Source organism: Streptomyces sp. NPDC091209, from assembly GCF_044757755.1.
Taxonomy (GTDB): Bacteria; Actinomycetota; Actinomycetes; order Streptomycetales; family Streptomycetaceae; genus Streptomyces.
Window position 1 is genome coordinate 846,194 of the sequence record NZ_JBIVVR010000001.1, and the last position, 115,343, is coordinate 961,536.

At 71.0% G+C, this 115,343-nt stretch carries 93 protein-coding genes, 3 tRNA genes and 2 pseudogenes (2 of these 98 running past the window's edge); 49 read left to right on the top strand and 49 right to left on the bottom strand.

The window, feature by feature from the left end; genetic code table 11:
- From ACIQRL_RS03740 to ACIQRL_RS03775, 8 genes are all read left to right on the top strand, one after another.
- Positions 1-1,299: the 3' portion of an SAV_2336 N-terminal domain-related protein gene (locus ACIQRL_RS03740; RefSeq protein WP_401326535.1), read on the top strand. The gene continues 3,111 nt to the left of window position 1, outside the view; only the last 1,299 of its 4,410 coding nucleotides appear in the window; its start codon lies beyond the left edge, outside the window; the stop codon is at positions 1,297-1,299.
- A gap of 168 nt (positions 1,300-1,467) precedes the next feature.
- A complete protein-coding gene (locus ACIQRL_RS03745; protein ID WP_401326536.1) occupies positions 1,468-2,505 on the top strand; it encodes a rod shape-determining protein in 1,038 nt (345 codons plus the stop codon).
- A 30-nt stretch (positions 2,506-2,535) separates the two neighbouring features.
- The gene (locus ACIQRL_RS03750) at positions 2,536-4,353 is read left to right on the top strand and encodes a GAF domain-containing protein (RefSeq protein WP_401326539.1); all 1,818 of its coding nucleotides are present in this window, start codon (positions 2,536-2,538) and stop codon (positions 4,351-4,353) included.
- Positions 4,354-4,483: 130 nt separating this feature from the next.
- Entirely contained in the window at positions 4,484-5,233 is a 750-nt protein-coding gene (locus ACIQRL_RS03755) for an SDR family NAD(P)-dependent oxidoreductase (RefSeq protein ID WP_401326541.1), read from the top strand.
- 366 nt (positions 5,234-5,599) lie between these two features.
- Entirely contained in the window at positions 5,600-6,202 is a 603-nt protein-coding gene (locus ACIQRL_RS03760) for a TetR/AcrR family transcriptional regulator (RefSeq protein WP_401326543.1), read from the top strand.
- A gap of 183 nt (positions 6,203-6,385) precedes the next feature.
- Positions 6,386-7,309: a TauD/TfdA dioxygenase family protein gene (locus tag ACIQRL_RS03765; protein WP_401326546.1), complete on the top strand. Its 924-nt coding sequence runs from the start codon at positions 6,386-6,388 to the stop codon at positions 7,307-7,309.
- Between the two features lie 73 nt (positions 7,310-7,382).
- The gene (locus tag ACIQRL_RS03770) at positions 7,383-8,825 is read left to right on the top strand and encodes an MFS transporter (protein WP_401326548.1); all 1,443 of its coding nucleotides are present in this window, start codon (positions 7,383-7,385) and stop codon (positions 8,823-8,825) included.
- A 199-nt stretch (positions 8,826-9,024) separates the two neighbouring features.
- Entirely contained in the window at positions 9,025-10,737 is a 1,713-nt protein-coding gene (locus tag ACIQRL_RS03775) for an aldehyde dehydrogenase family protein (RefSeq protein WP_401326551.1), read from the top strand.
- A gap of 472 nt (positions 10,738-11,209) precedes the next feature.
- Here the strand turns inward: ACIQRL_RS03775 and ACIQRL_RS03780 are convergent, their stop codons facing one another.
- The gene (locus ACIQRL_RS03780) at positions 11,210-18,295 is read right to left on the bottom strand and encodes a polymorphic toxin-type HINT domain-containing protein (protein ID WP_401326554.1); all 7,086 of its coding nucleotides are present in this window, start codon (positions 18,293-18,295) and stop codon (positions 11,210-11,212) included.
- 406 nt (positions 18,296-18,701) lie between these two features.
- On the bottom strand, positions 18,702-19,346 hold the full coding sequence (locus tag ACIQRL_RS03785) for a ScbR family autoregulator-binding transcription factor (RefSeq protein WP_401326556.1): 645 nt from the start codon (positions 19,344-19,346) through the stop codon (positions 18,702-18,704).
- Positions 19,347-19,507: 161 nt separating this feature from the next.
- Here ACIQRL_RS03785 and ACIQRL_RS03790 point away from each other — a divergent pair, with 161 nt between their 5' ends.
- Positions 19,508-20,533 (top strand): ScbA/BarX family gamma-butyrolactone biosynthesis protein, encoded by a 1,026-nt coding sequence (locus tag ACIQRL_RS03790; protein WP_401326558.1) that lies wholly within the window; start codon positions 19,508-19,510, stop codon positions 20,531-20,533.
- On the opposite strand, the gene ACIQRL_RS03795 is transcribed toward ACIQRL_RS03790, so the two are convergent.
- Positions 20,518-21,171: a TetR family transcriptional regulator gene (locus ACIQRL_RS03795; protein WP_401326561.1), complete on the bottom strand. Its 654-nt coding sequence runs from the start codon at positions 21,169-21,171 to the stop codon at positions 20,518-20,520. The genes ACIQRL_RS03790 and ACIQRL_RS03795 overlap by 16 nt on opposite strands.
- A gap of 101 nt (positions 21,172-21,272) precedes the next feature.
- Here ACIQRL_RS03795 and ACIQRL_RS03800 point away from each other — a divergent pair, with 101 nt between their 5' ends.
- The gene (locus ACIQRL_RS03800) at positions 21,273-22,502 is read left to right on the top strand and encodes an acyl-CoA dehydrogenase family protein (RefSeq protein WP_401326562.1); all 1,230 of its coding nucleotides are present in this window, start codon (positions 21,273-21,275) and stop codon (positions 22,500-22,502) included.
- Here ACIQRL_RS03800 and ACIQRL_RS03805 read toward each other — a convergent pair.
- From ACIQRL_RS03805 to ACIQRL_RS03835, 7 genes are all read right to left on the bottom strand, one after another.
- Positions 22,494-22,907 (bottom strand): MerR family transcriptional regulator, encoded by a 414-nt coding sequence (locus ACIQRL_RS03805; protein WP_401326565.1) that lies wholly within the window; start codon positions 22,905-22,907, stop codon positions 22,494-22,496. The two genes, ACIQRL_RS03800 and ACIQRL_RS03805, sit on opposite strands and share 9 nt — an antisense overlap.
- A 23-nt stretch (positions 22,908-22,930) precedes the next feature.
- Complete coding sequence (locus ACIQRL_RS03810) at positions 22,931-23,170, bottom strand: acyl-CoA carboxylase subunit epsilon (protein WP_401326568.1); 240 nt, start codon at positions 23,168-23,170, stop codon at positions 22,931-22,933.
- The gene (locus ACIQRL_RS03815) at positions 23,167-24,723 is read right to left on the bottom strand and encodes an acyl-CoA carboxylase subunit beta (protein WP_401326570.1); all 1,557 of its coding nucleotides are present in this window, start codon (positions 24,721-24,723) and stop codon (positions 23,167-23,169) included. Before ACIQRL_RS03815 ends, ACIQRL_RS03810 begins: the two co-directional genes overlap by 4 nt.
- A gap of 142 nt (positions 24,724-24,865) precedes the next feature.
- A complete protein-coding gene (locus tag ACIQRL_RS03820; protein WP_401326573.1) occupies positions 24,866-26,287 on the bottom strand; it encodes an MFS transporter in 1,422 nt (473 codons plus the stop codon).
- 58 nt (positions 26,288-26,345) lie between these two features.
- Entirely contained in the window at positions 26,346-26,576 is a 231-nt protein-coding gene (locus ACIQRL_RS03825; protein ID WP_401326576.1) for a 4-oxalocrotonate tautomerase family protein, read from the bottom strand.
- A 59-nt stretch (positions 26,577-26,635) separates the two neighbouring features.
- Entirely contained in the window at positions 26,636-27,469 is an 834-nt protein-coding gene (locus tag ACIQRL_RS03830; RefSeq protein ID WP_401326579.1) for an SDR family NAD(P)-dependent oxidoreductase, read from the bottom strand.
- A 198-nt stretch (positions 27,470-27,667) separates the two neighbouring features.
- On the bottom strand, positions 27,668-28,273 hold the full coding sequence (locus ACIQRL_RS03835; RefSeq protein ID WP_401326581.1) for a TetR/AcrR family transcriptional regulator: 606 nt from the start codon (positions 28,271-28,273) through the stop codon (positions 27,668-27,670).
- 249 nt (positions 28,274-28,522) lie between these two features.
- Here ACIQRL_RS03835 and ACIQRL_RS03840 point away from each other — a divergent pair, with 249 nt between their 5' ends.
- From ACIQRL_RS03840 to ACIQRL_RS03860, 5 genes are all read left to right on the top strand, one after another.
- A complete protein-coding gene (locus tag ACIQRL_RS03840) occupies positions 28,523-29,308 on the top strand; it encodes an AfsA-related hotdog domain-containing protein (protein ID WP_401326584.1) in 786 nt (261 codons plus the stop codon).
- Positions 29,309-29,400: 92 nt separating this feature from the next.
- Positions 29,401-30,021 (top strand): hypothetical protein, encoded by a 621-nt coding sequence (locus ACIQRL_RS03845; RefSeq protein WP_401326587.1) that lies wholly within the window; start codon positions 29,401-29,403, stop codon positions 30,019-30,021.
- Positions 30,022-30,125: 104 nt separating this feature from the next.
- Positions 30,126-30,998, top strand: a complete 873-nt coding sequence (locus tag ACIQRL_RS03850) for a hypothetical protein (protein WP_401326590.1) — start codon at positions 30,126-30,128, stop codon at positions 30,996-30,998.
- 35 nt (positions 30,999-31,033) lie between these two features.
- Entirely contained in the window at positions 31,034-32,104 is a 1,071-nt protein-coding gene (locus ACIQRL_RS03855; RefSeq protein WP_401326593.1) for a 3-oxoacyl-ACP synthase III family protein, read from the top strand.
- Between the two features lie 24 nt (positions 32,105-32,128).
- Positions 32,129-32,296, top strand: a complete 168-nt coding sequence (locus ACIQRL_RS03860) for a hypothetical protein (RefSeq protein ID WP_401326596.1) — start codon at positions 32,129-32,131, stop codon at positions 32,294-32,296.
- Between the two features lie 103 nt (positions 32,297-32,399).
- Here ACIQRL_RS03860 and ACIQRL_RS03865 read toward each other — a convergent pair whose 3' ends face one another.
- The 4 genes from ACIQRL_RS03865 to ACIQRL_RS03880 all read right to left on the bottom strand — a co-directional run bounded on the left by ACIQRL_RS03865 (position 32,400) and on the right by ACIQRL_RS03880 (position 36,268).
- Positions 32,400-33,188 carry an HAD family hydrolase gene (locus tag ACIQRL_RS03865; protein WP_401326598.1) on the bottom strand — a complete coding sequence of 263 codons (789 nt, stop codon included), beginning with the start codon at positions 33,186-33,188 and terminating at the stop codon, positions 32,400-32,402.
- 499 nt (positions 33,189-33,687) lie between these two features.
- Entirely contained in the window at positions 33,688-34,164 is a 477-nt protein-coding gene (locus ACIQRL_RS03870; protein WP_401326601.1) for a hypothetical protein, read from the bottom strand.
- A gap of 209 nt (positions 34,165-34,373) precedes the next feature.
- Complete coding sequence (locus ACIQRL_RS03875) at positions 34,374-35,615, bottom strand: sensor histidine kinase (protein ID WP_401326603.1); 1,242 nt, start codon at positions 35,613-35,615, stop codon at positions 34,374-34,376.
- Positions 35,606-36,268 carry a response regulator transcription factor gene (locus tag ACIQRL_RS03880; protein ID WP_401326606.1) on the bottom strand — a complete coding sequence of 221 codons (663 nt, stop codon included), beginning with the start codon at positions 36,266-36,268 and terminating at the stop codon, positions 35,606-35,608. Before ACIQRL_RS03880 ends, ACIQRL_RS03875 begins: the two co-directional genes overlap by 10 nt.
- Before the next feature lie 182 nt (positions 36,269-36,450).
- Here ACIQRL_RS03880 and ACIQRL_RS03885 point away from each other — a divergent pair, with 182 nt between their 5' ends.
- Genes ACIQRL_RS03885 through ACIQRL_RS03895 form a run of 3 tightly spaced genes read left to right on the top strand, consistent with a single transcriptional unit; the run spans position 36,451 to position 39,835 of the window.
- Complete coding sequence (locus ACIQRL_RS03885; protein WP_401326610.1) at positions 36,451-37,725, top strand: ABC transporter permease; 1,275 nt, start codon at positions 36,451-36,453, stop codon at positions 37,723-37,725.
- 11 nt (positions 37,726-37,736) lie between these two features.
- A complete protein-coding gene (locus tag ACIQRL_RS03890; protein WP_401326612.1) occupies positions 37,737-39,122 on the top strand; it encodes an ABC transporter permease in 1,386 nt (461 codons plus the stop codon).
- A gap of 5 nt (positions 39,123-39,127) precedes the next feature.
- The gene (locus ACIQRL_RS03895) at positions 39,128-39,835 is read left to right on the top strand and encodes an ABC transporter ATP-binding protein (RefSeq protein ID WP_401326614.1); all 708 of its coding nucleotides are present in this window, start codon (positions 39,128-39,130) and stop codon (positions 39,833-39,835) included.
- Positions 39,836-40,003: 168 nt separating this feature from the next.
- Here ACIQRL_RS03895 and ACIQRL_RS03900 read toward each other — a convergent pair whose 3' ends face one another.
- The 5 genes from ACIQRL_RS03900 to ACIQRL_RS03920 form a co-directional block, all read right to left on the bottom strand.
- Positions 40,004-41,827 carry a hypothetical protein gene (locus tag ACIQRL_RS03900; protein ID WP_401326617.1) on the bottom strand — a complete coding sequence of 608 codons (1,824 nt, stop codon included), beginning with the start codon at positions 41,825-41,827 and terminating at the stop codon, positions 40,004-40,006.
- A gap of 96 nt (positions 41,828-41,923) precedes the next feature.
- On the bottom strand, positions 41,924-42,403 hold the full coding sequence (locus ACIQRL_RS03905) for a hypothetical protein (RefSeq protein ID WP_401326619.1): 480 nt from the start codon (positions 42,401-42,403) through the stop codon (positions 41,924-41,926).
- 312 nt (positions 42,404-42,715) lie between these two features.
- A tRNA-Ile gene (locus ACIQRL_RS03910) sits at positions 42,716-42,792 on the bottom strand.
- A gap of 165 nt (positions 42,793-42,957) precedes the next feature.
- Positions 42,958-43,030, bottom strand: a tRNA-Asn gene (locus tag ACIQRL_RS03915).
- Positions 43,031-43,035: 5 nt separating this feature from the next.
- Positions 43,036-43,108 (bottom strand) — tRNA-Asn (locus ACIQRL_RS03920).
- Between the two features lie 144 nt (positions 43,109-43,252).
- Between ACIQRL_RS03920 and ACIQRL_RS03925 the strand changes: the two genes are divergently transcribed.
- From ACIQRL_RS03925 to ACIQRL_RS03940, 4 genes are all read left to right on the top strand, one after another.
- Positions 43,253-43,558: a YtxH domain-containing protein gene (locus ACIQRL_RS03925; RefSeq protein ID WP_401326622.1), complete on the top strand. Its 306-nt coding sequence runs from the start codon at positions 43,253-43,255 to the stop codon at positions 43,556-43,558.
- Positions 43,559-43,699: 141 nt separating this feature from the next.
- Positions 43,700-45,154 (top strand): FGGY family carbohydrate kinase, encoded by a 1,455-nt coding sequence (locus ACIQRL_RS03930; protein ID WP_401326624.1) that lies wholly within the window; start codon positions 43,700-43,702, stop codon positions 45,152-45,154.
- Between the two features lie 164 nt (positions 45,155-45,318).
- Positions 45,319-47,052, top strand: a complete 1,734-nt coding sequence (locus ACIQRL_RS03935; protein ID WP_401326627.1) for an ABC transporter ATP-binding protein — start codon at positions 45,319-45,321, stop codon at positions 47,050-47,052.
- Positions 47,052-48,980, top strand: a complete 1,929-nt coding sequence (locus ACIQRL_RS03940) for an ABC transporter ATP-binding protein (RefSeq protein WP_401326629.1) — start codon at positions 47,052-47,054, stop codon at positions 48,978-48,980. The genes ACIQRL_RS03935 and ACIQRL_RS03940 overlap by 1 nt, the downstream gene beginning before the upstream one ends.
- A gap of 140 nt (positions 48,981-49,120) precedes the next feature.
- Here ACIQRL_RS03940 and ACIQRL_RS03945 read toward each other — a convergent pair whose 3' ends face one another.
- From ACIQRL_RS03945 to ACIQRL_RS03965, 5 genes are all read right to left on the bottom strand, one after another.
- Positions 49,121-50,425: an RNA polymerase sigma factor gene (locus tag ACIQRL_RS03945; protein WP_401326632.1), complete on the bottom strand. Its 1,305-nt coding sequence runs from the start codon at positions 50,423-50,425 to the stop codon at positions 49,121-49,123.
- A 236-nt stretch (positions 50,426-50,661) separates the two neighbouring features.
- A complete protein-coding gene (gene dnaG, locus ACIQRL_RS03950) occupies positions 50,662-52,566 on the bottom strand; it encodes a DNA primase (protein WP_401326634.1) in 1,905 nt (634 codons plus the stop codon).
- Between the two features lie 146 nt (positions 52,567-52,712).
- Positions 52,713-53,978 carry an NAD(P)/FAD-dependent oxidoreductase gene (locus tag ACIQRL_RS03955; RefSeq protein WP_401326637.1) on the bottom strand — a complete coding sequence of 422 codons (1,266 nt, stop codon included), beginning with the start codon at positions 53,976-53,978 and terminating at the stop codon, positions 52,713-52,715.
- A 93-nt stretch (positions 53,979-54,071) separates the two neighbouring features.
- Positions 54,072-55,517 (bottom strand): deoxyguanosinetriphosphate triphosphohydrolase, encoded by a 1,446-nt coding sequence (locus tag ACIQRL_RS03960; protein WP_401326640.1) that lies wholly within the window; start codon positions 55,515-55,517, stop codon positions 54,072-54,074.
- 82 nt (positions 55,518-55,599) lie between these two features.
- Complete coding sequence (locus ACIQRL_RS03965; RefSeq protein WP_401326642.1) at positions 55,600-56,520, bottom strand: sirohydrochlorin chelatase; 921 nt, start codon at positions 56,518-56,520, stop codon at positions 55,600-55,602.
- A gap of 366 nt (positions 56,521-56,886) precedes the next feature.
- Here ACIQRL_RS03965 and ACIQRL_RS03970 point away from each other — a divergent pair, with 366 nt between their 5' ends.
- Entirely contained in the window at positions 56,887-57,609 is a 723-nt protein-coding gene (locus ACIQRL_RS03970; protein WP_401326645.1) for a vancomycin high temperature exclusion protein, read from the top strand.
- 39 nt (positions 57,610-57,648) lie between these two features.
- Here ACIQRL_RS03970 and ACIQRL_RS03975 read toward each other — a convergent pair whose 3' ends face one another.
- From ACIQRL_RS03975 to cutA, 3 genes are all read right to left on the bottom strand, one after another.
- Positions 57,649-57,855, bottom strand: coding sequence for a hypothetical protein (locus tag ACIQRL_RS03975; protein ID WP_401326648.1), 207 nt, complete (start codon positions 57,853-57,855; stop codon positions 57,649-57,651).
- A 243-nt stretch (positions 57,856-58,098) separates the two neighbouring features.
- Positions 58,099-58,566, bottom strand: coding sequence for a gamma-glutamylcyclotransferase family protein (locus ACIQRL_RS03980; protein WP_401326650.1), 468 nt, complete (start codon positions 58,564-58,566; stop codon positions 58,099-58,101).
- Positions 58,563-58,889 (bottom strand): divalent-cation tolerance protein CutA, encoded by a 327-nt coding sequence (gene cutA, locus ACIQRL_RS03985; protein WP_401326653.1) that lies wholly within the window; start codon positions 58,887-58,889, stop codon positions 58,563-58,565. Before cutA ends, ACIQRL_RS03980 begins: the two co-directional genes overlap by 4 nt.
- Before the next feature lie 220 nt (positions 58,890-59,109).
- Between cutA and ACIQRL_RS03990 the strand changes: the two genes are divergently transcribed.
- Positions 59,110-60,753, top strand: coding sequence for a M4 family metallopeptidase (locus tag ACIQRL_RS03990; RefSeq protein ID WP_401326656.1), 1,644 nt, complete (start codon positions 59,110-59,112; stop codon positions 60,751-60,753).
- A gap of 170 nt (positions 60,754-60,923) precedes the next feature.
- On the opposite strand, the gene ACIQRL_RS03995 is transcribed toward ACIQRL_RS03990, so the two are convergent.
- On the bottom strand, positions 60,924-61,202 hold the full coding sequence (locus tag ACIQRL_RS03995) for a hypothetical protein (protein ID WP_401326658.1): 279 nt from the start codon (positions 61,200-61,202) through the stop codon (positions 60,924-60,926).
- Between the two features lie 355 nt (positions 61,203-61,557).
- Here ACIQRL_RS03995 and ACIQRL_RS04000 point away from each other — a divergent pair, with 355 nt between their 5' ends.
- Complete coding sequence (locus ACIQRL_RS04000; RefSeq protein ID WP_401326661.1) at positions 61,558-62,076, top strand: hypothetical protein; 519 nt, start codon at positions 61,558-61,560, stop codon at positions 62,074-62,076.
- A gap of 167 nt (positions 62,077-62,243) precedes the next feature.
- The gene (locus ACIQRL_RS04005; RefSeq protein WP_401326664.1) at positions 62,244-62,864 is read left to right on the top strand and encodes a class F sortase; all 621 of its coding nucleotides are present in this window, start codon (positions 62,244-62,246) and stop codon (positions 62,862-62,864) included.
- Positions 62,865-63,102: 238 nt separating this feature from the next.
- On the opposite strand, the gene ACIQRL_RS04010 is transcribed toward ACIQRL_RS04005, so the two are convergent.
- Together ACIQRL_RS04010 and ACIQRL_RS04015 are read right to left on the bottom strand one after the other, a co-directional pair.
- Complete coding sequence (locus ACIQRL_RS04010; RefSeq protein ID WP_401326667.1) at positions 63,103-63,885, bottom strand: sulfite exporter TauE/SafE family protein; 783 nt, start codon at positions 63,883-63,885, stop codon at positions 63,103-63,105.
- 122 nt (positions 63,886-64,007) lie between these two features.
- Positions 64,008-64,663, bottom strand: a pseudogene (locus ACIQRL_RS04015) (LuxR C-terminal-related transcriptional regulator).
- 190 nt (positions 64,664-64,853) lie between these two features.
- Between ACIQRL_RS04015 and nirB the strand changes: the two are divergent.
- Together nirB and nirD are read left to right on the top strand one after the other, a co-directional pair.
- The gene (gene nirB / locus ACIQRL_RS04020) at positions 64,854-67,565 is read left to right on the top strand and encodes a nitrite reductase large subunit NirB (RefSeq protein ID WP_401326669.1); all 2,712 of its coding nucleotides are present in this window, start codon (positions 64,854-64,856) and stop codon (positions 67,563-67,565) included.
- Positions 67,562-67,924 carry a nitrite reductase small subunit NirD gene (nirD, locus tag ACIQRL_RS04025; protein ID WP_401326672.1) on the top strand — a complete coding sequence of 121 codons (363 nt, stop codon included), beginning with the start codon at positions 67,562-67,564 and terminating at the stop codon, positions 67,922-67,924. The genes nirB and nirD overlap by 4 nt, the downstream gene beginning before the upstream one ends.
- 105 nt (positions 67,925-68,029) lie before the next feature.
- Here nirD and ACIQRL_RS04030 read toward each other — a convergent pair whose 3' ends face one another.
- From ACIQRL_RS04030 to ACIQRL_RS04040, 3 genes are all read right to left on the bottom strand, one after another.
- Positions 68,030-68,965, bottom strand: a complete 936-nt coding sequence (locus ACIQRL_RS04030; RefSeq protein ID WP_401326675.1) for an oxidoreductase — start codon at positions 68,963-68,965, stop codon at positions 68,030-68,032.
- Positions 68,966-69,164: 199 nt separating this feature from the next.
- On the bottom strand, positions 69,165-71,906 hold the full coding sequence (ppdK, locus tag ACIQRL_RS04035) for a pyruvate, phosphate dikinase (protein ID WP_401326678.1): 2,742 nt from the start codon (positions 71,904-71,906) through the stop codon (positions 69,165-69,167).
- Between the two features lie 455 nt (positions 71,907-72,361).
- Positions 72,362-73,588: an ROK family protein gene (locus ACIQRL_RS04040; RefSeq protein WP_401326681.1), complete on the bottom strand. Its 1,227-nt coding sequence runs from the start codon at positions 73,586-73,588 to the stop codon at positions 72,362-72,364.
- A 233-nt stretch (positions 73,589-73,821) separates the two neighbouring features.
- Between ACIQRL_RS04040 and ACIQRL_RS04045 the strand changes: the two genes are divergently transcribed.
- Positions 73,822-75,336: an MGH1-like glycoside hydrolase domain-containing protein gene (locus tag ACIQRL_RS04045; RefSeq protein ID WP_401328071.1), complete on the top strand. Its 1,515-nt coding sequence runs from the start codon at positions 73,822-73,824 to the stop codon at positions 75,334-75,336.
- Positions 75,333-77,270 carry a glycogen debranching N-terminal domain-containing protein gene (locus ACIQRL_RS04050; RefSeq protein WP_401326684.1) on the top strand — a complete coding sequence of 646 codons (1,938 nt, stop codon included), beginning with the start codon at positions 75,333-75,335 and terminating at the stop codon, positions 77,268-77,270. Before ACIQRL_RS04045 ends, ACIQRL_RS04050 begins: the two co-directional genes overlap by 4 nt.
- A gap of 120 nt (positions 77,271-77,390) precedes the next feature.
- On the opposite strand, the gene dusB is transcribed toward ACIQRL_RS04050, so the two are convergent.
- A complete protein-coding gene (gene dusB / locus ACIQRL_RS04055; protein ID WP_401326687.1) occupies positions 77,391-78,554 on the bottom strand; it encodes a tRNA dihydrouridine synthase DusB in 1,164 nt (387 codons plus the stop codon).
- 96 nt (positions 78,555-78,650) lie between these two features.
- Here dusB and ACIQRL_RS04060 point away from each other — a divergent pair, with 96 nt between their 5' ends.
- Positions 78,651-80,096 (top strand): MFS transporter, encoded by a 1,446-nt coding sequence (locus ACIQRL_RS04060; RefSeq protein WP_401326690.1) that lies wholly within the window; start codon positions 78,651-78,653, stop codon positions 80,094-80,096.
- 28 nt (positions 80,097-80,124) lie between these two features.
- Here ACIQRL_RS04060 and ACIQRL_RS04065 read toward each other — a convergent pair whose 3' ends face one another.
- A complete protein-coding gene (locus ACIQRL_RS04065; protein ID WP_401326693.1) occupies positions 80,125-81,024 on the bottom strand; it encodes a helix-turn-helix transcriptional regulator in 900 nt (299 codons plus the stop codon).
- Positions 81,025-81,359: 335 nt separating this feature from the next.
- Here ACIQRL_RS04065 and ACIQRL_RS04070 point away from each other — a divergent pair, with 335 nt between their 5' ends.
- The 4 genes from ACIQRL_RS04070 (at position 81,360) to ACIQRL_RS04085 (ending at position 86,011) form a co-directional block, all read left to right on the top strand.
- Positions 81,360-82,790: an MFS transporter gene (locus tag ACIQRL_RS04070; protein ID WP_401326696.1), complete on the top strand. Its 1,431-nt coding sequence runs from the start codon at positions 81,360-81,362 to the stop codon at positions 82,788-82,790.
- 440 nt (positions 82,791-83,230) lie between these two features.
- The gene (locus tag ACIQRL_RS04075) at positions 83,231-84,460 is read left to right on the top strand and encodes a M14 family zinc carboxypeptidase (protein WP_401328073.1); all 1,230 of its coding nucleotides are present in this window, start codon (positions 83,231-83,233) and stop codon (positions 84,458-84,460) included.
- A gap of 106 nt (positions 84,461-84,566) precedes the next feature.
- Positions 84,567-84,773 carry a hypothetical protein gene (locus ACIQRL_RS04080; RefSeq protein WP_355845540.1) on the top strand — a complete coding sequence of 69 codons (207 nt, stop codon included), beginning with the start codon at positions 84,567-84,569 and terminating at the stop codon, positions 84,771-84,773.
- A 185-nt stretch (positions 84,774-84,958) separates the two neighbouring features.
- Entirely contained in the window at positions 84,959-86,011 is a 1,053-nt protein-coding gene (locus ACIQRL_RS04085; RefSeq protein ID WP_401326700.1) for a chitinase, read from the top strand.
- A 331-nt stretch (positions 86,012-86,342) separates the two neighbouring features.
- Here the strand turns inward: ACIQRL_RS04085 and ACIQRL_RS04090 are convergent, their stop codons facing one another.
- The gene (locus tag ACIQRL_RS04090; protein WP_356781260.1) at positions 86,343-87,725 is read right to left on the bottom strand and encodes a glycine--tRNA ligase; all 1,383 of its coding nucleotides are present in this window, start codon (positions 87,723-87,725) and stop codon (positions 86,343-86,345) included.
- 197 nt (positions 87,726-87,922) lie between these two features.
- Between ACIQRL_RS04090 and ACIQRL_RS04095 the strand changes: the two genes are divergently transcribed.
- Genes ACIQRL_RS04095 through ACIQRL_RS04110 form a run of 4 tightly spaced genes read left to right on the top strand, consistent with a single transcriptional unit; the run spans position 87,923 to position 91,047 of the window.
- Positions 87,923-88,885, top strand: coding sequence for a metal ABC transporter substrate-binding protein (locus tag ACIQRL_RS04095; protein WP_401326704.1), 963 nt, complete (start codon positions 87,923-87,925; stop codon positions 88,883-88,885).
- Positions 88,885-89,670: a metal ABC transporter ATP-binding protein gene (locus tag ACIQRL_RS04100; protein ID WP_401328076.1), complete on the top strand. Its 786-nt coding sequence runs from the start codon at positions 88,885-88,887 to the stop codon at positions 89,668-89,670. Before ACIQRL_RS04095 ends, ACIQRL_RS04100 begins: the two co-directional genes overlap by 1 nt.
- Positions 89,670-90,572, top strand: coding sequence for a metal ABC transporter permease (locus tag ACIQRL_RS04105; protein ID WP_401326707.1), 903 nt, complete (start codon positions 89,670-89,672; stop codon positions 90,570-90,572). The genes ACIQRL_RS04100 and ACIQRL_RS04105 overlap by 1 nt, the downstream gene beginning before the upstream one ends.
- 58 nt (positions 90,573-90,630) lie before the next feature.
- Positions 90,631-91,047 carry a Fur family transcriptional regulator gene (locus tag ACIQRL_RS04110; protein WP_401326709.1) on the top strand — a complete coding sequence of 139 codons (417 nt, stop codon included), beginning with the start codon at positions 90,631-90,633 and terminating at the stop codon, positions 91,045-91,047.
- 43 nt (positions 91,048-91,090) lie between these two features.
- Here ACIQRL_RS04110 and ACIQRL_RS04115 read toward each other — a convergent pair whose 3' ends face one another.
- From ACIQRL_RS04115 to ACIQRL_RS04130, 4 genes are all read right to left on the bottom strand, one after another.
- Positions 91,091-91,666, bottom strand: coding sequence for a YcxB family protein (locus ACIQRL_RS04115; protein WP_401326711.1), 576 nt, complete (start codon positions 91,664-91,666; stop codon positions 91,091-91,093).
- A 74-nt stretch (positions 91,667-91,740) separates the two neighbouring features.
- Positions 91,741-92,586 carry an isoprenyl transferase gene (locus ACIQRL_RS04120; RefSeq protein ID WP_401326714.1) on the bottom strand — a complete coding sequence of 282 codons (846 nt, stop codon included), beginning with the start codon at positions 92,584-92,586 and terminating at the stop codon, positions 91,741-91,743.
- Between the two features lie 133 nt (positions 92,587-92,719).
- Complete coding sequence (gene recO / locus ACIQRL_RS04125) at positions 92,720-93,466, bottom strand: DNA repair protein RecO (RefSeq protein ID WP_401326716.1); 747 nt, start codon at positions 93,464-93,466, stop codon at positions 92,720-92,722.
- A 69-nt stretch (positions 93,467-93,535) separates the two neighbouring features.
- Entirely contained in the window at positions 93,536-93,769 is a 234-nt protein-coding gene (locus ACIQRL_RS04130; RefSeq protein ID WP_401326719.1) for a hypothetical protein, read from the bottom strand.
- A 174-nt stretch (positions 93,770-93,943) separates the two neighbouring features.
- Between ACIQRL_RS04130 and ACIQRL_RS04135 the strand changes: the two genes are divergently transcribed.
- The 3 genes from ACIQRL_RS04135 to ACIQRL_RS04145 are packed head-to-tail and all read left to right on the top strand — an operon-like array spanning position 93,944 to position 95,778.
- Positions 93,944-94,777, top strand: a complete 834-nt coding sequence (locus ACIQRL_RS04135; protein WP_401326722.1) for a helix-turn-helix domain-containing protein — start codon at positions 93,944-93,946, stop codon at positions 94,775-94,777.
- A complete protein-coding gene (locus ACIQRL_RS04140; protein WP_401326724.1) occupies positions 94,759-94,953 on the top strand; it encodes a DUF397 domain-containing protein in 195 nt (64 codons plus the stop codon). The genes ACIQRL_RS04135 and ACIQRL_RS04140 overlap by 19 nt, the downstream gene beginning before the upstream one ends.
- Before the next feature lie 18 nt (positions 94,954-94,971).
- The gene (locus tag ACIQRL_RS04145; RefSeq protein WP_401326727.1) at positions 94,972-95,778 is read left to right on the top strand and encodes a PIG-L deacetylase family protein; all 807 of its coding nucleotides are present in this window, start codon (positions 94,972-94,974) and stop codon (positions 95,776-95,778) included.
- Between the two features lie 56 nt (positions 95,779-95,834).
- Here ACIQRL_RS04145 and ACIQRL_RS04150 read toward each other — a convergent pair whose 3' ends face one another.
- Together ACIQRL_RS04150 and ACIQRL_RS04155 are read right to left on the bottom strand one after the other, a co-directional pair.
- Positions 95,835-96,506 (bottom strand): response regulator, encoded by a 672-nt coding sequence (locus tag ACIQRL_RS04150; protein WP_401326730.1) that lies wholly within the window; start codon positions 96,504-96,506, stop codon positions 95,835-95,837.
- Complete coding sequence (locus tag ACIQRL_RS04155; RefSeq protein WP_401326733.1) at positions 96,503-97,894, bottom strand: sensor histidine kinase; 1,392 nt, start codon at positions 97,892-97,894, stop codon at positions 96,503-96,505. The genes ACIQRL_RS04150 and ACIQRL_RS04155 overlap by 4 nt, the downstream gene beginning before the upstream one ends.
- Before the next feature lie 132 nt (positions 97,895-98,026).
- Between ACIQRL_RS04155 and ACIQRL_RS04160 the strand changes: the two genes are divergently transcribed.
- Positions 98,027-98,941 (top strand): ABC transporter ATP-binding protein, encoded by a 915-nt coding sequence (locus tag ACIQRL_RS04160; protein ID WP_401326736.1) that lies wholly within the window; start codon positions 98,027-98,029, stop codon positions 98,939-98,941.
- A complete protein-coding gene (locus ACIQRL_RS04165) occupies positions 98,938-99,798 on the top strand; it encodes an ABC transporter permease (RefSeq protein WP_401326739.1) in 861 nt (286 codons plus the stop codon). The genes ACIQRL_RS04160 and ACIQRL_RS04165 overlap by 4 nt, the downstream gene beginning before the upstream one ends.
- A gap of 51 nt (positions 99,799-99,849) precedes the next feature.
- On the opposite strand, the gene ACIQRL_RS04170 is transcribed toward ACIQRL_RS04165, so the two are convergent.
- Positions 99,850-100,590: a FadR/GntR family transcriptional regulator gene (locus ACIQRL_RS04170; RefSeq protein WP_401328079.1), complete on the bottom strand. Its 741-nt coding sequence runs from the start codon at positions 100,588-100,590 to the stop codon at positions 99,850-99,852.
- Between the two features lie 269 nt (positions 100,591-100,859).
- Here ACIQRL_RS04170 and ACIQRL_RS04175 point away from each other — a divergent pair, with 269 nt between their 5' ends.
- From ACIQRL_RS04175 to ACIQRL_RS04195, 5 genes are read left to right on the top strand one after another with little or no spacing between them, the layout of a single operon-like run.
- Complete coding sequence (locus ACIQRL_RS04175) at positions 100,860-102,488, top strand: ABC transporter substrate-binding protein (protein ID WP_401326741.1); 1,629 nt, start codon at positions 100,860-100,862, stop codon at positions 102,486-102,488.
- A gap of 19 nt (positions 102,489-102,507) precedes the next feature.
- The gene (locus tag ACIQRL_RS04180; protein ID WP_401326743.1) at positions 102,508-103,467 is read left to right on the top strand and encodes an ABC transporter permease; all 960 of its coding nucleotides are present in this window, start codon (positions 102,508-102,510) and stop codon (positions 103,465-103,467) included.
- Positions 103,467-105,443: a dipeptide/oligopeptide/nickel ABC transporter permease/ATP-binding protein gene (locus ACIQRL_RS04185; protein WP_401326746.1), complete on the top strand. Its 1,977-nt coding sequence runs from the start codon at positions 103,467-103,469 to the stop codon at positions 105,441-105,443. The genes ACIQRL_RS04180 and ACIQRL_RS04185 overlap by 1 nt, the downstream gene beginning before the upstream one ends.
- Positions 105,444-105,489: 46 nt before the next feature.
- Complete coding sequence (locus tag ACIQRL_RS04190) at positions 105,490-106,593, top strand: oligopeptide/dipeptide ABC transporter ATP-binding protein (protein WP_401326748.1); 1,104 nt, start codon at positions 105,490-105,492, stop codon at positions 106,591-106,593.
- The gene (locus ACIQRL_RS04195) at positions 106,590-107,525 is read left to right on the top strand and encodes a dihydrodipicolinate synthase family protein (protein ID WP_401326751.1); all 936 of its coding nucleotides are present in this window, start codon (positions 106,590-106,592) and stop codon (positions 107,523-107,525) included. The genes ACIQRL_RS04190 and ACIQRL_RS04195 overlap by 4 nt, the downstream gene beginning before the upstream one ends.
- 81 nt (positions 107,526-107,606) lie before the next feature.
- On the opposite strand, the gene ACIQRL_RS04200 is transcribed toward ACIQRL_RS04195, so the two are convergent.
- From ACIQRL_RS04200 to leuA, 6 genes and pseudogenes are all read right to left on the bottom strand, one after another.
- On the bottom strand, positions 107,607-108,824 hold the full coding sequence (locus ACIQRL_RS04200) for an exo-alpha-sialidase (RefSeq protein WP_401326754.1): 1,218 nt from the start codon (positions 108,822-108,824) through the stop codon (positions 107,607-107,609).
- Between the two features lie 213 nt (positions 108,825-109,037).
- On the bottom strand, positions 109,038-109,715 hold the full coding sequence (locus ACIQRL_RS04205; protein ID WP_401326757.1) for a response regulator: 678 nt from the start codon (positions 109,713-109,715) through the stop codon (positions 109,038-109,040).
- 239 nt (positions 109,716-109,954) lie between these two features.
- Positions 109,955-111,133 (bottom strand): annotated as a pseudogene (locus ACIQRL_RS04210) (sensor histidine kinase); the annotation flags it as partial.
- Between the two features lie 96 nt (positions 111,134-111,229).
- Positions 111,230-113,323: an MMPL family transporter gene (locus tag ACIQRL_RS04215; protein ID WP_401326760.1), complete on the bottom strand. Its 2,094-nt coding sequence runs from the start codon at positions 113,321-113,323 to the stop codon at positions 111,230-111,232.
- 165 nt (positions 113,324-113,488) lie between these two features.
- A complete protein-coding gene (locus ACIQRL_RS04220) occupies positions 113,489-114,184 on the bottom strand; it encodes a TerB family tellurite resistance protein (protein WP_401328081.1) in 696 nt (231 codons plus the stop codon).
- Positions 114,185-114,369: 185 nt separating this feature from the next.
- Positions 114,370-115,343, bottom strand: the 3' portion of a protein-coding gene (leuA, locus tag ACIQRL_RS04225) for a 2-isopropylmalate synthase (protein ID WP_401326763.1). 769 nt of this gene lie beyond the right edge of the window; the window shows 974 of its 1,743 coding nt (coding positions 770-1,743); the start codon falls outside the window, past its right edge; the stop codon is at positions 114,370-114,372.

The window sequence follows — 115,343 nt, forward strand, 5'->3', positions numbered from 1 at the left end:
CTGGAGCTGTACCGCGAACTGCGCTCCGCGCCCGAACGCGGCAGCCCGATCATCGCCGTCGAGTACGGCGCGGACTCCGTCGAGGATCCGCACACGCACAGCGTGCTCGGCCGGACGCTGGCCTGGCTGCTCTCCCTGAGCGACATGGCGCCGAACGAGTACGAACTCCTCGGCCGCGACAACGGCTACGTCGTGATCACCGTGCCCGACGCCTCCGTACTGACCGCGCTGAACGTGGTGGTGCGTGAACTGCCGGGCGCGCTGCTGGAGTTGGATGAGCCTCCGAGAATCCGGGTGACGTTCTGGCACACCGCGCTGTTCGCCCGCGCGGGCAGCCCGACCGTGCCGCCCGACCTCCGGCCCGGCCTGGACCGCCCCGAGGCGGACATCATGGTCGTGCTCTCGCCCGTTCTGTACGAGGAGTTGATGAGCGGCGGCGGCACCACGCCGTCCCCGGACCGCTTCCACCCGCTGCACCGGCGGCCCCCGTCAGAAGGCCGGGCCGACGTCAGGGCGGACGGCCCGGACGCCTGGTACTGCACCCTGGACCTCCCCGAGCGTCTCCCGGAACTCGAACCGGTTCGACGCGACCTGGTCCGGGGCCCGTTCACCACCCGGGACCTCACCCGGCTCCGGGGCGCGGAGCAGGGTCGCACCGCCGTGGTGCACACGGACCCCGACACCTCGCTGACGCTCCTCGACCTCGACCGGCCGCGGGGCAAGCGTCCGCCGCGCTCCCTCATCACGTACTACGAGGTCGACCTCACCACCCATGGCGCCGCGCACGAACTGCGTCTGCCGAGCTCCGGGGGCAGTTCGTTCGCCGCCTCGGTGGAACTGTCCTGGCACGTGGACGACCCGGTGGCCTTCGTGCGCGACGAGACCCACGACGTGTCGAGGCTGCTCCTCGACCATCTCGTCAAGGAGGCGGGGCGCATCACCCGCCGTCACCCGCTGCGCCGCGCGGGCGCGGCCCAGCGCGCCGTGCACGAGGGGCTGCGCCGCTGGCCGGTGCCGGGCCTTTCGGTGGCCTGCTCGGTACGACTCCGCGAGAGCGCATCGCTCCCCCCGGCCCGGACGCCGCCCCCGTCGGACACCTCCGTACAGCGAGAATCCGCTGAACGGGGGTCCGGGGAGCGAGAATCCGCTGAACGGGGGTCCGGGGAGCGAGCATCCACGGAGCGGGACTCCGGGGAGCCGGGGTCCGGGGAGCGGGACTCCGGGGAGCAGAGGTCTGGGAAGCCTGGGTCCGGGGAGCAGGGGTCTGGGGACGGGGACTCCGTGGACGGGAATCCGTAGACGGGGAGCCGGTAGACGGGGAGTCCGTGGAGCACGGTTGGCCCGTGAGCCCGGGGGCACCCCGCCCGGCCCTCCAAAAGGGGCGCCCCGCGCCCCACGCGCGCAGGATACGAGAGAGGACCGCCGCCCGGCGGAGCCCCACGGTCTGCGCTCTCGGGAGGACCTGCCATGACCGCCAGTCTGGAGCAGCTTCGCCGCTGTCACTTCGCCGTCGACATGGGCGCGGCGCGGACCCGTGTATGGGTGCGGGGCGCGGGCCTGGTCGTCGACCAGCCGAGCGTCGCGGCGATCAACACGAAGACCGGCGCGCTGATCGCGGTGGGGGAGTTCGCGGAGCGGATGACGGGCCGCACCCCCGAGTACATCCGGGTGGTGCGCCCGGTGTCCGGCGGCACCGTCGTCGACATCGACATGGCCCAGCGGATGCTGCGTCAGCTCCTGGGGGACAAGGTCCGCCGCACCCTGCGCCGCAAGCCCCGGCTGCGGGCCGCGGCCTGCACCCCGCACGACGCGGGCCCGCTCGCCCAGCGCGCCACGATCGAGACGCTGGTCGGGCTCGGGGCGCGGCGGGTCGAGCTCGTCGACACGCTCATCGCGGCGGCGGTCGGCTGCGGGCTGCCCGTCGAGCGGCCCGAGGCCACCATGATCATGGTGTGCGGGGCCGCCGCGACCCAGCTCGCCGTGCTGTCGCTGGGCTCGATCGTCACCGCCGAGCGCATCCCGGTCGGCGGCGAGGCCGTCGACCACGCGATCGTGCAGCACCTGCGCCACCAGCACGAGCTGATGCTGCCGAGTCAGGCCGTACGGCCCCTGCAGCTCGCCCTCTCCGGCAACGGGCTCACCCCGCACGGCCCGGCCCTGACCGAGATCCACGGGCGGGACGTGGCGACCGGCCTGGCCCGTTCCGTGCAGGTCGACACCGCCGCCGTACGCCTGGCGATCGAGACGCCGCTGACCGCCGTACTGGACGGCATCGGCAAGGTGCTGCGGTCCTGCCCGCCCGATCTGGTGGCCGACCTCGCCGACCGCGGGATCATGATGGTGGGCGGCAGCGCGCTGCTTCCCGGGCTCGACCAGATGCTGCGGCAGGCGACCGGTGTGCCCGTCCACATCGCCGAGCGGCCCGACGTCTGCGCCGTACAGGGCCTCGGTTACATGCTGGAGGGCAAGATCGAGCCGATGATCCTGGACCCGCTGGCGAACTGACCTCCAGGTCCAGGCGTCCGAGGGCCTCGTATGACCGATCCCGTGCCCGGACTCCCGCCCCTCCTCGAAGCGGTTCTCAGCGTCGGCACCGAGCTCGAACTGCGCGGCACCCTCCAGCGGATCGTGGACGCCGCCGCCGAGTTGACGGGGGCCCGGTACGCGGCCCTGCGGATGGCGGACCCGGGACGGGACGGACTGGTACGGATCCGCACGGCGGAGCCGCACGGTACGGAGCCGCCGCACACGGAGGGACCGCGCGCGGAAGAGCCGCACACGGAGGAGACGCCCGCGAAGGGGGCGCCCGCGGCTCAGCCCGGCCCTCGCTCCAGGTCCTCCGGGTCTTCCGAGTCCCCCGAGGCCGCCGAGGCCGCCGAGGCCGCCGAGGCCACCGAGGCCACCGAGGCCACCGAGGCCACCGAGGCCACCGAGGCCACCGAGGCCCCCAAAGCGACCAAGGCCCCTGAGACCCCCGGGGTCCCCGAGTCCCCCGGGACCCCCGAGGCCGGCCTCTGCCTGGACGTCCCCATCCGGGTCGAGGACGAGGTGTTCGGCAACCTCTACCTCGCGGACAAGTCCACCGGGCCCGTCACCCGTGAGGACGAACAACTCGTGCGCCTGCTCGCCACGCAGGCCGGTATCGCGATCGCCAACGCCCGGCTGTACGAGACGGCCCGGCAGCGGGAACGCTGGATCGAGGGCGCCGCGGCCGTCACCACCGCCCTGCTCAGCGGGGGGACCGACGCCGACGCGCTGCTGACGGTCGCCGAACGCGCCAGGATCCTCGCGGGCGCCTCCGCGGGCGTCATCCTCAAGCCCACGGACGAGGGCGGCATGGAGATCGTGGTCGTCTCCACCCACGAGGACCCCGCCGGGATCGTGGGCACCACCATCGCGCCCGGCAGCCCCGTCCTCGAACAACTCCTGGGCGGGGAACCGTTGTTCATCGAGGACTCGGCGACCGACCCGCGGATGACGACCCCCGTACGGTCCCGGTACGGGCCGACCATGATGCTGCCCCTGCAGACCGAGGGCCGTCTCATCGGCACGCTGGCCCTGCCGCGCGGACGCGGGGACCGCCCGTACACGGAGGTCGAACGTCTGCTGGCCACCCAGTTCGCCTCGCAGGCCGCGCTCGCCCTCGTCCTCGCCGACGCGCGGCACAGCCGTGAGCTCCTCGCGGTGTACGAGGACCGCGACCGCATCGCCCGCGACCTGCACGATCTGGTCGTACAGCGCCTGTTCGCGACCGGCATGATGCTGGAGTCCACCCTGCGCAGGAACGAGGGGCGCAGGAACGACGGGGGCGGCGACAGCGGGGCCGGTGACAGCGGGGCCGGTGACGGTGAGGCCGGTGACGACGGGGCCGAGGAGGTGTCCGCGGCCATCGGCCGGGCGGTCGACGAACTGGAGGCCACGGTCCAGGAGGTGCGCACGGCGATCTTCGCACTGCAGCAGCCGCCCGCCGACGCCCCCACCACCTTCCGCGGCAAGGTGCTGCGCGAGACGGCCGGCGCGGCGGCGGTCCTCGGCATCCAGCCGTCCACCCGATTCACGGGTCCGGTGGAGAACAGACTCGGCGAGCCGGTGGCCGGGCAACTGCTCGCCGTGCTGCGGCGCGCACTGGCCGCCGCGTCCCGGCGCCCCGGGGTGTCGCGGATCGAGGTCGCCGTCGATGTGACGGTGCCCCTGCCGGACGGCCGCCCCGGCGTCCGGCTGACCGTCCACGACGACGGAGACCCGAACGGCACCGCGGCGGACGCCGGCCGCACCGGCGCGGGCGACGACGACTCGGGCGACGACGACTCCGGCAACGCCGGTACGAGCGTCACCTGGCAGTCCCCGCTGTAGCGGCCGGGCGGTCAACAGCGTGAACGGCAAACACGCTTGACGCTTCCTCAGGCTCTCCGTAGCCTCCCCCTCGATATCTGTACGTGACCAGGATTCATATCCACGAATACCGAGAACGGGTGGGACGGACATGGGCGGACGGCGTGTGGTGGTGTCCGGCGGCGGTACGGGGATCGGCCTGGCGACGGCGGAGGTGTTCGCCGCGGACGGAGACCGGGTGGTGCTCCTCGGCCGTCGCGAGGACGTCCTGCGCAAGGCCGCCGACGGACTGAACGAGCGCTACGGGCAGGCGACCGCGTCCTGGCACGCGGCGGATCTGGCCGACCCCGAACAGGTCGACGCGGCAAGGGAGTTCATCGTCGCGGACGACACCCCGGTGGACGTCCTGGTCGCCAACGCGGGCGGAAACGCCTCGGTGCCGCACGACGGCAGCCTGGCCTCCGTCGCCGACAGCTACCGGCGCAACTTCGACGCCAACGTCCTGACCGCCGTCCTGCTCACCGAGGCCCTGCTCCCCCGTCTGCGCCGCCCCGGCGGCCGCATCGTGCAGCTCTCCTCGATCGCCTCGCTGCGCGGCCCCGGCGCGTACGGCGGCTCCAAGGGCTGGATCAACACCTACACCTACGATCTCGCGCAGCGCGTCGGCGCCGAGGGCATCACCGTGAACGCGGTCGCTCCCGGCTTCGTCGGCGACACCGAGTTCTTCGGGGACCGCGCCACCCCGGAGTTCGTCGCCGCCCGCGTGTCACAGTCCCTCACCGGACAGCCCGGCCACCCCGCACAGATCGCGGCCGCCGTCCGGTACGTGGCGTCCCCGGAGGCGGCGTACCTGACGGGCCAGCTCCTGCACATCAACGGCGGTGCGGCACTGGGGCGTTAGCCCCGCACGGCCACGCGGCCGGGTCGATCCCGCGAGTCCGCCGTCGCGGGGCCCGGCGACGACGGGAGGGCCCCGAGGGAGTGCTGCGGTACGAGCGGGTCAGTACGGGCGGGTCAGTACGGCAGCAGGCGGCCCGAGGGCGTCCTGCGGTCGATCGGCATCTCGCGCGGAGCGGCGGGCCGACGGTTGACGCGAATCCGGATCTGACGGTTCATGACCCCTCCTCATGACTGATGAGACCAGCGTCCTCGTCGACGCGCATAGACGCATCGTGCCCACGGAGGCACCCCTCCTACCCTCCCAGCAGGATGTTCCGGCGCGGGCCCTCATCCCCTGGCAGGACTCCGGCCCCCGTAGGCTCGGGGCATGACGGGTGCGCGGACGCGGGGGACGGAACGGGGACCGGGTCGGCCGCGCGAGGAGCGGGTCACCGGAGCGGTCCTGAACGCGGTCGTCGACCTGGTCGTCGAGCAGGGCACCGGAGCCCTCACGATGGACGCCGTCGCCGCGCGGGCCGGGGTGAGCAAGCCCGCCATCTACCGGCGCTGGCCCACCAAGCAGGACCTGGTCATCGCCGCCGCCGAGAGCCGCATCGGCGAGCTGTCCGTGCCCGACCTGGGCGACTTCCGCGCCGAGCTGCACGTCGTCCTCACGGCCCGGCTGGAGGCGTACCGGCTGCCGGGCTCGGACCGGTTGATCGCGGGGCTGATCGGAGCGGCGGCCGAGGCGGGCGCAGGCAGGGCGCAGTACGCGCAGTACACCGAGCGGATCACGAGCGAGACCCGACGCATCCTCGAACGCGGTATCGAGCGAGGCGACGTACGCCCCGACACCGACGTCCGGGCCGCGGCCACCCTGGTCGCCGCGCCGCTGCTCTTCCGGCTGATCGGCGAGCAGGAACTGCCCGACACCCGGCTCGTGGAAAACCTGGTGGATCTCGTGTCCCGCGCGGTCGGCTCCGCTTCCTGACCGCCGCGGCCCCGCCGGACCACTCCGCTCAACCCAGCCTCAACCCGCCGGGCCGCCCCGTTCAACCCAGCCTCAACCCGCCGGACCGCCCCGTTCACACCGATCGCACCAGACCCTTGCCACCGCGCACCTCAATAACGATACTTCCGGTAACGAAATCCCGGTTGTCGTTCTGGAGAGCCCATGGACAGCGTCGTCACCCCTCCCGCACCCGTCTTCGACAAGCCTCTGATGCACTACGGGAAGCGCGTGCTGGAGCGCACCGCTCCCGGCGTCGCCCCGGCCGAGTACCGCCTGATGGACATCCGTCCGCTCACCCCGCACATCGGCGCGGAGATCGCCGGCGTCGACCTCTCGCTCCCGATCGGCGAGGAACTCGCCGCGGAGCTGGCGCAGGCGCTGCTGGAATGGAAAGTGATCTTCTTCCGCGACCAGCACGCCTTCGACCCGGACTCGCAGCTCGCGCTCGCCGGGGTGTGGGGAGCGCCGGAGCCCAACCCGTTCTTCCCGACCGGCGACACGGCCGGCGTCTCGCGCCTGGCCAAGGACGCCATGGCCATGGGCACGGAGAACATCTGGCACAGCGACCACTCCTTCATGGCCGCACCGGCGCTCGGCTCGGTTTTGCGGGCGGTCGAGGTCCCCGCCGCGGGAGGCGACACCCTCTGGGCGGACATGGCCGCCGCGTACGACAACCTGCCCGAGCGGACGAAGGCCCGTGTCGAGGGGCTCACCGCGGAGCACGACTGGGTCCCGAGCTGGGGCCTGACGATGACGGAGAGCCAGATCGCGGCGCACCGGGAGTCCCTGCCGCCCGTCGAACACCCGGTGGTCGTACGGCACCCGCGCACCGGCCGCAAGCTGCTCTACGTCAACGAGCCCTTCACCACCCGGATCACCGGACTGTCGGACACCGAGAGCCGGGAACTGCTCCACGAACTGGTGCTCCAGGCCCGTATCCCCGAGTACCAGGTCCGCTTCCACTGGCAGCCCGGCTCCGTCGCGATCTGGGACAACATCGCCACGCAGCACTACGCGATCAACGACTACTACCCGCAGCGCCGTGTCATGGAGCGCATCGCGATCGCGGGCGAACCCCTGTCCTGAGGACGTCGGCCGGACATGCCCCGCCCGTTCCCGACCCGCCCGTTCCCGACCCGTCCTCTCCAGCGGAGCCCCTGTGACCGACACCGATGTCGTACCCGCTGCGGCCGCCGGCCGTGCGAAGACACCACCTGACCAGCGCCGCCGTGCGTGGACCGTCACCGCGCTGCTCGTCGTCTTCATGATGGTCAACTTCGCCGACAAGTCCGTACTCGGCCTGGCGGCCGACCCCGTCCGCCGGGACCTCGGCCTGTCCGCGTCCGCCTTCGGGCTGGCCAACAGCGCGTTCTTCCTGCTGTTCTCGGTCTGCGGTGCCGCGGTGGGGCTGCTCGCCGACCGCGTACGGCCCAAGTGGCTGCTGCTCACGATGGCCGTCCTGTGGTCCCTGTCCCAGATTCCGCTGGTCCTGGGCGGAGGGCTCGCCGTGCTCGTCACGTCACGCGTTCTCCTGGGCGCCGCCGAAGGGCCGGCGTTCCCCGTGGCCCAGCAGACCGCCCTCTCCTGGTTCCCCGACCGCCGGCGCAACCTGCCCGGGGCGCTGATCGTGCTGGGCATCACCCTGGGCGTCCTGGTCGCCGCCCCGGTGCTGACCTGGGTCATCCACCAGCACGGCTGGCGCACCGCGGTCGCGGTGGTGGCGATCGCCGGCGCGGTGTGGGCCCTGTTGTGGATCCCCTTCGGCGGGGAGGGGGCGTACGCGGCGGCGCACGACACCGGGACCCCTGCGCCGGTCCCGGCCGACGGACCCGACACCGGTGCGGGCCCCGACGTCGAACGTACGGCCGAGGGAGCCGAGGCGGCGGAGTCCGCAGCCGGGGCGGGTGGCGGCCCGCGCGGAACGCCGTACCGCCGGATCATCGCGACCCGCACCTGGATCGGTGCCACGGCCGCGTACTTCGGCACCTACTGGGTGATCGCCTTCTGCCTGGTCTGGCTCCCGTCCTTCCTGCACGACGGCCTGGGGTACTCATCGGCCGCGTCCGCGCAACTGCTCATGCTGGTCTGGGGACTGAGCGGCGTCGTGGTGCTCGGTCAGGCCGGCCTGACCGGATGGCTGCTGCGCCGCGGGACCACGAGCCGACGGGCACGCGGCGGGGTCGGCGGCATCCTGATGCTCACCGGCGCCGCGGCATGCCTCGCCCTGCCGGTGGCACCGGCCGGCGCCGCGACCGTCGTCCTCCTGGTCGCCGGATTCGGCTGCGCCGGGGCGATGGGCAGCGTCGCCGCCACCACCGTGGCCGAACTGGCCCCGGCCGACCGCCGCGGCGGCGCGCTGGGCATCATGAACGCCGTGGTGACCACCGCGGGTCTGATCGCCCCGACCCTGGTCGGGCACCTCGTGGACACCCACGGGACCGCGGGTTACCGGCAGGCGCTCCTGATCACCGGAGTGCTGCTCCTGCTGGGCGGAACCGCCGCCGTCACGCTGATCGACCCGGCCCGCGACGCCCGCCTGCTGTCCGCCCGCCGCGCCGATCCCCTCGCCGCGGACCACGACACCCCGCTGCAAGCCGCCTGACCCGCACGTGGGTACGTCGGCGCGCGGTACGGCGCGGAACCAGGGGACCGCGCCGTACCCGGAACCCCCGTCCCTCCTCCGGTCCCCCGGCCCGCCGCCCGCTCGCCCGCCCGACGACGCGACGCCTTCCCATCGCCTGCCGTCAGCTCCTCTGTCTCCTCCCTCCCCCTCTCCTCCCTCCCCTATCGCGAGGAACCACGTGAACCCCAGCGCCCTCGACACCTCCTGCCTGGACCGGGCCGTGGCCGAGTTGCGTGGCGATGCCGCGTCCTGGTCGGCCGCCCCGCTCACCGAACGCGTCGCGCTGCTCGAACGGCTGCTGCACCGGGTGGCCTCCGGCGCGGCCGAACTGGCCGCGGCCGGAGCCCGCGCCAAGGGCTACGCTCCCGGCTCCCCGTGGGCCGCCGAGGACTGGATGGGCGGTCCCTGGGCGCTCGCGCAGAACGCCTCGGCGTATCTGCGCGTACTACGGCGACTCGCCGCGGGCCGTGCACCTCTCGCGGCGAAGGCCGTACGGGAGACGGCCGGCCGCACCCGCGTCGACGTGTTCCCCGCGACCGGCTGGGACCGGCTGCTGCTCAACGGCTTCACCGCCCAGGTGTGGATGCGTCCGGGCATCACAGCCGACGAGACACGCGACCGCGCGGCAGGCCCGTACCGGGGCCGGCCGGCGCCCTCGGCCGTGGCCCTGGTGCTCGGTGCCGGCAACGTCGCCGCCATCACCGCGCTCGACATCCTGCACAAGCTCTACGTCGAGGGTCAGGTCGTCGTCGCCAAGATGAACCCCGTCAACGCCTATCTGCGCCCCCACTTCGAGCACGTCTTCGCGGAGTTCGTCGGCCGCGGCTGGGTCCGCTTCGTCGACGGCGGCGCCGCCGAGGGCGGATACCTCGCCCACCACGAGGGCGTCGACACGATCCACGTCACCGGCAGCGACCGTACGCACGACGCGATCGTCTGGGGGACGGAAGAGGACGCCGGGCGGCGGCGACGCGAGGACCGGCCCCTGGTCTCCAAGCCCTTCAGCAGTGAACTCGGCGGGATCAGTCCGTGCGTCGTCGCCCCCGGCCCGTGGAGCGACGCCGACTTCCGCTTCCAGGCCGAGCACATCGTCAGCAGCAAGATGAACAACTCCGGCCACAACTGCATCGCCGGCCAGATCCTCGTCGTACCGCGCGACTGGGACGGCACCGAGAAGCTGCTGAACGAGATCCGCCGGGTGCTGCGCGCGTTGCCGTCCCGCGCCGACTACTACCCCGGGGCCCGTGAACGCCTCGACGCCGTGCTCGCCGCCCACCCTCGGGCGGAGCGGTACGGCGACGGCTGCCGCCTCCTCGTCCCCGACGTCACCGGCCCCGACGACATCCTGGTCACCGACGAGGTGTTCGCCAGCGCGCTCGGTGTCGTACGGCTGCCCGGCGCGACCACGGCCGCGTTCCTCCGCAACGCCGTCGACTTCGCCAACGACAGCCTCCCGGGCACCCTCGGCGCCACCCTCGTCGTGCACCCGAGGACCGAGCGGTCGGACCGGGGAGCGGTGGAGACCGCCATCGCGGACCTGCGCTACGGCACCCTGGGCGTCAACTGCTGGTCCGGGGTCGGCTTCCTGCTCGGCTACACCCCCTGGGGCGCCTTCCCGGGCCACTCCCGGCAGGACATCGGCAGCGGCATCGGCTTCGTGCACAACGCGTTCATGCTCCGGGACGAGGACATCGAGAAGACCGTGCTGCGCGCCCCGTTCACGCCCGCACCGCGTGGTCTGGTCACCGGAGACCCGTCACTGTCCCCGCGCCCCCCGTACTTCGTCACCAACCGCACGGCCCTGGCCACCGTGGAACGCCTCACCCGCTTCACCGCCGCGCCGAGCCCGCTGCGGCTCCCCGCCCTCTTCGCCTCCGCCCTGCGCGGCTAAGGGCTGTCCCGTAATCCCCGGCGGGCGCACGACGACAGCTACGGCACTCCCCCAAGCTCTTCGAGCAGGGGGGACCCCCACGCCGCGTTGTCGGATCGCCCGAATACGCCCAGTATGAGGACGACCCTCCGCCTTGCGATGCACCGCATCTGACGCCGCGCGCTGATCCACCGGGGATTACGGGACAGCCCTTAGACAGCACAGGAGCCCCACCGGCAATCAATCCGGCGGGGCTCCCGCAGTTTCGTCTACTTCTTATACGCCGATTCCTTCGGGGGGCGGCGGTGGGTTTCTCGCCCAGGACTCGGCCGCGCACTCTGTGCAGGCAATTCTGGCTTCATGCGGCCTCCCTCCCTCGCTTCCGAAGTACTCGATGGTCAAGATCCCACGACCGCATTTGGGACAACCGACCTTGGCGCTCGGGTCACGGAGGATCTCCGAGACAGCGGAGATCCACATCCTCGGGTTCACATCAGCCACAACTGCCACCCCAGCTGTCGTATGCCTTGTTCGCGAAGTCGAAGGCCGACTGCGTCTCGCTACTGGCCAGGCCGGCACTGGCGCCACCCGCAACCTGCGAAGTATTGAGGCGGTAGGTCTCATGGAGAACCGTCTTAGCGGTCTCAGCCTGACTACTGAATGCTTCCGGGCCCATCGCGAAGCCGTGCTCGCCAAACAGAGTGAATCCCGAACTTGGCAAACCCGGCTCATAGACAACAGTCACGCCACCCACCTCGACCTGCGCGTACTCGCCTGCCGAATGCGCACTCCTGAGCGTTTCAAATTCCGGCGAATTGTAAATTACCTGCGCCTGATCCGATATCCCCTGATCGATGGGGCCCAGCGATCCACCGGAATTATGGACAAGGATCGGCGTGGTCCCGGCCAGCACATAGTACGTGTGGAGCTGCTGGACGGTGAGGTTGTACATGTCCGCAGCGCCAGGTCGAGCGATGACCTTGTCGATGCGGACGTGGTGGTCGGTGGCGGTGTTGAGGACGTGCCCCGGCTTGAGTTTGCCGGCGGGGGTCCAGATGTGGAGGGTGTCGTCCCAGAAGGGGTGCCGGGACGTGGTGTGGAGCGTCGCTTCGTGACCGTCTGCGCCGCGGATGGTCACATCGACGAGGTCGTCGTCGTGGTGAACCAGCCGAGCCTCGACGCTGCGGGGGCCACGGTACTTACCGGTCGCCGGGTCGGCGCTCTCCACGCGGTCGCCCGGTTTGATCCTGCCGATCGGCTTTGTCTTCCGGTCCGCCATCAGAACCGGCGTGTGCGGATCGAAGCTGCAGAAGGAAATGCCCTCCGCCCCAGCCTCCTCCGCCAAGCCTCCTGCGGCCATCATTCCCATAGCCAGATCACCGAGGGACTGGCACAGGCTCACGGCGTTGCAAGGGTTGCTCGGGACATCCTTGATGTCGTCCCAGTGGTGGTAGAACTCCTGGAATCCCTGGCAGGCGTCGGTCCACAGAGCGTCTTCACCGCTGCACCGCTCACGGAAATAGAGCTCGACATTCCTCAACGGGGAAAGGTCCGAACGGTACGTCCCGTAATTGACCATCATTTTGATGGTGGGCACGGGATGGCCCGAGTTCCAGCTCTTCAGGAGCTTCATCGGCGGCAGGTAGCCCTCGTCACCCGGCGCTTCGTAGCTCGTTCCGTCGTAGTCGGACGACTGGGGGTCGTTGTGCGACTTGTAGGTCCCGTAGGTGCCATTGCTGCCGGAGCAGTAGGAGCTCGGGTAGCAGGATTCGAGGCCGGTCGGGTCGCTGTTGGTGACGGGGTTGTCGCCGGCGTAGGTGTAGCCGCCCAGTTCCTGCGGGTTGGTGGCTTCCAAGATCGGGTCGACGCTGATGAAGCGGCCCAGCGTGGGGTCGTACTTGCGTGCGCCGACGTCGGTGTAGCCGGTGGAGGTGTCCTGGGGTTTGCCGAGGTAGGAATGGGTGGGGTCGGGCCAGGTGGTGGTGTTGGCGCTGGTGCGTGGCTGGCCGTAGGGGGTGTACTGCTGGCGGGCGACCTGCTGGGTGGTGGTGTCCATCGAGAGGGTCGCCGTGCCGTGCGGGTCGTTGAACAGGTACTTCAGACCCCCGCCGGTGAGGCTGGAACGGACGGCCACGGGGGTCCCGGCAGCACCGCCGTGGGAGTAGGTGCGAACAGCGCCCAGAAGGACGTTGGGAGTGACGCTGGTTTTGACGACGATCTGGGTGTCGTCGGCGAAGAGGGTGGTCTGGCCCGGGTCCCGGCGGATGAGCTGCTTGCCGTCGGCGTCGTACAGGTACTTGGTGGTCGTGGGGCTGGAGCCGCCGGTGTCCACCTGGGCCAGGTGGCCCTCGTCGTCCCAGGTCAGGGTCTGGCCCGGTCCGGTGGTGGGGGTGCGGGTGTGCAGGTTGCCGTTCTCGTCGTAGCCGAACGTCGTGGGGTTGGTGCCGCCTGTGGTGGCGGTCAGGGTGTGGGGCTGGGCGCCGGTGGCGTTGCAGTTGGCGGTGCACCCGTTGGCGTAGGTGGTGGTGGCAGTCGTGCCCGAGCTGCCGATGGCGTGGTCGACGCTCTGGTGGCGGTTGCCTATGGCGTCGTAGCTGAAGGACTGCCAGTAGGAGCCGGGCGTTGTGGTGAGCGTGCCTGAAGTGGGCGGGTTGGCGGCGCAGTTGTCTTTGCCGGTCCAGGCGTCGGTGAGCCGGTCCAGGGCGTCGTAGCTGTAGCACTGCTGGTCGGTGACGGTGTTGCCGGTCTCCGACTGCTGGTCGGTGATGGAGGTCGGATTGCCGGAGGCGTCGTAGGCGTACTTGGTGTCATCGACGGTCGGGCCGGGTGCCTGGGTCCGGCTGATGAGGCGTTCGGTCGGCCGGAGGGTCTGGTCGTCGTAGTGGTAGGTGGTCGTGGCCGGGTTGGTCGAGGCGCCCTGGGTGACCTGCGACAGCGCCCCGTAGTCCGTATAGACGGTCCCGTCGACGTAGATGTTGGCGCTGCTGCTGGTTCTCGTGGGGCTGCCCAGTGCGTCGTGCTCGTAGGCGATGGTCTCGTTGTTCAGCCCCTGCGTACGCGGGTCGCTCTGCGTCGCCGGCAGCTGGTCCCTGACGGTGTAGGTGTACGTCGTCGTATAGGTCGACGGCAGCGGCGCCTCGGACGCCGGCAGGGTGATCGTCGTGCCGGTCGGCTTGCCGAGAGTGGTGTAGCCGGTGACGCCGACCGTGTACCCGCCGGTGACACCCTGGACGTAGCGGGTCGACGAGGTCGGCAGGCCGATGCGCTTCGTGTCGTACAGCCAGGACGCGAACCCGAAGTTGGACTTCGACTTGTCGCCACCGGTGAGTTTGCGGCCCAGCAGGTCGTAGGTGTAGTCGAGTTCGATCTGCTTGGCGTCGTCGGTGGTGGACACGAGGTTGCCGGCGTCGTCGTAGCCGTAGCTGCTCTTGCCCGCGTCCGGGTCGTTCTGGGACTTCTTGCGTCCGAGCAGGTCGTAGTCGGATGTCCACACCGTGTGGTCGGGTCCGGTGACCTGGTGCTGCTGGCCCGCCGTCGTGTAGGCGTAGGTCGTGGGTGAGGCGGTGCCGCCGGTGGCGGTGAAGCCGGTGGCCGCGGTCCCGGACAGGGTGGGCGGGGCGGTGTACTGATCGAGTTCGGTGGTCTGGCCGCGCGCGTTGACGACCTTGGAGGAGGCCACGCCGCCCTTGGGAGGCAGGACAGTCGTCTTGTCCCCTGTATAGGCGGTGGTCGTGGCCCAGGTCTTGACTCCGTTGTGTTCCTCGGTGACCAGGTCGGTCCGCCCCAGCCCGTCGTAGTCCGTGACAGTGGTGTCGGGGATGGTCACCTGGGAGACCGGGTACGGGATGCCGCGGGGGCTGCCCGAGACGCTGTAGGCGTTGTTGGTGACAACCGTCCAGCCGTGCGAGTCGTACTGGGTGTCCGAAACCGCGGTGCTTGAGTTCTCCGCCGTCGCCTGTACCTGCAGCGGCCGCAGCATGGCATCGAGCAGCGTCTCGCTGGTCGAGTAACTGCCGTTGTCGAGAAGTGTGTTGGTCGCGACGATCGACGGTGCCGACTGGGACATGCTGTAGGTGTAAGTCGAGTTCGCCGGTGCGCCGTTGGCCTTGATCTCGTTGGGCAGCCACACCCCGGTCATACGGCCGAGCGCGTCGTACGTCAGTGAGGTGAGCAGGCCGGCCGCGTCGGTCTTGGAGGTGGGCAGCACCCGGGCCGGGTCCAGGGTGCTGGTGACGAGTTGGCAGTCCTTGGATGACACGGTGACCGCGGAGCAGTCCACGCCGGGCGTGACCTGGGTGATGGTCGTGCTGCTGGTGGGCGGCGCGCCGCTGGCGGGAGCGTAGGAGGTGAAGGCTGTCTGAGCCAGGCTCTTTCCGTCCGGCGAGGTGGAGTTGGGAGTCCGGGTGACCTTGGTCGCGCGACCGTAGGAGTCGTACCCGGTGGCGGCCTGATCGACGAAAGCGGTCGCCGTGGCGCCGCTTGCGGCGGATGCCGCTTGGACGAGGGTGGCGTCACCGGCCTTGGGCAGGGCCGGATTCTTCTGCCCGTCACCGTCGTAGGCGAAGCCGTTGGTGTCGTAGGAGGTGCGGGTGTCGGAGATCAGGGTGCCGCTGGGCGTGGCACCGGCGCTCGAGCAGTCCTGGGCCGTGGTGATGACCTCGGCCGGCAGTACCACGGTGTCCGCGCTGCCGGTGAGGTAGCGGGTGTAGGCGCACTTGGCGACGTTGTCGCTGTCGGCGGTCTCACCGCGGTCGTCGGCCTGCACGGGCAGGCCCGTGGTCGACGTACCCAGCGTCGTGTTGTAGAAGGTGTCGGTCTCGGTTTTGCGCCAGCCGGTGGAAACGGCTTGGCGGGTCAGTGACTTGGCGGTGCGGACCATCTGTGCCGTCAGGTCCGGCACACCGCTGCGGGCGCGGCTGGCCGTGGGGCCGATGATCTTGGGCACGGTGACCACGGCCTTGTCCAGGCTGCCCGTGGCACTGGTGTAGGTGTCGGCCTCGAAGACCTGTCCGCCCAGTGTGTTGTCGTCGGCGACCGACGTGGCGCCGTCCTGGCTGGTGAGCGCCGGCACCGAGCGGGTCTTGCCGCCGGGCAGCGTGTCGCCGTTCATGCCCAGGAAGTAGTAGGTCTTGCTCAGGGTCCTCTGGTCGTAGACCTTTGCCCCGTCGGTGTAGTGGAAGACGTTCGGGTCACCGGTGGTGACGTCCACCTCCGGGTAGCCGCGGAACTGGCCCCAGGTGCGGTTCTTGGCCTTGACGAGCTCGTTGTCGTCGTGGTGCCAGCCGGGGTTGCCCTTGTAGGTGTAGTCCGTCTCCAGCCTGGGCTGGGTGCCGTCCTGGTAGGAGTTGTTCGGGTCGTTCGTGACGACCGAGGCGACCTTGTACTTGTAGAACCAGTCCATCCACGGCGCGGGCTGCCCGTCGGGGCTCCAGTACGCGGGGAAGCAGGACAGGGTGTTGGTGGAGGCGAAGGTCTGGGCAGCCGCGTCGGTGGGGTCGTTCGGGTCGCTCGCCGGGGCGCTGGAGCAGTTCGGCCGGTCGTACGTGACCGTGGTCTGGGCGCCGGTCTCGCTGGTGACCGTCTGGATCCGGTCGTGGTACATCAGCGGCATCTGCGGGATCGTCCCGACCCGGTTGGGCAGTTGCAGCGGCGGGTCGAAACTCACCGCCGGCGTCGAGGAACTGCCCGACGCGCCACCCAGCGTGTCGAGGCCGGTGCGCTTGATGGAGTCCAGCCACAGGGTGGGGGCATGGTCGCCGCCGTCGGGGAAGGACTGCGTGAAGGCGTACTTGTCGACCTGCTGGGTCGCGCCGCCCGTCTGGATCTGCGTGGTGATGGCGGTCAGGCGCTTGCGCGACCAGAAGCTCGGACCGTGATCGGTGCAGCTCGACGAGCCCGAGGTGCAGTTCAGGTCGATCGGCACATCCGGCCAGTACGCGGCGTTGGCGGTGGTGAACTGGCTGTCCGCGCAGGTGTTGCCGGACGGGGTGCCCGCGATGCAGCGCTCCGCGGTGTCGAAGAGGATCTGCTCCGGCGCCGTGCCCGAGTAGACGCTCGTGGCGGTCATGCCGTAGTCGATGCGCGACAGGGTGCCGCCGCGTGTGTAGGACACCGCGGTGTCCTTCATGTCCGCGCCGTAGTAGCCGGTATCCGGCGAGTAGTACCAGGCGGTGGCGTTGCCGTGGAGGTCCACGGCGTAGTCCAGGTTGAACCGGTAGCCCAGCGTGCAGGAGGTCGACGCGAAGTCCGCGCTGTCCGGGCAGGCGGACACGCCGCTGTGCGCGTGGTAGACCGGCTCGGTCCACACGGACTTCGTCTCGTCCTTGCCACTGGTCCAGCCCGGCAGCCGGTTGCGGCCGAAGAAGTACTGCACACCGCCCTCGGTGACTTTGAAGTACTCCCCGTTCGCCGTACCGTTCGTGGCGTCGGTCAGGTCCTCGATCTTGGTGGTGGCGCTGTCGTCGGCGGAGCGGAAGGTCTTGGTCGCGTCGTCGTAGACGATGTCGGCGGACTTGCCGTTGAGCGACAGGGTGAGGATCTGCCCCGCCCAGCACTGGTCGCCGTCGTTCTTCGGAGCTCCGGACGAGGAGTCGTCCTTGCACGACTTGTACGTGCGCTCGACGTAGTTCTCCGTAGAGGACCAGCCGTCGCCCAGCCACGAGGACTGGTTGTTGGTGCCCTCGGTGCGCGCGTCCTGGCTGGCGGAACTGTAGGAGAGATCAACGTTCGGGACCGCTCCGCCGATCGCGGGTGGCACTCCGATCGGATAGCTGTAGGTGAACGCACCCGTGTTCCCCGAGGTCGACCAGGAACCGCCCGGCGACAGGCTGGTCGCCGAGTAGTCACCGGACGAACCCGACGTGCCGGAGGCCGCGGCCATGACCACCATCGCGCCGGACGACGCCGTCACGGACCGGGCGGAACCGGTCGCGGCCGACGCCGCGCTCGGGCCGGGAACGGTGACCTGCGCGGACAGCGGCGTTCCGGGGGCGGTGCGCACCGCGGTCTGCGTCTGACACCTGACCAACTTCGGCGTGGTCAGCGCGCAGGCGGGCAACTGGACCAGGTGGAGGCGGGAAGCGAAGTCACCGCCGAAGGCGTAGCGGAACGAGGAGTCGTCCACCTTCAGCGGGATCTTTCCGCTGCCGGGGCCGGTGCGACGCAGCGTGAACAGGACACCGTGGACACCGGCGGCGCGCGCGGCTTTCTGGTCCAGCATCGTCACGCGCACGCGCTGCGAGCCGGTGACCGACGGGGGCCGCGAACCCGCGGCAGCACCGAGCAGGACGGGGGTGCTTCCGGCCCGTACCTGCGGCGTCTTGGCGATCAGGCTCGCGAAGGCAGGCGCGTCGGGCAAGGTCACCACGGCGCTGCCCGGTGCGGGCAGCTTCGTCTGCCCGCCGGGGTCGAAGTGCTTGAAATTCTTGGAGGATAAGCCCCGTTTGGGCCAGGGGTGGGCCAGGGGGACCCGTTTGGTGTGCGGAGCGGCGGGAGCCGCCATGTTCCGCTTCACCGGTGTGACCGCCGCGGCCACACCGACGGGCAACAGGCTCACCACCAGGGCACCGGCCGTCACCACTGCCGTACGACGAACCCTCCGAGCGGCCCAAGCCGCCCGACCGCGTCTCCACCCCGAAATCCGCGCCATGCTGTGCGTCCCCTCCCCGGCCTCAACTCGCCCAAGTCCCTTTCGACTCCAGCGATTTGAGTGCACGCCAAACGGAGGCACACGTCGATCAAGCCCCCCGCAGAGGGTCACGCTAGGGCCTGAGGTCGCGCTTCCAGGCAAAGGATCTTCCGAGGAAAAGCAAAGGGAACGTACAGGCAGCAACGCAAGTGAACCGCTATGCGTCAAAAGTGGACCCAGTGTGAGCACTTGGCGACTGACCGGCGATGAACCGGGCTCACACCGGTCCCGGAGAACACTCAGCTACGGCCCTGGCTGCGGGAGCCGGGGGCTACGGGGTGGCGCCGGAAGCGGCGGCTTACGACACCTGGCGGTCCCGGGCCGCACCGAGGACGACGGCGAGGATCTCATCGACGCGTTCGGCGATGTCCGCACGGTCGCTGAGGACCCAGGACATGTGCTGGGCGCCGAAGAAGGCGGAGATGAGGACGCGGGCGACGGCGTCCGGGTCGGTACCGGAGGCCAGGTCACCGGCCTCCCTGGCCTCCTGCAGCCAGCTCGCGACCAGATCGCCGAAGGTGACATAGGGAACGGGGAGCGAGACGTCGATCAGGGAGCGCTCTATCTGCAGACGCGCTCCGGCCTGGATCATGGTGTCGTCACGGAAGGCGGTGGCGGTGCGGGTGAGGAGTTCGGCGACGGATTCGAGCGGGGGAAGGGCCCTGTCGCGTACGGAGTCGGCGATCACGGGGAGACGTTCGTAGAACTCCTCGGCGACGGCGACGGCGAGCGCTTCCTTGTTCGCGTAGTGGAAGTAGACCGCCCCCTTGGTCATTCCGGCCAGTTCGGCGATGTCGACCATGGTGACCGCGGGGAAGCCCTTGGCGGCGAAGGCCTGTGCCGCCGCGTCCAGGACCTGGCCCCTGGTGCGTACGGCGCGTTCCTGCTTGAGGCCGGCTCGCGCGCGGTCGATGCTGGGCCGTTGGCCGCTTCCGGTGGTCATGGGTTCATCTCCGGGCTCGGTGTGGCTGGGACAGAGTGGGTGTCCTTGAAATATACCTTCCCGAAGGTATATTTGTCTCCGGCGTACAGCCGTGAGTGGTGTTCACCTGTCTGAGCTGTCACTTTGGGGGAATCGTGCTTCTGCCTGCCGCAATAGCATCCATGGACGAGCATCCGGCGCCGCAGGGCGCGAACGGGCTGAGCTTCCTGCAGCCGATCCCGCGCCATCTCGTCCACCGGGCCGCTGTGGCGGAGGTCTTCCTCACCGACGCCGTCGCGGTGGCCGAGAACCGTTTCCTGCTGGCGGCGCAGTGGCCCCGCGACCACGCCATGTACTGCCCGGACGCAGCCGGGACGAGCGATCCGCTGCTCTTCGCGGAGACGATCCGCCAGGCACTGGTGTACCTGGCGCACCGGCATTACGGGGTGCCGCTGTCGCACCGGTTCATCGGCTGCGACATGGATTTCGAGATAACCGACCCCCGGCGGCTGCGGGTCGGCGCGGCCCCGGTGCCGGTGGTGCTGGAGGCGGACTGGTCGTGGGAGGCCAACAAGCCGCCGCACCGCTACGGAATGCGGCTGGAGGTCGCCCTCACCGTCGAGGGGGAACAGTGCGGCCGGGGCAGCCTGCGGGTCATCGCGGTCGACGACAAGCGGTACGCGCTGCTGCGTGGGCGGGCCGGCCGGAGCCGGGGGGCGGGCACCGCCGCGAACGCGGCGCACGTGGCGGGCCGCGGCAGGATGCCCGCCGTGGCCGTCGGGCGGCTGCGGGCGAAGGACAGCGTCCTGGTCCGTGGCCGCGAGCAGGGTGAGTGGTGGCTGGAGCTCGACCTGGATCACGCCATCCTGTTCGACCACCCGAGCGATCACGCACCGCTGATGGCCACTTTGGAGGGCTTTCGCCAGCTCGGCCACCTGCTGGCCCGCGCGGCGGAGACGGACGCCGGGACCGATGTCGAGGCCGGGACCAATGTCGAGGCCGGGCCCCCGACCCTGGTGTCCCTGTCCACGGACTGCCTGGCCTTCGGCGAGCTCGACGACCCGATCCGCCTCGTCGTCCGGGACGACCGTACGGAGCCCGGCCCCGGCGGCAGCCCCGTACGGCGCTTCATGATCGACGCCATGCAGAACGGCATCGTGCTCGCCTCGTCCAGGACGGGCTGGCTGCCGGCTCATCGCGCCGTCTGAGAGCGGTCCCCGAGGGCCGGCGGCGAGGGTGGCGTGTGCCGCTCCGGCGGTCCCGGCGCGGTCAGCGCCGGGACCAGCACGTCCCACATGCCTCGCACCCGGACGGCCAGGCCGCTGCGGTCGGCGGCCGGGGCGGTGCAGTAGGCGCCGACCAGCAGCGACACCGTCAGGTCCGCCACCGGGCCGCCGGGCAGGGCAGGGCAGGGGCCGTCGGCGCGCTGGGCCCGGTCGACCAGATCGAGCGAGTGCTGCCGCAGGTTCGCCAGGAACGCCGGTGGTTCCAGGGTGGTCTGCGCCTCGTCGAGCACCAGGCGCAGCGCCGCGTTGATCCGTACGTCGGACTCGATCCGGTCGGCCAGGGAGCAGGTGAGCGACCGCAGTCCGTCGACCGCGGGTGTGCTGCCGTCGGGGCCGGGCTCCGGGGGGAACGCGCGCAGCAGGTCGTCCAGCTGCGCCACGAGCGCTTCGGCGAGCAGTTTCTTCGAGCCGAAGTGCCCGTACAGCGCCCCCTTGGTGAGCCCGATCCTGGCGGCCACCTGCTGGAGGTTGGCGTGCAGATAGCCGTGGCGGGCGAATTCCGTGGCGGCCGAGCCGAGGATCCGGTTGTGCGTGAGCTGGGAGCGCGCTTGTTTCGCCATCGTCGGTCTCCTTGCCGGACGCTCATCGGATTCGACTAAAGATACCTTCATGAAGGAATTTTTGAAAATCCCGTCACCCCCACGAAACAAGGAGCGGCACCATGGACGACCCGCGCATCCCTGAGAGCACTCAAGCCACCCCCATCACGCGAACCATCCCCCGAACGCCCCGGACCACCTCGACCGAACAGGCCGCCCTGACCGCCGCCGCGCACACGCGGCAGGCCGAAGCCGACCGGCGGCTCGGCCCCGGGACCGCCGACGCCGTCACGGCGGCCGGTTTCGCCAGGCATTTCGTGCCGCCCGGATGGGGCGGCACCGGTGGAGGCTTCGCCGACCTGGTCCGGCGGACCGCCGAGGTGGCCGAGGGCTGTGCGTCGGCCGCCTGGTGCGGCGGGCTGTGGGCGGCCCACGGCCGCTTCGCCGGTTTCCTTCCGGAGGAAGGGCAGCGGGACATCTGGGCGGTGTCACCCGATGTGCGCATAGCGGCCGCCGTCATGCCGCCGTCCGGTACGGCGGTCCCGGCGCGGGACGGCGGTGGCTGGTGGCTGCGGGGTGAGTGGGACTGCGCCAGCGGGGTGGACCACTCCGCGTGGGTACTGCTGTGCGCGTGGGAGGAGTGCGAGGACGGCCGCCGTGGACGCGTGTTCGCGGTGCCGGCCGCCGACGTCACCGTACGGGACACCTGGGACAGCACCGGGCTGCGCGGCACCGGCAGCAACACCGTCGTCGCCGACGGCGTCCTCGTCCCCGCGCACCGGACGTTCCCGCTGGCCGCCCTGCTGCACGGCGACCCCGACCCGGCGGGCCCCCGCTACCGTACGGCGCCCGCGCAACTGGCCGGGGGCCTGATCTTCTGCGCCCCGGCTCTCGGCGCGGCCCGGCAGGCCCTGCGGGTGTGGTCGCGCTGGGCCGCGGGCAAGGCCACCACGGGCGGGCGGCCCCAGCACGACAGCGCCTCCGTACGCGACACCCTGGCCCGCGCCTCCGCCGGGATCGACGCCGCCCGGCTCCTGCTCGACGACGCGGCCCGGCGGGCCGACACCGGCCCTGTCACCGAGCTCGCCGTCGCCCGAAACCGGCGCGACGCCGCCGTCGCCGCGGATCTGCTGGTCAACGCCGTGGAGCGGCTCTTCCGTACCGGTGGCGCCCATGCCCGCGACGGCGCCGGTGAACTCCAGCGGCTGTGGCGCGACGTCCACACCATCGCCTCGCACGGCGTGCTCCGCCTCGAACCGGCGGCCGACGCGTACGCGGCGGCGCTGTTCGCCGAGGGGGAGCCCGTCGCGGTGACGGGAACGGGACCGGGGAGCCCGGGGTGCTCACCGTGAGGAATCCTTGGCGAGGGCCGCCTCCTTCTGCAGATAGAAGTCGATCTTCCAGTCCAGGTAGTGGACGGTGGCGGTGAGTTGCTCCGCCTCCGCCAGGACGTGGCGCCGGTGGTCGGCGAGGAGCGCGCGGCGTTCGGGCATGGTGCCGTCCCCCTGGCGTGCGAGCGCCACGTAACGGGTCATGCCCGCGACCGACATGCCGGTGCCGCGCAGCCGGTTGAGGAACTCCAGCCAGCGGAGGTTGGCCGCGCAGTAGAGGGGCTCCCCGTCGGGGCCACGGGGGACGACGTCGATGAGCCCCAGCTCCTCGTACCAGCGGATGGTGTGAGCGGCGAGGCCGCTGAGCCGTTCCACGTCCGCGAGGGAGTAGGTGTCCTCACGGGGCGGTCTTCCGGTCGAAGCCATGACGGTGATCCTTCGGTCGGTGGTCAGTGGCGCGGGGTCGTGCGCCAGGACGCGGCGATGCGGTGCGGGGCGCCATCGGCGGGGCGGTCCCAGCCGGCCGCTTCGGGCCGGGCGCCCCGTACGGGTTTCCCGGCGGACTCGGCACGGGCGCGTACGAGTTCGAGCAGCACGGCGGTGACGGCGGCGACTTCGGCCGGGTCCGGGTCTCCGCGCAGCACCCGGATCACGTCCTCGCGCGAAGCTCCGGAGGCGGCCCCGCTCACAGCGGCGGGTTCCCGTGCTTGCGCGACGGCAGGTCGGCGTGTTTGCCGCGCAGCATCGCCAGCGAGCGGATGAGAACGGACCGGGTCTCGCGGGGGTCGATCACATCGTCCACCAGCCCGCGTTCGGCGGCGTAGTACGGGTGCATCAGCTCGGCCCGGTATTCCTTGATGCGCTGCGCCCGGACCGCCTCCGGGTCGTCGGCGGCGGCGATCTCACGGCGGAAGACGACGTTCGCGGCGCCCTCGGCGCCCATGACGGCGATCTCGTTGGTGGGCCAGGCCAGCGACAGGTCGGCACCGATCGAGCGGGAGTCCATGACGATGTAGGCGCCGCCGTACGCCTTGCGCAGGATCAGCTGGACGCGCGGCACGGTGGCGTTGCAGTAGGCGTACAGCAGTTTGGCGCCGTGCCGGATGATGCCCTGGTGCTCCTGGCCGACGCCGGGCAGGAAGCCGGGGACATCGACCAGGGTGACCAGCGGGATGCTGAACGCGTCGCAGAACTGCACGAAGCGCGCGCCCTTTTCGGCGGCGTGGATGTCCAGGACGCCGGCCGTCTCCGCGGGCTGGTTGGCGACGACGCCGACCACGTGGCCGTCGAGCCTGGCGAGGGCGCAGAGCAGATTGCCCGCCCAGCCCGCCTGGACCTCGAAGAACTCCCCGTCGTCGACGATCTCCTCGATCACCGCGCGCATGTCGTACGCCTGGTTCGGCTCGCCGGGTACGAGTTCCAGCAGCGCGTCGCAGCGGCGACCGGGCGTGTCGGAGGGCTCGGTGGCGGGTGGCAGTTCACGGTTGTTGGCGGGCAGCAGGGACAGCAGGTGGCGCACGTCCTCCAGGCAGGATTCCTCGTCGTCGTACGCCGCGGCGGCCACCCCCGAGACGGCGGCGTGCACGTCCGCGCCGCCCAGGCCGTCGTGGCTGACCCGCTCCCCCGTCACCGCCTGTACGACGTCCGGGCCGGTGATGAACATCTGGGAGATGCCACGGACCATGAAGACGAAGTCGGTGAGCGCGGGAGAGTAGGCGGCGCCGCCCGCGCAGGGGCCGAGCATGACGCTGATCTGCGGGATGACCCCGGAGGAACGGACGTTGCGGGTGAAGATCCCGCCGTAGCCCGCGAGAGCGGAGACCCCTTCCTGGATCCGCGCCCCCGCTCCGTCGTTGAGGCTGACCAGCGGGGAGCCCGCGGCGGCCGCGAGGTCCATCAGCTTGTGGATCTTCTGGGCGTGGGCCTCGCCGAGGGCGCCGCCGAAGATCCGGAAGTCGTGGGCGTAGACGAAGACCGTCCGGCCGTGCACGGTGCCCCAGCCGGTCACCACGCCGTCGGTGTGGGGCCGCTTGGCCTCCAGGCCGAAACCGGTGGCCCGGTGCCGGCGGAGCGGCTCGATCTCGGTGAACGACCCCTCGTCCAGGAGGAGTCCGATGCGTTCGCGGGCGGTGAGCTTGCCCCGGCCGTGCTGCTGGGCGGTCGCCTCGGGACCGGGACCGCCCTGCGCCTGGGCGCGGATCCGGGCCAGCTCGGCGGTCCGGGTCAGCGTGTCGGTTGTCATGGCAGAATAATACCTTCACGAAGGTATTATTTATCAGTGAGCTGCGTCACACGCCAAACGAAGAAAATCGCCCCAAGGGAAACCGCTCCGGCCCGGAGAGGCGGGCGGAGCGGTTTCCGGCTGTGGAGCGGGAGAACCCAGGTCAGGCGTCCTTGGCCGCGCGGCCCCGCGGGAGCAGGAAGGCCGTCGCCGCGGCTGTCACCGCGAGCATCGCGCCGGAGATGACCAGACTGGTCCGCAGGCCGTGCTCGAAGGTCACCCGGTCCGCGATCAGGGCCCCGAAGAAGGCGACCGCGAGGCAACCCCCCACCTGGCGGCAGGTGTTGAGGACGGCAGCCGCGGTGCCGGCCCATTCCGCCTCGACGCTCTCCAGGAGCACCGCGGTCAGCGACGGGACCGCCAGCCCGCCGCCGATGCCCACCGGGACCAGCAGCAGGACCGGCACCACCATGGAGGCCCCGGCGCCGACCGTGAGCAGGAGCAGCGCGCCGCCGCCCATCACGAGCTGGCCGATCACCATCGGAACCCGGGGACCGTAGCGGGCCGCCAGCTTCACACTGATCATGTTCATCACGGCGATCAGGGCGCACATCGGGACGAACATGGCGCCGGCGCTGACCGCGGACTCGCCCCGAACCTGCTGAAAGTACAGACCGAACAAGAAGATCACGCCGTAGAAGACCGCGTTGAGGGCGAACCCGGCCGCCGTGGTGACCAGTACCGTCCGCGAGCGGAACAGGCCGAGCGGCACCATGGGCTGCTTCCTGCGTGCCTGGGCCAGGAGGAAGACAGCCAGGCCGAGGGCCGCGACGACCAGGGTGCCGACGATGGCCGGTGAGCCGAAGCCGTCCCGGCCGCCCTCGATCACCGCGTACGTCAGACCGGCCAGGGCGACCACCACCGACACCTGCCCGACCATGTCGATCGGGGCGTCACGGCGCGGCGAGCGCGGAATGCGGGTCAGCAGGGCGAGACCGACCGCGCCGACCGGAAGGTTCAGGAAGAAGATCGAGCGCCAGCTCAGGGTGTCGGTCAGCGCGCCGCCGGCGACCGGGCCCACCGCGACGGCGATGGCGCCGGCGGCCGTCCAGATCGCGATCGCCTTGGCCCGCTTGGCCGGGTCGGCGTACGTCTGGCGGATCAGCGCCAGTGACGTCGGGACCATCACCGCCGCGGCGGCGCCCTGCACCATGCGGGCGGCGATCAGCGTGCTCAGGCCGGGCGCGAACCCGCACGCCGCCGAGGCCAGCGTGAAGGCGCCGAGCCCGACGGCGTACGCGCGGTTCGCGCCGATCCGGTCGGACAGCGCGCCCGCCGACAGCATGAGGGCGGCGAACATCAGCGTGTAGCCGTCCACGACCCACTGCAGGCCGGCCATGCTGCCGCGCAGGCTGCCGGAGATGGCGGGGAGGGCCACGTTGACGACCGAGCCGTCGAGCGAGATCACGAAGAAGCTGAGCAGTGCCGCGGCGAGGACGATGTGCGGCGAGGCGGGTCGGGCGGGGCCGGAATCGGTGGCGGGAGGAGCGGCGGCGGGCGCGTTCCTCGACAGGGTGAGAGCCATCGGATGTCTCCTGTGGGGTGCGACAAGGGGCGTGGCGGGCGGGGTGGGTGAGGGTGGATCAGGTGGTGGTGGGCGCGGTGCGGCGCCTGCTGAGTTCCGCGAACTCGGGGTCGGTGCCGAGCACTCCGCCTTCGCCCCAGCGGTTCTGGGGGACCTCGTTGATGTAGACGGTGATCTTGTCGAGTGGTGCGCCGGTGACCCGGTTCACCGTGGCGGTGAGCTCTTCGATCAGTTCCTGGCACTTCGCGTCGGTCTGGTTCGGCCAGGTGGTCATGCTGAGGATGGGCATGGCGGTGTCCTTGCTGGAGAAGGGGGGTGACGGGCGTTCAGAAGGGCCGCGACGCGACGTCAGAGTGCGGCGCAGGCTCCGCCGTCGAGAGTGATCGCGGTGCCGGTGATCTGGCCGGCGGCGGGAGAGAGCAGGAAGCGCACGAGCCGGGCGACGTCGGCGGGCCGGGTGAGCGAGCCCAGCGGGGTCTGCGCCAGCACCTGCGCGTTGACGTCCTCGGCGGTACCGCCGAGACGGTCGGCGATCTCCTTGGCGGTCCAGGCCCACAACGCGGTGTCCACGGCGCCCGGGTCCACGACGTTGACCCGGATGCCGGACCGCCCGAGGTCCTTGGAGGCGGCCTTGGCGAAGGCGGCGAGGGCGGCGTTGACCGCGCTGTTGACCGGGAAGAGCGGGTCGGGGGTGGTCCGGAAGGCGCCGTTGACCATCACGATCCGGCCGTGGTTGCGCGCCGCCATGTGTCCGGCGACGGCACGGGTGAGGCGTACGGCACCCATCAGCTTGCCGTTGAGGGTCCGCTGCCACATGGCGTCGGTCGCCTCGGCCAGCGACGCGACCGGCCCGTCGCCCGCCGCGTGGACCACGGCGTCGATCCGTCCCGCCTCGCCGAGCACCGCGGCGACCGCGGCGTCCACCGAGTCGCTGTCGTTGATGTCCGCGGTGCGGGCGATGAGCCGCCCCCGGCCCCCGGTGCGGGCCTGGACGCTCCGGCGGGCCTGTTCGAGCCGCTCCGCGTCGCGCCCGAGCAGCACCACGGTGGCGTCGGACCGGGCGAGTTCCTCCACCACGGCGCCGCCGATGCCACCGGTGGCGCCGCTGACCAGGACGACCTGGCCGGTCAGGTCGGTGGGGTCGTCGTGAACGTCGGTTCGCGGGGGGCTGTCGATCGTCATCACGGTGCCTCTTTCTCCGGCGCATGGCCGGCGAGGGAAGGGCGAGTGACCGCAAGTAGCCCCGAAATCAGGGCTGTTCGCCTGTTTCGAAGGCGAGCGCGGCTCGTGATGAAGACGCTAACGGAGATCCCCAACCGATGCAACCATCTAGTTGGTTTTCGGTGGGCGGTCGTCCGGCCCCGGCCTCAGCCCCGGCCCTCAGACCGTTCCGCACAGCGCGTTGTCGATGATCGCGTGACCCCCCGCCACCACGCTCGCCCGCAGGAGCACCCAGCTGGCCTCCGAGTCATGGTCGGGGCCGAGCATGAGCCGGCGCTGCTGCGGCACGATGAACGCCCAGGAGGCCAGGCCGATCAGGGCGATCAGCACCCGCGCCGAGGCCGTCGGGTCGTCGATCCCCAGGGCGAGACTGAGGGCGGCGGTCTTGTGGGTGTAGTAGGCCTCGCGCTCCTTCTCGTTCGGGATCGGCCGGTCCCGGTAGTGCAGGCCCTCCCAGGCGAGCAGCCGGACCAGGTCGCCGCTGGACCGGTGGTAGTCGAAGACCTGGCCGATGTAGTCGCGCAGCCCCGCCTCGTTCGAGGGGATGGGCACGCGCTCGCCCATGTGCTCGTAGACCCGGCTGAGGACGGCGGCGAAGAGTGCCTCCTTGTTGCCGAAGTAGGCGTAGATCCGCTGCTTGTTGACACCCGACCGCTCGGCGATCCGGTCCACCCGGCCACCGGCGAGACCGTTCTCGGAGAACTCCTCGTGAGCGGCTTCCAGCAGCTTGGCGCGCGTTTCCTGGGATTTGCTCGTCACTGTCATGAGGCGAGGATAACCAACCTCCAACCAACCGGATAGTTGGCTGCTCTCAGAAAAAACCAACTAGATGGTTGCATCCCCTGCCGCGCTCCTCTAGCGTTCTCTTCGTCGGCGCCGCCCACCGCGGTCCGGGACCTCCAGAAGGCCCGTTCCGCCGTACGACGGCCCCTCGCCGGACTCACTTCACGCACCGCCTGTTCCGCATGCTGCGGCGCGCCTCCGACCGGAGGCCGCCCGACGAAGGAGAAGCCCATGCCGACCACATCCCGCACCGTCGTTCTCGTCGGTGACCGATTCGCCGGATTCGCCGTCCACGAGGACGTCTTCACCGTCTCCCGGTTCCGCGAGGAACTGCTGCTCGGCGCCTATGGCGCGGCGGGTGAACCGATACCCGTCCGGGCCGGCCAGGGCGTCACGATCGCCGAATGGTCGGCCGTCCGCGACGAGGCGATCCGACTCGGCCTCGACAGCCGCCTGGACTTCCGGTTCGCCGCCCCGGACGTCGCCCCCCGGGGCGAGGTGCACAAGCGGATCGCCACCAACGCGCTCGTCGCCGACCTGCGCCAGGAGAGCGTCAACCACTTCACCGCCGCGTTGCGGCTGCACGGCGACAACGAACTGCTCCTCGATCACCAGACCGGCCAGCACGTACAGGGCATGGTCGTGGTCGAAGCGGCCCGGCAGATGTTCCTCGCGGTCAGCGAGCGGTTCTACGCCCACCGCTACCCGGACCGCTCGTACTACTACGTCATCGAATCGATGAACACCGACTTCGAGAACTTCCTCTTCCCGCTTCCCGCCACCATCGAGTTCAGCACCGTCCGGGCCGAGATCTCGGACCCCGCGAGGCTCTCCTTCCACGCCGAGATCCACGTGCATCAGGCCGGCCGGCGCGCCTCCCGTACCACCGTGACCTACACCGCCTTCGAGTCGGAGCTCATCGAGGCCAAGGAGCACCGGCGGGCCCGCCACGCCCTCGACCACTCCGTGCGCACGGCGGACGTACCGACGACGGACAAGGTGCTCGTCAGCCTGTAAGTCCGCCCTTCGACCGTCACGTTCGAGCCCCGCCGCACCGCCGAGCCATCACGCCTCCGCACCACCACACGACCACACCAAGGAGCACCGCCATGTCCACTGCCCTCATGACCGTCACCGAGCTGTCCGTCAAGCCCGACCTCGCCGCCGACGCCGCCGCCGCCTGGCTCGACCACCACTCGACGTCCGGCTTCGAGGGCCGCGTCCTCTACCGCGGTCTGGAGGGGCCGACCCTGCTGGAGCTCGCCCCGCTCAACGGCTACGACCAGATCGAAGGCCTGCGGACCGACTGGCGGAAGCTGTGGGACGCGGTCGGGCCGATGGCCGAGGGCGACTTCCGCCGCCAGCTGCTGCACTACGTGGAGGCACCCAAGCCGACGTCGGAGGCCCTGCCCGCCACCCCGTACGTGCAGATGCGGCACGTCGAGGTCCCGCCGCCCAACTACCGCGCCTACCGGGCCTGGCGTGAGGAGACCATCTTCGACGTGGTGCGCAACGCCCCCGAGGTGGAGGTGTTCGAGGCGTACCACTCGGTGCTGAGCAGCGAGCCGGGTGTCATGTTCGTCTCCGGCTTCTCCTGCGAACCGGCCGCCTACCAGGCCGTCTTCTCCTCCCCGCGCTACCAGGAGATCGTCCGCCAGGCCGGCGACCAGTACATCACCGGCGGCGACCGCGGCCTGTACACCCGGCTCTACGCCCGCGTGACCCCTTGAGCCGCTGGACCAGTTCCCATTCGACCGGCAGGACCACGGGGGCGGCGGCCGACGCGTCCCCCGCCGCCCCCGTGGTCCCCGGACCTGGCCAAGGAGCCTCCGCCATGACCATCACGACCGGCTACGACACCCTGATCACCACCCGCACCTACGACCTGAGCGTCACCACGCAGGGGCCGCTCTATCCGCCGAGCGAGATCATGGACGAGAACGGCGATTTCGTCGTGATCGGCCGGATCAACCGCCCCGGCCCCGACGGGGCCACCGTCTCCGAGTGGGGCAGCGCCGTGGTCTCCGCCGACAGTCCGCTGCCGCCGCTGGGCCGGAACCTCCCGTACGACATCGTGCGCGAACTCCCCGACCATCCCGCCCCCCAGGACGCGGCGATGGCGCTGCACACGCTGCCGCTGCCGCTGCCCTGCAACAACTACCCCATGCTCTTCGCCCCCGAGCAGCGCCCCGACGCACACACGGTCGAGCGGCCGAGCTACCCGCTGCACCGCGCACCCATCCCCGACGCGCGGTACGAGGACGGTCCGAAGCTGCGCGAACCCGTGCGGCTGGGCCAGTGGATCAAAGCCCGGGGTCAGCTGGAGGTCACGGTGCCGGAGCACCGCCGCAGCGCCACCTTCTCCTTCGCCTTCACCGGACTGATCCCCGACAGCCTCTACACGGTGATGTCGCTGCGGGAGCACGACCTCGACCCCGACGCCACCACCCGCCCCGGCCCGCTGGGCATCCCCAACGCCTTCATCAGCGACGAGCACGGCATGGCGCACTACCACGCGACCCTCCCCAACCCCTTCCCCGCGCCGGACACTCCCGGCGGCAACCGGGTGATCAACGTCGTGGTGCTGTGGATGAGCTACCAGCAGAACTACGGCGGCGCCATCGGCCACTTCGGGCTCGGCGGCGACATCCACGCCCAGCTGAAGCTGCGCGAGGCCGGCTTCCAGGAGTTCACCACCATCGCCTGACGCACGGACCGTGCCCCGGACCTTGAGGAGAGACCATGAACAGCAGTACGCACCCGCACGCGCACTCCATCGGCGTCATCAGCACCGGCTCCTTTCTCCCCGCCACCGTCGTGCACAACGACGAGATCGGCCAGGGGGCAGGGGTGAGCGCGGAGTGGATAGAACGCAAGACCGGCATACGGCAGCGACGCCGGGCCGCCGCGCACGAGGCGACCTCCGACCTCGCCGCGGCGGCCGCCGAACAGGCCATCCGCCAGGCCGGACTGACCCCCGACCGGATCAGCTACGTCGTGGTCGCCACCTCGACCCCCGACCATCCCCAGCCCGCCACGGCCGCGATCGTGCAGAGCCTGATCGGCGCCACCGGCGCCGCCGCCTTCGACGTCAACTCGGTGTGCAGCGGCTTCGTCTACGCCCTCACCGTCGCCCAGCGGCTGCTCGCCGCGGAGCCGGAGGACTCGTACGCCCTGGTCATCGGCGCGGACGTCTACTCGCGCATCCTGGACTACTCCGACCGCAAGACCGCCATCCTGTTCGGCGACGGCGCCGGGGCGGCCGTGCTCGGCCGGGTACCGGACGGCCAGGGCACGATCGCCACCAGCCTGCTGACCAGGGGCGACCAGCACGGCCTGATCGGCGTCACGGCGGGCGGCAGCCGGCTCCCGGCGTCCGCCGGCACGGTCGCGGACGGCGAGCACTTCTTCCGTATGGACGGCCGGGGAGTGCGCGGCTTCGTCCAGGAGAACCTTCCGGGGGCCGTGCGCGGCCTGCTAGACAAGGCAGGCGTCGCACCGGACGCCGTCGACCACTTCGTGCCGCACCAGGCCAACGGCGTCATGCTCGGCGAGGTCTGGCCCGAACTCGGCCTCGGATCCGCCGCCTGCCACCTCGCCATCGAGCTCTTCGGCAACACCGGGGCCGCGTCCATCCCGATCACCCTCGACCTCATCCACCGGCAGGGTCTGCTCGCCGAGGAGGACACCGTCGTCCTCTCCGGATTCGGCGGCGGCATGTCGGTCGGCTCGGCCCTCCTGCGCTGGGCTCCCACCCGCCACGCGCGGCTTCCCCGCACCCGCCCCCGCCACGAACTCGCCTCGGCGCGCTGACCGCTGACCGACCGGAGGCCCGCCATGACCACCCTCACCCCGCACCGCCCCCGCACCGCCCACCACGCCCACCGCCGCTGGGTCACCGAAGTGCCGCCGGATCCCTGCGAACCCCCGGCCCCGTGCCTGCGGCTCGCCGGGGAGGACGACGAGGAGGGCTTCGAACCGCACATCTTCCGGGGCATCGACTGAACCCGGACGCGGCGCGGCGGGTGGAGGCAGCGAGAGAGGGCAGAGGCCGCGAAGCCTCTGCCCTCTCCTCGTTCTCCGTCGTCTCGTCAGGTCCGCGCCGGCATCACTCCAGCGGCAGCGCGCAGCCGCCGGGGCACGGGTCCGCCTTCCCCGAACCGGCCCCCATCGACCAGCAGGCCACCGCGCATCCCGTGGCGGAGTCCCGCGACGCGCGCAGGCGCCGCATCATCTCCGGATGACCGCCCACCACCCGGGGGTTCCCGACGCACTCCAGCATCGGCAGGTCGGAGGGGTGGTCCCCGAAGGCGTAGCAGTCGTGCGGGTCCACTCCCGGGTGGTCGGCCAGCAGCCGCATCACCGCCGCCCTCTTCCCGTTCCCGATCATGGGCTCGGCCACCTCGCCGGTGTATCTGCCGTCCCGTACGAGCGGGGTGGTCGCCAGTACGTGCGCGGCTCCCACGTGCTCGGCGATCGGTGCCAGGCACGGCAGGAACGACCCGGAGACCAGCACCACGTCCGCGCCCGCCGCCCGATGTCCGTTCAGCGCCGCGAGGGTCGGCCCGATGAAGAAGTCCTCCCCCGCCGACCTCTGCGCGAACCACTCCCTGCCCAGCGCCTCCGTCCGCGGCGCGTCCTCCCCGGTGTAGTGCCGGTAGTACTCCCGGTTGACCTCCTCGCGCGGGGTGCCCTCCGCCGACCGGGCCCTCAACTGCCGGGCTATCAGCCGATAGCGGGCCTCGCCCTCCTCGTCGCCGTGCCGGCGCACGAGCCGGAACCGGAGGAAGTCGAACATGCTCTTGGTGTTGATGAGGGTCTCGTCGACGTCGCTGAAGACCAGGTACGACGGACGGCGGACGGTGGTCCTGACGGTTTCGGTCACGGTCGCGGTCACGCGGGGACATCCTCTCGGACGGGCTGGATAGAAGATACCTTCGCGAAGGTATCTTCTATCCAGCGCTCAGTCCAGGGCTTTGAGGTCGGCTGTGAACCACTGCGGGCCATGGGTGAGTTGGCGCTGATTGCCGGGTGGGGCGCCTTCAACGCCGGGGAACATGCCGAGGCGGAGTGGATCTACCGGCTCGGCAGGAGCGCCGGGCGGGCCGCCGGGGACAGGTGATGGAGGCCCGCGTCCCTGCCGAGCCGCGGCGCCCCCTGCGCGCCGTACCGCTGCTGACGGATGCACTCGGACGCTACGACGCCCGTCACGCCCGGGAGTTGACGCTGCACCTCGCGCGGCGGGCCGTGGCCGACGCCGACGAGCCGAGGCCGCCGCCGAGACAACGAGCCGCATGCTCACCCTTGGGCAGAGCCGCAGCGAACAGACCGCAGAACGCACGCGGATCGTGCTGGACCGCCTACCGGCCTTTGGAGACGTGCCCGAAGCCGCCGAACTACCTGAAAGGCCAGGAGCCCTCAAGGAATCTCAGCACACCCCTCAATGGGGCTTCGATGTCCCGTCGATCGATTCCTGCGCCTTCTAGATGCACTAGAATACGCGCCTTCTCTCCACGATCCGGGAATCTCGCCAAGAAAGCGGAGACGCACGATTCGAGGAGGGCTTGGACATGACTCTCGATCGCAGCTTCGCCGGGTTCCACAACAGCCCTGTCAGCGCTGATCGGAGCCGCCGCGAGGATAACCTCCGGAGCCCCGTCATCGCGCCGGTTGGACAGAACCTGGACATGGCCGATCTGCGGCGAATCCCCATACCGCTCGTGAGCGAGGGGGGAGTTCAGGATCGCAGCATCACAGTCAAACCCTGTCTCAGGAATCGAACCCACCCGGAAGTTGACGCCAGGGACGAATCCCAACATCTCCCGGCACACCTCAACGACGCCTTCCGAGGACGAAGCGATCACGTATTCCATCACCGTCACCATCGCCCACAGCTCATACCAAAGAAGCGCTTCTTCAGGAGATCGTCGCGCTCCATTCCCTTGACGCCACGCCAAAGGAATATTTCGCCTGGCCCAAGTTCGCCACCGGAATTGTGCACCAGAATTGATGTATCGCCGGCGAGCACATAGTACGGGTGGAGTTCCTGGACGGTGAGGTTCCAGCGGTTCGTGGTCGTGCGTCAGGTGGCGCGAAAGGTGACGCGGACGGTCAGCCCTCCGTCCTGGCCGGGGTGGGCGGTGATGTTCGCGCGGTGGGCGTCGGCGATGGATCTGGCGATGGACAGGCCCAGGCCGTGACCGGTGGTGCCGATACGGTCCTGGCCGAGGCGGCGGAAGGGCTCGAAGAGGTCGGCGACCTGGTCGGGTTCGATGGTGCTGCCGGTGTTGGCGACGGTCAGGGCACGGTCGGTGAGATGGACGGTGACGGTGCCGCTGGGCCGGTTGTACTGCAGGGCGTTGTCGAGCAGGTTCGTCTGCAGGTGACGCAGCAGAGTGGGATCGCCCTCGACCCGGAGCGGCTGGTCCGCCGTCAGGGTGAGCGAGAGGTCCTTCGCCCGGGCGGCGGGCTGCAGCGCGCCGGTCAACTGGCGTGCCATCGCGGCGAGGTCGACCTCTTCGGTCTCCTGCAGGCCGCTGTCGCTGCGGGCCAGAACGAGCAGTGAGTCGATCAGTCTCTCCGCCTCGCGGTTGACGGCCAGCAGGTCCTCTCGTACGTCCGCCAAGCCGTCGGGCAGGGGGTCGGCCAGTCCGACCTGCAGGCTTGTCCGCTGCACGGCCAGCGGGGTGCGCAGTTCGTGCGAGGCGTTGGTGACGAAGCGGCGCTGGCCGGCGAACGCCCTCTCCAGGCGTTCGAGCATGATGTCGAAGGTGTCGGCAAGTTTGTGGAGCTCGTCGTCCGGTCCGGTGAGAGCGAGACGCTCGTGCAGGTTCTCCTGACTGATCCTGCGCGCCGCGTCCGTCACCGCCGCCACCGGCCGCAGCGCACGCCCGGCGATCCACCACCCCACGACAGAAGCGAGCAGGGTGATCAGTACCAGCCCGACGCCGGACCACAGGAGCATCTGCTGCAGCGCCGCGCCCTGTACGGCGGCCACCGTCCGGTCGACCAGCTTGAGGGCGATGCCGTCGGAGTCGGTGCCGTGCGGGAGGGGGAGGCTCGTCCGACCCGGGGTCGTCGGGCTCACCGGTGTGGTCGTGCCCGTCGGACCCGCCACGCTGAACGGCCCCACCGGGCCGACGCCGGAGACCACATCGATGTCCCGCACCTGCTGGGTGGTTCCGTAGCGAGCCAGCACCACCACGAAGGCCAACAGCACGGCCCCCGACAGTACGAACAAGACGGCGAAGGCGGCGGCGATCCTGCCCCGGAAGGGCATCTCGCGCAGGGGACGGCGCATGCGGGCCGACCAGGTCAACGGCACAGCCGATACCCCTCACCGGCGTCCGCCACGATCGCGTCCGGCAGGCCGAGTTTGCCCCGCAAGCGGCTGACGGTGGCGCGGACCGCGCTCGTGCGCGGGTCCAGGTGCTCGTCCCAGACGGAACGCACCAGCTCCCGATGTGTGACGGCCTCGCCGCGCGCCTCGACCAGCATCAGGAGCACGGCGAACTCCTTGGGCGTGAGATCGACCGCCCGGCCGTCCACGCGCACTTCGTGCCGGGACAGGTCCAGAGAGATCCCCTGGTAGTGGTGGACGACCGGCGACGCCGTGTGCGTACGCCGGCTCAGCGCCCGCACCCGGGCGACCAGTTCGGTGAAGTCGAAGGGCTTGGGGAGATAGTCGTCGGCTCCCAGGCGCTCCAGGCCGTGGACCCGGTCCTCGAGTGTGCCGGCCGCGGTCAGCATCAGGATCATCGGCGGATCCGCCCGTCCGCGGAGCCGGAGACAGACCGCGTCGCCCGTCATCACCGGCAGATCGCGGTCGAGGACCAGCACGTCGTAGTCGGCAAGCAGGCACATCCGTTCGGCCTCGTCGCCCGATGCGGCGATGTCGACCGCCATGGACTGCCTGCGCAGGCCGGTGGCGATGGTCCGCGCCAGGATCGCGTGATCCTCGGCTACCAGAACTCTCATGGGGTCAGAAGACCACGCCCGCGTTTACAGCGAGATAAACGCCGTCCGGTGCGTGCGGCCCACGAACCGTCCGGGCCCGGCGCCCGATCAGCCCGTCCCGGTGCGCGGACCGGGAGCTGTGCCTTTATGCGGCCGTAACAGCCTTTATGTCGCCGTGCGGGTCCGGCTGTTGTCCTGCGTCCATGAACTTCGTCAAGCGGGCTGCCTTCAGCCTGGGGGCCAGAAGAGGAAAGACCAGCCTTCTGCTCGGCATTTTCCTGGTGGTCTGCACACTGCTGCTGGGCGGCTTCCTGCTCCGGGACGCGACCACCCGCCAGGAGGCCGAGGCCCAGCGGCGTATCGGCGTGGACGTCACTGTGCGCGGCGCCAAGCTGACCTCACAGGCGGTCGACACGCTCGGTTCCTCCCCGGTGGTGCAGCGGTACAACCCGGTGCTGCGCGGAGTGAGCAAGCCTCCGGGGCTGCCTCTCGTGACCTCGAACCTGCCGAGACCCGGCCGGCCGGAAGGAGGCGGCGACCGGGGCCAGGACGGACTGGCGGTGAACGGCATCCGTGACTCGGGGATGCTCCTCGACTTCTCCACCGGCCGTTCCACGATCGTTGCCGGTCGCGGGCTCACCTCGCGGGACAACGCCCGCAAGGTCGTTCTGGTCAGCCGGCGCCTGGCCGCGAAGAATCATCTGAAGGTCGGCGACACCATCCCCCTGGCCTCCCCCGACGGCAAGCACACGGACTCCTTCACCGTCGCCGGCGTGTACGAGGACTCCCGCCAGGACCCGCCCCAGTGGGTGGCGCCCAGCGAGCTGCCCGCGAACCAGGTGTACGCCCCGGCCGCCGCCCTGTCCGCGCTCGGCTTCGGGACCAAGCCCGACGAAGCCGTCTTCAAGATCCGCTCTCCTGAGCAGGCCCGGCAACTGCACACGGAAGCCGCCCGGTTGCTCGGCACCGACGGCTTCCGCTTCGACATCAACGACAAGGCGTACCGCGACCAGGTCCTGCCGCTGCAGCGGGTCGGGACGTTCACCACCGCCCTGGTCCGGCTGATCACCCTGTCCGGAGCGGTGATCCTCACGCTGATCGTGACCATGACGATCAGGGACCGCCGCGACGAACTGGGCATGCTCCTCGCCCTGGGCGAGAAGAAGTGGAAACTCATCGGCCAGCACACCGTGGAGGTCGCGGCCGTCCTGCTGCCCGCCCTCGCTCTGGCAGCCCTGGCCGGCCAGTCCCTGGCCCACCACGCGGGCACCATGCTGCTGGTTCGCGAGCAGCACAGCGTCACCGCCGGCCAGAACCCCGCCGACCAGAACCCCACGGTGTCGGACATCCGCATGGACATCGGCGACCTCGGCAAGACCGCCGCCATCGGCCTGGGCATCGCCCTGGTCGCCACCGCCGTCCCCGGCATCGGGATTCTCCGACTGCACCCGCGCTCCATCCTCACCGACACCGAATAGGCCCACCCCTCATGAACTTCATCAAACGCGCCGGCCTGAGCCTGTGGTCACGCAAAGCCAGAACCCTGATCACCCTGGGCACCTTTCTGGTCATCTGCACCATGGTGCTCGCCGGGTTCCTCATCGGAACCGCCACCGGACGCGCCGCCGACAGCGCCGAACGCCGCCTCGGCGCCGCCGTCACCCTTGAGATGGATCTCTCCGGCGTGGGGGGCGGCATGCCGGGCCAGGCCCCGCAGATCGGCTCGGACGTCGTCGACAGGATCGGCGGATCCCCGCTGGTGGCCAAGTACAACTACACGTACAACGACGGAACCACGCTGCTCGGCGGCCTCGAACTCACCAGCGGCAAACGCTTCGTGTCCGATGCGCCCGCCACCTACACCCTGGCCGCCGGCGTCCGGGACTCCTCCCTGCTCCCCGACTTCGCCGACGGCAACTGGAAGCTGCTGTCCGGCGGGCATGTCACCGCCGCCGATCAGGACCGCAACGAGGTCCTGATCGAGGAACGGCTGGCGAGCAAGAACCACCTCGAGGTCGGCGACAAGATGACGTTGTCCGAGAACGACCCCACCGGCAAGGGCAAGGCCGTCTTCACCGTCAAGGGCATCTACCACAACCCCTCCGACCAGCCCGACCCCGACGACCAGCAGGCCCCGGGCGACAAGCTGATCGTCCCGGCCGGCGCACTGGGCAAGCTCAACTCCGGCGGCAGGCAGGGCCCGACCCCCCTGCAGGGCGCGACCTTCCAGCTCAAGGACGCCGCCGCGTTCGACGCCTTCCACGCGCAGGCCGACCGTACGGCCGGGAACGCGCTGAAGGGCTTCAAGCTCAGCATCAACGACAAGGCCCTGAAGCAGATGACCGGTCCCCTGGACAGTGTCACCACCTCCGCGACCGCGGCCATGTGGCTGATCGGCGTCGCCGGGGGCCTCGTCCTGGGTCTGCTTGCCACTCTCGCGGTCAAACAGCGCCGCACGGAGTTCGGCATCCTGCTGTCCTTGGGCGAGACGAAGTGGAAGCTGGTCGCCCAGCAGTGCGTCGAGATCGTCGTCGTCGCGGTCCTCGCCATCGGTCTGAGCTCGGTGTTCGCCCAGAACGTGACCCAGAAGGCAGGCGACACGTTGCTGCACGACCAGGCCGCCTCGGCCCAGCGGAAGATCAACGCCTGGCAGCCGCCGCCCCCCGGCTCCACCGGACTGGAACAGGGCATCGACCCGAACTCCGCGCCGGTCAAGGACGCCGACCCCATAGACAAGATCACTGTCCGGCTGCAGCCGTCGGACGTCGCCACCGTCGCCGGAATCGGTCTGGGCATCGGTCTGCTGGCCACCGCGATTCCCGCGGCCTCCGCGCTGCGCCTCGACCCCCGCCGCATCCTCACCAAGGGCAAGTGACCGCAATGAACCAGACCCCACCCGCCATCACGCCGCCCGCCCTGCAGTTCGCGGATGTCAGCCACATCTACCAGAACCAGCGACGCCGGACGACCGTGCTCAAGCAGATCGACCTGGATTTCGAACGCGGCACCTTCTACACCGTCCTCGGCCCCTCGGGCAGTGGCAAGACCACGCTCCTCAGCCTGGCCAGCGGGCTGGACAGCCCCACCAAGGGAGTCATTCGTTTCGACGGACAGGATCTGGCCGAACTCGGCCTGGGCCGCTACCGCAACAAACACGCGGCCACCGTCTTCCAGCAGTACAACCTGCTCACTTATATGACGGCGCTGCAGAACGTCCTCACCGCCATGGAGATCACCGGCGCCAAGCCGGCCACGGGACGGCGCAAGGCTCACGCGCTGGAACTGCTCGCCAAAGTCGGCCTCGACCCCGACATGGCCGACCGCAACGTCCTCAAACTCTCCGGCGGGCAGCAGCAACGCGTCGCCATCGCCCGGGCCCTCGCCTGCGACGTGGACATCCTCTTCGCCGACGAACCGACCGGAAACCTCGACGAGGACACCGCCGACGGCGTCATCGGCATCTTCCAGGAGCTGGCGCACACGCAGAACAAGTGCGTCATCGTGGTCACCCACAGCCAGACCCTCGCCGCCCGGTCCGACCGGACGCTGACCCTGCGCAAGGGCAAGGTCGCCGTGGGAACCGCCTGAGCTTCGGCTCGACCAGGTCGAGGTGCTCGGTGATGTCCGGGCGACGCCCATGCGGCCCGACAGGTCGGTGGTCACCTGCCGGGCGACAGCGTCAGGCCCGCCCGGAGGGGGCAGGTAAGCGGCCGGGCGCTCTCGGGCGGGCGGCGCCCGGCGCAGCGGGCGAGCGGACTACTTGACGTCGACCCGGGTGTGGACGCTCGTCGAGTTGAGGTGGTGGGCATCGGGAGACTGGTAGGCGACGTACCAGGTGCCGCTGCCGGTGTCCTTGGCACGGAGGCTGTACTGGCCGCGGGCGTCGGTGGCGGCCGTTGACATGAGGTGCCAGGTCTTGCTGCCGGACGGCTGGAACCACAGTCGCACGGTGGCGTGACCGTAGGCGTGCCATGTTCCCGCGGAGGACTGCTGGAGGCTCCCGGAGAAGGACAGCTTCTGGTTGTGGCTCGCGTGCGTGGTACTCGGTCTGCCGCCGGTGATCCGGGTGGGAGTGCGCAACAGGTGCACCGCCTTGGCGGTGACGGGCAGCCAGTCGCGGTTGCCGAGGAAGGAGACACGCCAGTAGCCGTTGGCGTTGCTGCCCTGGCGGACGTCGCAGAGGAATTCGTCCTTGCCGAGGCCCTGGCGTCCGACCGTGGTGGAAGCCGCGTGGTGCCAGGTTTTGGCGTCGGCGGAGTACTGCACCTGGACCGTGGTGCCAGTGGGCGGGGAGCCGGCCTGTCCCAGCGTGAGACGCCCGGCGATCAGGCCCTGGCCTGTGGCGTCCTGGGAGATGCTGAGGCTGGTGAACCGGGCCCCGGGCTGGGGAATGTGGACGCGGATGCCTACGGCCGGGCTCTGCTGCAGGAAGTCCGTCGCCTCGTCACGGACCTGGTAGGCGCCGGCCCGGGAGATCGGGATGCTGAATGCTCCCCGGTCGTCGGTGAAGCCACTGGAGATCCAGTCGGAACCGGTCTGCGGGCCTGACAGGTCGAAGAAGGTGCGGGGAGCGGGGAGCCAGGCGTCGCCGACCTTGCGCTCCACGACGCCGGTCGCGGTAGTTATACCGCCGGCGGGGACGTTGACGTCCGGTGGCGAGGTCAGCCGGATCCGGGTGGGTTCGGACGCGGGACGGTCGGGCTGGGGGAAGTACGCGTACGCGGGGGTGTGGGTCCAGCTGTCCTCGCGGCCGGGCTCGTATTCGCCGGAGGTCTGGATCGCACCGTCGGCGTCGAGCGAGGTCGTGAAGGTGCCGTCGGCAGCCGTCGTCGTCTTGAGCGAAGAGCCGTTGGTGTTGTTGTGGACGGACACGGTGGCGCCCGGGAAGGGGCTGACCTGGCCCGTGCCCGGGTCGGTCAGGGTGAGGGCACCGTGGACGGTGACGGTCCGGTGGTCGAAGTCGAAGTTCGACGGGACCGTCTGCGTGTATGAGCTGAAGTGAACGACCTGTTGGTAATCCACCGTCCCACCGGCGGGCAGCGTGACGTCGTAGCCGTGGTCGTCGCGAACGTCCAGCGCAACCCGGTAGGCGCCGAAGGCGGGCAGCACGACCGGGGTCGTCGCCCGCCACACGTGCGCGTCCGCGTGTTCGAAGTCCGTCACGGTGAGTACGGGTGCCGTGTCCGCGGGCGCGTTCAGCGGGTAGAAGCGGGCGGTGAGCGACGTGACGGTTGCACCGTCGCCGGACGGCCATGCGGAGACACGGAAGTTGGCGCGGTCATCGGTGTAGTCGATGGGAGAGGCGGCTGCCCAGGGCAGACCCGGCACCCGCTTGGTGAGGGTCACAGGACCCTGTCCGTCCGGCGGAGCGGGGGCGTCGCCGACTGCGGCCGCTCCCGTGGCCTCAGCCGTCGGCGTGTCGTGGGTGGTCACCGGCGTAGGGCTTGGCACCGAGGTCTCGGCCAGCGCCTGGCCCGGCAGGGCCAGCGTGGCGAGGAAGCCGACCGCGACCGACGTGGAGATGAACAGGCGTGGTCTCACGTAGAAGTCCCCCGGGACAGCGAGTTGTACATCTGTCATGCACAGATCGACAGCGCATCCTACCGTCCGGCGAAGGCCGGGCCGGCTGTCAACGCAGGCAAGGTGCCCGCCCTGTGGAAGCGAACGCCGGCACCGTCATGGTGGAAGTTCCTGGACGAACACGCCTACCACCCGGTGGAGTTGCCGTGGGAGCACTCCGAGGCCGGCGAGAGGATCGACATCGACTACATCTATGTGGACAGCGACATCGAGGGCGACCCCTCGTTCGCCGAGTACGCGGGCGACTGGCCGGGCCGCCCGCTCGCCCTGCACCCCCGGCCGATCACCCGTGCGGTCGCCGAGATCGTGGAGCGTGCCTTCGACGCCATGGACGCCCACGAGCGGCAGGCCGCACCGGCCGACGCGGTGGCGGCCGAACGAATCGTGCAGTACATGGACTTCGCACCCCCGGCCGGTGAACTGGTCGACGACACCGCCGTCCTCACCCGGCCGGCCACGGTGGAGGCGGCACTCGGCGAGATCGCCCGGGAACGTCCCTCCACGGTCTCTTTCCCCCTCGGCTCCCAGGAGGAGTTCGGGGTTCTCCGAGGCACGATGACCCTGCTCGGTCGACACGGGGATCGGCGCCGCAGGGGAACGCGCGCAGGGACTTCTCGCGAGGGAGTGGGTGGTGCTGCGGAGGGAGCGCGCCCCGACCGACACCCTGCGGCCTCGACACGGCCTCACGATCTTGAAACGAAGCCCGAGAGACGCGGTCCGGACAGTCGACGGCAACCACCATCGCTTGCGTCGCCGCCGGTCGGAGAAGCCCTCTCCGCACCGAGCTGCACCGCGCCCCAAACCCATGAGCAACGGATCCAGTCCGTTCGGGCAAAGTTGACGCTCCGACACCCAAAAATGAACGTTTCCGCAGGTCAGAGGCCTGCATGGTGGGGCGGGTGGGACTCGAACCCACGGCCGACGGATTATGAGTCCGCTGCTCTAACCGGCTGAGCTACCGCCCCGTTTCGGCGCGCCGCGCACATTTGTGCGCGCCGTCTGCCGCAGCATAGCCGCTCATACGATCTCCTGCTTCGGATGGTCGGCATCGCGCGACCATGACGACTTCGGCGTGCCCTGGGCGGCTCCCGCGGACATGAAAAAGGACCCCGAAGGGCCCTCTTTCGTCGCTCTCCCGACTGGACTCGAACCAGTAACCTGCCGGTTAACAGCCGGCTGCTCTGCCAATTGAGCTACAGGAGATCGAGCTCCCCCGACTGGACTCGAACCAGTAACCTGCCGGTTAACAGCCGGCTGCTCTGCCAATTGAGCTACAGGGGATTGATCTTTGCATCGAACGCACCCACCTGGGTATTCGCCAGGGGGCGTGCGCTTGCTGCGACACATACATTAGCGCAAGCAGGGGGGTGCTCCGCCAATCGGTTCCCTCCGCACCGATGCCGACGCAAGGGAAGGGTGGCCGTCATGCGCTACCGGCTCACGTTCGTCGCCGGACTGGCCCTGGGTTACGTGCTCGGCACGCGGGCCGGGCGCGAGCGCTACGAACAGCTGAAGAAGTCCATGCGCCAGGTCGCGCAGAACCCCGCCGTGCGCAACACCGCGGAGACCGCCGCCCACCAGGGCCGCGAGATCGCGGGCAAGGCGCTGCACACCGTGAGCGAGAAGGTGGGCGACCACGTCCCCGACTCGGTCACGGACCGGGTGCGCTCCCTGCGGGAGCGGAACGCGGGCGGCACCGGCGAGGACGACTGGGGCACCAGCAACACCTAGGGATCGTGGCGACTGGGCACCAGTGACCCCTGAGGATCGGGACGACTGGTGCACCAGTAATACCTAGGGACCGTTGGGCGCGCCGGGTCCTGTGTGGCCGCCCGGCGCCGCCGAGCCCCGTCGTACGGCAGAATTTCCGCCATGGGGATAGTCGCCGGGCTGGACAGTGCGCCCGATTTCACTCGTATCGTCGTCTGCGACACCGACACGGGTGCCGTGCTGAGGCAGGGTTATGCGCCACATCCGATCGACGGCGGCGAGGGTGGCGGCCGTCCTTCCGACGTGGATCCGCAGGCCTGGCTGCTGTCCCTGGGCGAGGCCGCGGGAGGCGGACTGCTCGAAGGCGTCCAGGCCATCGGCGTGTCCGCCCAGCAGAACGGACTCGTCCCGCTGGACGCGCAGGGCAACACCGTGCGCCCCGCGATGGTCGGCGGTGACAAGCGGGCGCAGGTCGCCGCGGCCGATCTGATCGACGCGCTCGGCGGGCGCGAGGCATGGGCGCAGGCCGTGGGCAGCGTCCCGCAGGCCGCGCAGCCGGTGACCAAGCTGCGCTGGCTGAACAAGACCGAGCCCGAGGCCGCGCGGCGCACCAGCATGCTGCTGCAGGCCCACGACTGGCTCGTATGGCAGCTCCTGGGGCGGCCCGTACGCAGGACCACGGACCGGGGCGGCGCCTCGGGGACCGGGTACTGGTCGGCGGCGACCGGCCAGTACCGGCCGGATCTCATCGACCTGGCGCTCGGCCACCAGGCCGGGCTGCCGGACGTCCTCGGCCCCTCCGAGGCCGCCGGAACCACGCCCGAGGGGCTGCTGATCTCCGCCGGGACCGGCGAGACCATGGCGGCGGCCTTCGGGCTCGGCATCGGGCTCGGCGACGCGGTGGTGTCGCTGGGCGCCTCCGGCTCCGTGATGGCCGTCCACACCGAGGCGCTGGTGGATTCCACCGGCATGATCACCTCTTTGGCGGACGCGACCGGCATGCATCTTCCGGTCGTCACCACGCTCAACGCCGTACGGGCCCTGCGGGGGGCCGCCGAGCTCCTCGGCGTGTCCGACCTGGAGGGTCTGTCCGACCTGGCGATGAAGTCGACGCCGGGCTCCCACGGGCTCGTCCTGCTGCCGTACCTGGAGGGCGAGCGCACCCCGAACCTGCCGCACACGGCCGGGACGCTGGCCGGACTGCGCCGGGAGTCGATGCGGCCCGAGCACCTGGCGCGGGCGGCCTTCGAGGGCATGCTGTGCGGGCTCGCGGACGCGCTCGACGTGCTGCGCGGCCGGGGGGTCGACGTACGCCGGATATTCCTGCTCGGCCAGGCCGCCGAGCTTCCCGCCGTCCAGGCCGTGGCGCCCGCGCTGTTCGGCGCGCAGGTCGTCGTGCCGCAGCCCGCCGACTACGCGGCGCTCGGCGCGGCCCGTCAGGCGGCCTGGGCCCTCGGCGTCTCGCAGGGCACCCTCGACCCGCGGACCCCGCCCGCCTGGCAGGGGCCGGTCGCCCAAGTGCTGGAGCCCGGTGACGAACTCGCCGTGGGACAGGCCGTACGACAGCAGTACGTCTCCGTACGCGAACAGACGCATCCGGGGGCGTTCCGGTCCTAACCCCTGCGCGGGCGTACGTCCGAAGACGGAGGCGGGCTCCTTTTTTGGACCGCACTTGGGTTAATCGGTTGAGGTAACGCAGGTGGAGTGTCGGACGATAGGGGGTGGTGCACCATCCATCGCCTGCCGATCACCCCGCCATCGACGATTCCGAGAGACCCTGCGTGCTCATACGACTCCTGCGGACCCACCTCAGTCCGTACAAGAAACCCATCGCCCTGCTGGTGCTGCTGCAGTTCCTGCAGACCTGCGCCACGCTCTACCTGCCGACCCTGAACGCGCACATCATCGACAACGGTGTCGTGAAGGGGGACACGGGTTACATCCTGACCTTCGGCGCTCTGATGATCGGCATCTCGCTGACCCAGGTCGTCTGCAACATCGGGGCCGTCTACTACGGCGCCCGTACGGCGTCCTCGGTCGGCCGGGACATCCGGGGCGCGGTGTTCGACCGCGTCCAGTCCTTCTCGGCGCGTGAGATGGGCCACTTCGGCGCGCCGTCGCTGATCACCCGCACCACCAATGACGTCCAGCAGGTGCAGATGCTCGCCCTGATGACGTTCACCCTGCTGGTGTCGGCGCCGATCATGTGTGTGGGCGGCATCATCCTGGCCCTCGGCCTGGACGTCCCGCTGTCCGCGGTGCTCGTCGCCGTCGTGCCGACCCTCGGCATCTGCGTGACGCTCATCGTGCGCCGGCTGCGCCCGCTGTTCCGCACCATGCAGGTGCGTCTGGACACCGTGAACCGGGTGCTGCGCGAGCAGATCACCGGCAACCGCGTGATCCGCGCGTTCGTGCGCGACGGCTACGAGAAGGAGCGCTTCAAGGGCGCCAACACCGAGCTCACCGAGACGTCGCTGGCCACCGGCCGGATGCTGGCCCTGATGTTCCCGATCGTCATGACGGTGGTGAACCTGTCGTCCATCGCGGTCGTCTGGTTCGGCGCCCACCGCATCGACAGCGGCCAGATGCAGATCGGCGATCTGACCGCGTTCCTGGCCTATCTGATGCAGATCGTGATGTCCGTCATGATGGCCACCTTCATGTTCATGATGGTGCCGCGCGCGGAGGTCTGCGCCGAGCGCATCCAGGAGGTCCTGGACACCGAGAGCAGCGTGGTCCCGCCCGTCGCGCCCGTCCTGGAGCTGCGCCGGCACGGCCACCTGGAGATCCGCGAGGCCGGGTTCCGCTACCCGGGCGCCGAGGAACCGGTCCTGAAGTCCGTCGACCTGGTCGCGCGCCCCGGTGAGGTGACCGCGGTCATCGGGTCCACCGGCAGCGGGAAGTCGACGCTGCTCGGCATGATCCCCCGCCTGTTCGACGCCACCGACGGCCAGGTGCTGGTCGACGGCGTGGACGTCGCGACCATCGAGCCGAAGCTGCTCGCCAGGACCGTCGGACTGGTCCCGCAGAAGCCGTACCTGTTCGCCGGGACCGTCGCCACGAACCTGCGCTACGGCAATCCGGAGGCGACCGACGAGGAACTGTGGCACGCGCTGGAGGTGGCGCAGGCCAAGGGCTTCGTGGAACAGCTGGAGAACGGTCTCGACTCGCCGATCGCGCAGGGCGGCACGAACGTGTCCGGCGGCCAGCGTCAGCGCCTGGCCATCGCCCGCACCCTCGTGCAGCGCCCCGAGATCTATCTCTTCGACGACTCCTTCTCGGCCCTCGACTACGCGACCGACGCGGCGCTGCGCGCGGCCCTCACTGCGGAGACCGCGGAGGCGACCGTGGTGATCGTCGCCCAGCGGGTGTCGACCATCAGGGAGGCCGACCGGATCGTGGTCCTCGACGAGGGCCGGGTCGTCGGCAGCGGACGGCATCACGAACTGATGGCGGACAACGAGACCTACCGGGAGATCGTGCTCTCCCAGCTGACGGAAGCGGAGGCCGCCTGATGGCCGGGCCTATGGGGCGCATGATGGCCGGGACCGGCCCTGACCAGCGCTCGATGGATTTCAAGGTGTCGGGCCGACGGCTCCTCACCCAGTTCAAGCCCGAGCGCACCACGCTGTACGTGATGCTGGTCACCGTCGTGCTGAGCGTCGGCCTCTCGGTGGTCGGCCCGAAGATCCTCGGCAGGGCCACCGACCTGGTCTTCTCGGGGATCGTCGGACGCCAGATGCCGGCCGGGGCCACCAAGGCCCAGGCCCTCGACTCGCTGCGCGCGCACGGCAAGGGCGCCGTCGCCGACATGCTCTCGGGGACGGAGTTCACCCCCGGCAAGGGCATCGACTTCACCGCCGTCGGGCACGTCCTGCTGCTCGCGCTGTGCACGTTCCTGCTGGCCGGCCTGCTGATGGCGGTGGCGACGCGGCTGGTGAACCGGTCCGTCAACAGGACCGTCTACCGCATGCGCGAGGACCTGCAGGCGAAGCTGTCGCGGCTGCCGCTGTCGTACTTCGACAAGCGTCAGCGCGGTGAGGTCCTCAGCCGCGCGACGAACGACATGGACAACATCCAGCAGACCCTCCAGCAGTCGATGGGCCAGCTCGTCAACTCGCTGCTGACCATCGTGGGTGTGCTCGCGATGATGTTCTGGGTGTCGCCGCTGCTCGCGCTCGTCGCGCTGGTCACGGTGCCGCTGTCGTTCGTGGTGGCCACCCGGGTCGGCAAGCGCTCGCAGCCGCACTTCGTGCAGCAGTGGCGCATCACCGGCAAGCTCAACGCCCACATCGAGGAGATGTACACCGGCCACAACCTGGTGAAGGTGTTCGGGCGGGCGGACGAGTCGGCGGCGCAGTTCGCCGAGCAGAACGACAAGCTGTACGAGGCCGGGTTCAAGGCGCAGTTCAACAGCGGCGTCATGCAGCCGCTGATGATGTTCGTGTCGAACCTGAACTATGTGCTCGTGGCCGTCGTCGGCGGTCTGCGGGTGGCCTCGGGCTCGCTGTCGATCGGTGACGTGCAGGCCTTCATCCAGTACTCCCGCCAGTTCTCGATGCCGCTGACGCAGGTCGCGTCGATGGCGAACCTGGTGCAGTCGGGTGTCGCGTCGGCGGAGCGGGTCTTCGAGGTCCTCGACGCGGACGAGCAGGAGGCGGACCCGACGGTGTCGGCCCGTCCCGAGGAGCTCCGCGGGCGCGTGGCGCTGGAGAACGTGTCCTTCCGGTACGACCCGGAGAAGCCGCTCATCGAGGATCTCTCGCTGAAGGTGGAGCCGGGCCAGACGGTGGCCATCGTCGGCCCGACCGGCGCCGGCAAGACGACGCTGGTGAACCTGCTCATGCGGTTCTACGACGTCACGGGCGGCCGGATCACCCTCGACGGGGTCGATGTGGGGTCGATGTCGCGTGACGAGCTGAGGTCCGGGATAGGGATGGTGCTCCAGGACACCTGGCTGTTCGGGGGCACGATCGCCGACAACATCGCGTACGGGGCCTCGCGGGACGTCACCCGTGGGGAGATCGAGGAGGCGGCGCGCGCGGCGCACGCCGACCGGTTCATCCGCACGCTGCCCGAGGGCTACGACACGGTGATCGACGACGAGGGATCGGGGGTCAGCGCGGGCGAGAAGCAGCTGATCACGATCGCCCGCGCGTTCCTGTCCGATCCGGTCATCCTGGTGCTCGACGAGGCGACCAGCTCCGTCGACACCCGGACCGAGGTGCTGATCCAGAAGGCGATGGCCAAGCTGGCGCACGGCCGGACGTCGTTCGTGATCGCCCACCGTCTGTCGACGATCCGGGACGCGGACACCATCCTCGTGATGGAGGACGGGTCCATCGTGGAACAGGGCGCCCACGCGGAGCTGCTGGATTCCGGCGGGGCCTACGCCCGCCTGTACCAGGCCCAGTTCGCGCAGGCGGTCGCCGAGGTCGACTAGCGGTCGGTTCTCGCACGCCGGAGGGGCCGAGAACCACGGTCCCCCGGGCGTGCGGGAGGCTCCCCGTACGCGGGAGCCTTCCGGCGTACGGGATCCTTCCCGTACGCGGGGAGTCCCCGGCGCACGGGGAGCCTCCCGCCTCAGTCCAGGTATCCGCGCAACTGGTCCGCGAAGGCGTGGTCCCTCAGCTTGTTCAGGGTCTTGGACTCGATCTGCCGGATGCGCTCGCGTGTGACGCCGAAGATGCGGCCGATCTCCTCCAGGGTGCGCGGACGCCCGTCCGCCAGCCCGTACCGGAGCTGGACGACCTTGCGCTCCCGTTCGCCGAGCGTGGACAGCACCGCCTCCAGATGCTGCCTGAGCAGCAGGAACGCCGCTGACTCCACCGGGGACGTCGCGTCGCCGTCCTCGATGAGGTCGCCGAGGGCCACGTCGTCCTCCTCGCCCACGGGGGCGTGCAGGGACACGGGTTCCTGGGCCAGCCGCAGGACTTCGCTGACCCGTTCGCCGGTCAGGTCGAGATGGGCCGCGACCTCCTCGGGGCTGGGTTCGTAACCGCGCTCCTGCAGCATCCGCCGCTGGACGCGGACCACCCGGTTGATCAGCTCGACCACGTGCACCGGGACGCGAATGGTGCGCGCCTGGTCGGCGAGGGCGCGCGACATGGCCTGCCGGATCCACCAGGTGGCGTACGTGGAGAACTTGTAGCCGCGGGCGTAGTCGAACTTCTCGACGGCCCTGATCAGGCCGAGGTTGCCCTCCTGGACCAGGTCGAGCATGGTCAGGCCGCGGCCCACGTACCGCTTGGCCACGGAGACGACGAGCCGCAGGTTCGCCTCGATGAGCCGGCGTTTGGCCATCCGGCCCATGACGACGATCTTGTCCAGGTCCAGGGCGAGCTGGCTGTCCAGGTCGGGGGCGAGCCGGAGCTTCTCCTCGGCGAACAGCCCGGCCTCGACGCGGCGGGCGAGGTCGACCTCCTCGGCCGCCGTGAGCAGCGGAATCCGGCCGATCTCCCGCAGATACTGGCGGAACAGGTCGGACGAGGGGCCACCGCTGTCGGCGGCGCGGAGCCGGGCCGGCTCCACGGGTTCGGGGGCCTCGGCCTCGGTCTCCACTTCCACCTCCGCCCCGGGAGCCTCCCCAGGAGCCTCGAGTGGGCTCTCCGGTTCGGCCTCGGGGTGGTGCGCGGCCCGGCGCTGCGCGGGGACCGCCGCGACGACGTCGGTATCCGCGTCCGTGTCGGTGGTGTTGTCGGTCTGAGCGAGGGTCTGGGTCTGCACGGGGGCGACCTCCAGGGATGTCGCTGCTGAGGCGTGCGGCAGCGGTACGTCGGGGATGGGGTCGACGGCCTCGCCGCTGTCCATCCCGTAGTCGTTTGGCGGAACCGCGGGGATCGCGAACCCGTCGCGTGCGGGTCGGCCGCGCTCCGAGGACTCAGGCACCGGAACCCAGTGTGGAGTACGACACATCGCCGCCACGAGGGGCGTGCGGTGACTTTTTGCGTCCGGTCCGTGACCGCCTGGTTACCGTCCTGCACGAGTGCGCAGCTCAGCGAAGACGAAACCTGGGGAAACGCGAACGGGATTGGCATGTGCGCCGGCCGCTCCGAGCGCCCGCCCCGCCCCGGCGGTCCCGCCGGTTCACCCGCGGAACATCCCCGGAACCCGGCCGTCCGGCCTCAGAGGGCTTCGGCGCCCTTCTCACGGAGCGCCTGCCCGTACTGCTGGAGAACCCACAACTCGTTCTGTACGGCGGCGAGCTGGGCCGGATCGCCGCCCGCGCTGAGGCGGGACAGGGAGCCCTGGACGTCCCGGATGCGGCGGTCGACGGCGCGCCGGCGGACCGCGACGAGCTGGTCGCCCGCGTACGTCTCGTCGACGGTCTTGCGCATGATCGCCTCGACGGCCAGCTCGGTGACCATCGCGCGCACCACGTCGTCCGGGGCGGCGTCGCGGACCCGGATCAGATACTCCTGGGGGTCCTGGACGCCGTACTCGGCGCCGCCCGCGTCCATGACGGCCTGGCGCACGGCCGCGTAGGGCGCGGCGGTGAACTCGTCCATGCCGTACGCGTCGAACGCCGGGGCGACCAACTCCGGCCGTTGGAGGGCGAGTTTGAGCAGCTCGCGCTCGGTGGCGTAGACGGGGTTGCGCAGGGTGAGGGCCGGGCCGCCGCCGGTGGGCGCCTGGGTGGCGGCGTAGGTCTGCTGGGGTCGGCCGCCGGCCGGCGCGGGGCCCATGCCGCCGCGGTCGCGGGCCCAACGGGCGAGCTGGGACACCCTCTTGACGACGAACTGGGTGTCGAGGATGCCGAGCATGCCGGCGAGCTGCACGGCGACCTCGTGCTGTGCGCCGCTGTTCTTGATGCGGGCGACGATCGGGGCGGCCTCGTCGAGGGCGGCCGCGCGTCCCGCCGGGGTCTCCAGGTCGTAGCGCAGGACGATCTGGCGCAGCGCGAACTCGAAGAGCGGGGTGCGGGGTTCGACCAGGTCGGCGACGGCCGCGTCGCCCTTGGCGAGGCGCAGCTCGCAGGGGTCCATGCCGTCGGGCGCGATGGCGATGTAGGTCTCGGCGGCGAACTTCTGGTCGTCCTCGAAGGCGCGCAGGGCGGCCTTCTGGCCGGCCGCGTCGCCGTCGAAGGTGAAGATCACCCGGGCCGAGCCGTTGTCCATCAGGAGCCGGCGCAGGATCTTGATGTGGTCGCCGCCGAACGCCGTGCCGCAGGTCGCGATGGCCGTGGTGATGCCGGCCAGGTGACAGGCCATGACGTCGGTGTAGCCCTCGACGACGACCGCCCGGCTGCTCTTGGCGATGTCCTTCTTGGCGAGGTCGATGCCGTACAGGACCTGGGACTTCTTGTAGATCGCGGTGTCGGGCGTGTTCAGGTACTTCGGGCCGTTGTCCGACTCGTACAGCTTGCGGGCGCCGAAGCCGACGACCTCGCCGCCGATGTCGCGGATCGGCCACATGAGGCGGCCGCGGAAGCGGTCGATGGGGCCGCGGCGGCCCTCCTGGGCGAGGCCGGAGAGGACCAGCTCCTTGTCGGTGAAGCCCTTGCCGCGCAGATGGCGGGTGAGGTGGTCCCAGCCCTGGGGGCTGTAGCCGACACCGAAGTGGGCGGCGGCGGCCTGGTCGAAGCCGCGCTCGGCGAGGAACGTGCGGCCCGTGTCGGCCTCGGGGCTGGTGTCGAGCTGCTCGATGTAGAACTTCGCGGCCGCGTTGTGCGCCTCGACCAGGCGGATGCGCTCGCCGCGCTGGTGGGCGGGGTTGTACCCGCCCTCCTCGTAGCGCAGGGTGATGCCGGCCTGGGCGGCGAGGCGCTCGACCGACTCGGAGAAGGTGAGGTGGTCGACCTTCATCACGAACGTGATGGTGTCGCCGCCTTCCTGGCAGCCGAAGCAGTGGAAGAGTCCCTTGCTGGGGCTGACCTGGAAGGACGGCGACTTCTCGTCGTGGAAGGGGCAGAGACCCTTGAGGTTTCCGCCGCCCGCGTTGCGCAGCTGGAGGTACTCGGACACCACGGCGTCGATCGGGACCGCGTCCCGAACAGCCTTCACGTCCTCGTCATTGATCCTGCCTGCCACGTGGTGATTCTACGGGGCCGCGCCGACAGTCCCGGGGCAGGTGAGCGACCACCGTGCCGGGGTACGGGGGCGGGCCCCCCGATCCCCGGCTCGGGGGCGGTGCGGGAGCCGGGCGCCGCGTGGGTCACGGGGCCGGGCTCCGCCGGTCACGGGGCCAGGCTCTCCAGCGGAACGTGCGGGTCGGCGAGCGCTTCGGTGTCCACCGCGGCCCGGGAACGGATGAGCTGCTGGATCGGGTCCGTGACGTCCCACACATTCACGTTCATCCCGGCCAGCAGCCTGCCCTCCTTCACCCAGAAGGCGATGAACTCCCGCTTGCCCGCGTCGCCGCGGATCACCACTTCGTCGTACGACCCCGGGGGCGCCCAGCCCGAGTACTCGAGCCCCACGTCGTACTGGTCGGAGAAGAAGTAGGGCACACGGTCGTACGCCGTCCCGCGGCCCAGCATCGAGCGGGCGGCGGCCGGTCCGCCGTTGAGGGCGTTGGCCCAGTGCTCGACGCGCAGCCGGGTGTCGAAGAGGCCGTGGTGGAAGGAGGCGACGTCACCGGCGGCGTAGACATCGGGGTCGGAGGTGCGGAGCTGGTCGTCGACGGCGATGCCGCCGCCGTGCGCGCGGTCGGCCATCGTCAGGCCGGCGGCCTCGGCGAGGCCGGTGCGCGGGGCGGCGCCGATGGCGGCGAGGACGTCGTGGGCGGGGTGCTCCTCGCCGTCGTCGGTTCGGGCGGCCAGCACCATGCCGTCCTGGCCGACGATCTCGGTGAGCTGGGCGCCGAAGTGGAAGCGGACGCCGTGCTCGCGGTGCAGTTCGGCGAAGAGCTGGCCCAGCTCGGGGCCGAGCACGTTGTGCAGCGGGGTCGCCGCGGGTTCGACGACGGTGACCTCGGCGCCGTACTCGCGGGCCGCGGCGGCGACCTCCAGGCCGATCCAGCCGGCGCCGGCGATGACGAGGTGTCCGTTGTCCCGGCCCAGCGCGGCGAGGACGCCCTTGAGGCGCTCGGCGTGGGCGAGGCGGCGCAGGTGGTGGACGCCGGCCAGGTCGGTGCCCGGGATGTCGAGGCGGCGCGGCTCGGCACCGGTGACGATGAGCAGCTTGTCGTAGTGGACGAGGGTGCCGTCGTCGCCGAAGCGGACGGTCCTGGCCGCGCGGTCGATCGCGTCGACGGTCTGGCCGAGGTGCAGTTCGATGTCGTTCTGCGCGTACCAGGCGGGTTCGTGCACGAAGACGCTGTCGCGCTCCTCCTTGCCGAGGAGGTAGCCCTTGGACAGCGGCGGGCGTTCGTAGGGGTGGTCGCGCTCGTCGCAGATCAGTATCACGCGGCCGGTGAAGCCCTCCGCTCGGAGCGTCTCGGCCGCCTTGGCGCCTGCCAGGCCTCCTCCGACGATGACGAATGTCTGATCCGCGTCGACCACTTGATGCCTCCTCGTAAGGATGTCGCCATATGCGAGCGTCCCGCACGGAGCGTGATGCGGGAAGGGGTAGTGGCCCGATCAGGCCACGCAGGGTCACACTTGTCCGCTCCCATGGGAACGCGTGGTGAGCCTGAGGTGCAGGGAACGCGCCGAGGCATCCGTGAGGGATGCGATCTGGTCGACGATCACGCGCTTGCGGGCACGGTCGTCGGCCGCCTGGTCGAACAGTGCCCGGAACTGCGGATCCAGTATCCCGGGGGCGCGGGCGGTGAGCGCCTCGGCGAGCTCGGCGACGACGATCCGCTGGTCGGCGCGGAGCCGCTCCTGCTCGGCGCGCTGCATCACGTACCGGTCGGCGACCGCCTTGAGGACGGCGCACTCGTGCCGGGCGTCTTTCGGGACGACCAGTTCCGCCGCGTACCGGGTGAGGCGCCCGCTGCCGTACCGGGCGCGGGTGGCGCCCTCCGCGGCCAGGCAGAAACGGCCGATGAGCTGGCTGGTGGCGTCCTTCAGCCGGGCCTGCGCGACGGCCGATCCGTCGTACCCGTGCGGCCACCACTCCTGGCCGAGGAGCCGGTCGAGTGCCTCGGCCAGCTCGGCCGGATCGGTGTCGTCGGGCACGTACCGCCCGATGGCGACGGCGAAGATCTCCTGGCGTTCCGGGCCGGAGTGCAGGCTGGCGGTGTCGATGTGGCCGGCGTGCAGGCCGTCCTCGACGTCGTGCACCGAGTAGGCCACGTCGTCGGCCCAGTCCATCACCTGGGCCTCGAAGCACGTACGCGAACCGGGGGCGCCCTTGCGGATCCAGTCGAAGACCGGCCGGTCGTCCTCGTAGACCCCGAATTTCGGCGACTTCGGGTCGCTGGGACGGGCGCCTCTCGGCCAGGGGTACTTGGTGGCGGCGTCGAGGGCGGCGCGGGTGAGGTTGAGGCCGACGCTGACGAGGTCGTCGCCCGCCGCGGCGGAGGCCGAGGTCACCATGTCGCTGCGCACGAAGCGCTTGGGCTCGATCCGGGTGAGCAGGCGCAGCGACTGGGCGTTGCCCTCGAATCCGCCGCAGTCCTCCGCGAATTCGTTGAGCGCCTGTTCGCCGTTGTGCCCGAAGGGCGGGTGGCCCAGGTCGTGCGAGAGGCAGGCCGCCTCCACCAGGTCCGGATCGCAGCCGAGTGCGGCGCCCAGCTCGCGGCCCACCTGGGCGCACTCCAGGGAGTGGGTCAGCCGGGTCCGCGGACTGGCGTCCCACACCTGGATGGGCGCGCCGCCCGAACCGGCGGGGCCGAGCACCTGGGGAAGCGTGCCGGGGGTGACGACCTGGGTCTTGCCCGCGAGGCGGCGCAGGGCCGCGGAGTGCAGCACGCGCGCGCGGTCGCGCTGGAAGGCGGTGCGGCCGGGGCGTTTGTCGGGCTCGACGGCCCAGCGCTCGACGGCCGACACGTCGTACTCATGGGGAGCCGCGTGGTTCTCGTACGTCTGCGGTGTCTGCTGTGACTGCGGTGACTGCCGTGCTGGGTCTTCGGTGTTCGGTGCCATGCCTTCCATGCACCGACAGTAGACGGAGGCAGTGACATTCGGGACGTGGCCCTCGGCGGCGCGGTGCCGGGTGCGGGTCGAGGGGTCGGGTTCAGGCCGGGATCAGGGCGCGTTCCGGGGTGGACTCGGGGGACGCGAGGGCCTGGTCGTAGCGGTGCAGGACCAGGCGGGCCATCGCCGGGTGGTCGCCGAGGGGTTCGGCGCAGATCCAGGGCGCGGCCTCGGCGCACTGCGTGGCGAAGCGGCCGGGAGCGGTGAAGTACGAGGCGACGGCGATCCGGTGGCGGCCCCGGGCGGCGAGCGAGCGCACCGCGGCGGGGACGGTGGGCGCGGCGGCGGACGCGTACGCCGGGACGACGGGGACGCCGAGGCGTTCGGCGAGCAGTTGGGCGGTGCGGCGGGAGTCGACGGCCGAGTCCGGGGCACGGGACCCGGCGGACGCGAGGACGACGGCGCTCGCGCGGCGGGCCGAGTCGCTCATCCCGGTGCGCCATCCGGCCTCGACGAGGCGGGCGTAGAGGGTCTCCACGACCAGCGGGTGGGGGCCGAGCGGGGCGGCGACCCGGGTGTGCAGGCCGGGGACGGCGGCCGCGGTCTCGGGGATGTCGCGGCGTACGTGGTATCCGCGGCCGAGCAGCAGCGGTACGAGGACGGCGTCCTCCCGGCCGGCCAGGGAGGCGAGCGTGTCCCGCAGCCGGGGCTCGTTCAGCTCGATGTGGCCGAGGCGCACGGACAGGTGCGGGCGCAGCTCACGGACGCGTTCGACCAGGGTGCGTACGGTGGCGAGGGCGCGCGGGTCGCGGCTGCCGTGGGCGGCCAGGACGAGCGCGGGCGGTGCCGGACGACGGGTGCCGTCCAGCGAGACGAGGCTGAGCTGACTGCCGAGCTGGCTGGTGATCCGGTCCATGAGCTGCGCCGTACTGTCGAGGTGGCCGTCGAGACGGGCGGCGCCGGGCGGCGGGCCGCCGGGGCGGTGGGAGGACGCGTCGCGAGCGGGGTTCGAGGCCGTCATGGGGTGATCCTGGCGGTAGGAGGTTGCCGGGCCGTTGCGTGGGTATGTCGGGTGTTTTCCGGCGGTTCACCGAACGGCGCCGGCCCGGTGTGAGGGGCTCCCACCTGCGGCTCTCCCCCTTCCGGGTGAGCGGGGTCGGCGTACTCGGGCGAACCGAACGGCCTTACGATGCGTCTTCATCTGTCGAACGGGAACGCGGAATCCGGCGCGCCGACCGAACCGGGAGACGAACCGACAGCTGTATGGACAGCTGGACCGAGAGCCGAAGCGAAGTCCGCTCGGGGAGACGGACAGGATCCGGCGTGAGGCGCCGGACGTACCGGCCCGCGCGCCGCCGCGAGTGACGACACATGGGGGACATCGATCATGCCGCGCCTGCCGCGCCCGAAGCGCCCGAGCTTCCACAGACCACGCCTGCTCCGTCTGCCGCCGCTGCCGCGTACGCGCAGGGGGCAACGGCGGGCCGTGCAGGCGCTGATGGTCCTGTGCGTGCTGGCGCTGCTCCCCGTGACCTGGCTGTACGTGGCGACGGGCGACCGGCTGCGGACGACGGCGGACGCCCCGCGCACCGAGGTCGCGATCGTGTTCGGCGCGGGTCTGTGGGACGGCGAGCCGTCCCCGTATCTCGCCCACCGCCTGGACGCCGCCGCGAAGCTGTACCGGGCCGGCCGGATCGAGGTCGTCCTGGTCACCGGCGACAACAGCCGCAAGGACTACGACGAGCCCGACGCGATGCGCGCCTATCTCACCGCCCACGGGGTGCCGGAGCGGCGGATCGTCAGCGACTACGCCGGCTTCGACACCTGGGACTCCTGCGTCCGCGCCCGCAAGATCTTCGGTGTCCACGAGGCCGTCCTGATCAGCCAGGGCTTCCACATCCGCCGCGCGCTCGCCCTGTGCCAGGCGGCGGGCGTCCGCTCGTACGGCATCGGCGTCGACGCCAAGCACGACGCCACCTGGTACTACGGCGGCACCCGGGAGATCTTCGCGGCCGGCAAGGCCGCGCTGGACGCGGTGTTCGAGCCGGACCCGCATTTCCTGGGGCCGAGGGAGCGCGGGGTGACCCGGGCACTGGCGGCGGCCCGCTAGCGGCGCGGTACCGAGCGGCGTGCCGGGACGCGGTGCCGGTCAGTGCCCGCTCGGGCCCTCCGGCTCGGGCCGCTCGACGGACTTGGGGGCCCGCGTCGATCCGGCGCCCGAACCGGAGCCGGAAGCGGAACGCCCGCCCGACGCGGGGTCCGCGGTGCAGGAGCTGAGCCCGATGCCCAGAGCGGCACCGACGGCCGCCCCGCTGAGCGCGAGGATTCGTCGCCTGGTCAAGTCGCGGTCGGTCATGGCCGGACCCTAGGGGCGCGAACGCCCGTGCCACCGGGGACGCACGGGACGGCCACCCACACGGGTGCACCCCGACACGGCGGCCGGCCCCGGCCCGCCGGAACACCCGCGCGCACCCCGGCAATCGAGCGCGGGGCCGCCTGACGACCGCATCCCGGCCCGCTCGGGCGGCCCGACGCCGGCCGCCGGAACACCCTCGCGCGCCGTGCCGGACACGCGCGGGCACGCCCTCCCGGGCGCGGCTCAGCGGGGTCGGCGCGACGGAGTGCCCCGCCCGTCGCCGTGCCAGTCCCCGTTCTCGATCAGCTTGCCGTCGGTCCGCAGGCGGGCGGCGACCTCGGGTGCGGCGACGTACACCCAGGCCCGTACGGCCGTGATGCCGTCCGCTCGTACGGCGTCACGCGCGACCCGTTCGTAGAGGCTGCGCGGATCACCCGGCGTGTACTCCTCCAACGCGTCGAGCGCCGCGAGGAGTTCCTCGTACTCCTCGGTCCGCGCGGTCACGAGTTCGCCGCTCACCACGCCGCCGGGTTCTTCGACGGCGTACGGGTAGCCGGGCCCGGCGTACAGCACGAGCCCGCTCATCCGCCCCGGCTCCTCGGACCGGGTCCGGCCGCGCAGGAACAGGTCGTGGTTGTGCTCGCCGGGGCGCAGGGTGCCGTAGACGAAGAAGGGCGGTTCCGGTCCGCCGACGGGATCCAGCGGACTCACGGGGCCGTCTCCTCCTCCAGCCAGCGCAGGTAGTCCGGGCTCCCCGCGACGACCGGGGTCGCGATGATCTCGGGTGTGTCGTAGTCGTGGGCGGCCAGGAGATACGCCTCCAGGGCCGGGTAGCGCGCCGCGGTCGTCTTGAACTGGATCCGCCACTCGGAGGCGGTCTCCACGGCGCCCTCCCAGCGGTAGACGGAGGTGACCGGGCCCGAGATCTGCGCGCAGGCCGCGACCCGCGCCGCCACCGCGCCACGGGCCAGCGCCACCGCCTTCTCCACCGCGTCCGTCGTGGTCAGGACGGCCAGGCAGGCGGGCAATTCCATGAGCGCCTCCGTTCGTGAGGGTACGGAAACGATTCTCGCCGCATCCCGCACGCACCCGGCAGGCCCTATGGACATGACATGTCATGCACCTTTAAATCTGTGAGTCGGCTTTGAGCGCTTCCCTCCACGCGGCACCTCGCTCCACGCGCCCCCGACGCGCACCTCCCCCACGCACCTCTCCCCCACGCGCCCTCCCCAAGGCACCTTTCCAAGGAGACCGATGAGTCGAATACGGCACATCCGAGGTTCCTCTCTCGCCACCGCCGGCGCGGCCGTGACCACGGCCACCCTGCTGGCCGCCGCGCTCGCCCCCGCCGCGCACGCCGACGCCCGGCCGACCCGGGCCACCGCGATCGAGAACGCGGTCTCGGCGCTGGCGGCCCACGCCACGGACCTGGGCCTCACCTCCGCGCAGCGCACCTCCGTCCGGGACGTCGTCGTCGACAAGGACGGCACCCAGCATGTGCGGTACGACCGGACGTACCGCGAACTCCCGGTACTCGGCGGCGACTTCGTGGTGCATCTGACGCCGGACGGCGCGTACCGCGGCGCGAACCGCGCGACCGGGAAGGCCATTTCGCTGACGAGCGTCACCCCCGAACTGTCCGGCGCGAAGGCGGCCGGCCTGGCGGTGAACGCGCTGCGCGCCGCCAACCCCGGCAAGGCACTGAAGAAGGTGACGGCGAAACCGCGGCTGATCGTCGACGCCCTGCACGGCACTCCGCGGCTCGCCTGGCGCACCGACGCGGTCGCCCAGGACTCGCTCGGCAACCCGGTCGCCCGCACGGTCCTGACCGACGCCCGCACCGGCGCGCGGATCGACGCCTGGGACAGCGTCGAGACGGCGACGGGCGACGGCAACTCCCTCTACAGCGGCACCGTTCCGCTGGAGACGACGCTCTCCGGATCGGCGTACCAGCTCAAGGACCCGACGCGCGGGAACACGTACACGGGCGACGCGGCGAACAAGACGGACCTGTGCATCTTCGGGATCTGCATCAGCCGGGCGCCCGCGACCCTCTTCACCGACGCGGACAACCACTGGGGCACGGGAGCGACTTCGGACCGCTCGTCCGCGGCGGTCGACGCGCAGTACGGCACCGATGAGACCTGGGACTACTACAAGAACGTCCACGGGAGGAACGGCATCGCGGGTGACGGCAAGGGGTCGTACAACCGCGTGCACTACGGCAGCAACTACAACAACGCCTTCTGGGACGACAGTTGCTTCTGCATGACGTACGGCGACGGTGACGGCTCGACCTTCGGGCCGCTGGTCGCGCTGGACGTCGCCGGGCACGAGATGTCGCACGGCGTGACCTCCAAGACGGCCGCGCTGACCTACTCGGGCGAGTCCGGCGGCCTGAACGAGGCCACCTCCGACATCTTCGGCACCATGGTGGAGTGGTACGCGAACAACGCCTCGGACCCCGGTGACTACCTGATCGGCGAGAAGATCGTCCGCTCCGGGTTCGGCAAACCCGCCCTCCGCTTCATGGACAAGCCCTCCAAGGACGGCAACTCGGCCGACTGCTGGAGCAGTTCGGTCGGCAACCTCGACGTCCACTACTCCTCCGGCGTCGCCAACCACTTCGCCTACCTGCTCTCGGAGGGCAGCGGCGCGAAGACCGTGAACGGCGTCGCCTACGACTCCCCCACCTGCAACGGCGCCACGGTCACCGGCATCGGCCACGACAAGGTCGGCAGGATCTGGTACCGCGCGCTGACGGTCTACATGACCTCGTCGACGAACTACGCGGGCGCGCGCACCGCCACGCTGAACGCGGCCAAGGATCTGTACGGAGCGGGCAGCACCGAGTACAACGCCGTAGCGGCGGCCTGGTCGGCGGTCTCCGTGGGCTGACCGGCACGACGCCCTCCGGTCCGCGGGCCACCTCGGGACGCTCTCCGGTCCAGCAGGCCGCGCGACCCAAGAGACCGCGCGGTCCCGGGTGCTCTCCGGTCGCCGTGGGCAGGCGCCGTCAGGTTCGCCTGCCCACGGCTTGTCCGGAGCATGTCCGCCCCGGGCGGGTCCTAGTCCTCCCTCACCGGCCGGTACACGCTGATGTCCACACCCGTCTTCGCGGTCGTGGTCGAAACGTGGTCGAGCGGGCGCTTCATCCCGCCCTCGGGGAAGATCGTCCTGCCGCCGCCGAGCATCACCGGCATACGGATCCGCTGGAGCTCGTCGACCAGCGCCTCGGCCGGCAGCGTGCGGACGAGGGGCTGGGGCTGCCCTTCGTCGCGAGGTGGCCGCCGTCGGCCGCGCGCAGCCCACGGACGCGCCCGGCGGTCTCGCCGCCCGGAAATCATCGCCCCTGCCCGACGACGGAAGGCGACGCGGCACACATCCTGGCGCGCCTGCCGGCGGGCGACCGGGGCCGGCCGCGCGCTCGCCCCCGAACAGCGGGTCACCCATTCACACGCTGGGCCCCGCCCCCTTCGGGTTCCCTTGTGCGGTACACCGGGCGCACACCGGTGACCTGCCGGAATGCCGAGAGTTCCGCCTCTTCCGACGTCTCGCCCGACACCCGTTCACATCATTTCTGACGCACCATCAGAGAGCGGGCGGGGTCAAGTGCCACTTACCTCGGAAGAGCAGGGGTACGACCGACGCTGCGGCACTTGGGGGTGTCGCGGGCCGCGCCCCCTCGGAGGAGCTGGCACGATGCGACGCCCCGCACGTCTGCTGACCGGTACCGCGCTCGCCGTCGCCGCCGCGGCTCTGGGCGCCGCGCCCGTGTACGGCGGAGACACCAGAAGTCTGGAGGTGTTCCCCTCGGCCGTCGTCCCGGGCGGCGACGTCACCGTCAACACGGCCGCGTGCGGCTCGGACGGCACCGCGAACGGGGACGCCGACGCGGTGGGCGGCGGCAGGTTCACGCTCGCCGCCAGCGCGCACGAACAGGACGCGATCGGTCAGTTCCGGGTGCCGCCGAGCGCGCAGCCGGGGACGTACGAGATCGTCGCGACCTGCTCCCACGGCCGGCGGGTCACCGGTGACCTGCTGGTGACCCTGGCCTCCACGCGCGAGCAGGTCGAGCCGCGCGGGCATGTGAACACGGGTGTCGGCGGCGCGCTGGGCCCCGACCCCGTACAGACCGCGGCGGGAGTGGCGGCGCTGGCCGTCGCCGCCGCGGGCGGTACCTGGCTCCTGCATCGCCGGGCGAGAGGCGACGGGATCTGACGGACACCCTCCGCTGTCCGTCCGCCGGTACCGCCGTCCCTCCCCCTCCGTGGCCCGACGCCCCTCGCGGCCCGGAGGGGGAAGGGACCGGCACCTTCAGCACACCCCCAGCCGTCGGGCGCCGGCCGGTCCCGCCCCCGGAAAGGAACACCCCTGAGGAGGCTCGCGTGCGCCGGGTCAGCAATGCCGCCATAGCGTCGGTCACGGTCGTCGCCCTCTGCTCCGGCGCCTGGCTGCTGCGCAGCGGCTCCGAGGCGCATCCGCCTCCTCAGCCGTCCGCGGCGCAGGCGGCGACCGCCGGGGACGGGGCGCGGTCCGTGGCCCCCGCGATGCCGCACTCCCCGCCCGACCGCATCCGTATCCCCGCGATCGGCGTGAACGCCCCGCTGATGGGCCTCGGTCTCACCCCGCAGGGCAGTCTGAACGTGCCGCCCGCCGAGAAGAAGAACCTGGCCGGCTGGTACGAGGCGGGGACCAGCCCGGGTGAACGCGGCACGGCCATCGTGGCCGGGCACGTCGACAACGCGGAGGGCCCCGCCGTCTTCTACGACCTGGGCTCCCTGCGCAAGGGCAGCACCGTCGAGGTGGACCGGCTCGACGGCAGAACGGCCGTCTTCACCGTCGACGCGGTCGAGGTGTACGACTCCCGCGCCTTCCCCGACGCGAAGGTGTACGGGGCCGCGCACCGGCCCGAACTGCGCGTCATCACCTGCGGCGGCGGCTACTCGCAGACGACCGGCTACCAGGGGAACGTGGTCGTCTTCGCCCATCTCACGGGCAGCCGCTGAGGGTTCACGGGAGCCACGGGAGCCACTGAGGGTTCGGACGAACCGCGGGCGGCCGCGGAGAGTTCGGACCGGCAACGGGCAGCCGCTGAGGGTTCCCATGCGTCTCAGGCAGCCGCTGGGGATCAGGCGAGTCTCAGGCAGCCGCTGAGGTTCAGGCGAGCCTCAGGCAGCCGCTGGGGATCAGGCGAGTCTCAGGCAGCCGCTGGGGTTCAGGCGAGTCTCAGGCAGCCGCTGAGGTTCAGGCCAGCCACTGCTGGTAGGCCAGGTTCGCCACCAGCGCGAACACCACCGTCAGGAGCACCGCCCGGACGAACCCGCTGCCCTGCTTGAGCGCGGTCCGTTCGCCCACCGTGCCGCCCGCCAGATTGAACACGGCCATGAGGGCGGCGAGTTCCCAGAACACCGTGCCCTTCCAGGCGAAGGTCGCGAGGGCGCCCGCGTTGGTGCAGCAGTTGACGATCTTGGCGGTGGCGGAGGCGGTCACCAGGTCGAGGTGGAGCATCGCGGTGAGGGCGAGCACGAGGAACGTGCCCGTGCCGGGGCCGATGAGCCCGTCGTAGAAGCCGATGCCGAGGCCCGCCAGCCCGATCGCGGCGAGGACGCGGCGGGCGGAGACCGGGGTGGTCGGCGGCGCCGTGCCGAAGGCGGGCCGCAGGATCACGAAGGTGCCGACGCCGAGCAGGACGACCATGACGACCGGCTTGAGCACCTCGGTGCTCAGCCCGGCCGCGACGAACGCGCCCGCCGTCGAACCGGCCAGCGCCGCGAGTCCGATCCGTACGGCGAGGCGCACGTCGACGGTTGTCTTGCGCGCGTACGTCACCGCGGCCCCCGCGGTGCCGACGATCGCGACCGCCTTGTTCGTGCCGAGCGCGAACGCCGCCGGCGTGCCGGCGGGCAGCCCGAGCAGCATGGCGGGCAGCAGAAGCAGCCCTCCGCCGCCGACCACGGCGTCGATCCAGCCGGCCGCCAGAGCGGCGGCGCACAGCACAAGGATCATGGTCAGCGATATGTCGGGCATGATCGCGACCCTAAGGGACGGTTTGGATGCGTCGTGCACGGGGCCGGGAAGCTTGAGTGACTCCTGAGGTTCCTGAGGTTCGCCTCGACGGGGTCCCGGGGACGAGCCCAGGCCTCTTCGGTTCAGTTCACCGAGTCCAGATAGCGCAGGACCGCGAGGACGCGCCGGTGGCCGGTGTCCGACGGGGGCAGGTCGAGCTTCAGGAAGATGTTGGCGATGTGCTTCTCGACGGCGCGTTCGGAGACGGTGAGGGCGGCGGCGATCCCGTGGTTGGTGCGGCCCTCGGCCATCAGGGCGAGCACCTCGCGCTCGCGGGGCGTGAGGGCGTCGAGGGCGCGGACCCGGCGGCTCGCGCCGAACAACTGGGAGACGACCTCGGGGTCGAGGGCCGTACCGCCCGAGGCGACGCGCTCCATGGCGTCCACGAACTCACCGATGTCGACGACGCGTTCCTTGAGGAGATAGCCGAACCCCGCCGGATTGCCGAGCAGTTGGGTGGCGTAGTCGTCTCCACGTACTGCGAGAAGACCAGCACCCCGGTACCGGGGTGGTCCTGGCGCAGCCGCACGGCCGCCCGGATGCCCTCGTCGGTCTGGGTCGGCGGCAGCCGGATGTCGACGACGGCGACGTCCGGCTCGTTTTCGGCGACACCGGCGAGCAGGGCGTCCGCGTCGCCCACGGCCGCGACCACCTCCACACCGCGCAGTTGGAGCAGTTGGGCAAGGCCGATGGTGGGTTCCCCCGACTGGTCGTGGGCGAGTGGGGTCCGGCCCTTCAAAGGTTTCCGCGCGAGAACGCCTCGATCGATCGTGCCCGCACGTGAACCGGGGGTACGGCTGACCCCACCCCGGCCCCTCCCGCACCGCCGGGAGCCCTCACACCGCGGCCCTGTCCCCGCTGAGGGCAGCGTTCCTCCCGGGAAACAGGTGTGATGCCACCGGGTAACACCGGCACCGCACGGTGTGGTCATGACCTCGCATACGACGATGACGGCGGCGACGGCTGCGGCTGCAACTGGGGCTGGGGCGACGGCTGCGGCCGCCGTTCCGACGACAGGGACGGCGACGCCGACGGCCCCGGACGCCTCGGCGGGGAACGCGCACACGATCGTGCTCGTCGGCCACGGCATGGTCGGCCAGCGCTTCCTGGAGGCGCTCGCCGAACGCGGAACGACCGCCACCCACCGCGTGGTCGTGTTCTGCGAGGAGCCCCGCCCTGCCTACGACCGGGTCCGGCTCACCTCGTACTTCTCGGGCCGCACGCCCGAAGAACTCTCGCTCACGGAGCCGGAGTTCATCGAGGAGCACGGCATCGAGCTGCATCTCGGCGACCCGGCCGAGTCGGTCGACCGGGCCGCGCGCACCGTGACGGCCAGGTCCGGTCTGACGGTCGGCTACGACACCCTCGTGCTCGCCACCGGCTCCTACCCCTTCGTGCCGCCGGTCCCCGGCAAGGACGCCGAGGGCTGTTTCGTGTACCGCACGATCGAGGATCTGCTCGCCATCGAGGAGTACGCGAAGGCGCGGGCGACGACCGGAGCGGTGGTCGGCGGCGGTCTGCTGGGACTTGAGGCGGCCGGCGCGCTCAAGGGGCTCGGACTGGCCACGCACATCGTGGAGTTCGCGCCGCGCCTGATGCCCGTGCAGGTGGACGACGGCGGTGGTGCCGCGCTGCTGCGCACCATCGAGGACATGGGCCTGCGCGTGCACACCGGCACGGGCACCCAGGAGATCGTCACCGGCGAGGACGGCGCCGTGACCGGCATGAAGCTGTCCGACGGGTCCGAACTCCCCACGGATCTCGTGGTGTTCTCGGCGGGAGTGCGCCCGCGCGACCAACTCGCCCGCGCCATGGGGCTCACCGTCGGCGAGCGCGGCGGCATCACGGTCGACGAGCGGTGCCGCACCTCCGACCCGGCCGTCTTCGCGATCGGCGAGTGCGCCCTCGCCGTGGACGGCCGGGTGTACGGACTCGTCGCGCCCGGCTACGAGATGGCCGCGACGGCCGCCGCCACGATCGCCGCCGACGAGGCGAAGTTCACCGGCGCCGATCTGTCGACGAAGCTGAAGCTCCTCGGCGTCGACGTCGCCTCGTTCGGCGACGCGCACGGGGCCACCGCCGACTGCCTCGACGTCGTCTACGCGGACGCGCGCTCGGGCATCTACAAGAAGCTGGTCCTCGGCCGCGAGGGGCAGCTCCTCGGCGGCATCCTGGTCGGCGACGCGGACGCCTACGGCACCCTGCGCGCCTTCACCGGCTCGGTGCCGCCGATCGCCCCGGAGCAGCTCGTGCTCCCGGCGGGCGCGGGCGCCCCGGTGACCCTCGGCCCCTCCGCTCTCCCCGACTCCGCGGTCGTCTGCTCCTGCCACAACGTCACCAAGGGCACGATCCGCGGCGCGGTCACCGAGCACTCCCGCACGAACGTCCCCGAGGTCAAGAAGTGCACCAAGGCCGGTACCGGCTGCGGGAGTTGCGTCAAGGTCCTCGGGCAGCTCGTCAACGAGGAGCTGGCCGCGAACGGTGTCGAGGTCGACCACGGCCTGTGCGGCTGCTTCGGGCGGACCCGCGAGGAGCTGTACGAGATCGTCCTCGCCCTCCGGATCACCTCGTACCGCACGCTGCTCGACCGGTACGGCCGCGAGGAGGCCCGGGGCGGTGACGGCTGCGAGGTCTGCAAGCCCGCCGTCGGCTCGGTCATCGCCTCCCTCGCCCCGACGATCGGCGCCGACGCCTATGTCCTGGCGGGCGAACAGGCCGCGCTCCAGGACACCAACGACCACTTCCTCGCCAACCTCCAGAAGAACGGCTCCTATTCGATCGTGCCGCGCATCCCCGGCGGCGAGATCACTCCCGAGAAACTCATCGTGATCGGCGAGGTGGCACGGGACTTCGGGCTCTACACGAAGATCACGGGCGGTCAGCGCATCGACCTGTTCGGCGCGCGGGTGGAGCAACTCCCCCTGATCTGGGCGCGGCTGGTGGACGCGGGCTTCGAGTCCGGGCACGCGTACGGCAAGTCGCTGCGCACGGTGAAGTCCTGCGTCGGGCAGACCTGGTGCCGGTACGGCGTGCAGGACTCGGTCCGGATGGCGATCGACCTGGAGCTGCGCTACCGGGGTCTGCGCTCCCCGCACAAGCTGAAGTCGGCGGTCTCCGGGTGCGCCCGCGAGTGCGCCGAGGCCCAGTCCAAGGACTTCGGCGTCATCGCCACCTCCAACGGCTGGAACCTCTACGTCGGCGGCAACGGCGGCGCGACCCCGCGCCACGCGGACCTGCTGGCCCAGGACCTGTCGGACGCCGAACTGGTCCGTCTGATCGACCGCTTCCTGATGTTCTACATCCGCACCGCGGACCGGCTGGAGCGCACCTCGACCTGGCTGGAGCGGATTCCCGGCGGCCTCGACCACGTCCGCGAGGTGGTCGTGGACGACTCCCTCGGCATCTGCGAGGAGCTGGAGTCGCTGATGACCGCGCACATCGCGAACTACCGGGACGAGTGGGCCGAGACCATCAACGACCCGGAGAGGCTCGGCCGGTTCGTGTCCTTCGTGAACGCCCCGGACACCCCGGACCCGGTCGTCGCCTTCGTTCCCGAGCGCGACCAGATCAAGCCCGACCTGCCGCTGCTGACCATCGGACACCGCCCCTTTGAAGCCCTGGAAGGAAGTGCCCAGCGATGACCCTGGCACCCGGGACGACCCGGACGACGACGACCCTCACGCTCCAACTCCTGCTGGAGGAAGACTGGTTCACGGTCTGCGAGCTGTCCCTGCTGACCCCGGGACGGGGCGTCGCCGCGCTCCTCCCGGACGGCCGCCAGGTCGCCCTGTTCAGCGACCGCGAGGGACGGACGTACGCCATCGACAACCGTGACCCGTTCAGCGGGGCGGCGGTCCTCTCCCGCGGGCTGACCGGGACCCACCGGGGCCGCCCGTTCGTGGCCTCGCCGCTGCTCAAGCAGCGCTTCGACCTGGAGTCGGGGCGGTGCCTGGACGACGACGGCGTACGGGTGGCGACGTACGAGGTGCGGGCGGCCTGATCCGGTCCGTGGCGCCCGACCCCGCCCGGGGCGCCTGACCAGGACCGGGGTGCCGGACCGACCGGGTCACCCGCCATCGGCCGACCCTCTGCCCTCGGGCGGCCGTCAGCCCTTGAGCCCCTCGTACGTGACGCCCGTCAGCCGCTCCGAGGCGGTCCAGAGCCGCTCCGCCTTGGTGTCGTCGCGGGTCCAGCGGGCCCGCCAGGACGTCGCGGGCGAGCCGCGCCACATCGCGAAGGACGGACCGACGAAGGTGTCGGGCCCGACGCCGGGGGCGGTGGCCGCGTACAGCGTCGGCAGGGCCCCGGCCTCGGCGCTCTGCGCGAAGACGCGGTTGCCGATCTCCATCAGCCGCTCGGCGCCCTTGCGCCCCTCAAGACGGGGCCCGGCGGTCTGCAGGTTGGTGGAGGCGTACCCGGGGTGCGCCGCGGCCGCGACGACATCGGACCCGGCGCCGGACAGCCGTCGCGCGAGCTCGTGCGTGAAGAGGAGGTTGGCGGTCTTGGACCGGCCGTAGGCGATCCACTTGCGATAGGACCCCTTCTCGCTGTTGAGGTCGTCGAGGTCGATGTCGGACAGCGCGTGGACCATGCTCGACAGGGTGACGATCCGCGCGCCGGGGGTCTCGGCGATCACGGGGAACAGCAGCCCGGTGAGCGCGAAGTGCCCGAGGTGGTTCACACCGAACTGCGTCTCGAACCCGTCCGCCGTCGTCCCGTACGGCAGGGCCATCACGCCCGCGTTGTTGACGAGCAGGTCGAGCCGGTCGTACCTCCGCTCGAAGACGCTCGCGAACTCTCTCACGGAGTCGAGTTCGCCCAGGTCCAGTCTTATGAACCCGACGTCCGCGCCCGGCACTTCGGCCGCGAGCCGGTCCACGGCCCCGGCGCCCCGCGCCTCGCTGCGACAGGCGAGCACGACCCGGGCGCCCTTGCGGGCCAGTTCCCGCGCGGTGACGAAACCGAGCCCGCTGTTGGCCCCGGTGACGACAACGGTGCGCCCGCTCTGATCGGGGATGTCCTGCGCGTTCCAGCCGGACATGGCGGTTCCTTCCAGGTGACTACGGGCGTGACCACGGGCGGCCCAGCGTAGGGGGTCCCTCGCGCCGGACGCGCCGCGGAGCCCGAAAGGGCGGCACCCCCGCACAGGGTGCCGCCCCTTCTCGTGGTCCGGGGCCGCCGCCCATCGGTCTTGAGGGTCGGGGACAGGCGGCGGCTCCGGGGTCTTGTCGCCTCGCGGGCTAGCGGTGGTCGCTGCCCGTCGCACTGGAGGCCGCGCGGCCCGCTTCCAGGCGGGCGACGGGGATCCGGAAGGGGGAGCAGGAGACGTAGTCGAGTCCCACCTCGTGGAAGAAGTGGACCGACTCGGGGTCGCCGCCGTGCTCGCCGCAGACGCCGAGCTTCAGGTCGGGGCGCGTCTCGCGGCCGGCCTTCACCGCGGACTTGACCAGGGAGCCGACGCCGTCCTTGTCGATCGTCTCGAACGGGCTGACGCCGAAGATGCCCTTCTCCAGGTACGCCGTGAAGAAGGAGGCCTCCACGTCGTCGCGGCTGAAGCCCCACACCGTCTGGGTGAGGTCGTTGGTGCCGAAGGAGAAGAACTCGGCCGCCTCGGCGATCTGCCCGGCCGTCAGCGCGGCCCGCGGCAGCTCGATCATCGTGCCGATGGCCAGCTTCAGGTGCACGCCGGTGGCCGCCTCGACCTCGGCGATGACCTGGTCGGCCTCCTCGCGGACGATCTCCAGCTCCTGGACCGTACCGACGAGCGGGATCATGATCTCCGGGCGCGGGTCGCCCTTGGCGTTCTTGCGCTCGGCGGCGGCCTCCGCGATGGCCCGTACCTGCATCGTGAACAGACCGGGGATGACCAGGCCGAGGCGCACACCGCGCAGGCCCAGCATCGGGTTCTGCTCGTGCAGCCGGTGCACCGCCTGCAGCAGGCGCAGGTCGTTCTCGTTGGCGTCCTTGCGGGACTCGGCGAGCGCGACACGCACCGACAGCTCGGTGATGTCCGGCAGGAACTCGTGCAGCGGCGGGTCCAGGAGACGGACCGTGACCGGGAGGCCGTCCATCGCAGAGAACAGCTCCACGAAGTCCTGCTTCTGGAGCGGCAGGAGCGCCTTCAGCGACTCCTCGCGCTCGGTGTCGGTGTCCGCGAGGATCAGCCGCTCGACCAGCTCGCGGCGGTCACCGAGGAACATGTGCTCGGTGCGGCACAGACCGATGCCCTGGGCGCCGAAGCGGCGGGCGCGCAGCGCGTCCTCGGCGTTGTCGGCGTTGGCGCGTACGCGCAGGCTGCGCTTGCGGTCGGCGAAGGCCATGATCCGGTGGACGGCCTCGACCAGCTCGTCGGCGTCGTCGGCGCCGGCGTGCATCCGGCCCTCGAAGTACTCGACGACCGGCGACGGGACGACGGGGACCTCACCGAGGTACACCTTGCCGCTGGAGCCGTCGATCGAGATGAGGTCGCCCTCCTCGACGACGTGCCCGCCGGGCACGGTCATCCGGCGGCGCTTGGTGTCGACCTCCAGCTCCTCGGCGCCGCAGACACAGGTCTTGCCCATGCCGCGCGCCACGACGGCCGCGTGGGAGGTCTTGCCGCCGCGCGAGGTGAGGATGCCCTCGGCCGCGATCATGCCGTCGAGGTCGTCGGGGTTCGTCTCACGGCGGACGAGGATGACCTTCTCGCCGGAGCGGGACCACTTCACCGCGGTGTACGAGTCGAAGACCGCCTTGCCGACCGCGGCGCCCGGCGACGCGGCGATGCCCCGGCCGACCTGCTGGACCTTCGCGTCCTCGTCGAAGCGCGGGAACATGAGCTGCGCGAGCTGGGCGCCCGTCACCCGCTGGAGCGCCTCGGCCTCGTCGATCAGGCCCTGGTCCACGAGCTGCGTGGCGATGCGGAAGGCCGCGCCCGCCGTGCGCTTGCCGACGCGGGTCTGGAGCATCCACAGCTGGCCGCGCTCGATGGTGAACTCGATGTCGCAGAGATCCTTGTAGTGGTTCTCCAGGGTCTCCATGATCTGCATGAGCTGGTCGTACGACTTCTTGTCGATCGACTCCAGCTCGGCGAGCGGGACCGTGTTGCGGATACCGGCGACGACGTCCTCGCCCTGGGCGTTCTGGAGGTAGTCGCCGTACACGCCCTGGTGGCCGGAGGCGGGGTCGCGGGTGAAGGCGACGCCGGTGCCGGAGTCGGGGCCGAGGTTGCCGAAGACCATCGAACAGACGTTGACGGCCGTGCCGAGGTCGTGCGGGATGCGCTCCTGGCGGCGGTACAGCTTGGCGCGCTCGGTGTTCCAGGAGTCGAAGACCGCGTGGATGGCGAGGTCCATCTGCTCACGCGGTTCCTGCGGGAAGTCCCGGCCGGCCTCGGTCTTGACGATCTTCTTGAACTTGGTGACGAGCTTCTTCAGGTCGGCCGCTTCGAGGTCCGTGTCGACGGTGACCTTCTTGAGGTCCTTCGCCGCCTCCAGCGCCTCCTCGAAGAGCTCGCCGTCCACACCGAGGACCGTCTTGCCGAACATCTGGATGAGACGGCGGTACGAGTCCCACGCGAAGCGGTCGTCGCCGGACTGCCGCGAGAGGCCCAGGACGGACTTGTCGGAGAGCCCGATGTTCAGGACGGTGTCCATCATGCCGGGCATGGAGAACTTCGCCCCGGAACGGACGGACACGAGCAGGGGATCGTCGGCCTGGCCGAGCTTCTTGCCCATCGTGGCCTCGAGGGCGTCGAGGTGCGCACTCACCTCGTCACGCAGTGCCGCCGGCTCCTCGCCACTGTCGAGGTAGGTCTTGCACGCCTCGGTGGTGATGGTGAAGCCGGGCGGGACGGGAAGTCCCAGGTTGGTCATCTCGGCAAGGTTGGCACCCTTGCCCCCGAGAAGGTCCTTGAGGTCCCTGTTGCCCTCGGTGAAGTCATAAACGAACTTCGCTCCACCAGCGCCGCTTTCGGCTACGTGGGGATCTTTGTTTTCCGACACGAGTCTCGACTCCTCGACGTCGCGGTGGCTGCCCTGACGACGGGGAACATACCCAGATCGAAGGCGTCTGGGTACGTCCACTTGCGCGTCATGCGCCTGTAACCAGTCGTCCGCCACCGGATCAAAAGTCAAGGCTTGGCAAGCCATCGGGTGGCGATGTTTTCACTTCTTGAACGAATCAACGCCCATAGATCGCTCTGGACGCTCAGGTGAGCGAGCTTCGGCACGTCTGAGTTTAATCGATGAACGATCAGATGGTGGCACTGAGTGCCACCCCTTAGGGAAGTGCAGTCGCTCAAGATCCGCTCATCTGAGCGTGACCCCTATCAAGGGTGGCGAGAATCACGCCGTCAGGAGAAGCCAGATTTCATCATGCGGACCACGATCCGGACACGACACACGGTTGTCACACGCTGATGCCCCGCACGGGTGACGCCGGGCCGGCGGGCGTCCGGTCACACACCGAGGGCCGCCAGCCGCTCCTCGGCCCGCTCCGGTGCGTACAGGTACTCCACGACCATCGCCCCCGCGCCCACGAGCCCGGCCCGCTCGCCGAGCCGGGAGGTCACCACGTCCAGATGAGCGGTGGAGCGGGGCAGCGCCCGTTGGTAGAGGAGCTCCCGGACGCCCGTGAGGAAGGGGGTTCCGGCCAGATCCCCGGCGATCATCAACACGCCCGGGTTGAGCAGCGTCACCACGGTGGCCAGGACGTCCCCGACCTGACGGCCCGCCTCCCGGGCGAGCGCCATCGCCTCGGGATGCCCGGCCGCCAGCAGGTCCCGCACGTCCGAGCCGGACGCGGCCGGGACCCCGGACTCCGCGAGCCGTCGCGCCACCGCGCCACCACTGGCGACCGCGGCCAGACAGCCGTACGAGCCGCACCGGCACAGCGCGTCGGCACCCACGCGGATGTGCCCGATGTCGCCGGCGCCGCCGTCGACGCCCCGGTAGACGGTGCCGCCGACGACCATGCCCGCGCCTATACCGGTGGAGACCTTGACCAGCGCGAACGCCGAGCACTCCGGATAGCCGGCGCGCTGCTCCCCGTACGCCATGAGGTTGGCGTCGTTGTCGACGAGCACGGGTACGCGGGCGGTGCCGGCGCCCGCGTGCTCGGCGAAGGCGCGGCCCAGCCGGCCCCGTATGTCGTAGCCGTCCCAGCCCGGCATGATCGGCGGCTGCACCACGCGGCCGGTGTCGCTGTCGACCGGGCCGGGCACCGCGAGCCCGATGCCGCAGACGGCGTCGGCGCTCCGCCCGGACTTCTCCAGCAGCTCGGCGAACCAGCGCCCGAGCTCCCCGAGGACCGCCTCGGGGCCGTCGTCGATCACCAGGGGTCCGCCGTGCTCGGCGAGGATCTCCCCGGTCAGGGTGAGGACGGCGGCCCGGCCGTGCCGGGTGTCGAGGTCGGCGGCGAGGACGACGGCGTGCTCGTCGTCGAACTCCAGGGTGATGGAGGGGCGGCCGCCGAGCGGGGAGTCGACCGGCCCGCCGGCCCCCTCGCGGAGCCAGCCCGCGCGGAACAGCCGGTCGAGACGCTGGCCGACCGTGGCCCGCGACAGACCGGTGGCCCGCTGGAGCGCCCCGCGCGTGGTCGCCCGGCCGCTGCGCACCAGTTCGAGCAGTTCTCCGGAGCTTGCCTGGTTGCCGGTCTTCACGGTCCTCCCCGCCCTTTCTGTCATGCGCACCCTCTTGCGTTCCCCAACTCTGCATTACATATTGAGTTTTGCGTGTTAAATAGACGTAACCCTACGGCAGCTACTGCCGAACTGGCCGGTCGGACGTCTTCGGGGAGACCTGAGTGGACAGCACAACCCAGCTCACCGCACTGCGCAGGGGGCCCATCACCCCCGTGCGCACCTCCGGCACTCCGGCGTACGCCTCCGGCCCACCCTCTCCGCCCGGTCCCGGCGAGATCGTCCGTGGCGGATCACCTGTATACGATCCCGCGGAACCGTCGGGGTCCCTGCACCTCAGGGCGTCCCGGGTGCTGAACGGCAACTGGACGGGAACCTCCACGGTGCCCTCGCGCGGTCTGTACCCGCACCAGTGGTCCTGGGACTCCGCGTTCATCGCGATCGGCCTGCGCCATCTGTCCCCGCTGCGGGCGCAGACGGAGCTGGAGACCCTGCTCGGCGCGCAGTGGGCCGACGGGCGTGTCCCGCACATCGTGTTCAATCCCTCCGTCCCGCTCGACGCGTACTTCCCGAGCCCCGATTTCTGGCGCTCCTCGACCGCCGGGCGCGCCGCGGGCGCCCCGCGCACCGTACAGACGTCGGGCATCGTGCAGCCACCGGTGCACGCGCTGGCGGTGTGGCTGGTGCACCGGGCGGACCCGGGGCTGTCCCGGTCCCGCTCCTTCCTCTCCCGGATGTATCCCCGGCTGGCGGCCTGGCACCGCTATCTCCTGCACCGCCGGGACCTGGGCGGCGGCGGTCTCGCCAGCGTGGTCCACCCCTGGGAGCAGGGCATGGACAACAGCCCCTGCTGGGACGCCCCGCTCAGCCGGGTCACCCCGGCGCCCGCCCGTTCCTTCCGGCGCGCCGACCTCGACCACGGCGCCCCCGAGGACCGGCCGACGGACCTCGACTACGGGCGGTACGTGCGGCTGGCCACGGACTACCGGGGCCGGGGGTACGCGGACGGCGGCGGCGAGTTCGCCGTCGAGGACCCGGCCTTCAACGCCCTGCTGATCGCCTCGGAACACGCGCTGGCCCGGATCGCGCAGGAGCTGGGCGCCACGGGGACCGCCCGCCACGCGCGCGCCGAACGGCTGACGGCGGCCCTGGTGGAGCGGTTGTGGGATCCGTCGGAGGGCCTGTTCTTCTGCCGCGACGAGCGGGCCGACGGCCACGGCGGGGAGGGCGACGGGAAGGGCGGACGGAGCGGCGGGGGCGGCGGACGGGGTGCGCTGATTCCCGAGCGCAGTGTCGCCGGGCTGCTCCCCCTCATCCTCCCCGCGCTGCCGCGGGACATCGCCGCCACGCTCGTACGGACCGCGGGCGGGCCGCATTTCGGGCTCGGCGGGGTGACGCGGCTCGCACCCAGTTACGACCTGACCGGCGAGGCGTTCGATCCGCACCGGTACTGGCGCGGGCCGGCCTGGTTCAACACCAACTGGCTGCTGGAGCGCGGGCTGCGGCTGCACGGGGAGCACGGACGGGCGGACGCGCTGCGGGCCGCCCTGCTGGACACCGCCGGGGAGTCCGGGTTCGCGGAGTACGTGGACCCGTTCACCGGCGACGCCTGCGGAGCGCTCGGCTTCAGCTGGACGGCGGCGTTGACGCTCGACCTGCTGCACGAGCCCTCCGGGGCCGCGTCGATCGTGTCCCCGAAGGGGCGCGACGCGTTGATCGACACGGCACACAGCGCTGCGGGACAGCGCGTATTCGAGTTCGAGACGGGCGCCAAAGGAGGGGACCGGGGATGACGGACCGGCATCATCTGCTCGTGCACGGTGGAACGTTCGCCGCCGTGGGCGACGGCGGGGACATCAGCGGAGTGCGGGGCGGCAGCTCTCCGGACGGATTATTCGTACGGGACGCCCGGCACCTCAGCCGCTGGCAGCTGACGGTGGACGGCGCGGTGCCCGAGGCACTGACGCCGGTCGCGGACGGTGACACGGCACGCTGCGTGCTGGTCCCGCGGGGCGGTCGAAACGAGCCGCCCGCTTATACGCTCTTCCGTGAACAGGCCGTCGCCGAGGGCTCGTTCGTGGAGGCGCTGCGCGTCACGAGCAACCGTCCGACAGCCACCACGGTCCGGATCGCGGTGACCGCGGACGCCGACTTCACGGATCAGTTCGAACTGCGCTCCGACTACCGCACGTACGCCAAGACGGGTGTCGTACGCCAGCGCCAAGTCCTCTACGACGGCGTGGAGTTCAGCTATCGGCGCGGGGAGTGGCAGTCCCGTACGACGGTCACCTCCGAGCCCGCGCCGGACGGGGTGGAGGAGACGGGCACGGGCGCGCGTCGCCTCGTATGGACCCTCGACCTCGAACCGCACGGCTCGGCGGAGCTGGCGCTGCGGGTCGCGGCGCGTCCGCACGGCGCCGCGCACGAACCGCGGGTGCCCGCCTCCCCCGCCGCGGCCAATGAGCGACTCCTCGCCCTGGAAGGCGAGTTCGCGCAAGGAGTGCCCTTCCCGACCGGCTGGCCCGAACTGGCCGCGGCCTGCGCGCGGGGCCTGTCCGATCTCGCTGTCCTCCAAGTACCAGCGACGGGCCTGGACGGCGAGGAGCTGCGGGTGCCCGCGGCCGGGGTCCCCTGGTTCCTCACCCTGCTGGGCCGCGACGCGCTGCTCACCTCGCTCTTCGCGCTGCCCTACCGGCCCCAGTTGGCCGCCGCCACCCTGCCCGCGCTGGCCGCCACCCAGGCGGTCGAGGTGGGGCTGGGCGCGGTCGCCCAGCCCGGCAAGATCGTGCACGAGGTGCGGCACGGCGAGCTGGCGCACTTCGGGCAGGTGCCGTACGGGCGGTACTACGGTTCGGTGGACGCGACGCCGCTGTTCCTGGTGCTGCTCGGCGCCTACACCGAGCTGACCGGTGACCTGGCCCTGGCCCGCCGCCTCGAACCCAACGCCCGGGCGGCGATCGGCTGGATGCTGGACCACGGCGGACTGACCTCGCGCGGGTATCTCGTCTACCGCGCGGACGGCGGCGGCCTCGCCAACCAGAACTGGAAGGACTCCCCGGGCGCCATCTGCTCGGCCGACGGCAGCCGTCCCAGCGGCCCGGTGATGGCGGCGGGCGCGCAGGGTTACGCGTACGACGCGCTGCGCCGCACCGCGCACCTGTCCCGCACGGTCTGGGACGACGAGGTGTACGCGGCGCTCCTCGAACAGGCCGCCGCCGATCTGCGCGACCGTTTCCAGCGGGACTTCTGGATGAACGAACACTCCTTCCCCGCACTGGCGTTGGACGGCGACGGCCGCCATGTCGACGCGCTCGCCTCGGACGCGGGTCATCTGCTGTGGTCCGGCCTGCTGGACAAGGAGTACGGCGAACTGGTCGGCCGCCGGCTCCTGGAACCGGACTTCTTCTCCGGCTGGGGCGTGCGCACGCTCGCCTCCGGCCAGGCGGCCTACCACCCGCTGTCGTATCACCGGGGTTCGGTCTGGCCGCACGACAACGCCCTGATCACTCTGGGGCTGGCGCGGTACGGCCTGCACGACGAGGCCCGTACGGTGGCCCACGCGCTCGTGGACGCGGCCACGGCGGCCGGCCACCGCCTCCCCGAGGTCCTCGCGGGCTACGGCCGCGACACCCATGCCGAGCCGGTGCCCTACCCGCACGCCTGCGTACGGGAGTCGCGTTCGGCGGCGGCACCGCTGGCCCTGCTCACGGCGGTGGGCGGCGCCTAGCGGATCCGGTCCGGTGCGTGCGCGGGGCGGCGCGCGCACCGGACGTCCGGCGGATCGGCACCGGTCATGGGTGGCCGATCCGCCGGACGTCCCGCGGATCGGCCCCGGACATCCCGCGGATCAGCCGCCGGAGGTGTCCAGTTCGGCGTCCTCGGACACGCCCGCGCAGTCGTAGGGGTCCTTCAGCCAGCCGTCCGGCAGGACGACCCTGTTGTTGCCGGAGGTACGGCCGCGGGGTCCGTCGGCGCCCGTGGGCCACGGCTGGTCGAGGTCCAACTCGGCCAGCCCGTCGGAGAGTTCGGCCAGCGACGAGGTGATGGCGAGACGCCCCCGCATCTCCGAGCCGACCGCGAAACCCTTGAGGTACCAGGCGACGTGCTTGCGGAAGTCGATGACCCCGCGCGCCTCGTCGCCGATCCACTCGCCGAGGAGCGTGGCGTGGCGGACCATGACGGCCGCGACCCCGCGGAGCGTCGGGCGGGCGTACTCCTCGCGGCCCTCGAAGGCGGCCACCAGGTCGCCGAACAGCCACGGCCGGCCGAGGCAGCCACGGCCGACGACCACGCCGTCGCACCCGGTCTCGCGCACCATCCGCAGGGCGTCGTCCGCCGACCAGATGTCGCCGTTGCCGAGGACGGGGATCTCCGGCACGTGCTCCTTCAGCCGGGCGATGGCGTCCCAGTCGGCGGTGCCGCCGTAGTGCTGGGCCGCGGTCCGGCCGTGCAGTGCGATGGCCGTCACGCCCTCCTCGACCGCGATCCGACCGGCGTCGAGGAAGGTGATGTGGTCGTCGTCGATGCCCTTGCGCATCTTCATGGTGACGGGCAGGTCACCGGCGCCGCTGACGGCCTCGCGCAGGATCGCGCGCAGCAGGGGGCGCTTGTACGGGAGGGCGGAGCCGCCGCCCTTGCGGGTGACCTTGGGGACCGGGCAGCCGAAGTTCAGGTCGATGTGGTCGGCGAGGTCCTCTTCCGCGATCATGCGGACGGCCTTGCCGACGGTGGCCGGGTCGACGCCGTACAGCTGGATCGAGCGCGGTGTCTCGGTCGCGTCGAAGTGGACCAGCTGCATGGTCTTCTCGTTGCGCTCGACCAGCGCCCGCGTGGTGATCATCTCGCTGACGAACAGTCCCTTGCCGCCGCTGAACTCCCTGCACAGCGTGCGGAACGGCGCGTTCGTGATCCCGGCCATGGGTGCCAGGACGACGGGCGGCTGCACCTGGTGGGGGCCGATCGAGAGCGTGGAGTTCAGCGTGGCGTTCACGGTGGACGTGGGCGTGGGCATTCCCCCATTGTGGCGCACGGCGCCGCGTGCTCGCGCGGAAGACCGTGTAGCAGTCATTAGTTAGACACACTATCGACGGCGACGTACCCTGAGGGAATGCCTGAGCTCAGCCACCGTCACCGGATGCTGGTGCTCGCGATCTGCTGCATGAGTCTGCTGATCGTGAGCCTCGACGTCACGGTTCTGAATGTCGCCCTGCCCTCGATGCAGCAGGAGCTGCACGCGAGCGTCGCGGGCATGCAGTGGACCATCGACGCGTACACCCTGGTCCTGGCCTCCCTGCTGATGCTCGCGGGCTCGACCGCCGACCGCATCGGCCGGCGCAAGGTCTTCACGGTGGGCCTGGTCCTGTTCACCATCGGCTCGGTGCTCTGCTCCCTCGCCCCGAACCTCGACATGCTCATCGTCTTCCGGATGGTCCAGGCCGTCGGCGGCTCGATGCTCAACCCGGTGGCGATGTCGATCATCACCAACACCTTCACGGCCCCGCGCGAACGCGCCCGCGCGATCGGCGTCTGGGGCGCCGTGGTCGGTATCTCCATGGCCGCCGGACCGCTGGTGGGCGGACTGCTCGTCGACACCGTGGGCTGGCGGTCGATCTTCTGGATCAACCTCCCCGTCGGTCTCGCCGCGCTCCTGCTGACGCTGCGCTTCGTCCCCGAGTCCCGTGCCCCGAGGGCCCGCCGCCCCGACCCGGTCGGCCAGCTCCTCGTCATCGCGCTGCTCGGCTCCCTCACGTACGCGATCATCGAGGCGCCCACCTCCGGCCTCGTCCACACCCTGGCCTTCTCCGTGATCGCCCTCGCCGCGCTCCTCGGTCTCCTGCGGTACGAGCCCCGGCGCGACGAACCCCTCATCGATCTGCGCTTCTTCCGCTCGGTGCCGTTCAGCGGGGCCACCGTCATCGCGGTGAGCGCGTTCGCGGCGCTCAGCGGCTTCCTGTTCCTGTCGACGCTGTACCTGCAGAACGTGCGCGGGCTGAACGCCCTGCACGCGGGGCTGTGGATGCTGCCCATGGCGGCCCTGTGCTTCGTCTGCGCGCCCATATCGGGCCGCCTGGTCGGCAGTCGCGGCCCCCGGCCGTCGCTGCTGATCGCCGGGGTCGCGATGACCGTGAGCGGTGCGCTGTTCGCCGCGTTCGAGGCGGAGACGTCGAACGTCACGCTCGTCGTCGGCTATGTCTTCTTCGGCATCGGCTTCGGCTTCGTGAACGCGCCCATCACCAACACCGCCGTCTCCGGCATGCCCCGCTCCCAGGCGGGTGTCGCCGCGGCCGTCGCCTCGACCAGCCGGCAGATCGGCGGCACCCTCGGCGTCGCGGTCATCGGCGCGGCCCTCGCCTCCGGCATCCGCGCCTCCGCCTACCGGGACAGCTTCGTGGCGGCCTCCCGCCCCGGCTGGTGGATCATCACCGCCTGCGGTGTCGCCGTCCTCGTCCTCGGCGCGCTCACGAGCGGACGCCGGGCCCGCGCGTCCGCCGAACGCACGGCCCGTCTGCTGGAGTCCCCGGAGATCCGGGAAGCGGCGGGCGTAGGGGCCTGACCCGGAACGAGCCGGGCCCGCCCCCGGGTCAGGCCGCCCCCGTCGCCGGCGCGGCGTCCGCCCGGTACGCCGGCTCGGCCTCGGCCTCCAGGGCGATCGCGTGCAGCCTCTCCAGTCGTACGCGGCTCTCCTCGTCGGCGGGCACGTACGTCACCATGCGGGCGCCCATGGCGGGAGCCAGCCACAGGTCCGTGTGACCGACGGTGACCAGACCGACGTACGGGTTCCTGAACTGCTTGGTCTTGCCGCGGGTGCCGACCACCTCGTACCGGTCCCAGATCTCGCGGAACTCCGCCGACTCGGTCCGCAGCCGCTTCAGCAGCATCTTCCAGGCGGGTTCCCCGAGGTGCCCGGCCATCGAGACACGCAGCCTCGCGGCCATCAGGCGCATGGTCTCGTCGAGGAAGACGATCGACTCGCGCCACTCCGCGTTCGTGTAGGCGAGGATCATGCAGTTGCGGTCGGCGGGCGGGACCGTGTCGAGGTCTCTCATCATCAGCCGCGCGTAGGTGCGGTTGTACGCCAGGATGTCGTACCGGCTGTTCTGGATGCAGGCCGGAACGGGCTCCAGTTGCGTCAGGACCATGCGCAGCTCCGGAGTGATGACCGGACACCGGGCGGCCGGCGAGGGGTCGACGGCTCCGGCGAGCTGGAAGAGATGGGCCCGCTCGCTGGCGTCCAGCAGCAGGGTCCGGGCCAGGGCGTCGAGAACCTGCTCGGACACCTGGATGTCGCGCGCTTGCTCAAGCCACGTGTACCAAGTGACCCCCACCGCGGAGAGCTGGGCGACCTCCTCGCGGCGCAGGCCCGGCGTGCGCCGGCGGCGGCCGCGGGGAAGCTGGACCTGCTCGGGCGTGATGCGTTCGCGGCGGCTGCGCAGGAAGGTGGCCAGCTCGTGCCGCCTGATCTCGCTGCCGCGAGGCGCCACACCCGGACCGGTCCCCTCCGGGGCCGGTCGCACGGGTTCCGCGCCGCCGGTCGGCCGCACCGCATCCCGGCCGCCGGCCGGACGCGAGTCCCGGCCGGCGGCCGGACGCGCCGAGTCCTGACCAGCGATCGGTCGCGCCGGGGCCCGGCCCGTGGTCGGTCGCACCAGGTCCGGGCCGGTGATCGGTCGAGCGGGGTCCTGGCCGGTGGTCGTTTCCCGCGCCATGGTTGTCATGCCTCCAGCCTGCCGCTCACCGCAGCCTGTTGCCAGGTAGTGCTTGTACCAGGATAAGAAGACTCTGGTACCCGTCTGAATACAGGAGAAGTCTGGAGGACGTGACCGAAACGGGAATCCACACGACTACCGTCCGCGCCCCCACCGCGCCACCCGCGCTGGGCAGCCTCGGACTCTTCACGGTGCTGCTGGGCGCGGCACTGCCCCTGATCGACTTCTTCATCGTCAACGTAGCCCTTCCGACCATCGGGCATGACCTGAACGCGAGTGAGGCCGTCCTCGAACTCGTCGTCGCCGGATACGGGGTCGCGTACGCCGTCCTGCTCGTCCTCGGCGGACGCCTCGGCGACCTGTTCGGGCGGCGCCGGCTCTTCCTCGGCGGCATGGCGGCCTTCGGCCTGGCCTCACTCGCCTGCGGCCTCGCGCCCACCGCCTGGACCCTGGTGGCGGCCCGCGTCGCGCAGGGCGCGGCGTCCGCGGCGATGCTGCCGCAGGTGCTGGCCACCATCCAGTCGACGACCTCCGGGCCCCGCCGCGCCAAGGCGATGGGCCTGTACGGTGCCACGGCCGGCCTGTCCATGGTGGCCGGGCAGATCCTCGGCGGCATCCTGGTCGCGGCCGACATCGCGGGCACCGGCTGGCGCTCGGTGTTCCTCGTGAACGTGCCCGTGGTCGTGCTCGGCCTGGTCCTGGCCGCCCGCGCGGTCCCCGAGACCCGCTCGCAGCGCCCGGAGCCGATCGACGCCCCCGGCACGGTGCTGCTCGCGGTCGCCCTGCTGGCCCTGCTCGCCCCGCTCACCGAGGGCCGGGCGGCGGGCTGGCCGCTCTGGACCTGGGTGTCCCTCGCACTGTTCCCGCTCGCGACCGTCGCCTTCTACCTCGTCGAACGTCACGCCGACCGCCGTGGCCGTACCCCTCTGGTTCCACCGAGCCTGCTGGAACTGACCTCGCTGCGCCGGGGTCTGATCATGATCGTGCCGTTCTCGATCGGATTCAGCGGCTTCATGTTCGTGATCGCGGTGGCTCTGCAGCGGGGCGCGGGGCTCGGTCCCGTCCCCTCGGGGCTGGCCCTCGCGCCCATGGCGGCCGTCTTCTTCGTCACGTCCCTGTGCGGACCCCGGCTGATCGCCCGCTACGGCACCCGGGTCGTCACCGCCGGCGGACTGATCCAGGCGGTCGGCGTGGCCCTGATCGCACTCGCCGCCTGGCGTTCCTGGCCGGACCTCGGGGTGGTGGAACTGCTGCCCGGCGCGGCGGTCGCCGGCGCGGGCCAGGCACTCCAGCTCCCCGTCCTCTTCCGGATCATCCTCTCCGAGGTGCCGGCGGCGCGGGCCGGAGTCGGCAGCGGCGTGATGGTCACCACCCAGCAGGCGGCGCTCGCCGTCGGCGTGGCCACCCTCGGCACCCTGTTCCTGTCCCTCGTCCCGGCGCACGGCATGCGGGACGCCCTGGTGACGACCCTGCTGGTCCAACTGGCGGGCGTGGGCCTGACCACCGCGCTGAGCCTGCGGCTGCCGCGCACGATCCACTGAGGACCCGGCCCACGGCCGAGAAACCGACCGCGCCCGACCTCGGCCGGCCCTCGCCGACCGCACCGAACGCATGGACCGCATCGACCGCGTCCGAGCACTCCCCGTGGGCTGAGCACTCCGAGGGCCGACCGGGCCGACCGGCATCCAACCCCCGTGCGGCCACCGGCATATGCACTGGCCATGGGCCCAACTAGCCTTCCTTCAGGGGCTGTTGACACCAGTGGTGCGCCATGACGTACTGAGTCGCACTGAAGTCGAACGGAACGCGCCCGGCGACGGCCCGGTGCGTTCCGTCCGGCACACCCGCGATCCGCGATCCGAGGAGGCTCCGTGGCCGAGATCAAGATCCGCGCGCTGGACCCGAGAGGGACCAGGGACGACAGCGGTTCCGGACACTGAGCTATCCCACACCCGCCGACGTCACCCGCACCGCCGAGGCCCTGGCCGCCCGGCATCCCGGCCTGTGCCGGCTGAGCACGATCGGCCACTCCCGACGCGGCGTCCCGCTGCGGATGCTGAGCGTCGGAAACGGGCCACGGCACGCCCTCGTGGTCGCGGGCGCGCACCCCAACGAGTACGTCGGCGGGGGCACCCTTCTTTCGCTGGCCCAGCGGGCACTGGGCGGCGAACGGCCGGGCACCGTATGGCATCTGGTGCTGTGCCTCGACCCGGACGGAGCCCGCCTCAACGAAGGCGGACACCGCGCCGACACCCTCTTCGGCCACTACCGGTCCTTCTTCCGCCCCACCGCGGACGAACAGCCCGAATGGGCGCCCGCGCTCCCCCGGCCGCGGTTCCTTCCGGAGAGCCGCGCCCTGCTCGGCGTCATCCGCCGGCTGCGGCCCTACATCCAGATCTCCCTGCACGGCACGGACATCGGCGGCACCTTCGCCCAGCTCACCCGGGACGTCCCCGGTCTCGACCGGACCCTCGCCGCCTCCGCCGAACAGCTCGGCATCCCGGTCGAGGGGGCCCCGCTGGACGCCCTGCACTGGCCCACGAGCGCCCCCGGCGTCTTCGTCCTGCCGCCGCCCGGCGCGCCCGAACGTCCCACCGCCTTCCCGGAGAACGCCCACCGCTCCACCTGGCTCGCCCCGCACGCCCACGGCGGCGTCACCGCGGTGCTGGAAGTACCGGTCTGGGCCGCCGCCGGGTTCGCCGACCTGGCTCCCCACCCCGCTCCCGAACAACGGCTGCAGCACTGGGCGGAACGCCTGCGGGCCTACTCCCACACCGTCCGCGGCCACTACGAACGGGCCCGCCCCCACCTCCCGGCACCCGGCCCGGACCCCGGCTTCAGCATGCACCGGGCGGTGGCCGAAACACTGCGCGTCTGCGGCCCCTTGGCCGACAGCTGGGACCCCGCGCACCCGGCGTTCACCCCGCTCCCCGGCCTCACCCGCGCCCGCACGGCCAGCATCGAGGGCTTCGCCCGGCGCACCCCGCTGCGGGCCGCCGCGATGCTGCTGCGCCTTCTGGAGGAGTACGCGCCCAGCCCGGGGACCGCGCCTCAACGCGCCGAACTGGAAGCCCTCGTCGCGCGCTGGTGCGCCGCCTACTCGGCGAGTTTCACGGCGACCTGGGTTCCGGTGGACCGGCAGATAGAACACCAGGTCAACGTCACCACCGCCGCCGTCGAGGCCGCCGAAGGACACCTGGCCCCGTCCTGACCGTGATCTTGCCCTCACCGAACTGACCGCCGAAGAACCCCCGTTGATCTTCACCATGCTGCACACTCCTTGCTGCGCAGACGAAGCGGTAGAACCAGGAGGTGTCATGCTTCAGATCAACACGAGCAAAGTAAGCCGCTGGGACCAGCACGGCCGCGAACACACCGTCCGCGTACAACGAGCGGGCGTACAGCGCACCATCAAGTGCGACACGTGCGGCTGGCGCAAAAACGCCCAGTTCCTCCCCTGGTTGAAGGCGGAGGAACACCTGGCCGAGGAACATCAGGCGACGGTCGACCCCAAGGAGGCCTGAGGGCTGCCGCCCGGTTCACACCGCGGACGGGGTGCCGCGCCGGGCCACACCGGCGACCACCGGCCCGGGTCCGGCCTGCCCGGAGCCATCACCACCACTTTGGTCCAGACCTATTGACGAAAGGTCTGGACCGCGCGACTGTCATGCCTACGACACCTCACCGCACCCCCACCGGGAGGCCTCGCATGATGCGCCGAAAGCTCCGTCTGCTCGCCGTCGCGCTGGCCGCGGCCGTCCTCACCCCGCTGTCGGTCGCGGGCGCCACCAGCGCCTCGGCAGCCGACACCTGTGCCGTGAGGTCCCGGCCCGCCGGAAAGGTTCTCCAGGGCTACTGGGAGAACTGGGACGGCTCGTCCAACGGCGTGCACCCGCCCTTCGGGTGGACGCCGATCACCGACCCCCGTATCGCCGCGCACGGCTACAACGTGATCAACGCGGCGTTCCCCGTCATCCGCTCCGACGGCACCGCGCTGTGGGAGGACGGGATGGACACGGGTGTGAAGGTCGCGACGCCGGCCGAGATGTGCGCGGCCAAGGCCTCGGGGCAGACGATCCTGCTGTCCATCGGCGGTGCGGCGGCCGGGATCGACCTGAGTTCGTCCGCGGTCGCCGACCGTTTCGTCGCGACCATCGTGCCCATCCTGAAGAAGTACAACTTCGACGGGATCGACATCGACATCGAGACCGGGCTCGTCGGCAGCGGGACCATCGGTCAGCTCTCCGCCTCACAGGCCAACCTGACCCGGATCATCGACGGAGTGCTGTCGCGGATGCCGGCCGGGTTCGGGCTGACGATGGCGCCGGAGACGGCGTACGTCACCGGCGGCAGTGTCGCGTACGGCTCGATCTGGGGCGCGTATCTGCCGATCGTCAAGAAGTACGCGGACAACGGGCGTCTGTGGTGGCTGAACATGCAGTACTACAACGGCAGCATGTACGGCTGCTCCGGTGACGCGTACTCCGCGGGCACGGTCCAGGGCTTCACCGCCCAGACCGACTGCCTCAACAAGGGGCTTGTAGTGCAGGGGACCACCATCAAGGTCCCCTACGACAAGCAGGTGCCGGGGCTGCCCGCGCAGTCCGGCGCCGGCGGCGGCTACATGGCACCGAGTCTCGTGTCCCAGGCCTGGCGGCACTACGGCACCGGCCTCAAGGGCCTGATGACCTGGTCGGTCAACTGGGACGGCTCGAAGAACTGGACCTTCGGCGACAACGTGAAGGCACTGCAGGGCCGCTGAGACGGCAGAGCGCGGCCGATACGGGCAGGGCGCGGCCGAGGCCACCGAGCCCTGGCCACCTCGGCCGCCGCCACGACACCGGCGCCACGGCTACCGCCCCCGCCGGTACCGCCCACGACACCGACGCCACCCGTACCGCCCACGACACCGGTGCCACCGGTGCCACCGGTGCCAACGGCCCATGACACCGGCGCCACCAGCGCATACGGGCCAGGACACCGGTATCGCCGGTCCCACGGACGCCTGGACACCCCATGGTCCGGGACAGCGAAGCCCCCGGTTCCCTGCGCGGGAACCGGGGGCTTCGTGAGCGACTGGCTCGGAGGCCGGGTCAGCAGCCGATGAGGCGGCCGGCCAGGTAGCCCTCGATCTGGTCGAGCGAGACACGCTCCTGCTTCATGGAGTCGCGCTCGCGCACCGTGACGGCGTTGTCGTCGAGGGTGTCGAAGTCGACCGTGACGCAGAACGGGGTGCCGATCTCGTCCTGGCGACGGTAGCGGCGGCCGATGGCGCCGGCGTCGTCGAAGTCGATGTTCCAGTTCTGGCGCAGCGCGGTGGCCAGACCCTTCGCCTTGGGCGAGAGCTCCGGGTTGCGCGACAGGGGCAGCACGGCGACCTTGACGGGCGCGAGGCGCGGGTCGAGGCGCAGCACGGTGCGCTTCTCCATCTTGCCCTTGGCGTTCGGGGCCTCGTCCTCGACGTAGGCGTCGAGCAGGAAGGCGAGCATGGCGCGGCCGACACCGGCGGCGGGCTCGATGACGTACGGGGTCCAGCGCTCTCCGGCTTCCTGGTCGAAGTAGGAGAGGTCCTGGCCGGAGGCCTTGGAGTGCGCGCCGAGGTCGTAGTCGGTGCGGTTGGCCACGCCCTCCAGCTCACCCCACTCGTTGCCGCCGAACTGGAAGCGGTACTCGATGTCGGCGGTGCGCTTGGAGTAGTGGGAGAGCTTCTCCTGCGGGTGCTCGAACCACCGCATGTTCTCCGCGCGCAGGCCGAGACCGGTGTACCAGTTCCAGCGCTGCTCCATCCAGTACTCCTGCCACTTCTCGTCCTCGCCCGGCTTGACGAAGAACTCCATCTCCATCTGCTCGAACTCGCGGGTCCGGAAGATGAAGTTGCCGGGCGTGATCTCGTTGCGGAAGGACTTGCCCATCTGCGCGATGCCGAACGGCGGCTTGCGACGCGAGGTGGTCTGCACCTGGGCGAAGTTGGTGAAGATGCCCTGGGCGGTCTCGGGGCGCAGGTAGGCGACGGAGCCGGTGTCCTGGGTGGGGCCGAGGTGCGTGCTGAGCAGGCCGGAGAACTGCTTGGGCTCGGTGAACATGCCCTTGTTGCCGCAGTTGGGGCAGTTGATGTCCGCGAGGCCGTTCTCCGGGAGGCGGTGGTGCTTCGCCTCGTAGGCCTCCTCCAGGTGGTCGGCGCGGTAGCGCTTGTGACAGGAGGTGCACTCGGTGAGCGGGTCGGAGAAGGTGGCGACGTGACCGGAGGCGACCCAGGTCTCGGTGGCCAGGATCACCGACGAGTCGATACCGACGACGTCCTCACGGGAGGTGACCATGTAACGCCACCACTGGCGCTTGATGTTCTCCTTGAGCTCGACGCCGAGCGGGCCGTAGTCCCAGGCGGCACGCTGTCCACCGTAGATCTCACTACTGGGGAAAACGAAGCCACGGCGCTTGCTCAGGCTGACGATGGTCTCGATCTTGTCGGCGGCCACGGTGCTCTCTTCATTACGAACGGACGGCAGCGAATGCTTCAGGTTACCGGCGTCGCCCACCCCTGTATCAAATCGGTTCGCGGAGTGGGCCGCTTACGGCCGCTTAGATCCGCTTGATGCCCGTTGCCGGGGGGTGCGCGGGCGCCCGGACGAGGGCTTGTTGACAATCGTTTCCACATTTGTTGAAAATGAGTGTCATGAACGTACGACGACGCCTCATAGCGGGGACCTCGGCCGTGGCGGCCACCGCCCTCGGCCTCGGCGCTCTCACGGCCTGCTCGGGTTCCGCCTCGGCAGACGCCAGGAGCAACGGAAGACTCGATGTGGTCGCGTCGTTCTACCCGCTCCAGTATCTCGCCGAGCAGATCGGCGGGACGCATGTGAACGTCACGAACCTGACCCGGCCCGGCCAGGAACCGCACGACCTGGAGATCAGCGCCCGGGAGACCGCGCGGCTCCAGGACGCGGACGCCGTCCTCTACCTCAAGAACCTCCAGCCGGCCGTCGACGACGCGGTGGCCCAGTCCGGAGTGAAGACCAAGATCGACGCCGCCTCCCTGACGAAGCTGGAGAAGCACGGCAACGAGGTCGGCGGGCACGCCGCCGCCCACGACCACAGCGAGGGCGAGGAGACCGGCGCACCCGACCCGCACGTCTGGCTCGACCCGGTGCGGTTCGGCCAGGTGGCCGAGGGCGTGTCGGCCGCGCTGAAGAAGGCCGACCCGAAGCACGCCGCGGACTACGCGGAGAACATGGCGGCGCTGCGGAAGAGGTTCGCCGCGCTGGACACCGAGTTCCGTGACGGTCTCGCGGACACGAAGACCAAGACCTTCATCACCACCCACGCCGCGTTCGGCTACCTCGCCGAGCGCTACGGGCTCACCGAGGAGGCCGTCAACGGCCTCGACCCGGAGTCGGAGCCCAGCGCGAACCGGGTGAAGGGCCTGGAGAACCTGGCGAAGGCCGACGGCGTCACGACGGTGTTCTACGAGACGCTCGTCAGTGACAGGACGGCCGGCACGATCGCCCGGGACATCGGGCTCCGGACGGATGTCCTCGACCCGCTCGAAGGCATCACCGGCAAGTCAAGGGGCAGCGACTACATGCAGGTCATGCGGTCGAACCTGAAGGCACTGCAGACGGCGCTGGGCGCCAAGTGATCACTGTGGAGGACGTCGTGAGCGAGTCCGTCGTGTCCCTGCGGGGTGTCCGGGCGGAGCTGGGTTCGCGCCCGGTCCTGCGCGGCATCGATCTCACGGTGCGCCGCGGGGAGGTCGTCGCGCTGCTCGGCGCCAACGGCTCCGGCAAGTCGACCGCCGTGCGCAGCGTCATCGGGCAGGTCGCCGTCAGCGGCGGCGAGATCGAGATCTTCGGCGTTCCGCGCCGCCGTTTCCGCGACTGGCACCGGGTGGGGTACGTCCCGCAGCGGACCACCGCGGCGGGCGGGGTGCCGGCGACGGTGACCGAGATCGTCGCCTCGGGCCGGCTGTCCCGGGCCCGCTTCGGCATCCTGCGCAAGGCCGATCACGCGGCCGTACGACGGGCCCTGGAGCTCGTCGGGATGGCGGACCGCGCCAAGGACTCCGTCAACGCCCTGTCGGGCGGACAGCACCAGCGGGTCCTCATCGCCCGCGCGCTGGCCTCCGAACCCGAACTGCTGATCATGGACGAGCCGATGGCGGGCGTGGACCTCGCCAGCCAGGAGGTACTGGCCGCCACCCTGCGCGACCAGGTCGCCCAGGGCACCTCCGTGCTGCTCGTGCTGCACGAGCTGGGTCCCCTGGAGCCGCTGATCGACCGCGCGGTCGTCCTGCGGGACGGCTGCGTCCTGCACGACGGCCCGCCACCACGGGCGGTCGGCCAGCACGCCCTGCCCGGCCACGACCATGTACACCCGCACGCGGCTCATGACGCCGAACCGATCCGGACGGGACTGCTGAGCTGATGGACATCCTCGACTACGCCTTCATGCAGCGGGCGCTGCTCGCCGCCGTCCTGGTGGGCGTCATCGCGCCGGCCGTCGGCATCTACCTGGTTCAGCGCCGTCAGGCCCTGATGGGCGACGGCATCGGCCATGTGGCGATGACGGGCGTCGGCCTCGGCTTCCTGCTCAACACGTCACCGGTGTGGATGGCGACGGCCGTGTCCGTGCTGGGCGCCGTGCTCATGGAGCTGATCCGCTGGTACGGAAAGACGCGCGGGGACATCGCCCTTGCCATGCTCTTCTACGGGGGCATGGCGGGCGGCGTGATGTTCATCAACCTCGCGCCGGGCGGCTCGAACGCCAACCTGACCTCGTACCTCTTCGGCTCGCTGTCGACGGTGAGCGAGTCCGACGTGACGGCGATCTGCGTGCTGGGCGCCTTCGTCCTCCTCGTCACAGTGGGGCTGCGCCGACAGTTGTTCGCGGTCAGCCAGGACGAGGAGTTCGCCCGGGTGACCGGTCTGCCGGTGCGGGCCCTGAACCTGCTGACGGCGGTCACGGCGGCGGTCACGGTCACCGTCGCGATGCGCGTGGTCGGCCTGCTGCTGGTGAGCGCGCTGATGGTCGTGCCGGTCGCGGCGGCCCAGCAGCTCACCCGGAGCTTCGCGGCGACCTTCGCCGTCGCGGTGGCGATCGGTGTGAGCGTGACGATCGGCGGGACCGTGACGTCGTTCTACCAGGACGTGCCGCCCGGCTCGACGATCGTTCTCCTGACGATCGGCGCGTTCATCGCGCTGACGGCGCTGGCATCGCCGCTGGCCCGGCGCCGGGCACGTGCGGTGGCCGCGGCGCAGACGGCCGGGGACCCCGCGGAGTGCGCGATTCCTGCCACGCGTGGCCCGGAGAGCACGGTCGGCGTCTGACCGGGTACAGCCCGGGCTGGCACAATGGCCGGGCAAGGGCAGACGCGAGGAGGCAACGGTGACAACCGCTGGATCGCCCGTCCGGGGCCGCTCCACCCGGCAGCGTGCCGCCGTGGCGGCCGCGCTCGACGAGGTGGCCGAGTTCCGCAGCGCGCAGGAGCTGCACGACATGCTCAAGCACAAGGGCGACTCGGTCGGGCTCACCACGGTCTACCGCACGCTCCAGTCGCTGGCCGACGCGGGCGAGGTCGACGTCCTGCGCACGTCGGAGGGCGAGTCCGTCTACCGGCGCTGTTCGAGCGGCGAGCACCACCACCACCTCGTCTGCCGTGTCTGCGGCAAGGCCGTGGAGGTGGAGGGCCCGGCTGTCGAGAAGTGGGCGGAGACCATCGCCGCGGAGCACGGCTATGTGAACGTGGCGCACACGGTGGAGATCTTCGGTACGTGCGCGGAGTGCGCGGCGGCCAAGGGCTGAGCCCCCACCCGGGGGGCGGACTCGCGTCAGGGCCCCGGAGGCATCAAACGCGCGTCAGGTTGCGGTCGAGGATCGCCCGCAGTCGGTCGACGTCCTCGGGGGCGCGCACGGCGCGCTTGGGCAGCACGGTGAAACCGACAGCGTTCTTGTCGGGGCTGACCATGACGAAGACGTCCTTCGTCTCCCGGTAGCGGGGCTGGGCGACCCAGTTGAGCGCCGTGGTGGAGTTGTCCGTGACGACGGTCACCCCGGCGTCCGTGACGGTCACACGGAACGTGCCCTGACGCTCGCCGAGCCGCTGGAACTGGCGGGCCATGAGCCGGGGCATCAGCGGTATGAGCAGCACGAAGACGACGAGCCAGATCACGAGGAACAAGGACACCTCCCGTCCGGCCATCGCCTGCGCGCTCTCCAGAACGGCCACGAGGGCCACGCAGCCCAGCACCCAGTACTGTCTTCGGCCGCCTTTGCTGACGCCTCGGCGCGCCTTCAGCGCCGACGTGAAGTCCGCGACGGTCGGCCGGTACTCGAGCTCGACGGCATCCGCCCCGTGCCCCTGCCCCTGCAATTCCTGCTGCGGCAACTCCTGTGGCTGCGCAGCGCCCTGGTCCTCGACCACGGCCCCTCCCCGGTTCGGCGGTGATGAGCCGTGATCGTAACGCCGGGTCCTGACAACGCTCCGGGCGGCGGGTGTTACGACCCGTCGCCGCGCATGTCCTTCTCCATCGCGAGCAGTTGCTCGTTGGGAACGGCGCCGCCGAAGCGGCGGTCGCGCTGGGCGTACTCGACGCAGGCGCGCCACAGGTCACGCCGGTCGAAGTCGGGCCACAGCACGTCCTGGAAGACCATCTCGGCATAGGCGCTCTGCCAGAGCAGGTAGTTGGAGGTGCGCTGCTCGCCGCTCGGGCGCAGGAACAGGTCCACGTCCGGCATGTCCGGGTAGTACATGTACTTCTGGAGGGTCTTCTCGTTGACCTTGGACGGGTCGAGGCGGCCGGCCTTCACGTCCTCGGCCAGCGCCTGCGCCGCGTCGGCGATCTCGGCACGGCCGCCGTAGTTCATGCAGAAGTACAGGGTGAGCCGGTCGTTGCCCTTGGTCTGCTCCTGGGCGACCTGGAGCTCCTTGGCGACCGACTTCCACAGCTTGGGCATGCGGCCCACCCAGCGGACCCGGATACCGAGCTCGTCGAGCTGGTCGCGGGTCTTGCGGATGAAGTCGCGGTTGAAGTTCATCAGGAAGCGCACCTCGTCCGGCGAGCGCTTCCAGTTCTCGGTGGAGAAGGCGTACAGGGAGATGCTCCCGATGCCGACCTCGATCGAGCCCTGGAGGACGTCGAGGACACGCTCGGCACCGACCTTGTGGCCCTCGGTGCGGGGCAGCCCGCGGTCCTTGGCCCAGCGGCCGTTCCCGTCCATGACGATCGCCACATGGTTCGGGACGAGCTCGCCGGGGAGTTTGGGCGCGCGGGCACCGGAGGGGTGCGGTTCCGGCGTCTTGTGCTCGCGGCGCCGGCTGCCCAGGATCCCGCGTACGACCATGTGCTTCTCGTCTCCCTCTGACTTGCTCGCGTGCGCCGGGCGCCCGTCTCGCTCTGCTTGCTGTTCCGTGCTGTTCTCGCGCGCTCGTGCCGCGCTCGTCCGCTGTCGCGGCCCTGGCCTGCCCGGCCTGCGTCTACTTCTCCACGTACCGCAGGGAACGCAGTCCGCGCTCCAGATGCCAGTGCAGATAGGCCGACACCAGCCCGCTGCCCTCCCGGACGTGCCGCGGCTCGCACGCGTCCGCGGTCTCCCAGTCTCCCGTGAGCAGCGCGCCGAGGAGTTCGAGGGCCTGAGGTGAGGGTACGACGCTGCCGGGCACCCGGCAGTCGACGCAGACGGATCCTCCCGCCGCGACCGAGAAGAACCGGTTCGGTCCCGGCATGCCGCATTTGGCACAGGCGCTGAAGCTGGGCGCGTAGCCGTTGACGGCGAGGGAGCGCAGCAGGAAGGCGTCGAGGACGAGATGCGGCTCGTGCTCGCCCCGGGCGAGGGTGCGGAGCCCGCCGACGAGCAGCAGGTACTGCTGCACCGCCGGCTCCCCCTCGTGGTCGGTGAACCGCTCGGCGGTCTCCAGCATGGCCGTGCCCGCGGTGTAGCGCGGGTAGTCGGTGACGATGCCGCCACCGTACGGAGCGATCGTCTCGCTCTGTGTGCACAGGGGCAGGCCGCGGCCGATCAGTTCACTGCCCCGCGCGAAGAACTGGACGTCCACGTGGGAGAAGGGTTCGAGGCGCGCCCCGAACTTGGACTTGGTCCGCCGGACGCCGCGCGCCACCGCCCGTACGCGGCCGTGACCGCGCGTGAGCAGCGTGATGATCCGGTCCGCCTCACCCAGCTTCTGGGTGCGCAGCACGATGCCGTCGTCGCGGAACAGACTCATGCGGCCCATTCTCGCCTACGGCGCCCGCACCCCGGCCCCGCTGGGTCGCTTTGCCTCCGGGGGCCCTCTTCAAGGCACCTCGCCGCGGCTGCGCGCGTTGACGTACGCGGTCGCCGCGCTGAGCCGCTCCGCCACGGTGGCCTGCCGGACGGCCTCCGGGACACAGTCCCATTCCCGGCCTCCGCCGAGCGGCCTCAGCTGCACGTAGGGCCCCTCGCTCCCCATGACCATGCCCACCTTCCCGGTGTACGTGTCGACGGCGTAGGAACCGATCGGAGGTCCCGGTGGCTCCGGCGGCTTCATCGCCGGGCCGCCGCGAGCCGGGCGGCGACTTCCTGTGCCGGTGACGGTTCTTCTTCCACTGTGCTCACCTGTCCCTTTTCATTTCACGCTTCGCATCTTCATGGTGACGCTCCGCATCTAGAATCGGCAGGATTCGGTTCGCTACAAATGCGGCGCAGCGTAAGGGGGTTGGCCGTGGCCAACGGTTCTCGGCAGGCTGCCTGGGAGTTTTTCGGTTCAGAACTGAAACGACACAGGGAGGACGCGGGTTTCACCCAAGTGGAGTTAGGTGCTCAAGTTTTTGTCTCCGGGGGCTATATCGGCCAGTTCGAACAGGCCATCCGCAAACCGCAGTTGGATGTGGCCCGGCGGATCGACGCGCTTCTGCGCGGTGACGGCTTCTTCGAGCGGATGTGGCACAAGCTGATCGACGACAAACGCTACGCGGGGTATTTCGCGGCGGTCGTCGAACTGGAACGGACGGCGACGAAGATCGCGGAGTTCGCGCCCGCGCTGGTGCCGGGTCTTTTGCAGACGGCCGGTTATGCGCGGGCGGTGACGCTGGCGTCCAATCCGTTCGCGGCGGACGAGTACGTGGAGGAGAAGGTGACCGCCCGCCTGGAGCGGGCCCATGTTCTCGGTGACGCCACAAGGCCCATGTATTGGGTGGTGCTGCACGAGAGCGTGCTGCGCATCCCGGTCGGCGGGGCGGTGACGATGGCCGGGCAGCTGGACCACATCGTGCGTGTGGTGCGGGATCGCAAGGCTGCCGTGCAGGTGATCTCGTACGCGGCCGGAGCGCACGCGCTCATGACCGGGGATCTCCGGCTCATGGACTTCGAGGACGCGCCGCCGACCGCCTATACGGAGACCTCCTTTTCGGGGACCCTCGTCGACGATCCGGCTGTGGTGAAGCGTGCGCAGCACGCCTACGATCTGCTCAGGGCCGTCGCGCTGTCGCCGGAGGCGTCCCTTGCCCTGATCGAGGCGGCGGCGGAGGACTTCAGACGATGCGCGCCCACGACCTGAGCAACGCCCGCTGGCGCACGAGCAGTCACAGCAACGGCGAGGGCGGCAACTGCGTCGAAGTCACCGACCAGGTACCCGGTGTCGTCCCCGTGCGGGACAGCAAGGTGGCCGCCGGGCCCGTGCTGCTGATCGGCGCGGACGCCTGGACCGCGTTCGTCGCCGGCGTCGCGGGCTGAGGGAACGGCACCCCGGCGATGACCTTTCCGAGCCTGCTCGCGGTGTTCGCCCACCCCGACGACGAGTCCCTGTCGGCGGGCGGCGTGCTCGCCCGGCACGCGGCCTCGGGAGCACGGACCGCGGTCGTCACGGCGACCTGGGCGGAAGGCACCCACCGCGCCGCGGAATTGGCCGACGCGCTGCGCGTCCTCGGCGCGGGTACACCGCGGATGCTCGGCTACGCCGACGCGAAGGTGCCGGAGTCGGCACCGGGAGCCGTCCGGTTCTGCGACGCGCCGCTCGACGAGTCGGTGCGGCGGCTGGTCGCGCACATCCGGGAGGTCCGCCCGGACGTCGTGGTCACCCATGACGCCTACGGCGGGCTGACCGGTCACCCCGACCATGTCCACACCCACCGGGTGACCGTGCTCGCGGTCCAGGCCGCCGGGCTGGACCGGCTCTACCCCGACGCCGGCGCCGCGTGGCGGCCGCGCTCCCTCTATCTGGCCACGCACCCGGACTCCGCCGCCCGGGCCCTCGGCTCGCTTCTGCTCCGGGACAACCGGCCGATGTTCAGCGTCCCGGACGAGTGGGTCGGCGCGACGGTCGACGTACGCCCCTGCCTGGACCGGAAGATCGCGGCCGTGCTCGCCCACCGCTCCGAGGTGGAACGGGGAGCGCTGCCGGGGCGGATCGCCGCCCTCCCCCGGGTCGGCCGGGAGAAGCTCCTGGCCACGGAGTGGTTCATCCGCCACGAGCTCTCCTCCGACACACCGGCCTCCGCGTCATCCGCTTCCGCGTCATCCGCTTCCGCGTCACCGGCCCGGACGGACCTGACCGCCTAGAACGCGGTCCTCCCTCCTCCCCGCGACCGGGTCCGACGGATCCGACCGCCCCGCGCTCAGCGGTTCACCGACACCAGCCCCGCCTCGTACGCGATGATCACCAGTTGGACGCGGTCCCGCGCGTCCAGCTTCGAGAGCAGGCGGGTGAGATACGTCTTCGCCGTGGCCACGCTGATGAAGAGCCGCTCGGCTATCTCCGTGTTGGACAGCCCGCTGCCGACCAGCGTGAGCACCTCGCGCTCGCGTTCGGTGATGCCCTTCAACTCACGCTGTGCACGGGCGAGTTCGGGGCGGGCGGCGGTGAAGTCCTGGATGAGCCGACGGGTGACGGCGGGGGCGATGAGGGCGTCCCCGGCCGCCACCACGCGGATCGCCGCGATGATGTCGTCCAGGCCCATGTCCTTGACCAGGAATCCGGACGCGCCCGCGCGCAGCGCCCCGTACACGTAATCGTCGTCGTCGAAGGTCGTCAGGATGACGATCCTCGATTCGCTCTTCGGCCCGGTGGTGTCCGCGGTGATCCGGCGGGTCGCCTCGATGCCGTCCATGCCGGGCATACGGATGTCCATGACGACGACATCGGGGCTGAGTTGCCCGGCGAGGGCCACCGCTTCCTCGCCGTTCTCCGCCTCGCCCACCACCTCGATGTCCTCGATGTCGGCGATGACCATGCGCAGGGCCGTGCGGATGAGCTGCTGGTCGTCGGCGAGGACGACGCGGACCGTCATCGGGCGGCCGCCTGGCTCGTGGCGGGGAGCGGGAGGCGGGCGCTCACGCGGAAACCGCCCTCGGGGCGCGGGCCCGCGGTGAACTCGCCGTGCAGCAGGGCGGCTCGCTCCCGCATGCCGATGAGTCCGAACCCCGTGTCCGTGGTGCTGCCCCGTCCCCTGCCGTCGTCGGTGATCTCGACGGCGACCTCCGTGTCGCGGTGGTCGACGGTCACCCGGCACGCGGTCGTCGCCGCGTGCCGTACGACGTTGGTGATGGACTCCTGGACGATCCGGAACGCGGACAGGTCGATGTCCGGCGGGAGTTGACGCCGTTCGCCGTTCCACCTGATGTCCACGCGCACCCCGGCGGCCGTCGTCGCGGCGGCCAGCCGGTCGAGGTCGGCGAGCCCCTCGGCGGGGTGCAGCGGTGCGGCCCGCGGGGAGCGGGACGACCGGTTCTCGCCGGGCGCGGGGGGACGGCCCGGTGCGTCGGGGTCGTCGTGTCCGCGCGGGCCTCCCGGCGTGTCCGCGGTGCCACCGCCCGGGGTTCCCGACGGATGCGACGGACCGTCCTGGTCCGCCGGGACCGCCCGGTCCGTCGGCGTCAGTTCCACCTGGTGCATCTGGTCCGCCTGGCGCAGCGCGACGAGCATGCGGCGCAGCCCGGCGAGGGTCTCGCGGCCGGCCGTCTCGACCGCGGTCATCGCCTCGCGGGCCGCGTCCGGCTGGGTGTGCACGACGCGGGCCGCCGCGCCGGCCTGGAGGGCGATGATGCCGATGCTGTGGGCGACCATGTCGTGCATCTCGCGGGCGATGCGCAGGCGTTCGTCGGTGACGGCCTGACCGGCCGCCCTCGCACGCAGCTGCTCGGCGTGCACACGGGTGCGGTGGACGGTGTCGCCGAGCAGCCAGGAAACGAAGACGGTCAGGGCCACGGTCAGTTCGACGAGCGTGTCGACGTGCCAGCCCCGCAGCAGCCGTACCGACACCCAGACGACCAGGACGGCGAGCGCCATGGTGAGCGCCCTGACTCCGGTACGGCGGGGGCGAGCGGCCGCGATGAAGTAGAGGGCGACGTCGACGGCCAGGTACTGGGCGAGCTGGATCGCGCCGGCGGCGAGGTTGGTGGTGAGCAGAGCGGCCGCCGCGAGCAGCAGGGTGAAGGCGTGGAGGGGCCGGTGCCCGAGGCGGGGGCTGCCTGCCAGGGCGAGGGCGCACGCCACGGTGAGGAACAGCAGGCCGTCCCAGCGGTAGAACTGGGCGGCGGCCACCTCATTGGCCGTCTCCTCGCCGGGCAGCCGGATGCGCGCGAGGAACGTGAACAGGGTGCTGGCGCACCAGGCCAGGGCCACCCAGGCGCCGGGCGGCACACGCTTGAGCGGGGGAAGCGGCGGCGTGACATGCATGCGTCGATCGTAGGCAGGCGGTGTGGCGCGGGCATCGGCCCGTGGACGTACACCCGGGGGCGACATGCCTCGGCGGAGAGTGTCCGTGCCGGGCCGATGCGCCCGGCCGGTCCTCGGCGGGACGGTGTGGGCGTGATCGAAGTCAACGAACTGACGAAGAGATACGGCGACACGACGGCCGTACGGAGGCTGACGTTCCAGGTTCGCCCGGGGCACGTCACCGGGTTCCTCGGCCCGAACGGAGCGGGCAAGACGACGACCCTGCGCATGCTGCTCGGTCTGATCGCACCGACCGCCGGGACGGCCACCGTCGACGGGCGCCCGTTCCGGGACCGTCCGCGCGGGCTGCGGCACGTCGGCGCGCTCCTGGACGCGGGCGATGTGCACGGCGGACGCAGCGCGCGGGCGCATCTGTCCGCTCTCGCCCGGGGCAACCGCATCCCGGCGGGCCGGGTCGACGAGGTGCTGCGGGAGGTGGGCCTTTCGGGCTCCGCGGCCCGCCGCCGCGCCGACGGCTACTCGCTGGGTATGAAGCAACGCCTGGGCATCGCGAGCGCGTTGCTCGGAGATCCGCCGGTTCTCCTTTTCGACGAGCCGCTCAACGGTCTCGACCCGGAAGGCGTGTTGTGGGTGCGCGGCCTGTTCCGCAGGCTCGCGGGCGAGGGCCGTACGGTCTTCGTCTCCAGCCATCTCATGTCCGAGATGGAGCACACCGCCGACGAGTTGATCGTCATCGGGCGGGGTGAGCTGATCGCCGCGGAGAGCGTGGCGCGGTTCGCGGCGCGCGGCACCGGGCATGCCGTCACGGTCCGCACCCCGGACGTCGAACGGCTGACGGCGGTGCTGTCGGCCGAGGGCGCGGCGGTGGCACCGTACGACGGCCGGACGCTGAAGGTGTCGGCGCTGAGCGCGGCGCGTGTCGGTGAACTCGCCTTCCAGCACCGGATCCTGCTCGAAGAGCTGACCCCGCGGGCCGCCTCCCTGGAAGCGGCCTTCATGGAACTGACCGCCGACAGTGCCGAATTCCTCGCCGGAGACTCCCGATGACGACAGCCGCCGTACCCGCCTCCGCCTCTGTTCTGCCTCCGCTTCCCGCTCCCCGCTTCCGGGATCTTCTCGCCGCCGAATGGATCAAGCTCTGCTCGCTGCGCTCGACGTACTGGGCGCTCGGCGCGGGCGCCCTGGCGGTGATCGCGTTCAACGCGAACGCGGCCCGGGTCGACGCGGCCGACTATCCACGCTTCAACGCCCAGATGCGTTTGCAGATCGCCCAGTTGGCCCTGCGGGACGCCTTCACCGACGGCTCCGCGATGATCCTGGTCCTGGCGGTGGCGAGCATCGGCGCGATCACGATCGTGGGCGAGTACGCGACCGGCCTGGTACGGACGACGTTCGCGGCCGTTCCCGACCGGCGTGCGCTGATGGCGGCGAAGGTGGTCCTGCTGGCGGCCGTGATGACGGTCTACGGCGCGTTCGTCGCGGGCGCTTCGTTCGCCTCCACGCAGGCGATCCTCTCGACCCGTGACGCGGGCGTCTCCCTGACCCACCCCGGCGCGCTGCGCGTCGTCTGTGCCTCGGCGCTGCTCGCCCCGGTCTGCGCCCTCGCCGGGCTGGCGCTCGGGGCGCTGATCCGGCACAGCGCCACCACGATGGTCGCCGCCACCGCCGTGCTCCTGCTGATCCCCACCTTCATCACGGACCGCTACGCCTGGACGGCCGCGGTGAGACACGCCCAGCCCGTCAACGCCTGGAGCCGCCTGGCGGACATCGCCTACGCCCACGACCCGTTCACTCTGGTCCCCCGCCACCAGGCGACGATCACCGGCGCCTGGGCCACCTTCGCCGCCTGGGCCGTGGTGTCGGCCGTCGTCGCGATCGTGGCGGTGGACCGCCGGGATGTCTGAGGCGGGCGGCACACGGTCCCGTCCGTGAAAGCGGCGTGCGGACGCACCGGTTCAGCTCACGCCGCGGGAGCCCTGTGCCGCTCGTGTCTCGATTCCCCGGAAGTGGTCGGTCATCGCGCGCTGGGCGGCCTCGACGTCCCGTGCCCGAAGGGCGGTGAGGATGTCCCGGTGGCGGCGGGCCGTCACCTCCGGGGCGATGTCGTCGGTCCAGCCGCGTACCACGGCGACCCGTCGGAAGACGGTCCAGAACGCGCCGAGCAACTGCGGCACGAGCGGGTTTCCGAGCGAGGCGTACAGCAACTCGTGGAACTCACTGTCGAGTTCGGGGAAGGAACGGCCGTCGTCGCCCGTCGTCTCCATTTCCGTGACGACGGCTTCGAGCCGGTCCAGCTCCTCCTCGGTCAGGACCTGGGCCACCCTGCTTATCATCCCCTCCTCCAGCACCTCGCGGACCTGGAGGATCTCGGCCAGCGCCCCGGTCGGATCGTCCGGGCGGGCGAGCGTGCGGAAGGTCAGTCCGTCCACGAACGGCGTCATGGACGCCTCGCCCACATAGGTGCCGTAGCCGTGCCGGATCTCGACTATGTCGAGCGCCTGGAGGGCCTTGAGCGCCTCGCGGACCGAGTTGCGGCTCACGCCGAGATCGGTCATCAGCTCGGTCTCGGTGGGCAGCGGCGCGCCGGCCGGAAGCCCCTGGTCGAGGATCAGCTGCATGACCTCGCGCTGGATCTGACTGCTCACCCGGCGCTCGGGCCGACGCCGGTTCCCGGTCTCCTCAGGCATGCGCCGCATCGTACGCTCGCTGGACATCGGACGTCCCACCTCCGGGCTGATTAAACGCCAAGTTCGGCCAACTGCCCCTGTTTCATACCGCCATTGGTCGCACCTGTGGAAGATACGCCATTCGTGTGCGATCCCTTGACCCTCTCCGCGCCCCCTCTTATGGTCGCGCTGCCCCCTATGACGTAGGACGTCGTATCTCCTGCTTCCCGGGCCATCGCACCGACCGCTCCACCGCCTCACCGGACCGTTCAACTGGACCACTCCTTGCTGGAGGAACCGTGCGCGACGTGAACCCCACTCCGGCGCTGCACCGCCGGTCGTTCCTGAAGTACACCGGGGCCCTGGGCGCGGCCGCCGCCCTCTCCTCGACCCTCGCCGCCTGCTCGTCCGGGCCGGAGTCGACGAACGACACCGGCGGTTCGGGCAGCGGCAGAAGCGCCACGCTGACGGCCGTCATCGGCTACGGGAACGACGGCAGCTGGGATCCGACGCAGACCGCGTCCGCCTTCTGCATGGCCGCCAACAACCATATTTACGAAGGCCTGCTCGACACCGATCCGATCTCCCGCGAGCCCTACGCGGCGCTCGCCACCCAGGTGCCCGCCGACCTCACGGGCACGTCCTGGAAGTTCACCCTGCGGGCGGGTGCCACGTTCCACGACGGGAAGCCGGTCACCGCGGACGACGTGGTCTTCGTCTTCGACCGGATACTCGATCCGAAGACCCAGACCCTCGCCAAGGGCTTCTTCGCGAGCTGGCTGAAGGAAGTCCGCAAGATCGACGCGCAGAACGTCGAGCTGGTCCTCAAGTTCCCGTTCCCGGAGGGGATCTCCCGGCTCACCCTGGCGAAGATCATGCCCAAGCACGTCTTCTCCCAGCCCGGTGCCTGGGACGACGCGATCAAGGGCAAGGCGATCGGTTCGGGCCCGTACCGGCAGACCGCGCACCACCCGAAGTCCAACACGACGTTCGAGGCGTTCGCCGCCTACAACGGGCCGCGCAAGCCCGCCTTCAAGAAGATGAACTGGCTGACCATAGTGGACGCCGCGCCCCGCGTCGCGAAGATCTCCGGGGCGAGCGCCGGTGCCCAGATCGCCGACAACATCCCGTACGCCAACATCGATCAGCTCCGCAAGGGCGGCATGACCGTCCAGGGCGGCGCGGGCATGAACAACCTGTTCCTCATGTTCAACACCCAGCACAAGCCGTTCGACGACGTCCGCGTGCGCCAGGCGCTGCGCTACGCCATCGACACCGGCAAGATGGTCGAGGTCGCCCTCCGCGGGCACGGGAAGCCGTCGAGTTCCTTCCTCAACGAGGCCAACCCCTCCTACCGGCCCGCGAAGACCGTCTACTCCTACGACCCGGAGAAGGCGAAGAAGCTCCTGAAGGCGGCCGGCGTCAAGGGACTGAAGATCGAGATCATCTCGGTGAACGTGAGCTGGATCGTCGACTGTCTGCCGACCATCAAGGCGTCCTGGGACGCCATCGGCGTGCAGACGACACTGGCCCCGCAGGAGACCACGGCCGTGTTCACCAAGATGGACCAGAAGCAGGACTACCAGGTCGTGGCCGCCGCCTCGAACCCCAACCAGTTCGGCCTCGACGCCGACCTGATCATGCACTACAACTACGGCCCCCAGAACCTCTGGATGGGCTACGCCCGCTGGGCCGGCGACCCGGTCGCCAAGCAGCTCTTCAAGGACATGGACCAGGCGACGCAGGAATCGGACGCCGACAAGAAGAAGACGATGATCCAGGACTACATCGACATCGTCGCCGAGCAGGCCGTGCTCTACCCGGTCGTACACAACGAGCTGATGACCGCGTGGAATCCGCGCCGGCTCGCGGGCATAAGGCCCCAGCCCTACCCGGGCATCAACCTGCTGCAAGCCAAGTGGGTCTAGGCGACAAGGGAGTCGATACGTGGTCGCCATCGTCAGGATCCTGCTGCGCCGCGCTCTGCTGCTCGTACCGCTGATGCTCGGGATCGTCCTGTTCGTGTTCCTGGTGATGCGCTTCTCGGACGTCGATCCGGCGTCGGCGTTCTTCCAGGGCGCCAACCCGACCCCGCAGCAGCTGCACGACTTCCGGGAACAGAACGGACTGCTCGATCCGCTGCCCGTGCGCTACTTCCACTTCGTGGGCGACCTGCTGCACGGCGACATGGGCACCAGCGCGCTGACCAGGGCGCCGGTCGTCGAACAGGTCACCACCGCGCTGCCGCTCACGCTCCAGCTCACCTTCCTGGGGCTCGGCATCGCGGTGGTGCTGGCGCTGCTCGGCGGGGTCACGGCCGCGATCTACCGTGACCGGCTGCCCGACCAGATCATCCGGGTGGTGTCCCTGACCGGGGTCGCCGCACCGGGCTTCTGGCTGGCCCTGCTGATGATCCAGTACCTCGCCGTCGACCAGGGCTGGTTCCCGACCGGCGGCTACATCAACCCGGCCGACTCGCTGACCGGCTGGCTGAAGACCATGGCGCTGCCCGCGCTCGCGCTCTCCCTGCCGGTCGCGGCCCAGCTCACCCGGATCGTCCGGACGTCCGTGGTCGAGGAGCTCGACAAGGACTACGTGCGCACCGCGATCGGCAGCGGGCTGCCGCCCCGGGTGGTCGTCGGCCGCAACGTCCTGCGCAACGCCCTGATGAACCCGCTCACCGTGCTGGGCCTGCGCGTGGGCTATCTGCTGGGCGGCGCGGTCGTCATCGAGACGATCTTCTCGCTGCCCGGCATGGGCAAGCTGATGATCGACGCCGTGCAGAACGGTGATCCGGCGGTCGTGCAGGGCGTCGTCCTGACCACGGCCATCGGCTTCGTGGTCGTGAACCTCGTCATCGACATCCTGTATCTGCTGGTCAACCCACGACTGAGGGAAGCGACCTGATGTTCACGCGGAAGGAACTGGCGGGGGCGCTCGCCCGGCCCGGTGTCCGGCTGCGCGGCTGGCGCAGGCTGCCGCCGCTGTCGCGGATCGCGGTCTGCTTCCTGGCCGTGGTCGTGCTGACGGCGCTGTTCGCCCCGCTGCTCGCGCCGCACGACCCGCTCGACCAGCAGCCGCAGGTGGACGGCACCGGGCATCCGTCGGCCGGTCACTGGATGGGGCAGGACAGTCTCGGCCGGGACATCCTCAGCCGGCTGATGTACGGGGCGCGCTGGTCGCTGGCGATCGGTCTCGGGGCCACCGCGCTCGCCCTGGTCGTGGGGGCGCTGCTCGGCGCGGTCGCCGCGACCTCGCGCAAGGCGGTCGACGAGACGCTGATGCGCTGTCTGGACGTGGTGATGGCGTTCCCCGGCATCGCGCTCGCCGCCGTGCTCGTCGCCGTGTTCGGCGGCGGCATCAACGTGTTGATCTGCGCCATCGCCTTCCTGTTCACCCCGCCCGTCGCCCGGGTCGTCCGGGCGAACGTCCTCGACCAGTACGGCGAGGACTACGTCACGGCCGAACAGGTGATCGGCGCCCGCACCCCGCACATCGTCCTTCGGCACGTGGCCGTCAACTGCGCGGCCCCGATTCTCGTGTTCTGCACCGTGCAGGTCGCCGAGGCGATCGTGTTCGAGGCCTCGCTGTCCTTCATCGGCGCGGGCGTACGGCCCCCGGACCCGTCCTGGGGCAGTGTCATCGCCGACGGCAAGAACATGGTGCTGACCGGCGGCTGGTGGGCCACCGTCTTCCCCGGCCTGCTGATGCTGGTCACCGTGCTGTCGCTGAACATCCTCTCCGAGGGTGTCTCCGACGCGTGGGCCGCGCCGGCCGCCCGGGAGGTGTCCGTACCCCCGGCCGAGGACCGTCTCGAAGCCCCCGAGCCGGGCAGCGGCACGGTCCTGGAACTGCCCGGTCTGGCGGAGGCCGCCGCGCGGCTGCGCGCACGGGCCCGCCCGCTGCCCTCGGGTCGGCAGCCCGTGCTGGCCGTCGAGCATCTGGCCATCGGCTTCGAGAACCGGCACAGCGGTGTGGACATCGTCGACGGCATCAGCTTCGAGGTGTACCCGGGCGAAGTCCTGGGCCTGGTCGGCGAGTCGGGCTGCGGGAAGTCGCTGACGGCCCTGACGGTCATGGGCCTGGAGCCGAAGGGCGCCCGGGTGCGCGGCCATGTCCGCTTCGACCAGCGGCAGTTGGTGGGCGAGCCGATGCGGGTACGGCGCCGGCTGCTCGGTCACGAGATGGCGATGGTCTACCAGGACGCGCTGTCGTCGCTGAACCCGGCGATGACGATCAGGGCGCAGCTCAAGCAGGTGATACGGCGGGGCGGCAAGCGCACGGCGGCCGAACTGCTCGCCCTGGTCGGCCTCGATCCCGAGCGCACCCTGCGCAGTTACCCCCATGAGCTCTCCGGCGGGCAGCGCCAGCGCGTCCTGATCGCGATGGCGCTGTCCCGCGAGCCCAGGCTGATCGTCGCGGACGAACCGACGACGGCCCTGGACGTGACGGTCCAGGCGCAGGTGATGGAGCTGCTGCTGCGGCTGCGGGCGGAACTGGACTTCGCCCTGATCCTCGTCTCGCACGACCTGGCGCTGATCTCGGCGGTCACCGACCGGGTGGTCGTGATGTACGGCGGCCAGATCGTCGAGACGGGCGTGACGGCGGACCTGGTGGAGTCCCCGGCGCACCACTACACCCGCGGACTGCTGGGCAGCGTCCTGTCCCTGGAGTCGGCGGCGGAGCGCATGACACAGATCAAGGGGGTCGTCCCCTCCCCCGCCGACTTCCCGGCCGGCTGCCGGTTCGCCGACCGGTGTCCGATGGCGAGCGAGGTGTGCCGGACGACGGCGCCGGACCTGGTCGGCACGCACACGCACACGGCGGCCTGCCACCATCCGGCCGTCGACCTGGTGACCACGGAGAGCGAGGCCGTGAAGTGAGGATTCCGCCTGACGTGCTTCCGCCGACGGCGGCCGGGGCCGTCGCATGACCGCGCCCGCGCGGGAGGCCGAGGACCGCACGACGGACGCGCTCGTCCGGCTCACCGACGCGCATGTCGTCCACAAGGCGCGCAGCGGCGGTGTGTTCACCCGGGACCGGGTGTACGCCCTGACCGGCGCGGATCTCACCATCGTGCCCGGCGAGACGATCGGCGTCGTCGGCGAGTCGGGCTGCGGCAAGTCGACGCTCGCGAAGGTGCTGGTGGGGGTGCAGCGGCCGACCTCCGGCAGCGTGACCTTCCGCGGCCGTGACCTGTGGTCCCTGAAGCCGGACGAGCGGCGCTCGGCCGTCGGCGGCAGCACGGGCATGATCTTCCAGGACCCGTCGACGGCCCTGAACCGCCGGCTGCCCGTGCGCCGGATCCTGCGCGACCCGCTGGATGTGCACCGGCGCGGCACCGCGGCCGAACGGGCCGACCGCGTGAGGGAGTTGATGTCGCTGGTCGGCCTGCCCCGGGCGCTCGCGGACGCGCTGCCCGGCCAGCTCTCCGGCGGTCAGCGCCAGCGGGTGGCGATCGCCCGCGCCCTGGCGCTGGATCCCGACCTGGTGGTGGCCGACGAGCCGACGAGCGCGCTGGACGTGTCGGTCCGCGCGCAGATCCTCAACCTCCTCCTCGATCTGAAGGAACGCCTGGGCCTGGCGCTGGTGTTCGTGTCCCACGACATCCAGACCGTGCGCCGGATGAGCGACCGGGTGATCACGATGTACCTGGGCCGGATCGTGGAGGAGTCACCGGCCGACGAGGTCACCGAGGGCTCCCGTCACCCGTACACCCGGGCGCTGTTCTCGGCGACCCCTGGCCTGCTGGATCCGATCGAGCCGATTCCGCTGACCGGTCCCGTCCCCTCGGCGACACACCCGCCGAGCGGCTGCCCCTTCCGTACCCGGTGCTGGAAGGCGGACGAGGAGTGCGCGACCCGGATGCCGGAGTTCACGGCCGCGTCGGCCCCGGGTCACCGCTTCCGGTGTCACCATCCTGTTGAGGAGGGCCGGTCGACGCGCACCCTGGTCGCCCAGGCCGAGTCCGCAGCCGAGGCCGCCGCCATGGCCGACGTTCCGTTCCAGCAGCACATCCGGGAGCCTTCATGACCTTCCCCGCCCCGCTGACCGGTGTCGTACCGCCCGTCTGCACGCCCCTGACACCGGACCGCGAGGTGGACGTCCCGTCGCTCACCAGACTGATCGACCATCTGGTGGACGGCGGGGTGCACGGCCTGTTCGTCCTCGGCTCGACGTCCGAGGTGGCCTATCTGACGGACGCGCAGCGCAGACTGGTGGTGGAGACGGCGGCAGGGCATGTCGCCGGTCAACTCCCGGTCCTGGCGGGTGCGATCGACATGACGACACCGCGTGTCCTGGACCACGCGAACGCGGCCCGCGCCGCGGGTGCCGACGCGGTCGTCGTCACGGCCCCCTTCTACACCCGCACCCATCCCGCGGAGATCGCCCGCCACTTCCGCCTCGTCGCCGCCCGCGCGGCACTCCCCGTGTTCGCGTACGACCTGCCGGCGTCGGTCCACACCAAGCTGAGCCCCGAACTGGTCCTCGAACTCGCCGCCGACGGTGTCCTGGCCGGGCTCAAGGACTCCAGTGGCGACCTCGGCGCCTTCCGCACGGTCGTCACCGGTGTCCGTACGCACCCCGGTATCGAGGGCTTCACCGCGCTCACCGGGTCCGAGGTGATCGTCGACTCGGCCCTGGCCCTCGGCGCGGACGGCGCGGTCCCCGGCCTGGCCAATGTGGACCCGGCGGGCTACGTACGGCTGTACGAGCTGTGCGCGGCGGGCGACTGGGCGCGGGCCCGGGCCGAGCAGGAGCGGCTGTGCGAGCTGTTCGGCCTGGTGAGCGTCGGCGACCCGGCCCGGATGGGCGGCAGTTCCTCGGCCCTCGGCGCCTTCAAGGCCGCGTTGTCCCTGCGGGGCGTCATCGACTGCCCCGCGACGGCGGAACCCCAGGTGCCGCTGTCGCGGGGCGAGGTCGAGCGGGTCGGCAAGTACCTGGCCTCGGCCGGACTGCTCTGAGGGCTGTCCACGGACTGTCCATGGGGGTGTCCATGGGCTGGCCATGGGCTGGCCCAGGGCCCGCCGGCCTCCGCCCGCCGCCTACCCGAGCAGGCCGCTGAGCGGCAGCCGCCGGAACTCGATGGACTCGTACGGTCCCGTGACCCCGGTCTCGTAGAGGATGCCGACCCGGGAGGCGCCGAGCTGGACGAGGTCCGAGTAGGCGGCCCGCTGCGTGGACAGGGTGGTCGCCTTCTCGAAGGTCGCGCCACCGGTCGTGCTGCGCCAGACGGCCATGGACTGGCGGACGGTGGGGACGGAGGGGCCGGAGAAGAGGAGCGGGGCGAAGCGGCCGGCCAGTTGGAGGACGCTGCCCTGGACGACGGGGACGTCGTCCAGGGTGGGCTGGACGGCGAAGGGGCGGTCCAGGGTCTCGCCGCCGTCGCTGGAATAGGAGTCGAGGCGGTTGCCCGGACTCGTTCCGTTCTGGTCGCGCGAGGTGAAGTAGAGCCGCCCGTCGGGGAGTTCGGCCACCGAGCTCTCATTGGCGTTGTCGGCCCCGTCGTACGAGTCGTCGACGAAGCCGAGCCGCCAGGTGAGCCCGCCGTCGTCGCTGTAGAGCGCGTGCGCCCCGTAGTACTTGGGCTCCTGGCCGGTGTCGGTGGACCCGGCGGGCGGGGCGGCGGAGTGGTTGGCGGGCACGACCAGACGCCCGGCGTGCGGCCCGTGGCGCAGCGCGATCGCGTGGCCGGGGCCGGTGGCGTACCAGCGCCAGTCCGGCAGCTTCGTCTGCGCCGTGATGTCCCGCGGGCGGGAGAAGTGCCGCCCGTCGTCCCGGCTGGTCTGGACGAAGACGCGCCTGCTCTGTTCCGCCGTGACCTCGCCCCGCATGATCTGCGCCTCGGTCACCGCGCCGCTGTTGTAGGACGTGAGCAGGACGATCCGGCCGGTCCTGGGGTCCACCACCGGCGCCGGGTTGCCGCGGGTGTCGCCGCCGCCGGACGCGACGACCGTGAGCGGGCTCCAGGTGCAGCCGCCGTCGGACGACCGTCTGAGGACCACGTCGATGTTCCCGGTGTCACCGGCACCGCTGTGCCGCCCCTCGGCGAAGGCGAGCAGCGTGCCGGCCCGGGTCATGACGGTCGCTGGGATGCGGTACGTGTCGTAGCCCTCCTGGCCCGCGGTGTACGGGACGGAGGAGGCGCAGCCGCGGCCGGCCAGGGGCGCGGCCGAGGCGGGGCCGGTGACGGCGAGGGTGGTGAGGCTGGTGAGGAGTCCGGCGGTGGCTGCGAACGCGAGCATGCGGCTCATGCTGGTCATGGCACTCCCTGGACTGCGTCGACTGCGTCGGGCCTGGAACATGGAACGTGGGACGTGGGATGTCCTGGTGAACCTAGTGTTCCCCGAGTGCCACACCAATACCCGTGCTTGCACGGCACGGTGATGCGACGTCAGTTCTCCCTGACGAGACGTCAGGCGGGTCGGGACGCGTGAGCGGGTCAGGCAGGCCAGGAGGGCAAGACGGATACCGGGTCAGGCCCGGCCCACGTCCCCCGGAGTCACCAGGCCCGACTCGTACGCCACGATGACGAGCTGGGTCCGGTCGCGGGCGCCGAGTTTGCCCATGATGCGGCTGACATGGGTCTTCGCGGTGAGCGGGCTGAGCCCCAACGCCGCCGCGATCTCGGTGTTGTTGAGGCCGCGCGCGACCAGGGTGAGCACCTCGCGCTCCCGCTCGGAGAGCCCCTCGGGGCCACCCGCCGTGAGCGCGGGAACCGAGGGGGCGCGCAGGAAGCGGGCGACCAGACGGGCCGTGGGGCCCGGCGAGAGCAGCGCGTCCCCGGCGGCCACCGTGCGGATCGCGTCGAGGAGTTCGGCGGGCCGGGTGTCCTTCACCAGGAAGCCGGAGGCACCCGCGCGCAGCGCTTCCACGATGTGCTCGTCGGTGTCGTACGTGGTGAGCACGAGCACCCTGACACCGGCCAGGCTCTCGTCGGCCGCGATGAGCCGGGTCGCCTCGATGCCGTCCAGGTCGGGCATGCGGATGTCCATCACGATCAGGTCGGCCCGCTCACTGCGCGCCAGCTCGACGGCCTCCCGCCCGGTGGCCGCCTGCCCGACCACCTCCATGTCCCGAGCCGACTCCACGAGCATGGCGAACGCGGCCCGTACGAGGTTCTGGTCATCGGCGAGGACCACACGGATGGTCATCGGAGCTCGCCCCTTCCGGGCTCGGGCACAGCCCCGGAAGGGAGTCCGGGACGGCGTACGTCATAGGCGTCCCGGCCGGGACCGGGGTCCTGTACGGGACGGGACTCACGTACGGCTTCGGACTCCCGTACGGGATCGGGCTCGCGTACAGGACCGGACTCGCGTACGGGACCGGAGGCGCCCGGTGCTTCGAGCCGGTCCGCGCTGTCCGCCGCCCTCCGCTGCTCCGGCAGCGTCGTGCCCACGGGCAGTACCGCCATCACCGCGAATCCGCCGCCTTCCCGTGTCCCGGTCTCCACCGTGCCGCCCACGCTACGAGCCCGTTCCCGCATCCCCACCAGGCCGAAGCCTGGCGGGCCGCCCGCGTCGCCGATGCCGTCGTCCGTGACCGTCACGCGCAGCGCCCAGCCGTCCGTGCTCAGGTCCACCCGGACGCTCACCCCGGGACCCGCGTGCCGTACGGCGTTGGTCAGCGCCTCCTGGACGATGCGATAGGCGGCGGCGCCCACGGCGGAGGGGACGCCGTCCACCCGTGGCGCGGCCGACGTCTCCACCCTGGCGCCCGCCGAACGGGCCGCCGCGACCAGATCGGGTACCCCGTCGAGGCCGGGCAGCGGCCCCCGCCCGTCGCTGCCGCCGTGCTCGGAGTCGCGCAGCACCTCCAGCGTGGACCGCAGTTCGCCGCGCGCGTTCCGGCAGGTCTCGGAGATGTCGTCGAGGGCTTTGGCGACGGCCTTGCGGTCGAGGCGGTCGGGGTCGGCGGCCAGCACGTGCGCGGCGACGGAGGTCTGCACGCCGATCAGGGTGATGCTGTGGGCGAGCAGATCGTGCAGGTCCCGGGCGATGCGCAGACGTTCCTCGGCGACCCTGCGGCGGGCCTCCTCCTCACGGGTTCGTTCGGCGCGCTCGGCACGTTCGACGACCGAGGCGAAGTACTGCTTGTGCACCCGGGCGCACACGCCGAGAACGATGAACGCGACGATCCAGCCGGTGACGCGCAGCGCCTGGGTGCCCTCGGCGGTTCCCTGACCGAACTTGACCGCGAGCATGATCCCGATGACCCCGCTGCCGATGACCAGGGAGCGCAGCGGGCGCCCGGTGGCGGCGACGGTGAACAGCGCGGTCATCGAGACGAGCAGCGGCGCGTTGTGGTTGAAGTCGAGTGCGTGGTACGGGCCGACGCAGGCGACGAGCGCGAGGAACGCGGCGAGCGGAGCGCGTCGCCGCCAGATCACCGGGATGTGCGCGGCGATCAGCAGGCTCCAGCCGAGCGCGTCCGGTCGCCGGCCGTCGGCGTGCACGGTGAGGGCCACGGTGATGTCGAGGATCAGCAGCACGCCGGCGAGCAGCGCGTCCTGGCGCAGGATCCGCGCCGGGCCTGCGTTCACCCGGGGTCCGAAGCCGGTGAGGTGCAGCATGCGTTTGACGTCCACCGCTTCATCCTCCGTGAGGGGCGCCCCTCACGAAGAAGGGGCGCCCGATGTCCGTTGTCCGCGCAGGGGCTGCCGGGCCGCTCAGCCTACGGCGACGGGCTCCTGCTTCCCCGCCGTCTCGTTGTCCGGCTCGCCCGAGAGGGGGCCCGGCCACCACATCTTGCGTCCCAGTGCCACGCTCGCGCTGGTCACCAGGTACGTACGGACGAGGAAGGTGTCGAGCAGCACACCGACCGAGATGACGAAACCGAGCTCGACGAGCTGGAGGAGCCCCATGTTGGTGAGCACCGCGAAGGTGGCCGCGAGGACGAGGCCGGCCGAGGCGATCACGCCTCCCGTGGTGCGCAGCGCGGTGAGCGCGGCGGCGGCGGGCTCGGCGCCGGAGAGGGATTCCTCCCGCATCCGGTGCATGAGGAAGATCCCGTAGTCGACGCCGAGAGCGACCAGGAACACGAAGGACAACAGGCCGAGGCCGGGATCGGTCCCCTCGAACCCGAGCAGCGGGCCGAAGACCAGGCCGCCGATGCCGAGCGCCGCTCCCCACACCGCGATGACGGCGGCGACGAGCAGCAGCGGGGCGACGAGGGAGCGCAGCAGCAGGACCAGGATCAGCAGCACCGAGACGAGCACGATCGGTACGACGACGAGCCGGTCCCGGGCATCGGTGTCCTGGAGGTCGATCTGCTGGGCGCTGGGGCCACCGACGTACGATCCGCCGAGGTCGGCCCGCAGGGCCTTGATCGTGGCGGTCTCGGCCGCCGACTGGGGAGCGCCGCGCGCGATGACGGAGATCTCCGTCCAGCCCCCGCCGCTGCGTCCGCGCTCGGCGCTCGCGACACCGGCGTGGCCGCGTACCCACGCCAGCGTCGTGTCCGCCCGCCCGGTGGGGGTGATCACGGTGATCGGCTGGGTGCCCCGCCCCGGGTAGGCGCGGGCGAGTGTCTCCATCGCGGCGACGGAGTCGGGCCGGTGGGCGAAGGAGTCCTGCTGCTTCAGCGGGCCGGGCAGGTTCAGCGTGCCGAGGGCGAGCGCCCCGAGCAGGACGGCTCCGCTCGCGAGCACGACGAGCGGCCGGCGTCCGGCGGAGGACCCCATCGCGGCGAACAGGCTCCGCCGCCGCTTGGGCTCCGTGCCGTAGGCGGGGACGAGCGGCCAGAACACCCGCCGCCCGAGCAGGACGAGCACGGCGGGCAGCAGGGTCAGCATGGCGACGAGGGCGCAGAGCACGCCGACGGTGCCGGTCGGGCCCATGCCCCGGCTGCTGTTGAGGTCGGCGGCGAGCAGGCAGAGCAGTCCGGCGGCGACGGTGCCGGAGGAGGCGAGCACGGCGGGCCCGCAGCCGCGCAGGGCCTCCTTCATGGCGTCGTAGGGCCGTTCCACGCGCCGCAGTTCCTCGCGGTAGCGGGAGATGATCAGCAGGGCGTAGTCGGTGCCGGCGCCGAAGACGAGGATCGTCATCACGCCCGAGCTCTGGCCGGAGACGCTGGTGCCGAACGCCTGGTGGAGTCCGTAGGCGACGCCCATCGACAGATAGTCGGCGACGCCCGCGACGGCGAGCGGCACGAGCCACAGCAGCGGACTGCGGTAGATGAGGATCAGCAGGATCGCCACGACGGCGACCGTGGTGTAGAGCAGCGGTCCGCCGAGCGAGTTGTAGACCTCGGCGGCGTCGGTGGCCAGTGCGCCGGGGCCGCCGACGACGACGCTCATGCCGTCCGTTCCCCGGGCGACCTCGCGAACACCGTCCACGAACGCGTCGCGCTTCTTCTCGTCGGTGCCGGGTGCGTTGCTGGCGACCGCGTACATCAGGGTGCTGCCGTCGGGGGACGGCACGGCCTCGGGGGTGGCGGTGAGCGGGTTCGCCCGGGTGATCGCGGCGACCTGGCGGGCCGCCGTGTCCCGGTCGGCGGGACGGAGCCCCCCGTCGCGGTGGTAGACGAGCACCAGCTCGGTCGCCTCCCCGCCGGGCAGCCGGTCCTCGATCTTCGCGACCCGCGTGGAGTCCGCGCTCGACGGCAGATAGTCGACGGCACGGTCGTGCTGCACGTCCGACAGCTTCGCCGCGAACGGCCCGACGGCGGCCAGCACGGCCACCCACAGCCCGAGCAGCAGCCACGGCACGGCCGCCCGCCGCCGTGGTCCTGTGCTCGTCTTTCCGGCCTTCTCGGGCCCCATGGCGGGGTCCTCCCCTTCTCGCGGAATGTCTGGACAGGCTCCAGACTCCCGGCGCGGCGGACGGGATACGTCGCACGGAAGGGCGAGTTCACGGGTACTGCGAGGGGTGGCGCGGGGACCGGACTACTCCCTGGGGAGTACCGGCGGGGGCGGGGCGAAGAGGTCCTACGACGGTGTCCGTGCCGTGGCCAGGAGGCGGGTCACGTCGTCCGAGCAGATCGTCAGGGCCGCGCCCACCGTGGCGAGGACGTCCCGTTCGGCGGGGGTGTACGGGCCGTCGGCCAGAGCGATGCGGGCGCCCTGGAGGAGGATCGCCTCGCGGCCCGTCGGGGCGAGGTGCGGGGCCAGCGGGTCCAGGGCCTCGTGGAGCTCTATGGCCAGGCTCGCTCCACACGGTTCGCCGAAGAAGCGACCCGTGTCGGCGGCGAGTGCCTCGACGAGGGCGCCGAGCTGGTCCTCCGTGCAGTCGTCGAAGCCGGCCGAGCGGACGGCCGCGGCGGCGGTCTCCAGGGACGCGCGGGCGCAGCCGCCGCCCGCCGCGAGGACCGCGAGGGCGACGGTGTGGACGGCGTCGCGGAGCATCGCGGAGAAGCGGGTGGTGGTGGGGTGGTCGAGGACGTCGGCGCCGTAGTGGTGCCGGCAGGCGGCGCATTCGACGACGGGCCCCGTCTCGCCGCGCGGGAGCACGGGAACACCCAGAAGAGTGAAGCGGCGTCGGCCCGTGAGCCGCTGATAGTTGCGGTCGCCGCCGCAGCCGGGGCAGAAGAACTCCCCGTCACCGACGGTACTCCACGCGGTACGGGTGCCCAGGATGCGGGGAACCTGAACTGCACGACCGTTTCGTCCCCATCCTGGCAGCACGTCGCACACCTCCGTCATGCCACGGCAACATCGCCGTGCTGGCGTGATGTTAGCCACATTGTCGAGGTGTAGTCAGTACCTAGGACGAGACCTGCTCGTGACCTGCACATGGAATGGCCGGGACACGACACGGCCCCGCCCGCCTGAAAAGGCGGACGGGGCCGGAAAGAACCAGGTGAACGAGGTCAGCGGGCCGCGCGGTTGACGGCGGAGACGACGGCCTTCAGCGAGGCACGTGTCGTATTCGCGTCGATGCCGATTCCCCACAGGACCTTGTCGCCGACCGCGCACTCGATGTACGAGGCGGCCTGCGCGGAGGCGCCCTCGCTCATCGTGTGCTCCTGGTAGTCGAGCAGGCGCACGTCGACGCCGATGGACTGCAGGGCGTCGAAGAAGGCGGAGATCGGACCGTTGCCGGTGCCGCTCAGGACGGTGTCCGCGCCGTCGACCGTGGCCTCGACGGTCAGGGTGTCCACGCCGTCCTTGTCCGTGGTGGACTGGCCGGTCCTGACCTGGATACGGCCCCACGCGTTGCCGGGGTTGGGCAGGTACTCGTCCTGGAAGGTCGCCCAGATGTCCTTCGGCGTGACCTCGCCGCCCTCGGCGTCCGTCTTCGCCTGGATGATCTTCGAGAACTCGATCTGCATCCGGCGCGGCAGGTCCAGCTTGTGGTCGTTCTTCAGGACGTACGCGATACCGCCCTTGCCCGACTGCGAGTTGACGCGGATGACGGCCTCGTAGGAGCGGCCGACGTCCTTCGGGTCGATGGGCAGGTACGGGACGGCCCACTCGATGTCGTCGACGGTGACGCCCTTGGCGGCCGCGTCGGCCTCCATCGCGTCGAAGCCCTTCTTGATGGCGTCCTGGTGGGAGCCGGAGAAGGACGTGTAGACCAGGTCGCCCACGTACGGGTGGCGCGCGTGGACCTCCATCTGGTTGCAGTACTCCCACGTACGGCGGATCTCGTCGATGTCGGAGAAGTCGATCTGCGGGTCGACGCCCTGCGAGAACAGGTTCATGCCCAGGGTGACCAGGTCGACGTTGCCGGTGCGCTCGCCCTGGCCGAACAGGCAGCCCTCGACGCGGTCGGCGCCGGCCATCAGCGCCAGCTCGGCGGCGGCGACGGCCGTACCGCGGTCGTTGTGGGGGTGGATCGACA

Bases quoted from the DNA above. Each gene is read 5' to 3' on its own strand.
- ACIQRL_RS03990 (WP_401326656.1), top strand. From the start codon at position 59,110: ATGAGTCGAATACGGCACATCCGAGGTTCCTCTCTCGCCACCGCCGGC.
- ACIQRL_RS04050 (WP_401326684.1), top strand. From the start codon at position 75,333: ATGACGGACCGGCATCATCTGCTCGTGCACGGTGGAACGTTCGCCGCC.
- ACIQRL_RS03890 (WP_401326612.1), top strand. From the start codon at position 37,737: ATGAACTTCATCAAACGCGCCGGCCTGAGCCTGTGGTCACGCAAAGCC.
- ACIQRL_RS03970 (WP_401326645.1), top strand. From the start codon at position 56,887: ATGCCGCGCCTGCCGCGCCCGAAGCGCCCGAGCTTCCACAGACCACGC.
- ACIQRL_RS04120 (WP_401326714.1), bottom strand. From the start codon at position 92,586: ATGGTCGTACGCGGGATCCTGGGCAGCCGGCGCCGCGAGCACAAGACG.
- ACIQRL_RS03870 (WP_401326601.1), bottom strand. From the start codon at position 34,164: ATGGAATACGTGATCGCTTCGTCCTCGGAAGGCGTCGTTGAGGTGTGC.
- ACIQRL_RS03765 (WP_401326546.1), top strand. From the start codon at position 6,386: ATGGACAGCGTCGTCACCCCTCCCGCACCCGTCTTCGACAAGCCTCTG.
- ACIQRL_RS04140 (WP_401326724.1), top strand. From the start codon at position 94,759: ATGCGCGCCCACGACCTGAGCAACGCCCGCTGGCGCACGAGCAGTCAC.
- ACIQRL_RS04095 (WP_401326704.1), top strand. From the start codon at position 87,923: ATGAACGTACGACGACGCCTCATAGCGGGGACCTCGGCCGTGGCGGCC.
- ACIQRL_RS03805 (WP_401326565.1), bottom strand. From the start codon at position 22,907: ATGGCTTCGACCGGAAGACCGCCCCGTGAGGACACCTACTCCCTCGCG.
- ACIQRL_RS04190 (WP_401326748.1), top strand. From the start codon at position 105,490: ATGACCGCGCCCGCGCGGGAGGCCGAGGACCGCACGACGGACGCGCTC.
- ACIQRL_RS03975 (WP_401326648.1), bottom strand. From the start codon at position 57,855: ATGACCGACCGCGACTTGACCAGGCGACGAATCCTCGCGCTCAGCGGG.
- ACIQRL_RS03895 (WP_401326614.1), top strand. From the start codon at position 39,128: ATGAACCAGACCCCACCCGCCATCACGCCGCCCGCCCTGCAGTTCGCG.
- ACIQRL_RS03830 (WP_401326579.1), bottom strand. From the start codon at position 27,469: ATGACGATCGACAGCCCCCCGCGAACCGACGTTCACGACGACCCCACC.
- ACIQRL_RS03965 (WP_401326642.1), bottom strand. From the start codon at position 56,520: ATGACGGCCTCGAACCCCGCTCGCGACGCGTCCTCCCACCGCCCCGGC.
- ACIQRL_RS03815 (WP_401326570.1), bottom strand. From the start codon at position 24,723: ATGACAACCGACACGCTGACCCGGACCGCCGAGCTGGCCCGGATCCGC.
- ACIQRL_RS04155 (WP_401326733.1), bottom strand. From the start codon at position 97,894: ATGCATGTCACGCCGCCGCTTCCCCCGCTCAAGCGTGTGCCGCCCGGC.
- ACIQRL_RS04200 (WP_401326754.1), bottom strand. From the start codon at position 108,824: ATGACCAGCATGAGCCGCATGCTCGCGTTCGCAGCCACCGCCGGACTC.
- ACIQRL_RS04105 (WP_401326707.1), top strand. From the start codon at position 89,670: ATGGACATCCTCGACTACGCCTTCATGCAGCGGGCGCTGCTCGCCGCC.
- dusB (WP_401326687.1), bottom strand. From the start codon at position 78,554: ATGCCCACGCCCACGTCCACCGTGAACGCCACGCTGAACTCCACGCTC.
- ACIQRL_RS03860 (WP_401326596.1), top strand. From the start codon at position 32,129: ATGACCACCCTCACCCCGCACCGCCCCCGCACCGCCCACCACGCCCAC.
- ACIQRL_RS03960 (WP_401326640.1), bottom strand. From the start codon at position 55,517: ATGGAAGGCATGGCACCGAACACCGAAGACCCAGCACGGCAGTCACCG.
- ACIQRL_RS04130 (WP_401326719.1), bottom strand. From the start codon at position 93,769: ATGAAGCCGCCGGAGCCACCGGGACCTCCGATCGGTTCCTACGCCGTC.
- ACIQRL_RS04145 (WP_401326727.1), top strand. From the start codon at position 94,972: ATGACCTTTCCGAGCCTGCTCGCGGTGTTCGCCCACCCCGACGACGAG.
- ACIQRL_RS03820 (WP_401326573.1), bottom strand. From the start codon at position 26,287: ATGGCTCTCACCCTGTCGAGGAACGCGCCCGCCGCCGCTCCTCCCGCC.
- ACIQRL_RS04085 (WP_401326700.1), top strand. From the start codon at position 84,959: ATGATGCGCCGAAAGCTCCGTCTGCTCGCCGTCGCGCTGGCCGCGGCC.
- ACIQRL_RS03750 (WP_401326539.1), top strand. From the start codon at position 2,536: ATGACCGATCCCGTGCCCGGACTCCCGCCCCTCCTCGAAGCGGTTCTC.
- ACIQRL_RS04040 (WP_401326681.1), bottom strand. From the start codon at position 73,588: ATGACAGAAAGGGCGGGGAGGACCGTGAAGACCGGCAACCAGGCAAGC.
- ACIQRL_RS03755 (WP_401326541.1), top strand. From the start codon at position 4,484: ATGGGCGGACGGCGTGTGGTGGTGTCCGGCGGCGGTACGGGGATCGGC.
- ACIQRL_RS04000 (WP_401326661.1), top strand. From the start codon at position 61,558: ATGCGACGCCCCGCACGTCTGCTGACCGGTACCGCGCTCGCCGTCGCC.
- ACIQRL_RS03825 (WP_401326576.1), bottom strand. From the start codon at position 26,576: ATGCCCATCCTCAGCATGACCACCTGGCCGAACCAGACCGACGCGAAG.
- ACIQRL_RS03850 (WP_401326590.1), top strand. From the start codon at position 30,126: ATGACCATCACGACCGGCTACGACACCCTGATCACCACCCGCACCTAC.
- ACIQRL_RS03790 (WP_401326558.1), top strand. From the start codon at position 19,508: ATGGACGAGCATCCGGCGCCGCAGGGCGCGAACGGGCTGAGCTTCCTG.
- ACIQRL_RS04185 (WP_401326746.1), top strand. From the start codon at position 103,467: ATGTTCACGCGGAAGGAACTGGCGGGGGCGCTCGCCCGGCCCGGTGTC.
- ACIQRL_RS03785 (WP_401326556.1), bottom strand. From the start codon at position 19,346: ATGACCACCGGAAGCGGCCAACGGCCCAGCATCGACCGCGCGCGAGCC.
- ACIQRL_RS04205 (WP_401326757.1), bottom strand. From the start codon at position 109,715: ATGACCATCCGTGTGGTCCTCGCCGATGACCAGAACCTCGTACGGGCC.
- ACIQRL_RS03845 (WP_401326587.1), top strand. From the start codon at position 29,401: ATGTCCACTGCCCTCATGACCGTCACCGAGCTGTCCGTCAAGCCCGAC.
- ACIQRL_RS03855 (WP_401326593.1), top strand. From the start codon at position 31,034: ATGAACAGCAGTACGCACCCGCACGCGCACTCCATCGGCGTCATCAGC.
- ACIQRL_RS03800 (WP_401326562.1), top strand. From the start codon at position 21,273: ATGGACGACCCGCGCATCCCTGAGAGCACTCAAGCCACCCCCATCACG.
- ACIQRL_RS04030 (WP_401326675.1), bottom strand. From the start codon at position 68,965: ATGTCCGGCTGGAACGCGCAGGACATCCCCGATCAGAGCGGGCGCACC.
- recO (WP_401326716.1), bottom strand. From the start codon at position 93,466: ATGAGTCTGTTCCGCGACGACGGCATCGTGCTGCGCACCCAGAAGCTG.
- ACIQRL_RS03880 (WP_401326606.1), bottom strand. From the start codon at position 36,268: ATGAGAGTTCTGGTAGCCGAGGATCACGCGATCCTGGCGCGGACCATC.
- ACIQRL_RS04060 (WP_401326690.1), top strand. From the start codon at position 78,651: ATGCCTGAGCTCAGCCACCGTCACCGGATGCTGGTGCTCGCGATCTGC.
- ACIQRL_RS04080 (WP_355845540.1), top strand. From the start codon at position 84,567: ATGCTTCAGATCAACACGAGCAAAGTAAGCCGCTGGGACCAGCACGGC.
- nirD (WP_401326672.1), top strand. From the start codon at position 67,562: ATGACCCTGGCACCCGGGACGACCCGGACGACGACGACCCTCACGCTC.
- ACIQRL_RS04215 (WP_401326760.1), bottom strand. From the start codon at position 113,323: ATGGGGCCCGAGAAGGCCGGAAAGACGAGCACAGGACCACGGCGGCGG.
- ACIQRL_RS03745 (WP_401326536.1), top strand. From the start codon at position 1,468: ATGACCGCCAGTCTGGAGCAGCTTCGCCGCTGTCACTTCGCCGTCGAC.
- ACIQRL_RS03925 (WP_401326622.1), top strand. From the start codon at position 43,253: ATGCGCTACCGGCTCACGTTCGTCGCCGGACTGGCCCTGGGTTACGTG.
- ACIQRL_RS04195 (WP_401326751.1), top strand. From the start codon at position 106,590: ATGACCTTCCCCGCCCCGCTGACCGGTGTCGTACCGCCCGTCTGCACG.
- ACIQRL_RS04165 (WP_401326739.1), top strand. From the start codon at position 98,938: ATGACGACAGCCGCCGTACCCGCCTCCGCCTCTGTTCTGCCTCCGCTT.
- ACIQRL_RS03840 (WP_401326584.1), top strand. From the start codon at position 28,523: ATGCCGACCACATCCCGCACCGTCGTTCTCGTCGGTGACCGATTCGCC.
- ACIQRL_RS03885 (WP_401326610.1), top strand. From the start codon at position 36,451: ATGAACTTCGTCAAGCGGGCTGCCTTCAGCCTGGGGGCCAGAAGAGGA.
- cutA (WP_401326653.1), bottom strand. From the start codon at position 58,889: ATGGAATTGCCCGCCTGCCTGGCCGTCCTGACCACGACGGACGCGGTG.
- nirB (WP_401326669.1), top strand. From the start codon at position 64,854: ATGACCTCGCATACGACGATGACGGCGGCGACGGCTGCGGCTGCAACT.
- ACIQRL_RS03940 (WP_401326629.1), top strand. From the start codon at position 47,052: ATGGCCGGGCCTATGGGGCGCATGATGGCCGGGACCGGCCCTGACCAG.
- ACIQRL_RS04170 (WP_401328079.1), bottom strand. From the start codon at position 100,590: ATGCGGCGCATGCCTGAGGAGACCGGGAACCGGCGTCGGCCCGAGCGC.
- ACIQRL_RS03835 (WP_401326581.1), bottom strand. From the start codon at position 28,273: ATGACAGTGACGAGCAAATCCCAGGAAACGCGCGCCAAGCTGCTGGAA.
- ACIQRL_RS03995 (WP_401326658.1), bottom strand. From the start codon at position 61,202: ATGATTTCCGGGCGGCGAGACCGCCGGGCGCGTCCGTGGGCTGCGCGC.
- ACIQRL_RS03900 (WP_401326617.1), bottom strand. From the start codon at position 41,827: ATGACAGATGTACAACTCGCTGTCCCGGGGGACTTCTACGTGAGACCA.
- ACIQRL_RS03930 (WP_401326624.1), top strand. From the start codon at position 43,700: ATGGGGATAGTCGCCGGGCTGGACAGTGCGCCCGATTTCACTCGTATC.
- ACIQRL_RS04010 (WP_401326667.1), bottom strand. From the start codon at position 63,885: ATGCCCGACATATCGCTGACCATGATCCTTGTGCTGTGCGCCGCCGCT.
- ACIQRL_RS04150 (WP_401326730.1), bottom strand. From the start codon at position 96,506: ATGACGGTCCGCGTCGTCCTCGCCGACGACCAGCAGCTCATCCGCACG.
- ACIQRL_RS03795 (WP_401326561.1), bottom strand. From the start codon at position 21,171: ATGGCGAAACAAGCGCGCTCCCAGCTCACGCACAACCGGATCCTCGGC.
- ACIQRL_RS03760 (WP_401326543.1), top strand. From the start codon at position 5,600: ATGACGGGTGCGCGGACGCGGGGGACGGAACGGGGACCGGGTCGGCCG.